Below are 115,343 nucleotides of genomic sequence, written 5' to 3'. Positions count from 1 at the left end.
ATTTAAGCAATCACTGTCTATTTCTTTGAATAGATATTCAATTTTATTATTAGGAGTATTTTCATTGTCAGCTTTTAACTTTTCTTCTTCAGAACTATTAAAGAAATATTTTAAAGGCGTATTTAAAGCTTTTGCAAAAACATATAACCTACTTATAGGTATATTACTTAAACCTTCTTCATATTTTTTAACTTGGAGAACACTAATATCGAAAAAACTTGCCCTAATTCTTTTTGGATAATACCTACAGCAAGATGTCGTTCTTTTAAACGTTCACTTGCGAGTTTGTCTGGATGTTTTATTGAATAATTCATTTTAACAATAAGCTTTAATTAAAAATTAATTATTAATGAAGACTATTCAATTTTAAATGCAGTATATATTACTTTATATTTAATCAAGCAACTTTATTAAAAATTTAATATAATAATGCTAAAACCCTTTGGTGATCAAGAATCAAGGCTAATAAATAATTAATTAAAAGTATAAAAACGATGAGTAATAAAATAGTAAAATTACCGAATTGCGAGAATATAGTGGGAGAGATTAGTTTTTTAGGAATTAAACCTTGAGTACCATTTATTTCATTTAGATTTAGTTTTTTTATTGTTCTGCCAAAAGGATCTACTATAGCTGAAATACCGTTATTCGCTACTCTAATCATAGGTAAACCGTTCTCTACAGCTCTACTTCTACTAATATGAAAATGCTGATATGGACCGCTGGATTTACCATACCATGCATCATTTGTAATATTAATTATTACATCGGCTATTTCATTATTCGTCCGTACAAAATCAGGAAAAATAGATTCATAACAAATTAAAGGTTTAATTTTAAGATTATATTTTTTAAGATAAACAAGCCCTCCGTTTCCTTCTTTATAATCAATTAAACCATGAGTTAATTTTTTAAACGGTAGTATCTTTTTAAAGGGCATATACTCACCGAAAGGTACTAAATGTGATTTATGGTATTCAAATAATTTATGATTATTTTTATCAAGAGCATACATAGCTGAGTAAAGTTCAAACTCATCACCTTGTTTTTTATTATCCGAAATTCCTCCTGTTATCAAAATAGCATTTGTAGAATTTAGCATTTTTAATAATTTTGATTTAACTTGCGGTATATCATCAGGTACTACTAATGCTGCCTCAGACCAAATAATTAAATCGGTAGGTTCCAAATTTTCCGATAAATTAATATGTAGCATTAAATTATGCCAAAATTCTTCTTCATTCCATTTTTCGGTTTGAGGTATTGAAGGTTGCACTAATCGTACTTTTATATCAGTGAAATTTGTATGGTTATTACTTAGCCTTACTGCTCCATAAATGACAATGATGGTTAATACTAGGACTGAACTAGCTAGTAATATTTTTAACTGAGTAAATTGCTTGCTAAATAAAGGATAAGCTGATGTAGAAATATATATAACTATAAAACTAAGCCCATATATCCCTATTATACTTAAAGGCTGTATTAAAATATCTGAAAACGAAAAAGCATAACCAATCAAATTCCAAGGAAGACCGGTAAAAATCCATGAACGTACCCACTCAAATAATACCCAACATAAACAGAATATAAATTGGTAATATTTATTATTTTTAGCAAAAAAACTAAGCGTGCAGCTTGCCGATATAAAGCAAGCTAAAACTATAGGTAGTCCAAATAATGCAAAAGGAATTGCCCACCAAAAATCTGCAATATAAATGCTAACACCGATACTTATCCAATATATTCCACTTAAAAAATGCCCAAAACCGAATAAATAACCAAATTTTGTGGCTTCTTGCCAATTTTCGGATTTTTGAACTATATAACATAAGTAAGATAACGTTAATAATGCCGGTATAAAGAAAGTCGGAGCAAAAACTAAACCGCTTAATATCCCTAGCAGTAAACATATGATTTTAGGTTTATACATTTTTATCGATTATTTGTTTACAAAATAATACATCATGCTATCATTTCAGCAAGTTTTAATATAATGAGTAAATAAATGACTACAGGATTACTACAAGAAAAAAAAGGCTTAATTACAGGTATTGCAAATAATATGTCAATATCGTGGGCGATTGCACAGCTTGCTAAAAAACACGGAGCAGAGCTATGGTTTACTTATCAATCGGGAGTACTAGAAAAACGAGTTAAACCACTCGCTGAGGAAATAGGTTGTAATTTTGTTAACGAACTTGATGTTACGAAGCCAAAATCAATTAGTAATTTATTTGATGATATAAAAGAGAAATGGGGTAGCTTCGATTTCTTACTTCACGGTATGGCTTTTGCCGATAAAAATGAATTAAAAGGACGTTATGTTGATACTAGCTTAGAAAATTTTCATAATTCTTTACATATATCATGTTACTCTCTTTTAGAACTCTCAAGGTCCGCAGAAGCCTTAATGCATAACGGCGGAAGCATTGTGACATTAACTTACTACGGCGCTGAAAAAGTTATACCTAATTATAACGTTATGGGAGTAGCCAAAGCTGCACTTGAGGCTAGTATAAAATATCTAGCAAACGATATGGGAGAAAATAATATTAGGGTAAATGCTATTTCGGCAGGACCTATCAAAACTTTAGCATCTAGTGCAATAGGTGATTTTAGTACTATGCTTAAATCTCACGCTGCAACCGCACCGTTAAAACGTAATACTACCCAAGAAGATGTAGGAGGAGCAGCAGTATATTTATTTAGTGAATTATCTCAAGGTGTTACCGGTGAAATCCATTATGTAGATTGCGGTTATAATATTATGGGAAGTAATAAATTATAAATTATTGTAGGGATTAATGTCATCCCCGCAAAAGACTTGCGTGTAGACCAATAAAATCCACTGTGTCACCCCGTGGCTTGACCACAGGGTCCATAAAAACAATAAAAATACTAATATTATTAGTATTTTAAGCTAGATCCCGTGAATAAATCACGGGATGACAACTGTATTTTTCAAGTCACACAACAACATCATCACAATCCATGATTTCTTTTTTTGAGGTGTTCAGGTTTTGGAGGAACCGGCGGTTTTTTAGATTTTGCCTGAACCTTTTTAGCCTCTAACGGCAATGCCAGATTATTGAATCTATTTAACTCTTGTTTTAACTGTTCTTGTACTTCTATCTTTAAAGGAATATGAGAATTTTTCATTTCCCTATTTATTATTGTACCTATTTTCTCAAGATTTTCTTTAGAAATAGAATATGATTTTATACCTATATAATTAACAATCTTTGACCACCAAGTTTGTCCTTTATCTAATCCTTGATATATTACATCTACTAAATCATTTTTTTTGAATGTTAATATATAATCAGAAGCTCCTTCTAAAGATTTAGATAAATGCCTTTTTATTTCTCCTTGTCTCTTATCTTCAATATTTACTTTTTTGTCTTTCTTGAGTTTTGTTATTGCTTTTTCAATTATTGAAGATATCTTAGTTTCTTTTCCTTCATGTGCTTTATTTTCTAAATTTTCTTTGGTATTAAAATTTATATTAGTGCCTATTTTAACATCTACTAATTGTTTAGCATACTTACCGTTAGGATCTTGTATTTCTCGCTCTATCTCAGCAGATTTTAAACCTAATTTTGTATATATATCTGATTCTCGGAAAAGTGGAGCATATAATATAAAATTAATACTTTGAGCTATTCTACTATCTATCAAATCTTTAGAATCTCTTTTGGAATAAAATTTTTCTTGTAAAATACGATAGTGATCTAATATTTCTTGTGTTATATCTTTTACATCAAGAGCTTGTAATTCTCCTTTATCATTAAATTTTGCTTTCATACCTGAGCGTTTGGCTTCCAATAATAATATTTCTTGAAAAACTTTATTATTAGGAGTACGACAAACGAAATTAGGATCGTTATCCGGCATTAATTCATTTGCATTTTCCATTATTGCTTGATTGAGTTTATGTAATTGCTCTTTATTAAGTTTTTTATCTAACAAACTTATAAAAGCTTCTCTTTGTTTTTGCTTACTTGCAATACTAAAAGCCTGCTGCATCTTTTGCAAAACAACAAAATCAAAATTTTTGTTACCTATTTCTTGGATAACTAAATTTGCTAAATTTTTTGTTTCAGTATTCACTGTTTCTTTTTTATTTTTTGTAGCCATATTGAGTATTAATCTCACTTATAATTATTTAAATATTAATGATAGATTAAACTAATTTCTAGATGTTTTTACTATATTTATAATCAAAACTTTAAAACAGTATCTAGCAAGTCATACTGGTTCTGAGCTATTACCCAAAATTTCTATTGATTCTATTGTTTCATTATGCGATTGACTATGCATTACTAAATCTAAAATATTTGAAGATGCTAAATTGCTAATATAAACACCTTGTATATCATTTAATACATAATCAACCACTAATAATTTAGAATCAGCAGAAGTTCCATATAATGACATTTTTGCCTCAAATAATTTTTTAAATGTATCTAATTCAAGTAATTCTTCACATACAGCATGTTCTTTAATATCTCTACTTACAAATAAACTCATTATGCTTCGTGCTAAACTATTTTTAATATACATGCCTTTTAAGCATTCAATAAAATTTTCAAAAAAATTTAGTTCTTCAAAAGGAATGTTGAAATCAGGTAATAATTCTTGATATAATTTTTTCTGCAATTCCTTTTTTTCAATTAGTTCTTCAAAAGGAATGTTGAAATCAGTGAACAATTCTTGATATAATTTTTTCTGCAATGCCTCCTCCTCAAATTTTTTCAAATAGAAATTATCAATTAATAGCTTGTAAAGCTCAAGTATCCCACTAGGAAAGTTAATTTTCAAAGTGCCTTTTTTATCAATTTCTACAGTAAACCTGTTTTCTTTTGCTTCTAAATATATTAGATCTCGAAATATACTATCCTCTTTTGTTCTACGAAGTAAAAAAGCTGCATCTTTAGAATCAACTAAATCTAAAGCATGTTTCATTATTGTTGCATTAAGCTCATGTAACATATTGTTAGATATCACCTCTGCTACATCTGCTAGAAAAGATTTTTTATCATCTATTTTTAATTTCCTTAAATTTTCTAGAACTTCTAAAGTTATTTCTCCTTGTTGCATTTTTTTAAGTAACTCATAATAGTTGCGAAATTTTACTTCTTGATTTTTGCATCCTAACCCGGCATAAGCATTGCATCCTAATTCTTGCTTTTGAGCGAATCCAGGATATTCTTTTTCAATTTCTCTAGGTTTACTAATATAAGAACTCATAATGTCTTTTAGCTTCATATAATTTATTCCTTACATTTAATAAGGATTATTATATTTAGTTAAGAAATATTAACAAGTACTTTATAGAAGATTAAGATAAATTAATTTTTATTGAGAGGATGATGCAACAATGCTTTTTTGAGATGATTAGTTTGAAGATGAGTATATATTTGGGTAGTAGATATATCAGCGTGACCAAGCAGCTCTTGAATGACTCTTAAGTCTGCTCCGCCCTCAAGCAAATGACTTGCAAAACTGTGACGTAATATATGCGGAGAAATATATTCAGGGTTAAGTCCTGCATAAAGGGCAGCAGATTTTAACAGAATAGCAAAATTTTGCCTAGTCATATAACCCGCTAAAGCTGATGAAGGAAATAAATAAATTAGATTTCTGGGTTTAGCTTTATTCACAAAAACACCTCTAATTGCAAGATATTTAGCAATACTGATAACTGCCTGTTCATTTATTACTATGACTCTTTCCTTATTACCTTTACCAAGTACCGAAAATATTTTTCTTACTTCTCCTTTAGACGTTTTATTAGTCAGAATATCAGCAAGCTTAAGACTAACAAGCTCCGAGACTCTAAGACCGCTAGCATAAAGCAAATGAATCATAGCATTAAGCCTGATACCTTCAGGAGAATTATCTTGAGAGCAACGTTCAAGTAACGATTTAATTTGAGCTATAGATAATATTTCGGGAAGTTTATTTTGATATTTGGGCAAATCTACGTTAAGAACCGGATTAAACGCGGTATGGTTTTCGCTAATTAAAAATTCATAATAACTTTTTATAGTTGAGATTTTTCTGTTGATTGAGCGTGCTTGCAAATCATTACTTGCTAGATACTCAATCCAGTCTCTAATATTCTCAGTAGTAATATTTAATTCGGATAATTTGTGTTTAGCAAGATAATTTTGAAAATCGAATAAGTCACGCTTATAGCTAAGTATAGAATTTTTTGACAATGCTCTCTCGGCTAAAAGCATTTCTAGGAATTGCGCAATAAACCCCATAAGATGTTTTAATTTCTATAATGGAGGCCAGGGTCGGAATCGAACCGACGAATAGAGGATTTGCAGTCCACGGCATTACCACTTTGCTACCCAGCCTAATCAGTGTCATACCACAATCCTATGTCATTCCTGCGAAAGCGGGAATCCATAAACGGATAATTGTATTTTTACTGGATTCCCGCTTTCGCGGGAATGACATAAATACTACCAACATCGATACAAAAAAGCAACTATTTTTATATTAAACTCCTAATCCTTGCAGGATATTTAAACGATTTATCCTTCATACACTTCAAGAACTGCTAACTGAATCTACTATATCGTCATTTTTAATATAGGAAACATTCAGTAATTCCTTTAAAATTATGCTTGATTGTTTAGGTATTAGAACACTAGCTGATTGAAATAAAGGAACTACCGAGGCGAATCTTGTAACTTTATCAAAGCTTGGCTTAATTCCTATCACTCTAATATTACCACCTAAAAATCCTATATCTTGAATCAATTGTTGACCACTTGCTTTATCTTCGATTAATATAAATTTTGGCTGATATTCTCTAGCTAATTTTTCCATCAAATTCTTAAGCTCAGGATAATTAATTTTTTTCCGTACTAATGATACTAGATAATATTTCTGAATCCCCCATATATTACAAACACTATAATCGGAATCTTCGGAACTCTTAATTGCCGTATCCCAGCTTTGCACAAAATAATCAAATCTTGAAGGTAGATTTTCATAAAATCTAATATCTGCCATATTCAGTAACGATGACCTTTGTGCTATCGGTTCTCTTGTAAATATTGAGCATTATCATTATAGCTACCTATTTCCTGCTCTAATTTCATTAAACAATCAAGAGGTTCTTTAATAGCTGTCTAATAACTTTACCACTAAGATATTGATATTCTTTATTCATTAATTTAAAGAAGTAATCTTGAATGCTAATCGCCGGAATTTTTAAATGATGCCATGAATTGCTATTATTAAGTAGATAACCGGATAAATCATCCGTATGCAGACACTGCATAACTAAAACTATCGCTCCCTTATTACGATTATTTAGTCTGCTAACAAAAGTTTGCTCAAACCAATCTATAAACTTTCTTACGTATTTTATAAGAATGAATTTGCGTGGGGCTATGAGGATCATCGATAATTAAGATATCACCGCCCTCACCTGTTGCCAATCCTCCAACCGATGTTGCAAATCTAAATCCATTAGCTGTCGTTAAAAACTTACTTTTTTGATTATGGGGTTTACTAAGGATAGTACTTGGGAAAAGTTTTTTATACCAATCAGAATTTAAAATGAACTGACAATCTAGTGAGTGTTGAATACTAAGTATTTGAGAATAGCTGGCAACCATAATCCTTTTGGTAGGATTAACCCCCAATAAATAAGCAGGCCAAGCAACACTAACACAAATAGATTGTAGTAAGCTCCTTGGCGGTAAATTATTAAACGATTAATATCACCGCTTTGCACGGCTAAATAATCGGTAATTATTCTCATATGCTTACTTGGATAATACTCCGCTCCAGGATTAATAGTATTAAATACCTTAATTATAAAACTATGAAAATCCTGTCGTAAAATAGAATTTAAGAGTTTTTTAGAGTGGAGCATATTGTACCTACATCGTCATTGCAAGGAAAAATTGTAAGTTTTGACTAAGCAATCTCAGGCAAGATTCCTGAGATTGCCACGCTCCTTGAAATCGCTTGCAATGACCTTAAAATCTTATCATAAATTATCATTGCCATTAATCCCCTATAGTATATAATTTTGAAAAATAATATATTTATCTATGAAATTACTAAAAATTATTTTTATCATTACTATATGCATTAATTTTCCCATATTCGCAGAAAATTTAGAGTCGGTTACTACAACCGAAGATATTGAAAATGACGTATTTATCCCTCTTGATGAAAATCATCCTATTTTAAATCCAAACGATAATATTAATGATAGTTCTGAGTTTAAAAATTATACAAATGGCAAAATTATTGCTCTAAATAACATTACTGCTACTTCTGAAGAGATAGATTTTAAAGTCGGGGAAGAAAAATATTTCGGTAATATAAAAATCAAATTGCACAAATGTATAAAAAACCTTGATCCATATAATGAAGATAATTATTTGTTGATGACCATAACGGAATATAAAATAGACGAAGATCCTAATTTACTCTTTCAAGGATGGATGATTTCTTCAAGCATTTCACTTTCAACGTTTGAACACCCAATCTACGAAATTTTTGCTAAAGATTGTTTTTAGATGCAATATTTAATTTCAAGTTTAATATTTTTAATTCCAAGCCTTGGGATGCTGGCGGGCTTATCCGCTGCAGCTACTGTTACAATGTTTTTGCTTATATCATTCCTGCGAGGTATTAATCGTCATTGCGAGCGACTGAAAGGAGTGTGGCAATCCAGTAACAATGTCATACCGTGGCTTGACCACGGTATCCAAAAAATAAAAAAAGACTGGATCCCACTACAAGCTCACGGGCTAACAATGTTATTCACCACTTGGTGCTTTATATCTTGTTTATTCGCAATGCATCTTATTAATAGCTTAGCTACTTTTACTCAAGTTTTTATACTCTTATTTCTTGGCTTTGCAGTTAGTAATTCTGCTCCTTTTCAAAATCGCTTACAACTTAAAAAAGCCTTAATATTCGGAATTCTCACAGCAATATTATTATTCTTCATCGAATATTCTTCTAATGGATTTTTAACAAGAATATTCAAAACTAGTTTTGGCTTATATATGCTAGATCGTGGTTGTGCTTTACTTTCAATTACCACTTGGGTAGCAATTATAATTTTACTTTCTAACGGTAAAAAACGACATACCTTAATGCTATATATATTAGTACTTTATTTACTAAGTATTTCCGATAGTTTAGCAAGTTTTTTAGGCTTTGGTATAGGAGGAGTAATATTTATTTTAACAAGATTTATGAAGCCGATATTTTTCAAATTAATCGCAATAAGTTTAATTACCGGCTCGTTACTATTTCCTGTGATAGCTAAACAAATAGAACCACAAGATTTATCTGAAAAATATTTAGCTACACAACCTTCCGCTGCTCATCGTTTATTTATTTGGCATTTCGTCGCAAACAAAATCATTGAAAAGCCGATTTTAGGCTATGGCTTAGCTTCTTCTAAATATATCAAAGCTGGTGATAGTGAAATGATCGATTACAACGGAGAAAAATGGCATCCTTTGCCGCTTCATCCTCATAACAATATATTACAAATTACTCTTGAACTCGGTATAATAGGCTTAATATTATTTTTACGCTTAGTTTATAAATATCTCAAACAAATTAGTAATCTCGAAAATAAAAATTTCAAGGCAATTTCCTATGCATGTTTTATAAATTACTATATTATCGGCATGATTTCATATAATATTTGGCAAATATGGTGGATATCAAGCGGTATTTGGGTACTAGTTTTAATGAAGCTACTAGTTAAACCTGATATTGTCATTGATAATTGATGCTATTTGAGGTAAATATAGAGTTAAGTGTCATTAAATCTACGTCATTGCAAGCAACCGTAGGCTGCGTGGCAATCTCATCAAATATCCTGAGATTGCTTCGTCGCATTACTGTGCAATTCTTCTCGCAATGACGGAACAATATAATAAAAAACATATGCTACAAAACTCAGAACTTTTACAAGAATATCTACCGATTGCTATATTTTTCGGTATTGCGGTATTGGTTTCCGGTTTAATAATGATTCTACCTAACCTATTATCGACAAAAAAATATAATAAAGATAAGCTAGAACCTTATGAGTGCGGTTTTGAGCCTTTTAGCGATGCAAGATCAAAATTTGACATATGTTTTTACTTAGTTGCTATTTTATTTATTATCTTTGATCTTGAAATTGCATTTCTAGTGCCTTGGGCTATTAGTCTTAATACGATAGGTAAAATAGGCTTTTTCTCAATGATGTTTTTCTTATTCGTACTTATTATCGGGTTCATATATGAATGGAAGAAAGGAGCTTTAGACTGGTAGTAATATGAAAAATAATTTTTATCAAGAAGACGAATTATTAAGTAATGAGCTTTCTAATAGAGGATTCTTACTCACTAAAGTTGATGACGTTATAGGCTGGGCGAGAGCTAATTCCTTATGGCCTATGACTTTTGGGCTTGCTTGTTGTGCTGTTGAGATGATGCAGGCAGCCGCAAGTAGATATGATATGGATCGCTTCGGTATGTTATTTAGACCAAGTCCAAGACAGTCCGACCTTATGATAGTTGCAGGAACGCTTACTAACAAAATGGCACCAGCTCTACGTAAAGTATATGATCAGATGGCTGAACCTAAATGGGTGCTTTCAATGGGTAGCTGTGCCAATGGCGGCGGCTATTACCACTTTTCCTATTCGGTAGTGCGTGGCTGTGATAGAATCGTACCGGTTGACGTATATGTCCCTGGCTGCCCTCCTACCGCCGAAGCATTAATTTACGGGCTGATGCAGTTACAGAAAAAAATTAAAAGCACTACAGGTTTTAAGTATGACGCTAGACAAACTCATTGAAAGACTTGCAGCTAAATCTAGCATTTTAATAACTCCGATCACGGTTAAAGATTACCTAGCTTATAAAATCGAGTCGAATTTTTTATTGCCGTTTTTAAAAGCTTTAAAAGAATCGGAAGAATTACGCTTCACTTTACTTACTGATTTATTTGGGGCTGATTTTCCTCAGAATAACGTAGTCAATTCAGTTGGGCTTGGCCACAAGGAGCAAGGCGCGAAGCCTATAACTAATAGGAGAACGACGAGCGACAATGTAGGCGAGTCCAAATCAATTGACTATAAAAGATTTGAAGTAGTATATAATTTATTAAGCTTAAAATTAAATAAGCGTCTTATAATAAAAGTATATATATCTGAAAAAGAAACTATACCTTCAGCAATGAATATATTTAGTGCCGCTTGTTGGTATGAGCGTGAAGTTTATGATATGTACGGGGTAAATTTCGAGGGTAATGACGATAAAAGACGCATACTAACCGATTACGAATTTGAGGGGCATCCATTACGTAAAGATTTCCCGTTAACAGGCTATACACAAGTTAAATATGATGAGAAGCTAAAGAAAGTAGCTTATGAACCGGTCGATTTAGACATAGAATATCGTGAGTTTGATTTTAGTTCGCATTGGCATAGCCCGAGTTATGTATTGCCAGGTGATGAGAAGGCAACCGATGTCATTCCTGCGAAAGCAGGAATCCAGAAATAAAATGAATGTCATCCTGTGACTTGATCGCGGGATCCAGAAAAAATACAAAAGACTGGACCCCGTGGTCAAGCGAACTAGGTGACAGTAGGAAAAGTACTATGACTAACAACAACAAAACTATAACTCTAAACCTTGGTCCACAGCATCCGGCAACTCACGGAGTTTTAAGGTTAATCCTTGAGATGGACGGGGAAGTAGTAAATAATGCCGACCCTCATATTGGGTTACTTCATCGTGGTACGGAAAAGCTTATTGAGCATAAAACATATTTGCAGGCTATACCATATTTTGATCGTCTTGATTATGTTTCACCGATGTGTCAGGAACATGCATTTGCTTTAGTTGTTGAGTCGTTATTAGAATGCGAAGTCCCACGAAGAGCTCAGTTTATCAGGGTACTATTCTCAGAGCTAACAAGAATTTTGAACCATACTTTGAATATTGGCAGCCAAGCTTTAGATATCGGTGCTACTACTCCTTTATTATGGCTCTTTGAAGAGCGAGAAAAGATCATGGAATTTTACGAGCATGTTTCCGGCTCTCGTATGCATTCAAACTACTTTAGACCGGGCGGGGTTGCAGCAGATTTACCCGAAGGTTTACTTGAGGATATAGATAAGTTTATAGAACAGTTTCCTCCTAAACTTCACGATATTGAAAGTCTACTAAATGAAAATAGATTATGGAAACAACGTTTAGTAGATATCGGCGTTGCGTCTCAAAAAGAGGCAATGGACTGGGGGTTTTCAGGACCAATGCTTAGAGGTTCGGGTATAGCTTGGGATTTACGCAAATCAAACCCTTATGACGTTTACGATGAAATGGACTTTAAAGTACCAATCGGCAAAAACGGTGATTGTTACGACAGATATTTCGTTCGTATGCTTGAAATGTACGAATCAATCAAGATAATTAAGCAATGTATAGAAAAAATGCCGAAAGGTGCAATTAAAACCGATGATCCTAAATTAACACCACCGACAAGAGCCAAAATGAAAGAATCTATGGAAGCAATGATTCATCATTTTAAACTCTATACGGAAGGATATGACGTCCCAGCCGGCGAGACCTATAAAGCCGTAGAAGCCCCTAAAGGCGAATTTGGTGTATATTTATACTCGCAAGGAGGTAATAGACCTTATAGATGTCGTATTAAAGCACCCGGCTTTGCTCATTTGCAAGGACTAGATTTTATGTCTAAAGGTCATTTAATGGCAGATGTTATTACTATTATTGCAACGCTTGATATAGTATTTGGTGAGATAGATAGGTAATATATTTGTCATGCCGCGGGCTTGTACTTGCGTTACTCTGTCATTCCTGCGAAAACAGGAATCCATAAAATAAAACAATACATTTAAAAAACAAAAAATGTATTGGGTATATATATTATGCTCTAATAAGCATGGTACTTTATATATTGGTATTACTAATAATATAATAAGTCGTGCTTATGAACATAAACAAAAAATAATAAAAGGTTTTACCTCAAAATATAATATTATAAAACTTGTTTATACAGAAGAATTTACTGATATTCAAAAAGCACTTACAAGAAAAAAACTTGAAAAAATGGCAACGTAGTTGGAAAATAGAACTGATAGAAAAAACTAATCCTAAATGGAAAGATTTAATTAAATAGTTCTACGGATTCCTGCTTGCGCAGAAATGACATAAAACTATACCATACTAAAAATATATGAATACAAAAATTACAAATTTTACATTTGATAAGAAAAATTTAAATCTAGCAGAAGAGATTATAAAAAAATATCCACCGCATGGAAAAAGAAGTGCAATACTTCCGCTGCTTGATCTAGCACAACGTCAAAACGGCGGCTGGCTACCTGTTCCTGCTATCGAATATGTTGCAAATATGTTAGCAATGCCTTATATACGGGCTTATGAGGTTGCAACATTTTATACTATGTTTAACTTAAAGCGAGTTGGTAAATATCATATCCAAGTATGTACTACTACTCCTTGCTGGCTGCGTGGTAGTGATGATATAATGAAAATTTGCGAAAAGAAATTAGGTGTACAACTCAAAGAAACTACTGAAGAGCAAAAATTTACTTTAAGCGAGATAGAATGTTTGGGAGCATGCGTTAACGCTCCGGTCGTACAGATTAATGACGATTATTATGAAGATCTAACTCAAGAAAAAATGGGGGAAATAATAGACAAGCTTCAAAATGACTAGAATCTTATTATTATTACTTGGATTTTATCAATATTTCATTTCTCCACTACTTGGCAATAATTGCCGGTTTCACCCCACTTGTTCTGAATATGCCAAAGAAGCTATATCAATGCACGGCAGCATAAAAGGCTTGTGGTTTACCTTTAAAAGAATCATCAAATGTCAACCGTTTTGCGACGGTGGATATGATACCGTTCCAATCTCTATAAAAAATTCTAAACCACTTAATAAAAAAATATAAATTATGTTTATTGTAAACCTTAAATATACCTTAGGCTTAGATCTTTCTTCTGTTGAAAAATTTATTACGAAACATAGAAAATATTTAGATACATGTTATGATAAAGGACATTTTATTAGGTCCTATACAACATCCAAGAATTGGCGGTATTATTTTAGCTAATATAGAAACACTAAGTCAACTTAAAGATATATTAAGATAAGATCCTTTTTATATAAATAATATAGCTGAATATGAAATTACTAACTTCACTCCTACAAAATGGAATAAGAATTTAAATATTTTTTTTTAACATGAATAAACTCATCCCTGTACCTCGTGAATTTTTTGCAAGAGATACTAATGTAGTAAGCACTGAGTTAATCGGTAAAGCTCTTTATTTCCAAGGTAAAACAGCTATCATTACTGAAACTGAAAGCTATATAGGGCAGAATGATCCTGCTTGCCATGCAGCAAGAGGGCGGACAAAAAGAACGGATATAATGTTTGGTCCTGCAGGCTTTAGCTACGTCTATTTAATTTACGGAATATATTATTGTTTAAATTTCGTAACCGAAGCTAAAGGCTTCCCTGCTGCAACCTTAATAAGAGGCGTACATGTTATTTCGCCTGACAATCTATACCTCAACGGTCCGGGTAAATTATGCAAATATTTAGGAATTAATATTTCTCATAATAAATGCGATCTTATAAATAACAACGAATTTTTTGTCGGCGATATCGGCTTAAAGCTACCCTACTCTACTACTGCTCGTATAGGTATTACTAAAGGCACGGATAAATTATGGCGTTATGTTGTTACAGATATCACTAATTTAATCTCTCAATATAATGTACAGCCTTAATAAGGTCATATTGATTTACGGCAAAAGGACCTCGAAAAGGTTTGTCTAATATAAATAATAACAAAAGCATTGATGATGCAGTGATACAAACTAAACCAACCGAAATCTTATGTAAATAAAGCTTGGTGTCAAACATATAGACAAAAATTAAATTAATAGCAGTCATTATACATATAACTATCCAATATTGAATATTTAAGGAAAAATAGGACATTGTAATCCTGTTATACCTTACTGTATAAAGCTCTTTTATCTTCTCAATGATTGCCTGCTTAGTCAATAGCTGCATTTGCTCGCTTGCTTTATAAGCTTGTAGTCTCTTATTAATATCTTGGAGGAAACTAAGAGCTTCATGACCGATTTGCTTGCCGTCTTTCATTAATTGCCGTTCACGCCGCATTACACCTTTGGTATAATTTTTAATATCTAGATAAATTGTAGGCCTCATTTCATGAGGAAGCCAACCTACACTATCTGCAAGCCTCATCAACACTATAGATTCTGCTGCCACCCCTTCTTGTGCTTTATTAAAATTACCGAGTAAATAAATTAATACCAAACCAGTTGATACCGCATACATACTACCGACTACACCCGACAAAAACCCGCCAAGACTTCCAAGCTCTTCTTTTTGAAAATTAGTAGGAATAATGTATTTTGTTAAATATAAACATCCCGCACAAAAACTCATCAAAACAATACTTATTATGATGAATAAAACAATATTAGGAGCGGTATAGATAAAGTCAATTATATGATTACATAGGTATTATTAACCATGTCCTGCTGAATATTTATGTAATCTACTAGAAATAAGAGCTTGATAAGGTAACCCCTCATAAGCAGCTTTTTGTTTTATTCTCACTAAATCACTACTAGAAATACGAATATTTATTCGAGTATCTTTTTTTAAATAATTAGCTGCTGCCACTTGTGATATATGTTTCTCTTGTTCAAAATTTTTAATTCTTTGCCATTCATCATTTTCCAAAAACTCCAGCAATGTGTTTTCTTCAGCATCTAGTTTCTTCAGCATCTAGTATTATATTTGATATATTCTCTTTATTTCTCATTACTTTTTCCTATTTTTAGATATTTCTGAATAGCTTTGTGACGTGGAATAATAGTATTTAAAAAAAACTGTTCCATCAACTTCACTAATAAAAGGCACTAAATAGGCGTATTCATTAAATTTCACTATATACATTTTTTGCTCTGAATATTTATTAGGATTTGGATGTTCTATTATATCCAATAAACAATTACTTTCTATAACTGATATTATTTCTTCAAAACTTACCTTGCGCTCACTTATTAACTTATAATTTTTTCAGCAGAAAAGCTATAATTACATTTCTTTGTCATCTTATGATATTAGTACAATGTATGCTTTATGTCCACACTACACTTCCATCTCTTCTAAGACCACTGTAGAATCAGCAAGTTTAGTAATTTTTTCAATTTTTAACCGAGCTTCTTTTAGTTTTTTCTCACAATGATTCTTAAGTAAAATACCTCTTTCAAAGCTATTAACTGCCGTTTCTAGACTCTCTTGTCCGTTATCTATTTTTTTAACAATTTCCTCAAGCTCTTTTAAAGCTTCTTCAAAGCTAATATTTGCTTCTAAAGTTTTAGTATTAGTCATTTATCTTTATTTTTTAATGGTTATCTGTAGTAATTGTGTCTTCAGTTGTTTGGGGTATAAGTAATTTTTTTAGCTCACTACTATCAAAAGTTTTCTTAGGAGCAAAAATACTCCCTTGCATTTTTATATTAAGATGTGCCAAGCTATCTTTATCAGACCTTGTATTTGAGGTATTTAACTTAACAAGCCTTGCCGGCACGTAAAATGATAAAATACTAGATGCATCCATATCAAAATTATATATATTAACTGCAAAAGAGGCCACACCGCTACTATATTGTGTTGCAAATTTTACTTTCTTTAAAAGGGCAATACCTTTTTGTAGTTCAATATCACCGCTTATACCTCTAATATTTTCTTGTCCTGTGGTTATAGCACTATTTATATCTTTATCTAAATTTTGTACCTTATAATCAGCTGTATCAATTTTTTCTATAAAAGCATCAATTGCAAAATTATTAACATCTATATTGTTTATAGCAAATTGTGATTTTGTAGTAAGGTTATATAGCTGGCTTTGAAGAGTGTTACCGTTAGTTCCTAAACTACCGCTTATACTTATTTTTCCGCCACTTGCAGTAAGTATTTTAGGCATAAGAGCTGAAACTTTGTTTAAATCTATTGTATTTAAAGCATATACGAAATTTATAGCATAAGGTTCTAATAAAATATTGCCGTTACCTTGAAACTTACCACCTAATAATTCTGCTTCAATATTATTAAATTGTAATAAATTATTATTATTTGCTACATAAAATTTAACATTTTTCAATATTAAATCATTTTGTAATAATGTCGACAATGTACCGGAAACTTGTAAGGTAGCTTTATCTAAACTATAATCATTTATTAATTTATTTCTTAAATTAAGCATTCCTGCCGGTGATAATAAATCAGTAGTAAGATTACCGTCCTTAATTTCTACGGTCAAAGACGGTAATACACTCGATGTATCTAAGTTCCAGCTAGTTGATAAATAGCTGTTAGCAGTTTTAAAATCTAAATTACTAATTTTTATATTAGCTGGTACGATTTTAGCAAGCAAATTCATTTTGTCAAATACATGATCGTTATACTTAACTCTATCTATCAGAATATCTAAATTAGCTAAATATCCTATTGTTCTAATAGGGATGAATTTACTTGGATAATCTAGAGCTTTCATATCTTTAGTTAAATTTTTTGTAAATTCGATAAGCGGCGAAATTATTGGATACGTTCTACTGCTTAAGTCAAGCGAAGATATATTAAGCGTAGCATCTAAACGAGGTGTTTGAGCAATAAATTTACTAGAAACATTTCCTGATAAATTTAAATTATCTGTTTTGAGTAATAAATTTTTAAAAAATAAATCTATTAAAGTGAGTTTTAAATCCGATGACAAGCTAAAAGGAATAGCTTCTTTAATAGTAACGTCGTTAAATCCTAAAATATTCAGTAACGAATTTATATCGTTGTGCTTTAAATATAGCTGTCCATCGAACATACTTCTAACGGCATTCTGTGTTACATTACCTGTAAGCTTAAATTCTCCACCTGATTTAATATTACCTGAAAATTCATTTATCTTTAAAGTACCCTTTAATAAGTTAGAAGAAAAGACTATTTTTTTTAGTTCTTCATTATTACTTAAAATTATTTCGTTAATTGCCACGTCTGCTTTAAGTAATTTATTGGCAAAAATAAATCTACTATTTGAAGAAGAAGTATTAAATGTTACCTCTACATTTGGAGAAATTAACGAACTTAAATCTATTTTAGGAAAATCTAGTTTTACATTAGTAGTAATATTATCATTTTTAGCAATGTTAACAAATCCATGACCAATAATAAAAGATGATGCTATTACTATGTCTTTTAGTTCTATTGCATCTTCATTATTTGAAATATTAAATTTAACGTTTACTGCCTCATGTTGATTAAATTTATTAAAAAGATGGTTTAAATCCGGTAATATATTATACATTACCGATGCTAAATTTTTAATCTGATATTCACCACTACCGCTAGTAAGCTTAGAATCTTTGTAAATTTGCGATAACTTAAAACCATAATCATTATTATCAATATTAAGACTAAAATCTACTATATCGTCACGTTTATTAATTGAACCTGAAATTTTACCTATATAGTTACTTGTAGTTTTAAATATGTAATTAGACGATAAAGCATTTTCTTTTTTTAATATACAATTATTAAAATTTAAAATAGAATAATCTTGTTTATTAATAATACTTAGATTAGTAACATTTAGATTTATATTTTGTAATTTATATTTAAAGAAATTCTTTATTAACTCTTCATGATCATAAATATTTAATACATTAGAATGTGAATAAAATTTAGCATCTAATATATCTATTTTATTAATTTTAGGATTAAATTTTATAAGCGACCATAACGAAAAATGAATTTTAATCTGCTCTAAATCTAACTTTCCTTCTTCTCTTATCGTCTCAATAACTAAATAGGACCAAGGAAATTTATTCATCTTTATTTTTCCGATATTTTCTTTCGCAATTCCTAAATGACTGGTAAAATTATTAGTAACCGAATTATAGTTAACAAACGATAATGCACCAAACATTATAAATAACAATAATGAAAAACAAATTATGACGCCGGCAGCTATTTTTTTTATCATGTCTGTAAAAAAGTTTTTAAATATATTATTATATATAACTATCAAAATTTAAAGACAAATTAATGAATTCTTTAGAACATTTAATTTTAGTCGGTGTAATAAAATCATGTCATGGAATTAAAGGTCATGTAATGTTAAAATCTTTTACCGACCCTGCTACAAAAATACTTGAAAGAAATTTAGTAAATGAGTCAGGAGCAAATATACATATTAAGCTAATTAGCCAAAATGCCAAAGGAGAATTAATTTGTACATTTAATGATATAGCTAATCGAAATGAAGCTGAAAATTTAAAAGGTTATAAAATATTTTGCTTAAGAGCAAGTTTACCGGAACTAGAAGAAGATGAATTTTATATAGCAGATTTAACTCATTTACCGGTATTAAACCAAGATCATAAAGAAATAGGCAAAATTAAAAATATTCTTAACTTTGGTGCCGGTGACATAATTGAAATAGAATTTTCAGATCAAACAACCGAATTATTACCTTTCAATAAAGAATTTTTTCCTATTATAACTAAAGATTATGTGATTTTAAATTATCAAAGAGAAGCTTGAATAATTTACCGTAGTTTTCAATTTCTTTATAGTACCCTACGATTCTTATTCACCTCTGTCTCATCCCGTGGCGTGACCACGGGATCCAGTTAAAAATACTAAATTTATTAGTATTTATTGTTTTTATGGCCCCCGTGGTCAAGCCACGGGGTGACACAGTGGGTTTTACCGGTCCACGCAACAATGTCTACTCGCAATGACGGCAAAACCGATCCACGCAACAACGCCTCGTGGGAATGACATGAATATAATTATTTTAATCCTTAATTGAGTAAATTATATAAAATTGACAATTAATCCTTAAATACTATAATTAATATTATGTATATAAATAGAAGGTTAAGCTCTATGCCTAAAACTTTAAAATACTCACTTATTATATCTATAAGTATAATATTATTATTAATTGTTATTCCTTTCTTTATTCCTTTAAATAATTATAAAGGAATAGTAATAGATAAAGTTAAAGAGGCTACAAATAGAGATTTAACTATTAACGGCGACATAAAATTATCTTTACTACCGCATCCCGCAATATCACTCTCAGAAATTAAATTATCATCAATAAACGGTACAAAAGAACCTCATCTAGTTTCCGTTGAAGGTGCTAAAGCGTCATTGCGACTTTTTCCTCTTTTTAGAGGAGCAATTGAAGTAGCTTCTATAAAACTGCAAAAACCGATTATAAATCTAGAAGTTTTAAGTAATGGACAAAAAAATTGGCAATTTTCTACACATACTAATGCATCCAAAACAAATGAACTTAGCTCTGTAGAATCTACCGATACTAAAACTGAATTAGCACTTCCTATTTTGATTAGTTATTTTAAAATTATAGACGGCAAAGTAATATATATAGAAAAAAACAGTGAGAAAATATTTAACGATATTAACTTAGAGACTAAAATTAAAAGCCTTAAAGGTCCTATAGATTTGACTTTAGCTTTAAAGGCTTTGGAGCAGCAAATTAATATAGACGGCAATATTGAAGAAATCGGTAAAATAATTCCGTTAAGTGCCAATATTAATCTTGCCGGTGAAAAAATTAAAATCGAAGGAAAATTTGATAGCGAAAATAATTCGTTCATAGGTAACGCAAATATTAAAGGTAATACTAAAACTTTAGGTATGCCTGCTGATTTACAAAATGACTACGAGCTAACTACGGCAATTACTGCCGATAGTAAAAATATAGCTATTAAAGATGCTAGACTTAATTATCCAAATATAGAATTACTAGCAAATGCAAATTATGATATAGAGCGTAATAACCTGAAATCAAATATTAGTATCAATCCCGGTAACATTATAACCGAGATTAGCTCTAATTTAGATAAGACAAATATTATGCTACAAGCTGATAGTTTAAAACCTATACTTGATGCTCTAAAACTAAAGACCGAGAAATTACCGCCTATTATTAACCAAAAACTTATACTTACTGCTAATGTAATTAGTAATTCTCAAGCAATAAAATTACAAAATATTAATTTATCGGCTGCAAATAGTAATCTAACGGGAGATATTGAGCTTAAAAATTTAGCACAAGATATAACTATTGCGCACAATCTAAAAATTAATAATTTTGAGTCGTTTATGTCTCTTATGGGAGTAAGTAATTTAAGTCAGATTGGAGTATTGCAGTTAAACGGAGGAGTGCAAAAAATTAAAGATACTTTCCATATTAATAATAAAATATCCGCTTTTAATACTAATATATCTATTAAAGGAGATATTAATTTAGAAACTCAAAAGCCCAATTTTAATCTTAACTTATATAGTCCGTTAGTTAATTTGGATAAAATTCTTACAAGTAATAGTCCTACTCCTGCTCCCAATAAAACTAATAGTCCTGCTACTCAAAACATACCTACAGCTAAAAATAATTCTCCTTGGTCAAATAATCCTATTAATTTAGGGTTTTTAAATGAAATTGAAGGGCAATTATCCACAAATATTGATAAATTAACTAACAACTCATTAATCATAAATAATTTAAAAGCAAAATTAAATATCACCGGCGGCACGCTGAATATTACTTCAGTTAATGCAAGCATTTACGGTGGCGAACTAAGTAGCACCGGTTATGTGAGTTCAGCCAAAGATCAAAATGCTGCAATTAAAATCGATTTAAAAAATGCCTATCTCAAAAGTTTCACTCCGCAATCGGATAAAATAAAAATAACTGATGGGCGACTAAGCTTTAAAGCCGATCTTACTTCTCACGGTAATAGCGTTTATACATATGTTAATAATCTAAATGGACAATTTAACGTAAATAGCGATAACGGGGAAATAAGCGGATTTGATTTAAACCGAATCACAGATGCGGTAAATCATGCTAAAAATACCGAAGGAGTATTGCGACTTATTAACAGCTCCTTTAGTGGCGGATCCACATCTTTCAAAAATTTAATTGCCAGAGGAAATATAACGCAAGGCAAGCTTAATTTAAATGAATGTAGTTTAGATGCTTCACCTGCCACAACAAATGCAAGCGGTCAAATTAACTTACCACAATATATGATGGATGTTAGTGCAAGCGTTACTATTGCGGATTTACCGCCTATAGCCGTTAAATTATACGGATTCATAAATAATCCGCAGCATAAATTAGACGTTCAAGCCTTTCAAACATATTTAGTTAAAAACGTATTTAATAGCGTTATTAAAGACTTAAAAAGCGGAGAGAAGAAACCTGAAAATATTATTAAAGATGCTTTGAGTCTCAGAAAGAAAAAGGATACAAATACAGAGGAACAAAACAGCCCTCCACAGGAAAACCAACAAGCAGATCCTGTGAATAAGCTTCTACAAAAAGGATTGAAAAAACTGTTTTAATGTGACCGTCATGAATGTTGTGTGACTTATTATTCCTCTCTATGTCATCATCCAGCAAAACATATAATATAGTGTAGTAACAATGTTGAAGTTATTTTTTCTAGACTTAGTTAGCAAGCAACTAGATGACAGTGCAAAACTCATAAATACCCACGTTTTGATACAGTTATTCCTGTACCAAACCTAATGAGATACAAATCCTTTGTTTCCTCAGTCTCTAATACCAAATTAGGTATGTTTTTAGGGAAATCTTGAATTACTTTAGTAATTTTTGCTGCTTCTTCATCATAATTTTCCTTTTTCAACAAAATAATAAGGTCTTCATATAATGATTTTTTATTTGGATTTAACCCTATAGCTCTTTTGATAGAAGCGAGTGCTTCCTCCGGATTTATTTTATGTAATTTATTAAAAAACTCTTCGTGAGAGTATGCTTTACTTGGATCTAGTAGTTCAATAGCTTGCTTTAATTATTTAATCTCATTATCTTGTTGTTTTTCCATTAAAATAGAACTTAAACTATGAAAAATTTCAGCTTCTCTATTGTTATATTTTTCAGTTTTATCATAAGTTTCAATAAAATTTGAAAGTTCTTCAGGATCAGTTTCAACGAATCTTCGTAGATTGTCTTTTTCTTCTTGATATTGGATATCTGTTATGAAGATCAAGATATTTTTTCACTACTTGCTTTAGCAATTTCAGAAGTTTTAAACTTCCAATAAGGCAAAATTTCATTTTTATATGGTTGACAAATGCATACTCCTTGCTCCCCTTTACCTACTCTATAGCTTTCCGGGCATTTACGATACTCAATATCATTTTTCCATTTATAACTTTTATTATCAAAATTTAGATAGCTTGGTTTTTCCATAACTTATGATATATTTGTAATTAATAATTTATAACCACAATTTCAATGTAAGTAAATAAATCTGAAGTTTGTAAAGCTAAGTAAGTAGTTTAAATAAACTTTAATTTAAAATCGTATGATTAAGAAAATAGTACAAAATACGAAAACTTTGCACGTACGTCCTAATGGAAGATCAGCTGATTACATAACGCCTAACTTCATGTATGGCTGTGCCGGAGGTTGTAGAAATAGTTATTGTTATGTTATGCATCATAACTATGAGACATTATATATCAATGAAAATATAGATCAAATACTTGACGTATTGGATAAACATATAGCAAATTTACCGACTAAAATTTCCAATCAAACAGATTCTAAATATTGGACATATGATATAGGTTGTTCTACCGATGTAAGTTTGCATTGGAAACACACTAATTGGTTAAAGATATTTAATTTCTTTAAAGAAGATCCACGTGCTAAAGCAACTGTTGCTACTAAATATGTCAATCCTAAGTTACTTAATTTTAATCCTGAAAACAAAATAAGGATTAGATTTAGTTTGATACCGACAAGAATGCGTGAGATATTAGAGCCAAAAACGAGTTCAATTATCGAGAGAATAAACGCGGTGAATATTTTTATTGAAGCAGGTTACGAAGTTCATATAAACTTTGCTCCTATTATTGCTTATGAAGGCTGGCTTACCGAATATGCAAAGTTATTTGAAGATTTAGCTCAATACATAAAAACAACCACTATAAACCGTTTATAAAAGCGGAATGCATATTTTTAACGCATAATGATAAGCAGCATGAAAGAAATATTGCCTCAAATAGATTAGAGAGTGAAGCTTTAATTTGGCAACCAAATTATACAGGAAAATAAAGTAAGCAAATATGGAGGCAAGGCGGTACGTTATAAAGCCGGTATTAAGAGTAGTTTTATCCAACGATGGAGTGTGTTGCATGACAGGTTGCGCCCATGGAATAAAATACGATATATATTCTAACTCTTCCTACTTATCAACATTACGAAACAAAAGCATAAAATTTAAAAATTACAGTTATAAATAAAAAATCACTTGCATGAAAATACACTTATGATATGTTTCTTCACGTTGGGTTTCAATTTTAGCTTCTATAAAAGTAACCCAACACTATTATCTCTCAGCTAATAGTGGATATAGTGTTAGTTGAGTACAAAAGTAAAAATATAAAAAACAAGTAAAATATCGAATAGGCAAAAAATCGTTTAGCTTGTTTGTTATCAGGGGTGTCATAGAATAAAGAACCGGCATAATATAGAAATACTACCCCAAGGATACCAGAAATTATTAAATATATAAAATTATTCATTCCAATAAAAAAAGGCATTAGCGAAACAATAAATAAAAGAATACTGTAAATTAGAATTTGTTTTTTAGTATATAAAGTCCCCTTTACTGCAGGCATCATCGGTACTTTACAGTTTTTATAGTCATCGTTACAGAATAAAGCAAGAGCCCATGAATGCGGCGGCGTCCAAATAAAAATAATCAAAAATAATATAATCGACTCTAGAGATATAGTATTGCTTACCGCTGCATAACCTATCACAGGAGGTAATGCTCCCGATACTCCGCCAATAACGATATTTTGTATAGAACGACGCTTTAACCAAATAGTATAAATACAGATATAATAAAAAATAGTGAATAGCAATAAAAAGGATGCAAGTAGATTAACACATAAAGCCATAAAAAATACTGCAAAAAATCCCGTTATCAAACCAAAAGATAAAGCTTCATCAGATTCTATAACTCCTCTTACTATCGGTCTTTTTTGGGTACGTTTCATTAAGCTATCGATGTCTCTATCGTACCACATATTAATTGCCCCCGCACTACCTGCCCCAAGCGCTATGCAAACAACTGCAATACCAGCAATAAACGGATGCACGGAATAAGGAGCAAGCCACATACCTACAAAACCCGTAAAAATCACAAGCGACATTACACGCGGCTTCATAAGTAAAATATAGTCTTTAACAGTACTTTGTGAATGATTGATTTTACCTAAATTGATTGGTCTTATTAAGGAACTCATATGAAATATTTTTTAATTAAATATAAAAAGTTTTAGGTTAAAAATCAATGATTGACTTTGATGCAAGAAATGTATATATTTTTTTGTAATTCAAATAATAAATAATAAGTTAAGGATATTATCAGTGACAAAAATTGTTCGTTCTAAATATAAAGCTAGTAGAAGACTTGGAGTAAGTCTATGGGGCGATAGCAAGGATGCTTTCAATACACGAAATTATCGTCCCGGGCAACATGGGCAGAATACCATGATTAAAACTTCAGATTATGGTTTACATTTAAAAGCTAAGCAAAGATTGAAATGCCACTACGGTCGTGTCACTGAAAAACAATTTAGAAATATTTTTGCACTTGCTCAAAAAATGAAAGGTAATACCGGTGAAAATTTCATTGGGTTACTTGAAAGTAGACTTGATACGGTAGTTTATAGAATGAATATAGCTCCAACTATTTTTGCTGCAAGACAGTTAGTTTCACACGGACATATTAAACTAAATGGTAAGAAAGCCGATATCGCAAGCATACGACTAAAGGCAGGCGATGTTATAGAAGTTAAAGAATCCGTAAAACAAATACCGCTTATCCAAGAATCCGTTTCAAAACAAGGTCAAACAACACCGGGATATTTATCATTTGATGTACCTTCATTAACCGGTAAATATTTAAGAGTTCCTGCTCTTTCTGATGTCCCATATCCTTTTGAAGCAGAAGTGCATTTAGTAATCGAGTTATATTCTCGTTAATAATTATAAAAAGGCAGGTTTTATTTAGCTGCCTTTTTACTTTCTTCCCTACACCTACATTTTTTCTTTATACTATAATACAACTTATCACCTAATTCGGCAGCTTTTATTAAAGATAGATTAGTTAAAAATTTAACGTCTGAGCTAAGAAAAAACTGTAATTTTTGACGAAGCAAGGAAGTATAAAAATGCTAATTTTTAGTATTTTTTTATTATTTTTATGAAGTGCCACGCTACTTTCAATCGCTCAAAAGGTAATTGCTGCGTGGATCAGTTTTTCAGTTGTTTTTGGATACCGTGGTTTGACCACGGTATAACACCGAGTGCCTTTTTCGATACACACAACAACGCCCACTCACAATAACGATATCTATTTTTAATAAAAATAATAGCTACTTCTACCTTTTCCAAAAAGTTAGCATATGGAACGCATTTAATAATTAGCGGTATAATTGGTTTTATTGTAAATGGGACAACAGGAAGCAGTCTTTTTGTTTCGGCAACTCTTGCTGATGAAATCTTAATAACCGAAGGGTATTTTCAGAAACATTATCTTACTTCTGCCACATTTAAAGGAAATTTAATCTACCCTATTACTACAAATCTCATCACAACTTTTCCTAATTATTCAGTACCAATTTATTTAACTTCTACAGATGCAATAGTAGGCTTAGCATATTATGGGACTGATTTCTTAAATTATCAGGAAAATTTAAAAGAAATTCAGATAAACTTAACTCCTAATATTAGGGTAATTTATCCTAATATACTTTCTAACAATTTTAAAAATGATTCAAAAAATGAAATTAAAGATGTAACCCAAGGGTTTTAGATTTAATTGAAGCATACATAAATAGTAGTTTTATTAACTATACCGGAAATGATGGCAATCATTAATTGCATTAACCTTACTCATACAGGACCCTAATGCTGATATAGGGCCTCTTGTTTCTCAAGGAGCAAAAATCAGTATTTTATGGTGTGGAAAAAATATAATAAGCACACTATTCCAATCATATAAAGTTTCTTTAACACAAAATACTCAAGATTTAATCGAACAAAAAACTTTAGAACTGTTACTAAACGAAGAATATACACGTAAAATCTTAGGATTAAAGGATATAGAAGCTATTACTAATAATTTATTTAATGATCTTAATAATACTTTCACTATTGGAATTTTACAATTAGGGAATTTAACCACTCAAAAAATTATACAGCTTATTGCATTGCAAGATATAATGAATTTAGTTCCAGGAGCCATTATATTTAATGCGTTTGAAAATATTAAGGAAAGATTTTTAAATATATTATATCAACTGAATATTTCTTACAGGCAAGAAGCCAGAGGAAATTAACGAAAATACAGCTTCTATAGTAAGAAATATATCCTCTAATACTTCAAATATCTTGTTAACTGATTCTGCTCAATTTGTACAAAATCAATATGCCAAGCAACTTAAAGCTAAAAAAGAAATATCAAAGAAAATGTTGTTTTTAGATAACACAAAAAATACTATAACTACTATACTAGATATCTCCGATAAATTCATAAAATCACTTTACTATATTTATAAAGTAAAAAATGGAGAGATTACGCCTGAGCAAGCTCTACTACTTAATCCTTGGCTTGAAACCTTAAAATCATTCTTAACAAGTTCCTCATTAAAAATAATCTTTAGTGGAGCAGTTAGATAACAAGTGAGAATTACAAAATTAATAGAGGCAATTTCTTCTGAGAATAAAAAAGGAATAACATGGTCTACTAATGATACAAACGATGAACTTGTAACTTCTGATTATAACCTCATTATAGAAGAAAGAACTATTTTGAGTTTTGAAAAATTAGTATTCAAACTAGGAGCACATGATCTTCTTTCAGCTTCCTCAGGAAAAGGCAACACTACTTTTTTAAAGAGTTTAGTCAATTGTATTGCTGATCCATGCCATAGCGTTGGTGCAATTTCCATACCTACCCATTATCAAAATCCAAAAGTAATATTCATTGATCATAATAGTTACATACCGGTTTAATCTACTTTATTTGAAATAATAACCTCCGACCTTGATCAATCAATCATTAAAAGTAATAAGCAATTATTAGAAGAAAAAATTAACACACTACTTATAAAATAAGATCTAGGTACATTAATTAAGCACTTAAGTGATAAAAATTATGATGTAATAAATGCACCAAGTGGCAGCAGTCAAAAGAAAAAATTGGAATCATTAAAGCTATAATTTCAAACCCTAAAATATTAATTTTAGACGAGGTATTTGCTAATCTTGATAAAATATCTATAGAAAATGCATAACAAGCTTTAAAAGAATTTTTACCGGAAACTTTAATGCTTGTAGTGCATCATGATGGTAAATCTCATGACTATAATAATTTTTATGATCAGTATAAATCTTGCAGATTTGTATGCTGAAATAAACTTATTAGGAGAATAGCTATTCTATTCAACCCTATATACTTGACTACTTTTCATTTATCATGAGTATATACTAAATCTAGATGTTCAATTATGGGAGTCTTTTAAGATTTCTTTATAGATTTCAAGGTTTTTTCTTAGCATCAGATCAAGAGAGAAATTATTAATTACCGTATGTCTTGCCGCTTCTTGGATTTTCTTAGCAAGATCAGTACCTAAAATCGAGAAACAATAATCGATTTTCTGTGCTAACGCTTCGGCATTATTTGGTTCTACGTGGAAACCGGTTATATTATTATTTATTGTCTCTACTGCCCCACCGATATTAGTTGCAATAACAAGCTTCTTCATCGCCTGCCCTTCTATAATAGTACGCCCGAAAGCTTCAGGCTCAATTGAGGCAGAAATGATAATATCGGAAATCCCATATAGGTTTATTATATCCGAATCATTACCAAAAATTTGAATTTTATTTTGAAGTTTTAAATTAGCTATAAGCTCTTTTACTCTATTAGTAAAATTGGGATGTCTAGATACATCACCGACCATTAAACAATAAAAGTCTCTATGTTTTAATGTACTTAATGCTTCTACTAGAACAAGATGTCCTTTCCAACTTGTCATTCTAGAAGGCATTAATATTATCGGCACGTTACTCGGTACATCATATTTATCACAACATTTTTCAAGTTTTTCCGGCGTTAAATTTGCGGGATCGAAATAATCACAATTCACTCCACGCTCAATTACTACTATTTTATCTTCATCAATTTTATAGTTTTCGAGCAAGTGTTGTTTTACAAAATTAGACACGGCAACAACTTTCTTGCCTTTTAGCATTATGCTATTATAATATTTTTTAAAACTATTCGGAATATTATAAACCCCATGAAAGGTAGTCAAAAATTTAGCATTTGTCCATTTTGTTGCTAGATATGAACTCCACGCCGGTGCTCTTGATCTTGTATGAACTATATCAACATTATATTTTTTGATTATTTCTGCTATCAATTTTGCATTATTCAGAATTACAAAAGGATTTTTACTGTTACTATTCATTTCAATATGCAATATATCTTCCTTATCTAACTCTTTAACTAGAGTACCGCCTGCTGACATTATGATAGGAGTATGACCGAGAATTTTAAGATATTTTGCAACTTCTATAGTACCTCTTTCAACCCCTCCCGAAACTAGAGCAGGTACTACTTGCAAAATAGTATATTTATTGTATCGTTTACTTGACTTTAATGAAGACATTAAATCTCAATCTATTAAAATAATTATTTAAAATGCACAAACTTTATAATAAAACACAAGACAAATTTATTGTCTATGATAATTATAGAATAATTAATACAAATATTCCATCTGTAATTTTTTTACACGGCTTGATGTCTAGTATGCAATCAACTAAGGCTATCTATTTAATAGATTATTGTAAAAAAAACAATTATAATTTTATTGTTTTTGATAATTTCGGCCATGGAAACGCATCAGGACAATTTAAGGATCAAACAATTAGTGATTGGTTAGAAGGAGTATCACTAATTTTAGATAAATTAATTAATACGGAGGCGATATTAGTAGGTTCGAGCATAGGAGGATGGCTAGCACTTCTTGCGGCTTTAAGATTTCCTGATAAAATAAAGGGACTTGTGTGTGTAGCCCCTGCTCCAGATTGTACTGAAAATATTTGGCAAAATATATCTCTAAATGATCAAAATAAGATGCAAAAAGAGGGAATACTAGAAGTAAGCGGTAAAAATTGTGAGCATAAATATCCTATAAGCTATAAACTGATAGAAGATGCAAAAAAACATTTATTATTGACACAGAAACAGATTGATATAAATATACCTGTACATCTCATTCATGGAATGTTAGATGAAGACGTGCCTTATAATGTTTCAGTAAAATTATTAGAAAAAATAACGAGCAAACAAATAGTAATGAAGCTAATTAAAGACGGTCACCATAATTTATCTAGAGAAGAAGATTTAAAGGTAATGACAAATTCCTTAGAAGAAGTAATTAGACTCTTAAGTAAGATTAAATAAACAATAACTATGTATAGCAACATAAATAAAGTTCATGATTTTAAAGAAGTTATAGAAGCGGTAAAACAAGCCGATAATACTAGCTTGGTGCTTTTTGATGTAGATGAAGTAATTGTAATGGATAGTGATGAATCTAGGTTAACACATGATTATAGAAAAGAATTAATGAAGAACATTGAAAAAAGACTTACTAGAAAAGAATGTGAATTGTTACTTAGTATTGTTCTTAAAGATAGGAAAGCTAGATTTGTTAACCCAGATATCTTAACGATATTTGCTCTACTTACAGAAAAAAATGTACCGGCAATGGGTCTTACTAAACTTCCTACCGGTAAATTCGGCGTAATTGAAGATATGATCGAATGGAGAATTCGTGAACTCACTGAATTAAAGGTAAATTTTCAAGAATTTTCACCTTTAGAAGATGAGATAATAATAGAAGATTTTAATGCCGGTTACGGTAAACCTACATTACAAGACGGAATAATTTACACTGCGGAATATGATAAAGGAAACATGCTTGAGTATGTATTACGAAAAACAAGTTATTATCCACAATCAATAATATTTATCGATGATATAGAAGAAAATTTATTATCATTACAAGAAATTTGTAAGAAACTAAAAATTAACTATCAAGGATTTGAGTTTACCGGTTCTGCTATCGTTCCTGAACCTGTTCTTGATGCACAATTAGAAAAAATTAGATTTGAAATTCTAGAAAAAGAATATAAATGGTTAACGGATGAGGAACTGAAAAAGCATACTTTGTCATCTAGTAGCTTGTCCACAGTATCCAGCTAAAAATGTCACAACAACATACACTTTAGTTGCTTTTCCTAGATGCCGTGGACAAACTACTAGATGACAAAGTATGCACCTTAGAGTATAATATATGATGTCTGCAAAACTTATTGTTCTTTTTACCTTACTTATCTCGTTTTCTACTATGGCAAGTAAAAAGGAAGAAGAAAAAATTACAGCAGTAAAAGCAACTAAAGTACAAATTGCTGAGCTTTACGACATATTTAATATTGTAGGGCAATGCCAGAATGATAATAGTCGTGATTATTATGCCAATGCCACCGGAGTAGTTGAACAAGTCTCAGCACATCAAGGAGAAATAGTAAAAAAAGGGGATATATTGCTAGTTATAGATAAAAACATAGCAGAAACCACTAAATCTAGAGCAGCAGCGTTATTAAATACAAAACAAGAAGATTATAATAGAAAAGAAACTTTATTCGCTAAAAAATTTGTAAGCAACGAGGAATATAACAGGTCAAAAAGCGAACTTGAAGATGCAAAATTTAATTATTCCAAAGCTCTAAAAACATATAATGATATGATAATTACTGCACCCTACTCTGGTAAAATAGGCGTAATTAAGTCTATGGTCGGCGATGAAGTAAAAATAGGTGACTATCTTTTTAGCATTACCGGAACAGAAAATTCACAAGGTATTTTTATTGAATTGCCGGAGTCTTTAAGCAGAAAAGTTGGCGTCGATACTGAAGTTTTAATTGCAGGAAAAATTAAAAGTACAATCGGGGCAGTATCGCATTACTTATCAGACAATGGTACTTTAACAGCTAAAATTATTTTACCTATGGGTACAAAAATCCTGCATAATAGCTTTGTAGATGTTATGCTTATAATTAACCCTCATAAAAACCTAACCGTTCCTGAAAGTTGTATTCAACGAAATAATCAAGGTACTTTTATTTATAAAATAGAAGGTTATACGATAAAACAATTATATGTAAAAATCGGTACACGTACAGAAGGTCTAATTGAAATTATCTCTGACGATATTAAAGCAGGTGACTTAGTCGTTACCGAAGGTATGACTAAAATTGGTGATGGCTCAAAAGTTAAGATACGTGAGGAATAGTTATTTATATATGCTTTTTAAGCCATCTCTGTATTCTAAAGATTGTTGCACGTATTCCTTCTTGCCTTATAGAAGTAATAGTTAATAAAATCAAAATTTTTGTCACAAAGCAATAGGTTCGTATTTTTTGAATTACATAATTATTTTTGAAAAAAGAAATATTACTTTTTTTATAGTCTTTATTTTTATTTTCTAGTAATCTTAATTGTGTAACAGCTGCTAATAACAAATTAATAGTAAACGGACTAAATTTACTTAAATAAGAATCATTAAGAACATAAGAAGTAATATTTATTAAACCTACTGAATATTTATTTGGGTCCATAAACGTATTAGTACCACCGCTAATTCGTACTTTAGACAATTCTTTGTCTATACCGCCTATTGAGTTTTTACTAGCAATAGATATCCATAAACAACAATCTTCACCGCTTCTTATATTTTCAGGAAATAAATTTTCTTGAAATAATGTCAAAGTTCCCATAACTGTCGGCATTGCTATTGGACAAGTTTGTATGACTTGAGGAAAAACATTGCCACTAAAAAGCCCGGAATGAACAGATTCGATATATTTTCCTTTTTCATTTATTTTTTGATATGAAGTATGAGAAAATATAAAATTATTTTCTTCCATAAACTTTAATTGGATTTCTATTTTATCCTTATAAAATAAATCGTCCGAATCAAGGAAAGCAATATATTTTCCTATAGCATTTTTAATACCTAAGTTACGTGCAGCAGCAGGTCCTTCATTTTTTTTATGAAAATATTTTATTCTTTTATCTTTTTTGCATATTGCAGTTAATTCTGATATATCATCAGTCGACCCATCATCTATTATAAGTATCTCAAAATTTTTGTGTGTTTGAATAAGTACACTTTCTATAGCTTCAATTGCCCAATTTATTCTATTATATACCGGTATAATAATACTAACTTTAGTATCATTTAGTACTTGTTTAGCCATAGTATTTGCTAAATCACAGGCTTTTTTATACGGAGTATTATTGGATAAAAAAGTAGCTGTACGAGTTAAAAATAAATAAGAAGAACCTTCCATTTTGATCATTTCTTCTTCTGTTAACTCGTGAAGAAACGATGACCATAATACATTACATTCTTCGTTATGATTTGATATTTTTTTACTACCTTGCTCTGAATGAAAACGAGATTTAATTAGGATAGATTCGTCAAAATGAATAGGGGCAACACGGAAAATTTTAAACCATAAATCATAATCTTGCGTTGTCGGTAAAGCCTCATTAAATATACCGACTTCATGAAAATATTTAGCAGGCATCAATAACGAACAACCATGTATTAATCCTCGTAATAAAGGTAATAAAGAAATATTAAGTTTATTTATAGGTAGCACACTATCCGGTTTAATATAACGTAGAGAGTTGCCTTTTTCATCGATTAATTCATAACCACCGTAAATGATAGTATCTTTATTATCTAATTTATTTAATATGTCAACTTGATGCTCGATTTTATTAGGATAATATATATCATCATGGCTAAGCCACGAAAAATATTCCCCTTGCATGTTTTTTATACCGTAATTTAAGGCCGAACCGCAACCTCCGTTTTCTTTATGAAAATAGCGTATTTTATCACCATATGATAATGCTACACGTTCTGTCTCTCCATTATCTTTTGAACCATCATTAACAACAATAATTTCAATATTTTTGTAAGTTTGTGCTAAAGCACTATTTATAGCTTCTTTCATATAATTAGCCCCATTATAGACAGGTATAATAATGGAAACTAAAGTATGATAAATATTTAGAGGTTTATCTTTTCTAGTTGTCATAACTTTTAAAAATAATTTATAAAATGCTAGTTTTATTGTTTAAATTTTCTATAGAGCTTTAGCAAAATAGATTTTTCTTCTTCACTAATAATTAGTTTATTTTTAAAGTTTTATTTCTTCTAAAGCATTATTTAGCTCTGTTACAGTATTATTTAATTTAGTGTTTCTCTTCGCTATGTTTAAAATGCATCTCTAGTTTGCAGCAATTGTTTTAATATATCTTGGGATTGCAAACCTAGCTTTTCTAAAAATTCCAGAGTCCAAGCTGAGATTGGATAGTGAAATAATTGTTTTATAGGCTTTAAATCTGAGTTACTATATATACAGATTATAGAATTAGGAGGATTTTTTCAGAATGCGTGTCGTTAGTTACACCATCTACTCCTTCATAGAAAAATTCTTTGTTCGGATATGATTCAAAGTCTTTTTCAGTAATTCAATTAACTAAATGATGTATATGCCCTTCCGGTTCATTAAAAGGTACATTTACTATTAATCGTTTTTTATATTTAAGATTAAGTGCTAGATTTAACCCATCTTCAATATGCTCAAGTGCATGTCGTGATACAATATAATCACATTCTTCTGCCTTTTTAATAAAACTAACTAAATCAGCTTTAATATATTGTATATTAGATGCTCCACAATTTTGTTCAGCATAAATTATAGATTCTTTACTGATATCTATTGCTGTAATTTCTACTCCTAATATATCGGCTAAGCATGAAAGTTCCGTGTCCCATTCCACAACCTATATCTAAAATTTTTATTTTTTGATTTAGCATTAATGGGCTATTAAGTATATCGGCTTCTATAATTTTTTTAAAAATCTTATAGCTACTTTTATTACGCATTACCTTTAAAACATCATAAGTTGCCCCAAGAATTAATCTTTCTCCATCATTATAAATTTCTTCTAACATAAATTATTTAAACTATTATAATTTTAATAAATATTCGGCGATAAATACAGCAGGGTTTTCTACAGGATCAAGCATCTTTTTAAATTGATTTCTGCCACTACTATTTTCATAATAAGGTAAATAATGATTTTGCTTAATAAATTCTATATAGTTAATAATATCTTGCGGCTCATAAGCAAAATACATATATTTTTTTAATTCTTTAGATAGAGCATTGCTATTAAATTCATTATTCCAACCATTACTTAAGTAAATTATAGGCTTATCGGCAACTACTACTTCAGCAAGAGATGAAGTACCGTCACTTATTACAATATCTGACATCATTATATCATCCAGTAACGACCTGAATGCATGTGGAGAAACAGTAACATTCTTTAAAGAGTTAAATCTACTTAATATATTATCCATATCACTTTGGCTTAAGTAATTTTTACCGACTGCATAGGTAAATAGTGTAACATGCGGTCTTATAATAAAATGAATATTAGGATGTTGTAATGCATAATTATAGAAAAAATAGTGATAATTTAAGAAAGTAGAACCTCCTTCATATAAATCTCTATTTTTAAATGATAATTCCCATCTAGGAAGCCATAAAATGGTTTCCGAGTTTGGTTTTGCTTTAATATTATAATTTCTTACTTCATAGTATGGTTGATAACCTGAAACAATAACTCTATCCTTAGGAAATTTATAATTACTAATAAAGATATCCTTTGTACTTTCTGAATCAACAAATACCGTCTCTATGCAACGTGATAACTTATCATCATCAATATTTTTTTGATGAAAGATATGCGGACCATAGACTATATACATAATTTTTGTTTTAGTTCCTCTAAAGCTCTTATACAAATTAGCAGCCGTAAAAGGTTCTGATATATAGCCTTGAAAATTTTCGTAAGGATTTTGCGTAAAGATAAAATCCGGCTGATAATTTTTTAGTTCAGAAATTTCACATTTTGTATTAACATTTGAATAAGAAGCATACTTACCACATGGATATATCACATCTTGTGCATCAAATTTACTAATAAACCCGGTATCTATTCCTCCTTGAATATTGGGATGAGGATGAGGTACTATTACAATTTTGACATCATGACCTATTTTTTTCATCTCATTATACATTGCGTATACGCTTTTGCCACCGAATGTCTCTGTACTAACAAGGAAAACTATTTTTTTATAAGAATTTTCTTTGGAATAGCAAAAAGAAGATATAAGAGTTATTAGTAAAAAAACACTTAAAAATAAAGTGTTAAGTTTTATTAATTTAAAAAATTTCATGTTTTTGATATGATAATAATGAATAGGATTACTTTTTAAACCATACTGTATGGTTAACATAATCCACATAACTTAAGACTATACGTAATATTTTCTTTGATACAAGTCCTGCTTCTGCATAATCCGGCACGATCTCTTGCAAGCGTTTATTATTCTCGTGTTCTTCCGTAATAGCTTTCACCGATTGTAGTACCCGTTCAGCCTTAAAACCCGACATAATAAGCGTTCCGGCATCCATACCTTCAGGACGTTCATGTGCTTCTCGAATATTTAAAGCAGGTAAATTAAGTATAGATGCCTCTTCAGTGATAGTACCGCTATCGGATAAAATACAAAATGCATTCATCTGAAGTTTGACGTAGTCCGTAAACCCGAAGGCTGGCAAAAATCTTATTTTATCGCCAAGTTCTTTAAACTCCTCTAAATCCTCAAGCCTTTTTTTAGTCCTTGGGTGTGTTGAGAAGATTACAGGAAAATTATACTCTTTAATAAGCGTTTGTAAACTACTTAATAATTCTTTCAGATTATTTTTGACATCAACATTTTCCTCACGATGTGAGCTAATTAAGAAATATTGCTTTGTGGTAAGTGACAATTTATCTAAAATATCAGACTTTAATATTTTAGACATAAAGCGATCAAGGACCTCAGGCATATGCGAACCTGATTTAAAAATAAGCTCAGACGGTAAACCTTCAAAAATTAAATAACGTCTTGCATGCTCGGTTAACGTAATGTTAACGTCACTAATATGATCAATGATTTTACGGTTTATTTCTTCAGGTACACGCTGATCAAAACAACGATTTCCCGCTTCCATATGAAAAATCGGAATTTTACGGCGTTTAGCAGCAATTGCCGATAAACATGAATTAGTATCACCGTAAAATAGAACGGCGTCAGGCTTTTCTTTCTCAAGTACTGCATCAACTTTTTCGATAATAAGCCCGATAGATTTTGCCGTATTATCTGCTGCTACTTCTAAGAAATAATCGGGTTTTCTAATTCCCATATCATCAAAAAAAACCTGATGTAATTCATATGCATAATTTTGACCGGTGTGAACTAGGATGTGATGAGTATATTTATCAAACTCAGCAATCACGCAGCATAGTTTAATAAGTTCAGGACGAGTACCAACAATCGTCATTACCTTAAGCATTTTTTAGCTCCTCTTGTACGTAATCAAGAGTCAGTAATAACTCTTTTACTTCTTCTAAATTTAAACGTTTTGTATTATGGGAAGTGTAATCCTCTAAAAGCGCTACTTTCTTTTCACCTTCAACAAAATATTTTGCATAATTAAGATCACGCCCGTCCATAGGAATACGGTAATAACCCCTTAAATCATCAGCTTTTGCCATTTCTTCTGATGATACTAATGATTCGTAATGTTTTTCGCCGTGACGTGTACCGATAAAACGTATTTCATTTTTACTATCGAATATATCTTGTAACGCTTTTGCGAGTACTTCAATTGTGCTTGCCGGAGATTTTTGTACGAAAATATCACCCTGATGACCATGCTCAAACGCATATAAAACTAAATCCACCGAATCTACAAGCGACATTAAAAAACGTGTCATTGACGGTTCTGTAATGGTTAGTTCCTTACCTTGTTTTATTTGATTGATAAAAAGAGGAATGACCGAACCTCTAGAAGCCATAACGTTACCGTATCTAGTAACGCACAGCACAGTCTCACCTGGAGAACGCATACGTGCTTTTGCTATTGCTAACTTTTCCATTAATGCTTTAGATAATCCCATTGCATTAATTGGATATACAGCCTTATCGGTACTCAGTACAATAACTTTTGTAACTTTGTTATTAATAGCAGCACTTAAAACATTTTCAGCACCTAAGACGTTAGTATTTATTGCTTCCATAGGATAAAATTCACAAGTCGGAACCTGCTTTAAAGCAGAGGCATGGAATACATAATCTACACCATGCATTGCCTCATCAATACTTTTATAATTGCGTACGTCCCCGATATAGAATTTAAGTTTCGGATTATTTAAGGCAATACGCATATCCTCTTGCTTTTTTTCATCTCTACTGAAAATACGAATTTCCTTAATATCGTTAATAATACCGGATTTAAGAAAACGAGAAAGCACTGCATTACCAAACGAACCGGTGCCTCCTGTAATCATTAAAGTTTTATCTACAAACATTATATATAAATACCTATTTTGTTATTATTCATTCTGTCATTGTGTCAATCGAGAAACACTCTAAGGTAGTCATCCTGTGGCTTGTCCACAGGGTCCAGTTATAAAAAATACAAACATAAAAAGCTCGATTTATCTCACTTTATACTGGATTCCGTGTACAAGCCTATATTCGCAATGACAATTTACTTAAACTCACACATACGCTTTACAAGCTCACGCCATTCAGGAGGCGTATATCCCGTCACCTCATTAAAACGAGTGCTATCTAGTGAGCGATCTACTACAAGCTCATCTGATGAAATAATATCGATGTCTTTATTATATATTTCTGCTACTAATTTTAACAATTCTAACTTATTAATCGGTTTTGAGGCAACATGATAAAGCCCGTGCAACTCTTTATTAGGTAACACAAAATCCCTTATTATTCTTGCAAGCTCTACTGTCGGGAATCCTGAATAAATAGCTTTCTCAAACCCTTTCACTGAACCTTCTGCACTTAAAAACCAATTGATTAAGCTTCTATTGCCTGCTAGTTCATGACCTATAATGGAAGTACGCAATGTGATAGCATGCGGATAATCTACCTCACCAAGAAATTTTGAACGACCGTAAAGGTCATAACAGTCAGAAAAATCGCTTTCCTTATAATTACCTTTTTTTCCTGAAAACACACAATCAGTACTAATATGGATTAACCTTGAATTAGCTAGTTTACATAAATTAGCTAGCCTATGAGGCAGCAAACTATTTATCGGTAATGCTTTTAACGGGTCATTAGCATCTGCCAATTGTTTTACAAGCCCTATACAATTTATTACTATATTGGGTTTTGTTTGATTAAATACCTCAACTAACGCATCATGGTTCTCAACATCTACATTTGTAATTAATTTATCGGATAACTCCTTAGAAAAGTAAGAACGAGCTGAATTATTTCGGGCTGTCGCAAAAATGTCAAATTTTTTATCACTACTTAAAAACCTGAATATGCTATTACCTAGCATACCGGTAACACCTAAAATTAATATTTTCATAGTATATTTTATTTATTTTTACCGAATCGGTTCTATCATAAATAATATATCTTTACAATAGTGTTTTGAGTGCATAACAATATTGAGTTATAAATAATTAACTTGCCATAGAAAAGGTTCTTATTCTATCTTCTGTAATGTTCCAACCATTTATCTTCTGCAAGCTCTAAATCATATTGGTCTTGCATATTCCCAACGAGGATTAATATTAAAATACTTACCCAAACGAAGGACTGTATCAGCGGCAATTAAACGATGATGCTTAATTCTATTATTGATCCTAGTAACGGGTACATCAATATCACGAGCACGTTTGCTTTGACTAATCCCCATAGGTTCCATAAATTCTACTAGTAAAATTTGTCCCAGTGAAATAGGAGGTAATTTATTCTTGGCTTTGTTGCATGGACCGTTTTATGTCATTCCCGCGTAGGCGGGCATCCAGTAAAACCTATAAAAACAAGTTTTTATAGGTTTATTTCGTCAAATATGCCACTTCTATATCAATATTGAAGTTATTTTGCTGAATCCCCGCTTTCGCGGGGATGACATTGAGTAGGTTTTTCGATTTATACAACAACTCCTCAATTCTTTCCTAATTAAATATTTTTTATAGAATCAAGCACGGTTTCAAGAATCATACTAGCAGCTACTGCATCATCGTTATTATTACGGTCTTTTCTTTTCACTCCAAACGATTTAAGCAAATTATTTGCAGCTTTGGTAGTTAATCTTTCATCTTGTAAATATATAGGCAAGTTTATAGATTGTGCTAGCTCTTCAGCAAATTTCATCACTATATTTGTTTGCTCCGTTACTGCTCCGCTCATATCAATCGGTAGACCTATTATAACACCGCAAACTTTATATTTCTCGATGATATTAAGCAAGGAAGTAATAACAATTTTTTTATTTATCTCGGTTATAGTATTTAAGGGCATAGCAATACTACGTTCTTGATTAGATAATGCGATTCCTAATTTTTTGCTTCCGTAATCAATAGCGATAAGCGGAGCATTTGGTATTAAAAGCCGATAAAATTCTTGAAGATTTTTTATGATCATGATAGTTATAAAAATTACTTTATTAATTATTATTTATACTAAAAACTATTCAGAAACATTTAGATACGAAATTAATTAAATTATCGGCGATTTTAGCCTTTATTTATTGTTTATTATTTAATACCGCAATATTGATTTATAAATTTGATTATTATAAAGCAACAATCTTTAGAGGGATATTAGAGTTATCAAAAGATTTTTGCTATATTTATATATTTTCTTTTATAGCATTTTTCGGTATTAGCGTACATAGATTAGTGTTAAAAATCGGCGTAGGGTTTTTATTTATAACATCCGCTATTGTTAGTTATTACATTTATTTCTTCAAAATCAATCCTACTAAACAAGTAATAGGTAGTTTTTTCTCAACGGATTTAAATGAAGTTTATGAATTAACCAGCATTAAGTTAATAATATGGATAATTTTTTGCCTTTTTACCTGTTTTTATACTCTCAAATCTTTTGCCGCCGAAAATTCTAACTCATTTGTAACAAAACTATTATCTACCGCTTACTTACTTATTTTTGTATATAACATGATTACGCCTTCATTTAAGATACTAAAAAATTATTTTCCCATTCAGTATTTACATAATAGCTACCTTAATTTGGCCGGAAATTTCGGTGAAAAAAATTATGCATGTATAGATATTAGCAAACAATATAACTTTATAGATAAGTCAGATAAAGATATTATCGGTGTTTTAGTTATAGGAGAATCAGCAAGCTTTGATCATTTTGGTATTAACGGTTATGAAAGAGATACGACTCCTTACTTAAAGACTATTCAAAACCTAATTTCTTGCAAAGCTAAATCTTCTTCTAACCTTACCTATCTTTCCGTACCGTCGTTACTTTCACGTTATCCTGCAAGTCAAATTGAAAATAGTAGACAAGAGAACAGCTTTTTATCAATTTTAACAAATCTTGGCTTTAATACTACCTGGATCGGTACTCAAACTTTAATGAGGAGTTTTGCAAATTTTGACCTCAGTAATATATATAATGACGTTAATTTTACTATAGTACCGGGCGGCTCTGCCCTATTTTCTTTAAATGATCATGATGAAAAAATATTGCCTTTTATAACAGAAATACTAATAAACTTAGAGAAACAATTTTTAGTAGTTCACACTTCCGGCAGCCATTGGCACTATAATGCGAGATATCCAAAAGAGTTTGAGTATTTTACCCCTACCTGTCCTATTAAGGTTAAGGGAGATGCAAGTGATTGCGATAAGCTTGCTTTAGTTAACAGTTATGATAACTCTATTTTATATACCGATTTTTTTTATATAATTTAATAGATTTGCTTAAAGATAAAAATGCATTTTTATTATATGTATCTGATCACGGCGAGTCCCTCGGAGAAAATGGTTATTACGGTCACGGCGGTCCAATACTTGCAGAACAAATAACCGTACCTCTTATAGTTTGGGTATCAGATGATTTTCAAGCCAAATATCCTAAATCAGTATCTTCAATTAAAAATTATGCTAATACCTAAATTAGCCATGATTATGTATTTCATTCAATCCTTAACTGTTTAAATATAGAGTCCGACATAATAGATAAAGACTTAAGTATATGTAAATCTAGTTAAAAATTATTGAATTATTAAAAAATTTATATATAAATTAAGAACTCAATAATTATATGATTTATTATTATGTCTGATATACCTAAACTAGACGACTATTATTATAGATTTTTACAAAGTATTTTACTTAAAACACTAGAACAAAATAAAGCTGCTGAAACGTATTTATTGCAGAAAGATTTTAATAGCGCTTTAAATGAGATACAAAATGTAAATGAACAACTTGAAGAATATTCAAGCATTCTTTCTTTACTCAAAGTAATTAAAACTCATTTTAATGATAAAAAAAATTAAGTACCGTTTAACTTAAATCCTTTTTTTATAATTAAAAATAATATAGAGTGGAAATAAAAAAAGGTATTGAATTATGGAATATGCATTATTAATTTTCAGTATTATAGCGATTTTAGTTATAATAAAAATGGTTGAAGTTGTACCGCAACAACAAGCATGGGTAGTAGAAAAACTTGGAAAATTCGATAAAGTACTGCAGCCTGGCTTAAATTTACTCATCCCTGTTATTCAGAGAGTAGCATACAAACATACTTTAAAAGAAGAAGCAATAGACGTTACCGCTCAAACAGCTATTTCAAACGATAACGTAACATTATCTATAGACGGTGTTTTATATGTTAAGATCATTGATCCAATGGCAGCATCTTATGGTGTTAATAATCCTTACTATGCCATAACACAGCTTGCTCAAACTACTATGCGTTCGGAAATCGGTAAACTCCCTTTAGATAGAACTTTTGAAGAGCGTGAAACTTTAAACGTAGCAATTGTAGCAGCTATTAATCAGGCTGCTATAAATTGGGGCATACAATGTATGCGTTATGAAATTAAAGATATTCAACCTCCGCAAACTATACTTAAAGCTATGGAATTGCAGGTAGCGGCAGAGCGTCAAAAAAGAGCTCAAATTCTAGAGTCGGAAGGTAATAGACAAGCAAAAATTAATCATGCAGAAGGTGAAAAAGCACAAATCGTCCTGAATTCAGAAGCTTCTTATACAGATCAAGTTAACAGGGCAAAAGGTGAAGCTGAAGCAATAGGCTTAGTCGCTACCGCTACGGCAAATAGTATTGAGATTGTTGCAACTGCCGTACAAAAAACGGGAGGAAGTGATGCAGTAGCTCTTAAAATAGCCGAGCAATATATTAGTGCGTTCGGTAATTTGGCTAAAGATACCAACACCGTAATTTTACCTGCAAATCTTTCAGAACCGAGTAGTTTTATAACCGAAGCATTAACTATATTTAACCAATTAAAAGCTTCTTCTTCGGGAACGAAAATAGATAAGTAGCAATTTATAACAATTTATTATTGTAATAATAATTAGTTTTATATATCATATCAGATTATTAATTAATAAAAGGTTATGAATATGTCAGTATTTGTCGGCAAAACTGCTCCCGATTTTACAGCTAAAGCTATTATGCCTAATAATAATATAGACGATAAGTTTAAACTTAGCAATTATGCTGCAGGGGATAATATAGTATTATTTTTTTATCCCCTAGATTTTACTTTTGTTTGTCCATCAGAAATTATAGCATTTCACAATAAGCTTGGTGAATTTACCGAAAGACGTACTAAAGTAGTAGCTGTTAGTGTTGATTCTCATTTTAGCCATTTAGCTTGGAAAAATACTCCGCATAATAAAGGCGGGCTTGGACAAGTACAATTCCCAATGGTTTCCGATATAAAAAAGGATATTTCGTCAAAATATAATGTACTTAATGAAGACGGTGTTGCTTTGCGTGGAACTTTTTTAATCGATAAGGATTTCATAGTACGTCACATGCTAGTTAACGACTTACCTATCGGTCGTGATATTAATTATACATTAAAAGTAATCGATGCTTTAACTCATCATCAAAAACACGGCGAAGTTTGTCCTGCCGGCTGGCATAAAGGTGAGGAAGCAATTACCCCATCACATGAAGGTATAGCACATTATTTAAGCTCACATGCAGAGAAGCTGTAATATATTACTACTGTGTTATTAAAGTGGAACACTGTCCTACCGTGGCTTGTCTAGTGTTATTGCATGGTTCGATGTCATATCCCGCGAAAACGGGAATCCAGCAAAAAATAACCTTAACATTGATAAACAATTACATATTTAACAAAATAAACATATAAAAACACAAATTTTTATATGCTTGACTGGATTCCCGCCTAGGCAGGAATGACATACAGCACTAACGCAATATCAAATAACCCTAAATAATGTTGAAAGAATTATTTTCTGCTCCTAAAATATCTTATAATATTGAAACAATTAATATTTTACGTCTTATTAGGAGTGAAATATCGGTCCTAAAATTTTCTTTAGTTTAATTAAATTATTTGGTGATGTAGCAACTGCCACAGATAACGTTCCGGATTTTTCATTGCAAGGCGGAAAGTCAAAACCAATTAAATTTTTCAGTAAAAGCGATGCTGAAAAAGAGTTAGAGCTTCTCGAAAAAGACAATGCTAAGATCATCACATATAAATCTCCGGAATATCAAAATTATTACTTGAAATTTATGATCCACTGCTAATATTAAGCTATAATAATATAGAGTTATTAAATCATACTATATAAATGTGTTACAATAGTAGGTACAAAAACGCTGCTGCAAACGGAAGAAGCTTTGCGCATAAAATTGCAAATGATTTAGTAAAAGAAGGTTATATAACCGTTTCAGGGTTAGCACGAGGAATAGATAGCAGCGTACATCAAGCTGCAATTTCTCAAACTATCGGAGTTATTGCAGGCGGTATTGATCATATATATCCACCGGAAAATAAAAAACTATTTGAAAATTTAGCAAAAAAAGGTTTAATATTATGAGTTACCTATCGGCTTTACCCCGCTTGGAAAACATTTTCCACAGCGTAACAGGATAATATCGGGACTAGCCTTGGGAGTAGTGGTAGTAGAAGCAAGCTTAAAATCCGGTTCATTAATAACTGCAAAATTTGTACTTGAACAAAATAGGGAAATATTTGCCGTTCCCGGCTTTCCTTTAGATCCAAAATGTCAAGGTACAAATAAATTGATTAGAGAGGAAGCATATTTAGTGGAATCAGTAGACGATATTGTAGCTAATTTACCGCAATATGAAGAATTTATGAAAAAAGATGATGGATTATTTAAGGATTTTGTTGAGCTAGGAACAGTAAATACGAGATATGTTAAAGAACCGTTACAAAAGGAGCGTACTGCTTGCTATATTGGCATTATTATCGGCAGTACCCATAATAGACTTGGAATATTTACAAAAAGAAATAGAATTACCGCTTCCTATCATATATACGGTAATATTAGAATTAGAATTCGCCGGGACAGTAATGCGTCACGCCGGTAATAAAATATCATTAGTTTATAATAAGTAGATGAAATTAGTAATAGTAGAATCGCCGGCAAAGGCAAAAACGATAAATAAATATTTAGGTGATGAGTTTAAGGTCATTGCATCATTCGGTCATATTAGAGATTTACCTTCTAAAAAAGGCTCGGTGTTACCTGATGAAAATTTTGCAATGAAATATGATATTTCCGATAAAGCCGGTAAATATGTAGATGCCATAGTTAAAGATGCTAAAAAAGCTGATGCAGTATATCTTGCAACCGATCCTGATCGTGAGGGTGAATCTATCTCATGGCATGTTGCAGAGATAATAAAAGAAAAGAATCAAGTTAAATCCGATGATTTTTTCAAAAGGATAGCCTTTAACGAAATCACTAAAAAAGCAATTATTCATGCCGTTGAAAACCCTAGGAAACTTGACACTAACTTAGTAAATGCCCAACAAGCAAGAAGAGCTTTAGACTATTTAGTCGGCTTTACCCTTTCACCTCTTTTATGGCGTAAGTTACCGGGATGTAAATCGGCAGGACGTGTGCAGTCCGTGGCTCTGCGATTAATATGTGAGCGAGAAGATGAAATAGAGCGTTTTAAGTCAGAAGAATATTGGGATATTAGCCTTAAAATGCAAAATAGTAATAACGAACTATTTACTGCTAAATTGACTCACGTAAACGATCAGAAGTTAGAAAAATTCTCAATTATTAACGAAAAAAACGCCAAAGATTTAACCAAAAAATTAAAATCTCAAAAATTTCATGTTGATAAGATAGAAAAAAAACAACAAAAACGTCAACCACAACCTCCTTTTATTACTTCATCACTACAACAAGAAGCAGCAAGAAAATTAGGTTTTAGTGCTAAAAAGACTATGCAAATAGCACAAAAACTTTATGAGGGTGTTGATATAGGTAAGGAAACTATAGGGCTTATTACTTATATGAGAACCGACGGCGTTACATTATCAAATGATTCAATAGCAGATATACGTAAGTTAATCGATAAAAGTTACGGCGATAAATATTTACCACCTAGCCCTAGAATTTATAAATCCAAAGTAAAAAATGCTCAAGAAGCTCATGAAGCAATAAGACCCACAAATATTACTTATACTCCTGATAGCTTAAAAGAAAAGCTAGACAAGGATTATTATAAGCTTTATGAGTTGATTTGGAAAAGAACTATAGCCTGCCAAATGGAAAATGTTATAATGGATTTGGTAGTTGCAAATTTAGCTTCGGAAAATAAAGAATATTTGGCAAAAGCAAACGGATCGACTATAGCCTTTGACGGATTTTATAAGGTTTATCGTGAAAGTATGGACGATGAAGCTGAAGAAGAAAATAAAATGCTGCCGCCTTTAAAAGAACAAGAGCCGCTGAAAACTAAAGAAGTTATTCCAAATCAACATTTTACCGAACCGCCTCCAAGATATTCAGAAGCAAGTTTAGTGAAAAAACTTGAAGAGCTTGGGATCGGTCGTCCTTCGACCTATGCTAGTATTTTATCGGTTTTACAAGACCGAAAATATGTTGCTCTTGAGAAAAAACGATTTATACCTGAAGAGCTTGGACGTTTGGTAACGGTATTTTTAGTCGGTTTCTTCAAAAAATACGTTGAATATGATTTTACTGCAGGACTTGAAAACGAATTAGACGCAATAGCAACCGGCAAACTTGAATGGAAAGCTGCTTTAAATAATTTTTGGAGCGGTTTTAACCATAATATTGAATCAGTAAACGAGCAGCAAATAACCGAGATTATTAGCTATGTACAAAAAGCCCTTGATTATCACCTGTTCGGTGAGAATAAAGAATCTAAAATTTGTCCTTCATGTAACACGGGCGAGCTTAGCTTAAAGCTTGGTAAGTTCGGAGCGTTTTTAGCATGTAGTAATTACCCTGAATGTACTTTTAGAAAATCTATTGTTAGCGGTAACGATAACAACGAGAATGAAGGCGAGCCTGCCGCTATGCCTAATGAGCATAAAGTTTTAGGTACGGATAAAGACGGAGTAGAAATATATCTGAAAAAAGGACCTTACGGACCTTATATTCAACTTGGCAAACAAGAAGGCAAAGTAAAGCCGAAACGTAGCCCCGTACCTGCTAGTTTGAACCAAAATGATATTACACTTGATATAGCATTAAAGCTTCTAAGCTTACCGCTAAAAATAGGTATTCATAAAGATAGCGATGAGGAAATTATGATAGGATACGGTAAATTCGGTCCTTACATAAAATATATGGATCAATTTATTTCGGTGCAAAAAAAATATGATTTTCTAAATTTAAGCTTAGATGATGCGATGAAGCTAATTGAAGAGAATAAAGCGAAATTAGAGAAGAAACAGGTGTAAATGGTTTAGTGTCATCCCGTGACTTGATCACGGGGTCTCAGGACACAGGCTGTGATACAAGATCCCGTGGTCAAGCCACGGGATGACACTAAATAAAATTACTTATTTATGACAAAAGTTATAACACGATTTGCTCCGTCACCGACCGGTATGTTACATGTCGGGAATATCAGGGCAGCATTGCTTAACTGGCTATATGCAAAGAAGCATAACGGACAGTTTATTTTAAGATTTGACGATACGGATTTAGAGCGTAGTAAACAGGAATATAAAGACGCTATCGAGGAAGATCTAAAATTTTTAAATATTAATTGGGATCAGACATTTAATCAATTAAGTCGTTTAAGTAGATATGATGCAATCAAAAATCTATTACTAGACAAAAAAAGATTATATGCCTGCTATGAGACTCCTGAAGAGCTAGAATTAAAGCGTAAATTTCAATTATCTAAAGGTTTACCACCGATTTATGATCGAGCTAGCTTACATCTCACTGAAGAGCAAGCAAAGAAATATATAGAACAAGGAAGAAAACCGCATTATAGATTTTTGGTAAATCATGAACCGATTAGCTGGCATGATATGATCAAAGGCGAAGTTAAATATGACGGCAAGGCTTTAAGCGACCCAATAGTGATAAGAGCAGACGGTAGTATGACCTATATGTTATGCTCAGTTATTGATGATATTGATTATGATATTACTCATATTATTAGGGGTGAAGATCACGTTAGCAATACCGCCATTCAAATGCAAATGTTTGAGGCTTTAAATACTACTCCTCCGACTTTTGGGCATTTAAGTTTAATAATCAATAAAGATGAGAAAATTTCTAAAAGAGTTGGAGGATTTGAGATCGCAACTCTTAGAAAAGAAATCGGAATCGAAGCTATGGCAATCGCTAGCTTTTTTAGTTTACTTGGTTCATCAACACAAATCTTGCCTTATAAATCAATGGAGAAGCTAGCAAATCAATTTGAGATAAGTAGTTTCTCTAAAAGTCCAACTATCTATCAGCCGGAAGATTTAGAAAGATTAAATCATAAATTACTTATAAGTTTAGATTTTGATACAGTAAAAGAACGCCTTAAAGAAATAGATGCCGAGTATATTGATGAAAATTTTTGGTTATCGGTAAGCCCTAACTTGCAAAAATTACGTGATGTAAAAGATTGGTGGGAAATTTGCCATCAAACTCCGAATGTAGAAAATCTAAATTTAGATAAGGAATATTTAAAGCAAGCAGCAGAATTATTACCGAAAGGTGAAATCACTAAAGATAGCTGGAGCATTTGGACTAAAGAAATAACAAATAGAACAGGCAGAAAAGGTAAGGAGTTATTTTTACCTCTTCGCCTTGCTTTAACCGCCAGAGAATCAGGACCGGAAATCGCAAGCGTTTTACCTTTGATTGATAGAGAAGAGATAATAAAGCGTTTAACTAGTGCGTAACTCTCTATGTCATTCCCGCGAAAGCGGGGATCCAATAAAAATAATCTTATTGGTACAAAAATTGAATATTTGGTAAAATAAACATATAAAAACAAGTTTTTATATGTTTTACTAGATTCCTGCTTTCGCGGGAATGACATAGAAACCATGCAACTCCGCGCAATGACAATTGAGTATGACAATATTTTAATTATAATACTCTATCATGTGAGTATTAATAGCACCAGCAAGCTTTGCGGTTCACGGTAAATATTATCGGCAATAAGAGAAACTATACCTGCTGTTCCTGCTACTAAACCTTCCCACAGTTTCATAAGCTACATATCCTGCAGTTAGTCCTGCTTTTACTGTATTTTTTAATCGGACGGCGAAATTAAAATTGCTCCTAATGTAAAAGCACCGATAAAAACCGGAGGATCGTAATAAGCAAAAGTTGCAAGGCTTTCTACAGTTGCTTGAGCAAATGTAGATACAACAGAATAATTAGAGTTGTTCACATCAGAAACACAACCCTGAACGGAACATACAGTTTTTGCACCGTTTTCTATCACATTAATAGCATGTTCCGTTGCTAAGGTAGCCACCACATACATTGTGAAATCTGTCGCAGCTTTGGTAGCATTTTGAAAATGAATTGTAGCACTGTCAAAGTAACTAGATGTTTTTTTTAAGTTTTTACAATCATTATTATTGTAATTGACGTTTCCGCTATTTATTTGTGGCCCCGTATAGTTTTTTGTCATGCTTTTTCCCCTTAAAATTAAATCGTGACGCAATTATAACTTAAATGTTGTTGTGTCAATGGATATTATTAATAACTACTTAAAAAATTAATAATACTTTAAGACAAAAAGAAGTTTTAGCTGTTAAAAAACTTTTTGATTTTTAGCTTATCTTCTTTAGACAAAGTAGGCTTGAACCCGTATATATCTTTTTTATTAGCACTTTCAGGTCTAAATTGAAACTCGCCTTTAATTGTGTTGCTTGTAACTTCTGATCAGGAGAGCCCCATTTAGGAAAATCATATTTTATAACTATGTCCCTGTTTCTAAGTCCAGATTTATAAGCGTTACTATTTTCGTCAATATCTTTTACAATATCTTTTATTGTATAATTATTTATTAAAGCATCTCTATCAAAACCACGATCATATGCCCACATTGTTATTTTCTCGATCGGCAGCACTTGAGCAACATTAGCTAAATCTATAGTTTTACCTTGTTCTATATATTCGTTTATCTCTTTATCTATACCCTTTGGAACATAATTTTTAACTATTGTTTTAAAATAATCGCTTGAAAATTCTTGTTCTTTTGAGGTTTTAAATAAATCAAGCATAACATTATCCAGCGATTTACTCTTATTATTCTCTTTAATGAAATTGTCCAAATAAAGTGCCAAAACAAATCCACGATAATATGGCAATCTTTGTACTGCATAATCTTGCCAATAATCTGTTTCGATTAAATTATTAGGTTCATTTATAACAGGTGATAAATAATAATTCTCAAAGAATTTATTAAATTCTTCTACAAATTCCTCAAGCGTTATAACACTAGAACGTAAGGCTAAAACCCCGCTATAATAATCGGTAAATCCCTCACTCCACCAATAATTTAATCGTTCTAAGTTATTACGTATTTTATTCCCTGTCCAATTATGTAGATGTTCATGAGCAAGTAACGTTATATAATCCTGTTCAAACCTTGAGGAATAAATGCAGTAAAACTATGAGTTAAGCCCGTTCTGCCTATATGTCTAGGTTGATTCCCCTCGATTAAGCTTAGTAGATAATAAGGAAAATCATTATCATGGAAAAATGTTCTTTGTCCCTTGATAATTTTATTTATATAAGCAGCTATTTCTTAATCTTTAAAATCAAATTGACCATGTAACGAAAGATATACAGGATTTTTTTGATCGACAATTTTGTAAACACGTAAATCACCCGCTGCATAAACTGCACTATATAATTCAATCGGCATAGCTTTCAATTTCACGCTTTTACCAAGACCATAATCTGATATTGTTGCCTAACTATCAGGAATATTATTCCATTCAATGTTAAACGCTACTATATCATTTCCATTTAGATCACCGGGAGTAGCAAAAAGCCCATAAACCCGGTGAATGAATTAAATTTTGTCTCATTATTGCTTTGTGGATATCACAAGGATTACCGGTTTTTTGATATATTGCGTAGCTTAAACGAATAATATTGATTTTTCGCGTATTTAAAATAGCTTTATTCGAGTCTTGATTTCTAAACTGTAATTTTCCAATAGGATATTCTAGCTTAACATTTTTGATTTGCTTGTAATATGTAGGCACTTGCCCATGCATAGGGTAAATCTAAAACAACCTCACCACTCATATTGCCAATTACCGTCTCAACTTTGATAGCTGAAACAGACGTATTAGACAAAGGTGTTATTTTGTAATGTATCTGCCTATAAGTATTTACGGATACTAGATTTGAAATTAGAATTCTGATTTACAGAATTTGTATTATTTTTTATGGATTGCCCCACACCGCCTATATGGCTGCTCGCAATGACGATATCTATGTATGCATGTATTCTATTTAATTATTACTTCCTGACCATTAGCCCACAAGCTTCTATGTCTTCAAGCCATTTAGCATTTTCTATTAAATATGATTCTTAAAATTCGGCAAGTGTAGGACCAGGTTTGCCTGTTAAATTTTTAAGCCCGTCAAATAAAATGTCTAAAAAACCTATTTTATTCTTTTTACAATAATCTCCTACATCTTCAATATGCTTCGCACGATCATCAACAAATACAATAACTAGCATTTAGCTCTTCAGAAAATTTTGATAAAGTACCACTTTTTGAGTGATTACCGGTTATAAATATACCTTTATAAAAAATAGCATCATCCTTTTGTCCTGAATTATAAATTGCTAATTTTTCATTATCTGAAAATTCGATACCCAGCTCTTTTAGTTCTTTATATCGCCAATCTTGCATAGAAGGAATATTGCCGAATGCTCCCGTATTCATTTGTGTAAGACCATAAACCAAAAACTTTTCCTTGAGCTTGTTTATAACTTTTACCCGCTCTTCATCAATTAATATTACTTTTCGCTGCAAACGTCAATTACTGATAATTTCCTCATAATTGTCATAACTACTTTTATTTTCCTTAATTCTATCAATTATTTGATTATAAGGCGGCTGCTTAAAAGTTTCTGATTTAGGAGTTATAAGCGTATCGTCAACATCAATGAATATAGATGCACGAGTAGGAGCATTTTTTATTATTAAATCATAAACTTTTTCGGCACTATCGGCAGTTTCAAAATCTTTCATATATACTCCGAAGTAAAATGAAGAGTAGTGATACGAAGTTTAACTTGGACAAGAGTAACCGGTCTGTCAGCCGAGGAGCGGAGCGTATATTAAACGTTCAGCATCCGCGGTCTTACAAAGACATTGTTGCTAATTTTTCAAGTGGGGCGAGTATCAAATTTAATATTAAGTTCTTCAGTTAAAATAGCCATTAATTTAAGCCCTGCTCTATTTGTCCATTCGCCTTGTTCATAAAAAAAATGATAAGGACCGCTAACCGGCGACGACAACCAAATTTCTTTGGCGGCACTTTGTTTATTTATTACATATACCCCTTTATCAGTATCAAGGTTTAATATATCGCCTTGTAAATCTACATCTATACTTGCTTCTTTATCCTGCTCTTCTATCTTTTCTGCTATATATGCAATTGTTGTCTCGGCTATTTTACTAAATTCACTATTATTCATGATAACATCCCTTAAGTAGATAAAAATATACGCAAATCAACTTCAAAAAGAGTAAGGAGTCTATAAAGCAAGGAGCGGAGCGTATACTTAATACATAAGCACCACAGCTCTTATAAGACGACGCAGCCAATTTTGAAGTTCATCGAGTAGATGGTTTTTCAGGATCAATTGCCGACTCAGGTACTTTAATCAAACTTTTTCGATAAGTTTCAACAAATCTATTATGATCATTAAGATTGTTAGAAAAATTATGCCCGCCTTTACCGTCAACTACAAAAAATAATGCATCCGTTTTAGCAGATTTTACCACTGCTTCTAAAGATTTTAACGACGGACAAGAAATCGGACCGGGTGGTAAACCTTTTATATAATAAGTATTATAGGGTAGTTCTTGCAATAAATCTTTTTTTGTTAAAGCTCTTGCTAATTTAAATTTTCCTTCAGTCAAAGCATATATAGTAGTCGAATCGGCTTGTAGCTTCATATTTTTCTTTAAACGATTAATGAATACTGCTGCTATAATAGGCTTTTCTGCATTTGAGCCGGCTTCTTTTTCAATTATCGAAGCTAGCGTTAATACCTCAAGTCTAGTTTTTAATGGAGAATCCGGTGCAAGATTTTGCATTACTTTATCTAAATTAGCAGACATTAAATTTCTCATGTGATCAATTATCTGCTCTTTTTGATCACCGTAAGAAAAAAAATACGTGGAAGGCATTAAAAAACCTTCAGGTATTATCCCTTTTATTTCTCCAAGTAATCGACTTTCTTCATTAATTTGCTTTATAACCTCACTAACTACCGTACCTTCCGGGACAATTATCTTGTGTATTATAGATTTACCGCTTGCTAATATTCTTAAAGTTTGCAGAGGCGATATATTACGAGTAAACACATATTCACCACTTTTAAGAGGTCTTTTTATAGAATAAATTTTAGCAATTACCTTAAAAATTCTTGGATATTTGATTACTTCATTAGAATAAAGTTTTGTAACTATTTGATTTACGGATAATTTAGGTTCAATAATTATCGTTTTATTTTGAGTAAGATCACCCGGCACAAAAATATAAAATATACTAAAATTTAGCAAAGTAATAAATATAGTTAGCGATACTATAACTAAAAAAAGTTTAGTTTTTAATAGGTTGTTTAACATAATAACTATTATTTTTATAAGGCTTAGAAATCAATAGTTTTAATATTTGGTAATTAAAATGAGATAACTAATGAGCAACACATTAATAACGCAAACCAATTTACTATAACAATAGTATACTCCTGTAAAATGCAAAGTTAGAATTTTTATTACAAACAAAAAATATACATCTTTATTCTTTATTCATAGTGCATATTACTATACCGGCGTTAATACTGATCTTATAATGGGCATTATATATTTATGATACAAGATCACAATACCGATCTAAAACACGAAGAACAGACTGAAAGGTTAAAAGCTTTACAAAATAAGTTAGGAAACTTATCCGGTTTCTTGACAACAATGCGTTCTGATAACAATGAGGAATACAAAAAAATTTCCAATGATTTAAAAATTTTAATGAAACAAATTAATACTATAAGCAAAAACATGGAAATATATTTTGTTATTATATTAATATTAATGTTTATTATAATTCAGAAAATGTTGTGGACCACCGGTTTCAAGTACTAATTTTTCTCTTTTAACAACTTTATTTTAGGTTCTAAGAACTCCTGTTTAATAATTGCTGCAGCTATATAAGAAGGTACAGCGTCATCTCGATCACTTGATACAAGCGAATTTTCCAAGCTAAGCCTGTGTTCACGTACTTTTGTACACCTAGCTAGCTTGCCTTTAAATTCATCGTGTCTAAAACTTTCTGAATTTAGCTGTAATCGGTTTGATTTAAATCCTAATTGCTGCAAAATTTTTTGGCTTTCTATTACCTGCTCATAAGCTTTCTTAGAATTAAATAATAACTCTTGAAGCTTATTACTAATAAGATTAGCTCGGCAATTAAATTGGATAAATTCCGGAATTATTTCTTTATCGGCTATAATATTTATCAACGTAACATATTTTATTTTTATCAATAGCCTGATAATAAAAAAGCTTATAAGATTAACTTTATAAGCCACAATCATAGGAGTACCGGAAGCTGCTATCTCTAAAGTATTAGTACCGGATTTTGCTAAAGCTACATCCGCAACAGCATAAGTTTTAAGTCTCTCACTTGAAAATAAATAATTAAACTTAACATCTTCTAGAAACGGTTTTATTATTGCCTCATGAGCAGGATTTACAAGAGTAAATATAACTTTAAGATTATTACAACTCTTGAATATTTCTTCAATAGAAGAAACAAAAACCGATAAATGCCTTAGAATCTCACCCTTCCTACTACCAAGAGTAACACACAAAACTCTCTCATTCTCATCTATTTTAAACTCTTCACGTAAAGCTATTTTATCACTATAAAACTCTTGCTCCATAATCGGATGACCTATATATCTACAATCAAGACCGACTTTAGTAAAATATGGAGGTTCAAACGGTAGTAAAGCAAATAAACAATCATAAATTTTAGCGTATTTTACTGCCCTACCCTCTTTATATGCCCAAACTGATGGTGCAACGATATGAATCATTTTCAGCTTTGGTAAAAGTTTCTTTACTCGCTTTGCCACACGATAAGTAAACCCTGGTGAATCTATGGTAATTAATAAATCAGCTTTACTATTTATTATATCCTCCACAGTTTTATCAATTAATTTTTTAAGCTTAAAAATATGAGGCAAAATTTCTACAAAACCCATTAAATTTATGGAAGTAATAGGAAATAAGCTTTTAAAGCTACCGGCTTCCTCCATATATTTGCCGCCAACACCAACAAACTGTACAGCGTCATTCACAAAACTTGATACAGGTGAATTGAGTTGTACTCCTGTATTGTTTTTTAAATGCTGCATTATACGACCACCTACAAAGTCTCCTGACAGCTCACCAGCTATAAAGTAAATTTTTGTCATTAAAGATAGTTATTTTTTAAGGTTCTCAATTTCTGTTTGTAATCACTCTATTTCTTTTATAGATACTTCAGTAATCTCATGTATTTTTTCTATCGAGTTTTTTTTCATTAACATCTTTGTTGCTATTTTTATACTTTTTGTAACTTCACCTTCTTGTTTACCTTTTTTCCTCCCCTTCTCTATTCCTTTTGCCATACCTTGTTCTCTACCTTTTTCTTCAGCAGAAACTATATAAGCACGCTCTTTATAGCTTTTATTCATATAGGCATGATAAATTATTTGCTCTTTAGGAGTTATCTTCAGTATATCAAGACATTTTGCTACTTTCTTCATATATGGTGATTTAAAATCTTTCTTAACTTCAGAATGTTTTACTACATATAGCCATTTATCCAATTCATCTCTTATAACATCATTAAATAATGGTACTGATATTACAACATATTCTGGCAATACATTATATAAATCAAATATTTTACCTCTCATATCTCCCAAAGAAAATTGCATAGGGTGTTTTTTATCAACTTCTCTAAAAATAGTCTTACCGTGATATAAAGGTGCTTTCATATTATCAAAAGGAAAATACAATAAATTGATATGAAATATTTTTTTATAGTAGAATAATCCTCGCTCTTAGAAATACTATCAACTATTAATCTACTAGAATTAAAACAAGCTTTATGCATAAAAAGATTTGTATAGGATTTATCTATTTCTACTATATATTTATGTCCTTCTTCATCTTCCACAATGACATCTGCTACGCTAGATTTTAAGCTATCATTTTCTTTATTACTGGCACTTTCTAGTAAGGGGCTTTTATTTTAACAGCACTATAACCAGCATCTTTAAGAATAGCCGAAATAAATCCCTCAACTATTTCATAATCCCCTTTATCTTTTAATAAATATTTTATAGCGTAATCAAAACTTATTATAGTACTCATATCTTTTATCCTTAAATCATCTTAAATATATTGCAAAAAATGAAGACAGTAATTATAGCCCTCATATCTCTTTTCTTGAATTAAACGTACTTTCTCTCAACTCTTGCAGCTATATATTCAGATTCTTCCTCAGAGTTATCTACACTCAAGTCATAATTATAAACATTAATACTAGATACTTCTATATGCAAATCAAATCTATCCATAATAGGTCCCGATACTTTCATTTGATAGTCGCTAGCACATTTTGGAGCTTTCATACATTCTTTATAAGAATCGCCTCAATAACCGCATTTACAAGGATTCATAGCTGCTATTAACTGGAAATTTGCCAGATATTTTATATGAGCATTTGATCGTGAAATTAGTATTTCACCGTTTTCAATAGGCTGTCTTCATGCATCAATAACCTGCTGTGGAAATTCAGGTAGTTCATCTCAAAATAATACTTCGTTATGAGCTAGCGTAATTTCCCCAGGCTTTACTTTTTTTCCGATACCGCCACCGACCATAGCGGCCAATGAGCATGAATAATGTGGAGTTCTACACGGCCTTGCTTTGGTAAGTTTACCATCTAAAAATTTTCCTGCAACACTTGTAATCGTACTACATTCTAAAATTTCTTTTGTAGACATTTTAGGTAGTATACTGGGAAGACAGGCAGCAAGTCTTGATTTACCGGTTCCGGGAGGACCAAACATTAAAAGGTTATGCCGCCTGATGCTGTAATTTCTAAAGCTTGTTTAGCAATTTTTTGACCTTTTATATCTTTAAAATCGGGATAATTTATCGGCTCATCTTGTAGCTTAGCTTCCGGAGGAGTTAAAACTTGTGAACCTTTAAAATGATTTACTAGTTCAATTAAATTACCTGCAACAAGTATATTATTACCCGACCAAGCAACTTCCGAGCTGTTTTTACTTGAACAAATAAGACCTTTACCTCTAACAGAAGCCCCAATCGCTGCAGGTAAAGCTCCACTTACCGGTAAGCTTGAATCGTCTAATGATAGCTCTCCTATTATCCAACATTCCGCAATTTCAAGTTCAGATAAAATATTCATTGCGGTAAGTATCGCACAAGCAATCGCAAGATTGAAGTTGCTTCCTTCTTTTACTAAATCTGCCAGAACTAAATTTATTAAAATCTTTTTAGTATGTAGTGCAAGCCCTATAGAAGATAACACTGCTTTAACACGTTAGACTTGCTATATGCCTTATCATGAAATTTTTCTTAAAATACTATTTTGCTAGGTTGTAGATGTTATTGCATGGATACTACTAAATCGTCATTGTGAGCCGACATAGGCTGCGTGGCAATCTCATGAAATAATAACAAACTCCTGAGATTGCTTCGTCAATTACTGACGTAATTGCCTCGTAATGATGAAAAATAACAATCTTACCTTAACCATTGATTGAAAAACGTACTATAGAACAAACTTAGCTAAGTCGAGATTAGTTATTATTTTTGATAATTGATTTTCTACGAATTTATCATCAATAGTTATTTTTTTGCCTTTCATTTCGCTAGCTTCAAAGCTTATATCCTCAAGCAAATTCTCAAGTATAGTATGCAGCCTTCTAGCCCCTATATCTTCGACTTCTAAATTAACGGTGATCGCATAATCCGCTATCTTTGCAATAGCAGAAGCAGCAAATTCAAGACGTACGTCTTCAGTACCTATTAACGCCGAATATTGTTTTATTAAACTAGTTTCAGGTTCAAGCAATATTTTAATCATATCATCTTTGGTAAGCGAATTTAATTCTACTCTAATCGGTAACCTTCCTTGTAACTCCGGTAATAAATCAGAAGGTTTAGCAATATGAAAAGCACCGGAAGCAATAAATAATATATGATCGGTTTTAACCGGTCCATATTTAGTATTAACCGTCGTGCCCTCTATCAAAGGTAGCAAATCTCTTTGCACTCCCTCTCTACTTATTTCGGCATTTTTTGCTCCGGAACTACCAGTTGAAGCTATTTTATCAATTTCGTCAATAAAAACTATACCGTCATTTTCAGCTAAATTTATAGCTTGCTGAATAATTTTTTCTTGGTCTATTAATTTTTCTGATTCTTCAGGTATAATAATAGCCATAGCATCTTTAACTAGCATTTTTTTTGTTTTAGTCTTACTACTGCCAAGGGCTCGTCCAATCATATCGCCAAGATTAAGAACGCCCATAGATGCTCCCGGCATACCCGGTATTTCAAAACTTCCACCGCCGACAGGTGTAGTATCAGCTACGCTAATTTCAATTTCCTTATCATCAAGTTCGCCGTTTAAAATTTTTTCTTTGAACTTTTCTCTAGTCTCACTACTAGAAGTTTTACCTACTAAACTATCTAATATTCTCTCGATCGCTTTTTCACGGGCATGAATATCTACTTTCGTTTTTGCTAAAGTTTTTTCAGTATTAACGGCTATTTCGACTAAATCACGAATTATTGATTCTACATCACGCCCTACATATCCGACTTCGGTAAATTTAGTTGCTTCAATTTTATAGAAAGGAGAATTAGTCAGCTTTGCAAGGCGTCTTGCTATTTCCGTTTTCCCGACACCGGTTGAACCAATCATTAAAATATTTTTCGGTACTATTTCATTACGTAAATTACCTTCTACTCTTTTACGACGACAACGATTTCTAAGTGCAATAGCAACAGCTTTTTTGGCCTTTTCTTGACCTACGATAAATCTATTAAGTTCATTCACTATTTGAGAAGGGGTAAGCCCCATAGGGTCTTTTTTATAAGTAGTTTTAGTAGCTTTCATACAACTTTTTCCATTATAATATTATGATTAGAAAATACACACAAATCTGCAGCTATATTCATAGATTTTAAAGCAATTTCTTCAGCAGTTAAATTATTCTCGTAAGACATTAGAGCGCGAGCGGCAGATAGCGCAAATAAACCGCCTGAACCTATTGCTGCAACATTATTTTCAGGCTCTACAACATCACCGTTACCGGTTAAAATTAATATATGACTACGATCAGCAACAATCATCATTGCTTCCAAACGTCTCAAATATTTATCGCTACGCCAATCTTTTGCAAGCTCAACTGCACTTCTAAGTAAATTATGCTTATGTTGCTCTATCTTTACTGCAAGCTTTTCAAATAACGCAAGACCGTCAGCCGTAGAACCCGCAAAACCGGCAATAATTTTATTATTTGCTATAGTCCGAAGTTTTCGTGCTGTAGATTTTAGTACGGTATTACCATGCGAGACTTGTCCATCTGCTGCTATAATTATTTCTTCGTTCTTTTTTAAACAAAGTATTGTTGTACCGTGTAAGGATAAATTATCTGACATAATATAAAATTTATTGATATTAAGTTGTTAATTAAGTACTATTAGAATTACTATTAAGTAGACGAATAGACGAAGTTTAATTTGGAAAAGAGCAAGGAGTCTGTAAGCCGAGGAGCGGAGCGTATATTAATACGTGAGCATTCGAGGACTTACCAAAACAACGTAGTCAATTTTCCAAATTAAACGAGTATACTTGACTAATCCAATTTAATTAATTATTGTCCCTTGAATTTTCAAGTTTTAAACTTAAATAATGAATATATACGCAATATACATTAACTCCACACAAAAAAATAATAATTTTATTGTTATTGCAGAAGGCTTTTCATGGATAGCAGCTCTTTTAAGTATATTTTGGGCATTATACCATAAAATGTGGTTAATTGTTGCTATTGCCGTAATAGCGAATATAATCGTTACGGCGCTTAATATTGAAGAGTTAAAGTTTATATTTAAGATAGTCTTAATATTAGGCTTCGGCTTTTTTGCTTCAGATATTAGAGAAACTTATTTAAAAAGAAATAATTACCGACTAGAAGATATAATAATTGCCAACTCTAGAATTGAAGCTGAATTAAAATTTCTAAAACGTAGTATGCTTGTTTAACAGCAACGTGGTTTCATAAATATTAAATCGTCATTGCGAGCAGTCGTAGACTGCACGGCAATCCAGGAAAAAATTAAAGAAATGCTAATTTTAGCATTTCTTACTGGATTGCTTCGTCAAAACTTACATTTTTTACTCGCAATGACGGAAAATTAAGCCATACAATAAAGCTTTTAACAGGAATAAAATGATGTATAACAAAGAAAATGTTTTTGCAAAAATCATAGGTAAAAATCTTCCGGCAGAAATAATTTATGAAGACGAACAAATTTTAGCATTCAAAGATATAGCACCCGTAGCACCTGTACATATTATCGTTATACCTAAAAACGAATATATAGATTATGCCGATTTTATCTCTAAAGCTTCTATAGACGAAATAAAACATTTTTTTGCTAAACTTTCTGATATAGCAAATGAAGCAGGTTTAGATAAAGACGGTTATCGTTTAATAACTAATAAAGGCGAGAAATCGGGACAAACTATTTTTCATTTCCATTTCCATATTATCGGAGGTAAAAAACTCATCGGATTAATAAATCATGACTAAAAAATACAATATTGCAGTAATCGGAGCTACAGGAAATGTAGGGCGTGAAACTCTCAATATTCTAGCTGAGCGTAATTTCCCCATTAATAAAGTTTATGCTATAGCTTCAGATAGCTCTCTAGGGCGGGAAGTAAGCTTTGGAGAAAAAATACTACAAATTAATAGTTTAAAAAGTTTACATTTTGACGATATCGATATTGCTTTTTTTTGTGCAGGTTCAGAAGTGTCAAAAGAATTTATACCAAAAGCTACTGCTAGTAATTGTGTAGTTATCGACAAATCCTCACTTTTTAGAGTTGATAATCAAGTGCCGTTAATTGTACCTGAGGTTAATTTATCAACACTTAAAGAGTTTAATACTAAAAATATCATAGCTAACCCTAACTGTATCGTCATTCCGCTTGCAGTAGCATTAAAACCGCTAGATAATGAAATAAAGATTAAAAGAGTAGTGATATCTACTTATCAATCAGTATCAGGAGCAGGTAAAGCAGGAATGGACGAACTCTACAACCAAACAAAATCTAAATATGTTTTTGGAGAGAATGATCCTAAGAAATTTCTAAAACAGATTGCATTTAATCTTTTTCCTCATATAGGTAATTTAAATAAAGATGGCTATACAAGTGAAGAAGCAAAAATTGCTTCTGAACTAAACAAACTTATAGGTAATCACTTTAAAGCTAGCGTTACTTCTGTTAGAGTACCAGTATTTATCGGTCATTCTATATCGGTTAACATAGAATTTAACGACAAAATTGATGCCAAAGAAGTCGAAGAAATATTACAAGATGCCGATGGAATTGTTACAATTTCTAATAATAATTACCTTGCGTATATCTCACCCGTTGAAGTGGTAGGCGAAGATGCCGTATATGTCTCCCGAATTAGAAATGACGTAAGTAGAGATAATACGATAAATCTATGGATCACATGTGATAACTTACGTAAAGGAGCAGCTTTAAACAGTGTTCAAATTGCTGAAGAATTAATTAATAATTATTTATAATATAAACTAATATGGATAATAAAAATAATAATCTAAATAAAAAAAACCCACTAGTAATAGCATTAGGCGAATGTAGAACAGCTTTTTGGATAGTCTTTTGGTTTGCTTTTGTAATCAACTTACTAATGTTAATTACTCCTCTTTACTCACTACAAGTTCTTGATAGAGTCCTTGGAAGCGGTAATCTACAAACATTATTATTTTTATCAATAATAATCGCATATATTTATTTTGTTTACGGATTATTACAAATTGCTCGTTCTTTTACACTTATAAAGGTAGGAGAATGGCTTGATAGAACAGTAGCTCCCGTAATTTTTGCTTCTTCAATTTCTGCAGCTGCAACACGAGCAAATATGGGTTCTAGCCAATTATTACGTGATTTTCAAACTGTCAAAACATTCCTAACAAGTACCGGAATTAATACTTTATTCGATGCCCCTTGGAGCCTTATCTATATTGCGGTTATTTTTTCAATTCATCCATATATCGGTCTTATTACCGTTTTTGGTGCAATTATAATAGTTTCAACCGCTTTCTTTAACGCTGCAGCTACTAATAAAACACTTGGTGAAGCTACCGAATTTTCAATAAAAGGTATGACACAAGCCGATATTGCAAACAGAAATGCAGAAGCAATTGAAGCAATGGGAATGATGAAGAATGTTACAAAAAATTGGCATACATTTAACATATTAGCACTTGATAAGCAATCGGTTGCTAGCTATCGTAACGGTGTTATTTCTAACTTTTCAAGGTTTATCCGTAATATAATGCAAATGGCTGTTACCGGAGTCGGTGCTTACATTGTTGTAAAATCTCACAGTGCAGATATGACTCCCGGTAATATGATTATGAGTTCTATCATAGTCGGTAGAGCTCTTGCTCCTTTCGATAATGCTATTGATTTATGGAAAAGTATGAGCAGTGCTATTAAATCATACAAAAACATTAATAATTTATTTAACACTTATTCTTCTAGAGACGAAACGATGCCAATTCCGAACGTTGATGGTCATCTTACTGTTGAAAATATTTATTATGCTCACCCTATACCGCAATATTTACCACAACCTCCCGTACCGAAATATATCTTAAAAGGCGTTAGTTTTGCAGTACAACCGGGCGAAGTTTTAGCAATTATCGGTCCTTCGGCTACAGGAAAATCAACTTTAGCTAAAATCATAGTCGGGGTATGGAAAGAATCATCAGGTTCCGTACGTTTAGATGGTGCTGAAATTTATCGTTGGAATAGAGAAGATTTCGGTAGACATGTCGGCTATCTTCCTCAAGGAATAGAACTTTTTAGCGGTAGTATTAAACAAAATATAGCTAGAATGGAAGAAGATGCCAATCCGCAAAAAGTTATTGCAGCAGCTAAAATAGCCGGAGCTCATGAAATGATATTAAGATTCCCTGACGGTTATGATTCTGATATCGGTCCTGCAGGCTCTAATCTATCAGGTGGTCAAAGACAGCGTATCGGGCTTGCTAGAGCTTTTTACGGTAATCCAAAACTCGTCATTTTAGATGAGCCTAATGCTAATTTAGATGAGGCAGGTGAAGTGGCCCTTGCAAGTGCCTTAAAACAAGCAAAACTTAAAGGAATAGCAGTTCTTGTAATTTCACATAGACCATCCGTATTATCCGTTGTTGATAAAATTCTAATATTACAGGATGGAGCCGTTGCAGTTTACGGAACGGCAGAAGAGATTCAAAAACACTTTAAAACTTCAAAAAACGGTACAATTCATATTAATAACTAAAGTGTCATATCGTGACTTGATTGGCATTGTTGCATGGCTTCCAAATCATCATTGTGAGGGCACTTTAGTGAGCGTGGCAATCTCATGACTTCTATCGAGATTGCTTCGTCAATTACTACATCATGTCCTCGCAATGACGCAAAATACAAACAATACTGACTAAATATAATAATGATTAAATATTATGCAGGACTTAAAACACAATAAACCTCAAATTACTCCGGAACAATTAAAACAATTATTGTCCTTAAGAGAAGATGCATTAAATCTTAAAGATCAACGTTCTAAACGTAAAGCTTTAATAAATACTACATTAAAGAAAACCTCTCATGCTATAGAATTCTTATTAGTAAAACTTGATAGGTTTGTTAATTTTATTACCAAGAAAACCGATAAAGATCGTAATAACGTAACCCAAGCTGCAAGATCACCTATACTTTTCGGTATTTATGTTATGATCTTTTTAGTATTAATAGGTGGATTATGGTCGGCTCTTGCTCCACTTGATAGTGGTGCTGTAGCTGTCGGTATCGTAATGCCAAGCACAAATAAAAAAACGATTCAACATCATGAAGGCGGAATAATCAATGCTATTTATGTGAAGCAAGGTGATAAAGTCAAAGAAGGCGATAAATTAATAGAGCTTGAAGAAACTAGAATAAAAAGCGAACATAAAAATATTCTTGGTCAGTACCGTAATTTTTTAGCAACTGAAAATCGTTTAATTGCCGAACGTGATAATTTAGAACAAATCGAATTCTCTGATTTTCTAATGCAGGATATCAATTTACCGGAAGTAGCTAAAATAATGCATACGCAGGAAAATTTATTTAGATCTAGAAAAGAAGTATATAACTCAGAGAAAGATGCATTACATCAAAATATTGCTCAACTTGAGAAAAAAATTGAAGGTTTAGAAGCAAAAAAAGTTGCCGCCTCCAAAACTGCTGAAGTTTATCAAGACCGTTTAAAAGCTTTAAGCAGGTTAAAAGAAAAAGGCTTTGTACAAAAAGCAGCCTTATTAGACCAAGAGGCAAAAGTTGCAGCTTCAAAAAGCGATGTTGCAACAATTGAAGCCGAAATAGCAGGAATACGCCATGCTATTACCGAAACTCAAATTAAAATTACAAATCAACAAAATAAATACACTGAACGGATTTTAACAGAGCTTCGTGAAGCTCAAGTACAAACCGCATCTCTTAAAGAAAAATATAATGCCCTAACGGATTCGCTTAATCGTATGATAATCAGATCACCTGTTGACGGTATAGTTAATAGTTTAAAATATCATACAATAGGCGGTGTTATAAGTCACGGACAACCTATTATGGAAATTTCGCCAACTAATGACCCATTAATAATAGAAGCAAAGGTATCTCAAAAAAATATTGACTCAGTACATGAAGGATTAGTTGCAAAAATACGTTTCAGTGCATTTAAATCAAGAACAACTCCAACATTTACCGGTAAAGTAGTAAGCATATCTCCCGATATCGTACAAGATGAAAGACAGTATCCAGGACAACAGCAAGATAATTATTATGTTGCAAGAGTTGAAATCGATATGAATGAATTTAACAAAGTTGCTAAAGTTAAAAATCTTGAATTACACCCCGGTATGCAAGCTGAGGTACAAATCGTAACAGGTACTAGAACACTATTTAGATATTTACTTGATCCCGTTACTGATAGTGCATTTAAAGCTTTCAGAGAAAAATAGATAATTTGAAAAGTTTAAGTTAGATAACTTTACGAAACCTAAATATTTGCAATATTTATTAAAAATTCGTAATCCTTTATTGACTTTGAATCAAAAGCAGTATAACTTATTTTGTAATCTAATTAATATACAAAGGTTATGTTAGGCTACGAAAAAGAACAAAGAAGTTTAAATACAGAACAAAAACAAGCAGTCGGATTACTTTCTATAGGTACATTTCTAGAGTATTTTGACCTTATGCTTTATGTGCATATGGCGATACTTTTAAATAATTTATTTTTTCCGGAATATGATCCTTTCACTTTTTCGTTGCTTACTGCCTTTTCTTTCTGTTCTACCTATTTGCTAAGACCTATAGGAGCATTAATATTTGGGTATATAGGCGATCATTTTGGACGTAAGATTGTAGTTGTTTTAACTACCCTATTAATGGCTATTACTTGTGTGATTATAGGCAGCATGCCAACATATGCACAGATAGGTATAACAGCCTCTTGGGTTCTTACTATATGTCGTATAATTCAAGGTATGTCAGCAACTGCAGAAGCACGCGGTGCAGAGCTGTACTTAACCGAAAATTCATCTCCTCCTATACAATATCCATTAGTAACAATTATAACCGTATTTTCTGCCGTAGGCACTACGGTAGCACTAGGTATTGCATCAATTTTTACTAATCAAAATATTTATCACCATGAGTCAAGTTGGCGTATAGCCTTTTTCGTTGGTGCAACTATCGCTTTTGTAGGTACTATTGCAAGGACTAGTTTAAAAGAAGCAGAGGCATTTTCAAATAAAAAAAACCAATTAAAACTAAGACTTCAAGAAAATAATATTATGCTTGAAGAAGTTGACAAAGATATTCTAGATCAAAAAGTTCCAAACACCACTTCTATTTGGTATTTCTTTATCCAGTGTGCTAGACCACCGTGTTTTTATTTCGTATATATATATTGCGGTGATATATTAAAAAGAGAATGTGGATTTACTCCAAATCAAATTATAAATCAAAATTTTTGGGTATCTATAATAGATTTACTCGGTATTATCGGTCTTGCATTTATTAGCTATAAAATCCATCCTTTAAAAATCCTAAAGGTAAAATTATATCTATTTTTTACCTCTCTCATTTTTTTTCCTATAATGTTAAATTATAACCCTACTCATTTATATATTTTTATTTTTCAATGTTTAGCTGCATTATTCGTATTTGATCACGTACCAGCAGCTCCTATATTTTATAAATATTTTCCGGTTTTTAAGAGATTTACATATACTAGTATGCTAAGTGCAATAGCAAAATTATTTACTTATATTATAACGTCATTTGGTTTAGTTTATATTACCAATTATCTAGGATATTGGGGATTATTTTTAATTTTCATTCCAATAGGTATAACTTTTTTTATGGGAGTAACTTATTTTGAGAAAATGGAAACGAATCGAAATTTATAATTTTATTAAAAGTAGAATTTATATTAAATTTTAAATTATTTTTATAACATTCAGCATATATAAGCTCTGAAACTGAAGGTATTTCAAGTATTTCACTTAACACTAAAAAGCTTTTTAATGTCTCTTTAATTATTTTATGAGCTTTTTCAGGCGATTTTGCTTCCAAAGTTTGTAAATTATGTATTCTATCAAAAAGTTTTATAAGAGCAGTATCGTATCTTTTTTGTTTAATTAATAAAATAAGACTTTTCTCGCTACTTATTTTGCCCCAAGGTTTAATTCTAGTTAGACCTACTACATGCCTTGCTACTTCTTCATCAAAAATATTGCTAATTATTGCTTCAGTAAGTTCAGTATCTTCAATAGTGTCATGAAGTAATGCAGCTTGTAGCATTCTAAAAGTAAAGAGTTTAGGCACTTCTTTTGCTACAAATTCCGCTACCATAATCGTTACTGCGATTGGATGAGAATAATAAGGGTCACCTGATTGACGCATTTGCTCACCATGATATTTACGAGCATAATAAATACCTTTTTGAACTTCTCTAATATTGATAGGTTGTTTGACTTGGGTATTTAAACATAAAAGCCTTTCGATTAATTGATCTGAATATTTACAGCTTTCAAAATTTTTTTCCCAATATTCTATATCTTTCATACAATCGTCCTATATATATATTATAATATATATATTATAATATATATATTATTTTATTGTTTTTTTTGATGATTATCTTTTATATTTTCTTTTTAAAATCCAATTATTATTTATTAAAAATCTCTATATTTAATAAATTTTCTATTTTTAATGCTAAAAAATAACTATATATTAAAAATAGTTTTTTACAAAGGTTTATATGTCATTCTTAACTCTATCACCTACGTTTTTCTCATTACAACAATATTTCTTTTTCGTCTGTATGGCTTAGGAAGTATTCTTTCGAGGGTTTTTTAAAAAGAACATTACAAAATCTTTTACCAGAACAGCAGATTTTAGCTGTTATTATAGCATCTTTAATATTTGGGATTACATATTTTCAAGGCAGAATATATAGCTTTAAGCACTATATGCGGTTTTTTCTATGGTTATACATATTATAAAACAGGCAAAATATTTATGCTCTGTGATAGTTCATTTCGGTCTAAATTTATGCCATGTATTATTATTTACTTATCCTGCTCTTAAAACTTTGTGCAATAAATGTAATTTTAATAGACAAAGTTATAGCGTTTTTTTATTTACAAATAGTGAACATAATAACTAAGTGTTATGAACAAAGACATCCCTACAGATTTATTACCTTCAGAATATGAGTTAGCAAGCTCTAGTAATGCTGCTTTGACCCTATTTTTAATGGAAGCAACCTTATTATTCTTGTTTGGTTATTGCTGCTACTGTTGTTTCAATAATGAGCCAAAAGATATGGGGCTTGAATTAATCAGTGATCACCACGAACATGATGAATAATATTTTTTAATTATTGCATGGTTCTTAATGTCATTCCTGCGAAAGGCTTGCCTACGTGGCTCGAAAATAGTCATTGCGAGGAAATTATGAAATAATTGATGAAGCAATCTCAGGAGTTTGTTATTATTTCATGAGATTGCCATGCAGTCTACGACTGCTCGTAATGACGGGGTGGTATCCACGCAGGCAATGCCCACAACCTACAATTTACTTGGATCAAAGCTAAAATTAATCTCTTTCCAATGGTTAAAGCGTGCAGAGTCAAGGTTTTCGATAGGGCTTGCTTGCCATACCGCTCTAATTGCATTATCTGCCAAAGCTTCACAAACACTAGCCGGAATATTAGGACAGATTTTTTTGTTAACCTTTGCCTGCTCAATATTACCTGCTTTATCTAGCGTAATACTAATAATGACTTTTACCTTATTATTACCTCTAACTCCTGCCGGTACATTACTCCAATGTCTTTCAATCTGTCTTTTTATCAAAGATGTTTCACTATCGGAAAGAGGCAGCCCATCCGTATAAACCCCTTTAGCTTCTTGTGCATTATCAGCTTTTTTTGACCTTTGATGCTTATTGGATTTGACATTATCCCCTTCTGAAGATTGCTCTAAATGCTTCAGCAAAGAATCAAGCTCATCGGTTTTAGGCTCTTTTTTCTTCACATCTTTAGGTTTCTCAGCCGGTTTCGTTTCCTCTTTCTTTTCTTCGAGCTTCTTCTTTTCTTCTGCTTGTTTTTTTTCTTCTTCTTTAGGTTTTTCTTCCTTTACTTCTTCTTTCTTCTCAGGTAACGCTTCTTTTGCTTCTTCAGACTTTGGTTCTTCTATAGGTTTTTTCTCTTCTATTTTAGGCTTTGCTTCCATTGTTTTAGCCTCAGGCTCTTTTGCTTTTTCTTCTTTAGACAAATCTTGCAGTTCTTCTTTTGGCTTACTCTGCTCAGATTTTTTAGCGTCTTCGTTTTCTATAGGGGCTTCTTTTTGCTTTGTCTGAGTGATAATATTTGATTTATCGATAACAGGTAACATTTCAAAAGTTATAGTTTGCTCTTCCGGTAATTTTTCAAAAAGTGACGGCATACCGAATAGAAAAAAATATAAAAGAAGTAAGTGCAGAACAATAGAGAAGCTAAGGAAAACCGTAAAATTATCCTTATTTTGATTACTTTTCATTATTTTTAATATTTGAAATAAGAGCTACACGAGAAAAGCCGGCAGCATGAATTTCGGCAACTATCTCTACTACCTGCCCATAAGAAACATTTCTATCGCCTCTTACAAAAATTCTAGCATCCTTTTTTTCTTTAGTGATATTTGCAAGCTTGTCGGTTAAATGCATTCTTTCTATTGGAATTTCAAGTAAGAAAATTTTGCCTTTATTATTGATTGTAATAACCAAAGGCTCATCCTGACCTGACATCGGGCTTGAATTTGTCTCAGGCAAATCCACGTTTACTCCTGACACAAGCATTGGAGAAGTAATCATAAAAATAATTAATAGCACAAGCATCACGTCAACAAGCGGCGTAACGTTAATTTCGCTAACTACCGCTCTTTTACTTTTTCTATTACTTCCGGCAAGCTTTATAGCCATTACATTTTCTCCTGATCAATTGCCTTAGAAAGTATAGAGTTTAACTCACTAATAAAATCTTCAATCTTATTATTGATAAGAGTAATACGGGAAATCAGATAATTATAAAAAATTACTGCCGGAATAGCTGCAAATAAGCCTATCGCAGTTGCAAGTAACGCCTCAGCAATTCCGGGAGCTACTACGGCAAGAGAAGTATTTTTTGAAGTAGCAATCGATTGGAAGCTATGCATAATCCCCCAAACGGTACCGAATAAACCTACGAAAGGAGCACTTGATCCAACAGTTGCCAAGAAGCTTAAATTTTTCTCGAGCTTTTCGACTTCCCTATTTTGAGCTAAGTACATTGCACCCGTTATACGCTCTTTATGGTTGTTTTTTAAGCCTTCAGAAAGCCCTTTAGTGCTTAAGCTTTTACACTCATCCATAGCTGAGACAAAAATTAAAGCTAACGGATTATTAACCGACCTCTTTATGCTTTCATATAATTGTTCTAATACTCCACCGGACCAAAACACATTTTCAAATGCCCGCATGCTTTTCTGCACTTGCACTAGCTTAAATATTTTATCCAAAATAATAGCCCATGACCAAATAGAGGCAATAAGCAACATCAGCATAACTGACTTACCGATAATGTCAGAGGAACTTATTAAAGAAAAAATCGATAAATGATCTTGCGTAATGACTTCTAAACCATCACTAATATTAGTATCTGCACTCATTGAATAGATATTATTTAAATTATTCTAAAATTAAATAATATATTCATATTTTATTTTTGTCATTAGGTTATGTGAAAAATTTTAGTCATCAATTTAGTATGGCTTTTGAAAAACACTTCAGTGTCATACCGTGGCTTGACCACAGTATCCAGCAAATAACTAAAAATACTAATAATATTAGTATTTTTAACTGGATTCTGTGAATAAATCACGAGGTGACACATATTTTTAAACCATTAATTTAATCTCTCTTGACTCTTGTCAATTTTTCGTATAAAATACCGCTCTTAAATTTAATCTAAAGTTGCACATAAATTAATTCAATATTTAAAAAACTTGAATCTATAGCTTTTGTTCCATAGCTTAATAAATACAAAATACAAACAATTATTTACCTCAGATGCATTAGAAACTGAGCTGTTTGATGATATAATCATTCAAACTCACGAAAATAAAAAACATTTTAATAAAGAGTTATTTATATGATCTAATAACGTTATTGAGAGAGCAAAGAGAAGAGATAAAGCAATCAAAAGTTGCTGTTATTTTTTCTTCGGACTATAGAGCAAATTTATATTCTATATTTACTTGGTTAACTAACTTTCAGTTAGAACAATATGCTAGATTTATATTAAATCCTCCAAAGAATTATAAGGACTATGAAGATTATTTTTTACAAGAAAAACAACAAGACAGATATTCAAAAATCAAAGCTTTTAATAATGTTCAAGATAAGAAATGCTTGGCAAGAAAATATTTCAATTTATCAAAGCACAAACAATCAAATAATTACCCATTGTTTCAAAAAAATACTTTAAAATTGCAAAAATATTTAGAATATCCTTATGAATATAATACTGCAATTGATAAATCTGAATTTCTAGGTTCTGTAGATAGCTATTATAATGTGATAATATATAAAAATTATATATTAATAAAACAATCATTTATTAATAAAATTAATATGCTGAAATCAGAAAATATACAAAAATCCGATAAAGCTCCTAAAGTTATAAGTAAAGACACTTTTTTTAGACCTTATGGCCTTCCATCTTATTCTATTTACTATATGGATGACGGCACAACTATATATCGTGAATCTGAATCACCTTATTATTATGATAAAGTTAAAATGATAGGTCATGATACCGGATATTTGCATAAATATTTTACTGGATTTGGGTTTGAATAGACATTCCTTAGAAAGAATTGCTTTGTGAGTTAATTGAGCCTCTCGATGTCATTCCTAGCTAGAAGCAGGAATCCAGTAATAAAAAGTTCATACACTGTAAGTTTTTAATAATAATTCTATGTAAAATTTTAAACCTTTCCTATCACATTGTAGCAGTTCTTAAGCCCAACTAATACTAAATTATATTCATGAACAATGCAGAACCTTCAATTACTTTTAAGCTTGATATTATCACGGTTTATAACACCCTCAATATATTATCAGAAAGTAACATAAGAAATTTTAGAAAAAACTTTTCCGATCTTGATGTAGTAGAAATGGATAAAAACTTTTCATCTATACCAACTGTTGGTGCCGCTATAGAAGTAATGCATTATATATTTGGACATTTAAATAGTGAAAAATCTACAGTAAGTAGCAAGAAAGTTACAGAAATTAAGCATTCACTAATACATAAATTAATGCCTAATTATCCATATGAAAGTTACACAAATCATGAATTGTTAAAAAATTATGAAATAATACCAGGCTTTTTTGAATATCAATTAGATGGTGAACTCATAAAATGGATGCCGGATAAAATCATTTCTATACCACCTGATACGCTAACCAAAATTCAAATAATGAGTCTTGCCTTTCAATGTAGTATATTAAATAGACACAATGAAGCTGCTAAAGAGATATTTAAATGTATAATTGCAGCAATAAATCTATATTTTAATTACTTTGCAAAAGAAGTTGAACAATATAGCAAATGTGCAGAATATCTACTCCCCGTACTAAAGCTTATTGAACCGGAATCTAAGCTTAAAATTACCCAAGCACTAGTACCGTATATAAAATCTAACTTAGATTTGTCAGGTCAATTCTCTGATTTATTAATGGAAAATAAAAATTTTGAAGGGGTCAAAGCTTTACTTGAAGAATCTATTTTTTCGTTAAATACTCACACTGAAAATCAGGTTTTAGCCCAGTGGTATTATAGAACAGGGCGTGTTTATGAAGAAACCGGGAACTATGATATGTCCACTAAATGTTATAAACATGCTTTTGTGCTTCTACCTACACATCCAACAACAGCCTATCATTTATGGTCTAATTATAGAATATAAGGCAAATGTGATAAAACTAATGACTTAATACAATATGTACCGGTAGAATATATACAATACATTCTAGAAATGTTAACTAATCCATATGAAATTTCTTATAAGACGTTAGATATAATAAAACAAATACCTTAGTTCCTTTCTATTCATCAATATATGATGGCTATGAATACATGGCTTTTTATAACAGCATTTCCAATAAAAAAATTAACAAAAACCAGCAATCAATATTAACCGCAAAACTAAAAGCAATTAGTGATACCCCAAACAACATACTTCTAGCATTTTCACTTGCCCTATGTAGTAAGCAATTTAAAACGGCTTCTGATCTTTTAAATAAGATACCTGAGCATCAAATAAATTTGTATAAAAAGGCTATTATAAAACTTCGGAGTTACGTGGACCCAAATTATACGTTACCTCAAAATAATACTCTAATATCCAATGAAAAAACAAAGGTTCTTAACACCGTTAATACCGGTTTAATAGCAGATAACGAGACTAAATTAACTTCTGAAAAATCTAAAAAGATTTTCCAAAATGTTGAAAATGCTCTGCAAAATGATTCTTGCAATGAAAACACTTTAGAAATTGGAGTAGTTACCGCCTTGTAGTTACCGCCTTATTAAATAATAACCTAAAAAAGTACAAGAATATGCAAGTAAATGAAGTCAAAAAAACAAGAAGGGATTATTGCAAGCTATTCCCCCGATAATAAGCCAATAGAAAACTTAGAACAATTAACCCTTCAATATTATACAAAAAAATCCATCAATATTATCAACTAAAAAAGAAACATGAATTTTATCTAGCCACTCACAAGATTACCAACTGCAATAATAATTCTTGGAATATTCCTAAAGAAGGTCAAATTAAAATTGATAATCAGGAAGTAACAAAAGGTACAGATAAATTTCTTGGCAAATATAGAGGATTTGATTGTTACGGTACAATGTCTAAAAAAATCTATAACACCTTTGATAAAAGTAAAGTTACCTCTTTTGTTTCTGCTTTAAAAAAAGGAATAATATATCACAAACACGGAGTAACCGGAGTTAAACTTATTAAAGAAAATGCTTTTAAAGCTAAGTGGGACTGTGATGACTGATTATTTACGAATATATTATATTTTAATGAACAAGGGTTATTATTAAATGTTGATGAGTATGGTAACCATGCTGAAATAAAAAAGTTTATTAGCGGTCATCATTTGGAGTTTTATAATGTGGAGTGATTAACTTTAAGATTCTGCTTTGTTGTATGACTCGATTTTTATTGTCATTGCGAGGAAATTGCATAGCAATTGACGAAACAATCTCAGGATATTTGACGAGATTGCTACGCAGCCTATGGCTGCTCGCAATGACGATATCTATATTTCATGAGCAATACCTAAAACTTAAGATAATTTTGTAGTAGCACTTAAATAATCGTTGCCGTATTTCTCAATATAATCATCATAAAGATTGTTGATTTTAATTTACCTTTAAAATCAACAATCTTTTTCCTATGGGAAAGAGCAATAATTCCGATCGTACGTTACTAATATTATACCGTACCATCAAAATCAATTAGCGATTTTTTAAGAGCTTCTCTTGACTCTATATCAAGATGGTGTGTCGGTTCATCGAGTAGTAAAATATCGGGATTATTAAATAGACTTTGTACGAGTAATACACGAAAGTTTATAACCTTCTGACAACGCAGAAAGCGGCTCATAATGGTATTTTTTGACTATTCCAAGACCTACAAGCAAGCTAGCTACAAAAATTTCAGCAGTATAACCGTCATTAAAGAAACTGATCTTGTTTTAAACAACCTATTTTGGAGTTTTTTGGTATGTTAATCTCACCGAAAACTGGCTCTTCTTCCTCCTTAGTTAAGACTTTGAAAAAAGTTGTTTGACCTGCTCCGTTGGCACTTACTACACCATATCATTTATTGTTTTTAATATGCAAATTTACATCGGTAAATAGTATTGTACCATAACTCATGGCTAAATCTTTTATAATAATCATATTTTTAGATGTCGTGGTTAAATGGTGTTATTGTATAGACACCTAATCGCCATTGTGAACAACTGCAGATCTTGTTGCATGGCTCGTTTTATATGTCATTCCAGCGAAGGCGTTGTTGCATAGATACCGCCCTGTCATTGCGAGCAGTCGTAGACTGCGTGACAGTCCAAAACAATAATAAAAAAATTCTGTAAATCAAAATTTTTACTGGATTGTTTCGTCAAAACTTACAGTTTTTCCTTGCAATGACGACCTTCAGTATCCACACAACAAGACCTATGCAGGTATAACATAAGAGCCATGCGGGCAATGCCGAGCTTGTGGCAAGAGTCATAAATGCTTATTACTTAAAGTTAGTTTTGATGGATACCATGGAAGGTTCACGGTATAACAATAAAAAATCTTATTTCTTCAATAGCTCAAGAGCTTTTGCAAAATCTACTATATATTCTTCTGCTTTTTTTAAGTCTTTAATTTTTAAGTTATTATTCGCCTGCTCTTCGTCACCTATAAAAATAATAAATTGAGCATTTTCATTAAAAATGCGTTGCATTCTTTTAGCTATTTTACCTAGAGATTCTATGATAATAGCAATATTTTCTGTTCGCAATTTATCTACAATTTCTAAAGCATAGCAAATATTATTTTTGCCTATAGGTAATACAAATACCGGCTTAACTTCAGATATATTATATTCCCGCATTAAAGCAATTCGCTCAATACCGGCAGCAAAACCGATAGCCAACACATCATCGTTATTACCCATGATTTTAGCAAGCCCGTCATAACGTCCACCAGCTAGAATAGTAGATTGGCTCCCTAACTTTTTTGTAGTGAATTCAAAAGCAGTATGGCAATAATAATCAAGCCCTCTAACCAAGCGTGGATTTATGCTATATTTCACACCTAAAATATCTAGATACTGTATTAACTCCTCAAAATATTCTTTGGATTCATCAGTGTAATATTCAGATAAAACCGGTGCATTTGCTATTATTTTCTGATCAGTCTCACTTTTAGAATCAAGTATCCGTATTGGATTTTTGGATAACCTTATTTTGCTTTCTTCTGATAATTGCTCTTTAAAATCATTTAGATATTCTACTAATTTTTGCTGATAAACGCTTCTTGATTCATTACATCCAAGAGAGTTAAGCTCTAAGGTAGTATCCTGCTCTATTTCGAGTGCTTTTAATATATCAACAGCTAACTTCAAAGTATCAGCATCAGTAATTGCTCCTTTAGCACCGATATACTCATAATTTAGTTGGTGAAATTGTCTTTGACGCCCTGCTTGCGGTCTATCATAACGAAAAACAGGACCGGTAGCGAAAAACTTTAATGGTAATTTATATTGTAATCTGTTTGAGATGAGGCTTCTTATAATACATGCTGTAAATTCAGGGCGTAATGCTACGAAATCATTGCTTTTATCTAAAAAACTATAGATTTCTTTGCTGATTACGTCAGAGCTTTCACCCATCGAACGGTTAAAGACTTTAGTATACTCCACAATAGGAGTACTCATTTGTTTATAGCCGTACAATACTCCAACATCTCTTGCTTTGTTAATTATATAGTCGTGCACTTTATAATCATCCGGCAAGAGATCTTTCATTCCTCGGAGTGGTTGCAGTTTTTCAGTCATTTGGTTAAGTTTGTTTTGTTGCGTGGATACTACTAACTCGTCATTGCGAAGAGAGGCAAAGCCTTGACTTGGCAATCTCAGGAATTTTGTACTACTTCATGAGATTGCCATGCTCTCTACGTTCGCTCGCAATGACGGATATCCCCCTCTTAATTCTGCTCTTTTTGCATAAAAAACGATCTTATAATATATAAAACAAATATTGTAATAAACCAATATATTAATACACGACCTGCGGTTAATAGATTAAATTCACCGTCATATATTTGAATAAATAGTAAATATGCACAAGCAATTAAAATAAACGGTACGATAATAAATACTAAAGGACATCTAAAAGGTCTTTGAGCATCAGGTAGCGTGACCCTAAATAATACCACTATTATTGTAACGGTTATATAATCAATAAGAGCTCCCATTGAAGTTAATTGCGTTAATAATTCCGTAGAACAAAATCCTCCAAGGATAGCGGCTAAAGAAGCAAATATTATAATCGTAATATACGGACTATCATATTTTGGGTGCAGCTTTGCAAAACTTTTCGGTAGTAAACCGTCACGTGCAATAGCATAAAAAATACGAGAAGTACCGTAAATATTCATCATCAACACCGTCATCATACCGCAAACTGCTCCGGTTGCAACAATAGCAGAGCCGATCTTGCTATTATTGATAGTTAAAGCATAAGCAAGTGGTTGATCGTTATTTAACTGATCAAAAGGTGCAATACCGGTAACAAGCCCTGCCATTGTTACATAAACTATAGTAGTTAGAACAAGTGAGCCAATAATACCGATCATTATATCGCGTTTTGGGTTTTTACACTCCTCAGCTGCGGTTGCAATCGTTCCAAAACCCGTAAAAGCTAAGAATAAAATAGACGCACCTACTAAAACATTACTAAAACCGAAAGGCATAAAATTACTCCAGTTAGTAGCATCAAAATGAGGGGCAGCAGCGAGTATAAATACAAATATTGCAGTCATTTTTATGAAAACTAAAATTGCATTTAGTCTCTTACTATCTTTAGTACCTAAATATAACATAAATCCAATAAATCCCGAGATTAAAAATGCCGGTAAATTTATTATACCGCCGTTTGTCGGTACAGTAGTTAATTCTTTCGGTAAATTGATTCCACCTGCTGCTAGTATTCCTTGTACGTAGCCCGACCAGCCTGCAGCTACTATTCCTGCAGCAACACCAAGTTCTAATATTATAACACTACTGATCATCCAAGCAAATACTTCGCCAAATGCTACATAGGAATAAGTGTAAATACTTCCTGATGTCGGAAGCATTGCAGCAAGTTCAGTATAAACAAGCGCTACAAAGATACAGGTAATACCTGCAATCGCATAAGATAACATTACCGCAGGTCCTGAATATTTAGCAGCAATTATACCGGTAACGACGAATACGCCTGTGCCAATCATCGCACCAAGACCCAGTAATATTAAATCGAATGCTCCAAGTGTCTTGCTAAGACCGCTTGAACTGCCTATCTCTTTTACTGATTCAAAACTTTTCTTCCTTAAAAAACTCATTAGTTTCTCCTGTTTTAGTGAGCTTATTTTTTTGTGAATTGTGTCTCATTACGAGCGACTAAAAGGAGCGTGGCAATCTCAGGAGGTCTAACTAGATTGCCACGTCGCTTCGCTCCTCGCAATGACACAATTACCTTATCTCTCTAGTAATCCATCCGCCGCCAAGTACTCTTTCACCGGCATAAATAACGCATGCTTGCCCAGGAGCAACGGCTTTTTCTTCGCATAAAAATTTTACTTTCATTTTATCATCACCGAGTTTACTTATTTCGGCTAGACGCGGCGGTCTTGTCGAGCGAATTTTAACTGCTACTTCTAACTTTTCGTTATCTTTAATCTCATCTGCAAGCCAATTCACATCTCTAATGATAAATTCCTGCACATTTAATGCGGACTCCGGTCCTACATATACTATATTGTCCTTAGGATCAATCTTTACTACATATAAAGGCTCATTATAAGCTATACCAAGACCACGACGTTGCCCTATGGTGTAGTTAATTATACCGCTATGCTCTCCTAGCTCAAACCCGTTTACATGAATAATTTTACCGCTTTCACTGCTATTTGGACGTATTTTATTTATTACGCTCTTATAATTTCCGTCAGGTATGAAACAAATATCTTGGCTGTCGGGCTTATCCGCTACCTCAAGCCCAAATTTACTAGCAAGCCTTCGTGTTTCATCCTTAGTAAGCCCTCCTAGAGGGAAACGTAAATATTCTAATTGCTCTTTAGTTGTCGTAAATAAAAAATAACTTTGATCTTTTGCTGGATCAAGCCCTGTATGTAATTCCGCTCCGTTATCACCGTTTATTTTGCGTACGTAATGACCGGTAGCAAGCTTATCTGCTCCAAGCTCTCTAGCCGTTTTAATTAGATCCCTGAACTTTACCGATTTATTACATTGCACACATGGAAGCGGTGTTTCACCTTGTAAATAGCTATCGACGAAATTATCTATTACCGACTCTTTAAATTTGCTCTCATAATCAAGTACGTAATGGGGAATACCTAGCTTATTTGCTACCATTTTAGCATCGTAAATATCCTGACCGGCACAACAGGCATTTTTCTTCCCTACTGCCATACCGTGATCATATAACTGCAAGGTAATACCTATAACATTATGTCCTTGTTCATGCAGCATTGCGGCAACCGCCGAACTATCAACCCCGCCTGACATTGCGACAACAACTATAGTAGACTGCTTATCCCCTAAATTAATCATACCAACCTTAAACAAACAGCAAATTATACTAAATTTATAATTAAATTACAACACTATCTTTTAATATATTAAAATGCTATAATTAGCGTTGTCTAATAATTATCGATTTCGTCATTGCAAGTAGCCCTAGGCTGCGTGGCAATCTCATGAAATAATAACAAACTCCTGAGATTGCTTCGTCAATTACTTACGTAATTTCCTCGCAATGACGACACCTCTCGTACTTTAAAAAAGCTATAAGATAACGTAAGTACTTTAATGTCTTGCATTTCAGGATCAAGCTCAAAATCCTTATCTATATAAAATGTAACCGGCATTAAGACTCTTTCGCCGGCTTTTAATAATTGTTCTTCAAAACAAAAACAATGAATTTTTACGAAATATTTTCCTGCTTTATTTGGAGTAACATTATATACGGAAGTACCTATTATATCGTTATCGCTTAGATTCTCCGTTTCATAGAATACTAGAGTATTCTGCCCCGGAACAATTTGCACTCTTTGCTGCCTTGGAATAAACCGCCAAGGTAAATCTTTATCAACATTAGCATCAAACTCGATAATTATAGGTTTAGTGCCTTTTACCTTAGAATATACACTCACCGTTTCTTTTGCAGTAGTGCCGCCATATCCTGTAACTTTACAAAATAAATTATAGATAGGTACGGAAGCAAAACTGAGTAACACCATACTAATTATTAATCCCAGCAAGGAAAAAGCTAAATTTTCATTGGATTTTTTAGACATTATTTGATTTTATTTAAAAATACTCTAGAAAAAGTTTATTTTAGATTATATATGTGTTAGTATAAAAAAAATAGTTTTTAAGGTTAGTATGACTAATAATATTAATGCATTAGCAATTTCTAGCGAATCAGGATTTTATAGCTACTTACAGAAAATCAATAAAATTCCTTCACTTACGCAAGAAGAAGAATTGTTATTAGCAAAATCCTATTTAGAAGGGAATGATTTACAAGCTGCACATAAATTAGTAACAAGCCATCTTAAACTTGTTGCAAAAATTGCAAGCGGCTATAGGACTTACGGTCTTCCTATGACCGAATTGGTTTCAGAAGGTAATATAGGTTTAATGCAGGCAGTAAAAAAATTCAATCCCGAACTTGGTTTTCGCCTATCAACATATGCGATGTGGTGGATTAAAGCAGCCATACAAGAATATATATTAAAATCTTGGTCATTAGTAAAGATGGGAACAACGGCCGCACAAAAAAAATTATTTTTTAGTCTTAATAAAGTTAAGCATAAAATTACTAATTTATACTCAAGGGCTATTACTACCGATGATTTTGTGCAAATAGCAGATGAGCTAGGCGTTTCGGTTAATGAAGTTTCTGAAATGAATACTAGAATTTCAGGACCTGATTTATCGTTAAATAACTCTATAAATAGTGACGATGCAGAATCCGGAGAATTAATAGAACTATTACCGGAAACACGCCCTACTCCTGAAACTATGGCTATTAATAAGCAAAATTCTACCAGTAAAAGACAGTTACTATCAAATGCTATGAAGATTTTAAACGACAGGGAACTGCGTATTTTAACAGAGCGTAAATTAACGGATACTCCTAAAACTCTAGATATTCTAAGCAATGAGTATAATATTTCTAAGGAACGTATTAGACAAATAGAAAATACGGCTTTTGAAAAAATAAAGAAGTTTATTTTAAACCATAGTAGAGAAGCAGCTTAAGCCTTATTGGACTGTCATCCCGTGGCTTGACCACAGGATCCAAAAACAACTAATAGTATTTTTACTGGATACCGCGATTAAGTCACGGTATGACAACGGAAAAACGATCCACCCAACAATGCTTTCGTAGAAATGACATTAGTTCAGTACACCTGACCATTCTGGATCAGAAGCATCTGCCGGTGTCATAATTTCTCTTTCATTATGACCTGTTAGATCAATTGCAAAAATTTTGTTTTTTCCCGGAGCTTTAGCGCTCGACGGCCAACCTTTAGCAAACATAATAACTCGTCCGTTAGGCGACCAACAAGGACTTTCAACTAAATATCCGCTTGTTATTATCCTTTCACTATTCTCATCATCTTGAGGACATGCTTTCATAATTCCGATATTAAAAGTTTTTCCTCCGTCTCCTTTAGTAATCTTAGTAAATGCTATATAGTCTCCTCTAGGCGACCAGCTAGGAGCTGCGTAAGAACCACTGCCAAAACTAATACGCTGAACTTCACTTCCGTCTGAATTCATGATATATAATTGAGGCACACCGTTTCTATCGGAATTATATACAATTTTTTTACCGTCCGGTGAATAGCTAGGAGAGGTATTAATACCGAATCCGTCAGTTAATTTATGAAGCCGTTTAGTAGCAAGGTCGATTTCATAAATATGCGTCGAGCCGTTTTTAGCTATCGACATTACAGCTTTTCTACCGTCTGGTGAGAATCTAGGAGCAAAAGATATACCGGGAAAATCACCTACTACACTTTCTTTGCCTGTTTTTAAATCTTTTTCATAAACAAGTACTCTTCTTTTAGTAGCATATGAAACATAAAAAATCTTATCCGCCGAACGAGCAAATCTTGGGGTTAAGACTAGTGACTTTCCATTGGTAAGGTATTTATTATTAGCCCCGTCATAATCCATCAAAGCAATTCTTTTTATTTTCGGTAAAGAGCTGCTTTCTGATACATACACTATTTTAGTGTCAAAATAACCGGCATCACCGGTAATTTTTTCATAAATTTTATCGGCAATTTTATGTGCTGCTCTTCTCCATAGATTTTTCGGTACTTCAAGCATTGCACCGGCGAGCTGTTTTTCAAGCAACGTATCCCATAATATAAAGCTAACTTTAAATTTACCGCTTTCTAGTTTTTTAACTTCACCGTTTACTAAAAGACTAGCATTAATTTGACGCCATGCAGCAAAAAGCGGTTTATATTCTATTCCTGTCTTCTCTTCTATAAAAGATGCAGCAGAAATAGGACGGAATAACCCCGAAAGCTTTAAATCATTAGAGATAACTTTAACCATATCGTGACCTAATACATCAGCAGCAGCATTATCGGCATCAAATTTATTGACCGCTATAGGTGTTGGGTCAGCTCGCCCATGCTCAATGTTTATTATTTCAAGTGCATAGCTGGTAACGCTAAATAATAGTGATACTATAAAATATATAATATTTCTCACTTAAAATACTCCTTTTTATCAAATTCCGTTATGGTTGTTGTGTGTCATTCCTGCGAAAGCAGGAATGACACATATTACCCAAAAATCTTCATCAGTTCTTCCCATTCTCTCTTAGTCATATCACTAGTTTCATGGGTAACTTTTTCACCGTTTATCATTCTTTTAATTACATCCAAACCTTTACGTGAAATGTTTGCTCCCTGCAAACGATATTCTTCAAACGCTTCGTAAACAAAAGGAACCCAAGCTTTGACTATCTCAAGCATCTTTTCAGCATAAACTCTAATTTCATATTGAGCGTGAGAGTCGGCTCGCAATCTTAAAAAATGAAGTAAATTATGTAAATTAATCTTCCAATACCATTCCGTATAATAATTTAAAGTTAAATTCATACGAGCAAGCTCGCGTGCTATCCCTGTGGCATTCTCATCTATAATATTACCCTCTTCATCGGCATTCATCAGTTCCTTATAATGCCCGTAGCACTGTCTAGCATCTTCCTCTAAAATTGCAAGGACCTTTTCAGCCACTTCTTGCGGTAAGCTATTCCCTTCCCTACATTGTTTATTTACAGCAGATTGGGAAGCAATATTCGCCGGTTCAGGTAGATAAAATTCATTACCTAAAATAGAATACCTTGCCGAATATTCGTTAACGCTAGCTGTTCTATGCCTAATCCATTGCCTTGCAATAAATATCGGTAGTTTAATATGAAACTTGATATCACACATCTCAAAAGGAGTGGTATGATAATGACGAAGCAAGTAGTTTATCAGCCCTTTATCTTGGTTTAATTGCTTCGTACCCTTACCGTAAGAAACACGAGCTGCTTGTACTATAGCACTATCATCCCCCATATAGTCGATCACTCTAATAAAGCCGTAATCTAACACTTTTATAGGCTCATATAAGATTTCTTCAAGTGCCGGGACTGTTACTCTTTTTGTGGTGTTATGCATTCTATTTATCCTTTATGTTTTTCTTTAAATTAACCTTTCCGATGTCATTACTGCGTTGTTGCATGGCTCGTTTTATGTCATTCCCACGAAAGCGGGAATGACATAAAGTTATAGAAAATAACTATATAAATTCTTACCGTTTCTTTTTAGCCATAATTTTGCCGGTTGGTATTCGGGATATATATCCTCAACTAGCTCCCAAAAATTTTTACTATGGTTCATTTCTTTTAAATGTGCCATTTCATGAGCTACTAAATATTTCAGTACTTCAAAGGGGGCAAAAACTACCCGCCAATTAAAAACAAGATTCCCTTTGCTACAACAACTCCCCCAACGGCTAACATTTTCCATTATTCTAATATTGGAATAAGTCAAATTATGTTTTTTAGATATATTCTCTACTATTATTTTTATTTCTGCTAATAATTTCTTTTTAAGGAATACTTCTATACTAAGTTTTTTTAGTACCTGACTACAACAATACACTTCTAACGTAGAATCATTTAATTTTATCTGATTTTTAGACGAATCAATATGTATTATTTCATAAGATTTACCCAAAATAGAAATCTTATCTTCATCTTTTGGTATCGCAGTTACATTACGACGTAATTTTTGCCTAACCCAATATTCTTGACTTAACAAAAAATTATGACCTTTTTCGGCTTTTACCTTAAGAGGTAATACAAGCTCTGCACCTTTAGACGTAATGCGGATGGCTATATTTTTAGCTTTGCTACTCCTTATTACTATAACATTTTGAGGTTCACCATATTTGGTAAGAGTAATAACATCTTCCATTTAAAATTCTATATACTTATTAGGATCAACTGCTATTTTATTTTTACGCATAGCAAAATATAATTTATGTTCTACATGTCCGATAACACTATTTCTAGCAATGTTATCACCTTTTTTCAGTAATAAATCATCTAAACTCGCATATGCTACTTCTAGATCGTCTTTATCTAATTTAACTATTACTAAATTACCGAAGTGCTTATTATAACCTGAATATATTACCGTTCCTGCAGCTATCGATTTAACTTCACTATATTCTTTAGCTACAATATCTATCCCTTTACTTTTACCGGCTTTAAACTCGGTAATAATTACCCCATTTAACGGTCTTACAAAGTTTAATTGTTCTATCGATTCTTCATCTTCGTCTTCATTCCGAGACATAGGAATCTCAATATCATCATTATCATTATCATTATCATCTTCTATAATTTTTGCCTTTGGCTCTTCGAGTCTACCGCTAACTTTTTCTGACATGGGATTGTCTTCCATAGTTCTTTGAACTATTATACCCTCATCGTAATCTAGTGCGGTAGAATTATTATTTGCAGTAACATCTCCTACTTTATACTCAATTGGAGCCGGTGGCTGATCAACACAAGCAACTAAACAAAAACATATAACGATACTAAGTACAACAGGATATTTCATATATTTAACAAAACTATTATTTACATTAGAAAACAAATCTTACATAGTATATAATTTTTATCATTATTTTCCATCAAAAAATTAACTATGAAAACTTATAATATTGTCATAGCTAGTGATCATTCAGGTTATGAGCTTAAGTCTGAAATTATCAATTATTTAGAGCAGAAATCTCTAAAGATTTATGACTGCGGAACAAATAATACACAAACCGTTGATTATCCTGATTATGCTAAGAAAGTAGTAGATATTATTATTGAAAAATCAGCACCTATCGGTATTTTAATTAGTGATACGGGGATTGGTATGTCTATAGCTGCGAATCGTAGCTCGGAAATAAGAGCCGCTTTGTGCAACAATATATTAACTGCCGAAAATGCTAAAGCTCATAATGACGCTAATATCTTGATACTCGGAGCAAAAACCATAGACCAAAAAATAGTATGTGATATTATAGATAAGTTTTTAACTACCCAATTTGAAGGCGGCAGACATAGCACCCGCCTATCAAAGATAAAATAGTTGTATAAACTGTTAAACATTGTTATTATCCGTCATTGCGAGGAGAGGCAAAGCCTCGACGTGGCAATCTCAGGCATATTTTGCACTATTTCATAAGATTACTACGCTCCTTGCAGTCGCTCGCAATGACGATTCGGTATCCATGCAATAAAGCCAAACTATAATATAAATTATGAATCTTCAAGAGTTGAAACAAAAATATAATTACGATGTTGCAACGAAAATGATGCAGCAATATCTAGACATTAAATTTGCTCATTTAGATTGTTTACTACTATTTAGAATGGGTGATTTTTATGAAATGTTCTATGAAGATGCAATTCTAGCAAGCAATGTACTTGGCATTGCTTTAACAAAGCGGGGCAAAAACGGCGAAGAAGAAATTGCGATGTGCGGGGTACCTTATCATGCCCTTGAGAATTATTTAACTAAATTAATTGAAGCAAATTATAAGGTTGCTATTTGTGATCAACTAGAAACACCTGAAGAAGCAAAGAATAGAGGCGGTTATAAAGCGGTCGTTACTAGGGATGTTACACGTATTATAACTCCGGGAACTATAATTGAAGAAAATTTAATTGCTTCAGCCGAACCTAATTATTTAGCAAGTCTCGTAATACCGAAAAATAAAGAAACAGCTAGCCTTTGTTATGTTGATCTTTCTACTTCCGAAATTGTTGTAGTTAATGTACCGGAAACGGAAATTCTTAATGAACTGGCTCGTTTAAAACCTCGTGAAATTCTGCTTAGCGAAAATCTGAGATCTTCTAATCTTGTGGATAGTATTTTCAAACAATTAAATTTTCGTATTACCTATCAAGTTGATAGTTTTTTTGCGATTAATAAATGCGAAAAAATCATTTTAGATTTTTATAAAATGAAAGATATTAAAGGCATCGGCGAGATATCTAGTAGTCAAATTTGTGCCATAGGTAGCGTTTTAGAATATTTATCGTTAACGCAAAAACAAAATATTCCTCATTTGCCAATCCCTAGAATTATCAAATTTCATAGCTATATGACTATTGATTTCTCTACTAGACGCAACCTTGAAATTGTCACAAACTCACAAGGCGGCTCGCAAGGGAGTTTATTAAGCACCCTTAATCATACGGTTACTAAACAAGGTGGACGTTTACTATATAATTTTCTTTCAAGTCCTTTAACCAACATTGCTAAAATAAATCATCGTTTAAATATTACCGAGTTCTTTTATTCCAACTTAGAAATAGTAAAAAAAATTAGAGAACTTCTAAAAAAAACTAGTGATATAGAACGCTGCTTAACACGTATTACGATGAACAGAAGTTCAGGTCGTGATTTACTTAGCATTAAATATACTTTAGAAACGGCAACGATTATTAAAGGAGTATTCTTTGACGCTTACGGTTTTAATTTACCTGATTTTATCAAAAAAATTATTAAACCTCTATCAGGTGATGCAGAATTATATAATTTAATAGACGAAACAATACGAGAAGATGCACCGAATAATTTAAATGACGGAGGTATAATAAAACATGAATATCATCCGCAAGTAGCCCAATTACATGATTTAATTAATAACGGAAAATTATATATTGAAAAGCTAAAAGATCAATATCGCAAAGAAACGGGAATAGACAGTTTAAAAATATCTCATAATAATGTTATAGGGCTTTTTATCGATATCACCGCTAAAAATGTTAATAAAATCCTTGATCCCAAATTTATTCATCGTCAAACAACGGTTAATCATGTTCGTTACACTACTGCTGAACTACAAAAGCTTGAAAGTGAGTTAGTCAATGCTAAAACCTTAGTAATAAGCTTAGAAAAAGAATTATATGCGGATATTTGTAGCCAAGTAATCGAAAAAGCTTCCTATTTACGAATACTTGCAAGCTCCTTAAGCGGGCTTGACGTATTTTGTAATTTTGCTTACATCGCTGATGAATATGATTATGTTAAGCCTGAGTTTACCGATGATTTAAGCTTTGATATCGTTAAAGGACGGCATCCTGTAGTAGAGAAAGCACTACAGCGAGAAAGCAAAAGCTTTGTATATAATGATTGTCATTTATCAGAGCTTGAGCGTATTTGGTTAATTACCGGTCCTAATATGGCAGGTAAAAGTACTTTTTTACGTCAAAACGCCATTATTGCAATCATTGCTCAAATAGGTTCGTTTGTGCCGGCAAAAAGTGCTAAAATAGGGGTAGTCGACAAAATATTTAGCCGAATAGGTGCTGCCGATGACTTAATTAAGGGACAATCGACCTTTATGGCAGAGATGCTTGAAACCTCGGCAATTCTTGCTCAATCTACAAAAAACTCACTAATCATACTTGATGAGGTAGGTAGAGGCACATCCACTTATGACGGGGTATCTATAGCATGGTCGGTGCTTGAATATATTCATGATAAGCTGAAATGTCGCTGTTTATTTGCAACGCACTATCATGAGCTAACCGTTATGAGTAATTTCCTGCCGGCTTTGCAAAATTATACTATTGCTATTGAGGAGTCAGGTAAAGATATTCTATTTTTACATAATATTATATCAGGTGCTGCCGATAGGTCCTACGGTCTTCATGTTGCGGCTCTTGCCGGTCTTCCTGCGAGTGTTATAAACAGAGCTGAGCAGATTCTGCTTAAATTTGAAAAAACTTCTACAGGTAAAGGAAAAAATATTTTATCAACGGAATCAAAGAATTTGAGTTTGTTTTATCTTGAACCTAATAAAACTACTATAAGCAGCAAATTAGATAAAAAATTCAGCACTATCGATCCTGATAAACTATCCCCTAAAGAAGCACTTGAGTTAATTTATGAGTTAAAGAAGTTGGTTTGATGCGAGTTTGGCAGTGCCTGCGTGGATCAGTTTTTTCATCATTGCGAGGAAAAACTGCAAGTTTTGACAAAGCAATCTTAGGAGTTTGTTATTATTTCATGAGATTGCCACGCAACCTACTGCTGCTTGCAATGACGATCTAGTATCTATGCAACCTTGCCTCCCTTTCCAACCAATATTTACTACAGGCGAAAAAATTAGGATTAGCAAAACTTTCTTTACCGTAAGTAATTTCTTGTCCATGCGTATCTAAAATATTACCACCGCCGGCTTTAATTAAAGCATGACCTGCCGCTATGTCCCATTCCATAGTTTGACCGAATTTTGGATATATATCAGCTGCTCCTTCAGCAATTAAGCATAGTTTCATTGAACTGCCTATTGCATTTATTTGACCGAATGAATACTTACTTAAAAATTCTTTAGTAGCTTTATTTAAATTATAAAAACCTATTACCGCATTAAGCTCTTCATGTTTCGGTTCATGATTAACAAATATTTCTTTAGAATTCTGTTCGATTTTTAACCGACCGTTTACATCAGTATAATATAGCTTTGCTGTTTCAGGGTGATATATCAAGCCGATGGTTGGAAAACCGTTTTCAATAAGCCCTATATTGACCGTATATGTACTTTTACCGTTTATATAGCTCCATGTCCCATCAATAGGATCGATTAACCAAAAAGTATCACTGCTGAATATAGGTAGCGGCTGCTCTTCACATACTATAGCTATTTGAGAGGTTAAGGTTTGTAGAGTTTGATAAATTATTTTACTAATTTCTTTATCGGCATTAGTGACTACTGACCCATCTGATTTAATATCAGTCAACATTCCTGCCTTTTTTATATCTAGTGCAATCTTGCCGGTATTAATAATTAAATCTTTTAAAGCATTAATTAAATTGTCATTCATAATTATTTATTTAACATCTTTGCAGCTGTATCATCTTCTAACCACTGACCGGTATTTAAAAACGTAGATTGCTGCAACTCAGCGATTTGATGATCAGGTGACCCCGGTAACATTTGCCACCCCAAATATTCAATTCCATAATATCCTATATCAACCGTACTTAAATAAGAGTCCATATTTTCTAAATCTTTTTTATTATTTGCAAAAATTACTATTTTTTTAGGTTGTTTCTGTATAATTTTTAAGAACTCTATAAGAGCTTTTACTCTATTTATATTACCGGTAAATATTATACCTAAATAAAAAATAGGGGCTTCAGCATCGCTTGGATTAAATCTAAATACATCTTTATCATTAACTTTATTAGTAAAATTAATATTGAGTCCGTAAAGTAAGGTATATAACCATCCTTCATAATTTTCAATTAAATTACATGGGGCCGTTATTTCCTGAAGACCTAAAACCGTTGCACCTTGCTGTTTCATCTTATTAATTAAATCTACCCATTTCGATTCAACAAGCATCATCTGACGCTGCACTATCAATTTTGCAATAGTTTTATTAACTGATGCGTTATCCGCTGCAAGACTATATAAATATTTAGTAAAATTTATATAAGAATTATCCTGATATCGAAATAATTTGGATTTCGGTGTTATGATAGTATTATCTATATTTATAAGTACCAGCGTATCTGCATCTATCTTCGGTAATAAGTTTTTCATTGTTACTGAATCTACGGAGTAAGTAGGAATAATTTGACCGTAGCCCGCATACGAAATAACTAAGCAAAGTAAACTCAATAAAACTTTATTTATTCGTGTCATAAGGATTTTTACCTTTTGCATTATTATTCTTTAAAGGTGGATTATTTCTTTTTAGCTTATTTATTTGAGATATTAAATCATTAATCAGTTTAGTATAATATGCAACATCTTTATTTTTCGGAGTATTTTTATTATTATAATGATAACCAATAAATAATATATTAGAACTATAACTATTAAGTTGCAATTCCATTGAGCTTAGCAATTCTATGCTACTACTAATCATTATAAAGCATTTCGGTATAAAATTCATTTGAATAAGGAAATTGAGCATCATTTCCGCTTCCGATATATTATTACTCGTCAATATACCCTTATAAAATACCGGATAAGTATTAGCAAAACTGTTTAAATTATTAAAAATAATATAATTATTGTTTGGAAAACTATTTGAAAAATCAATATCGAAATTTTTCTTTAAATAATCGGCAAACCATATCTCAAATTTAGGAATATTATTAAAATTACCGGTAAACCCATCATTTACTGCTATTATGGGGATTTTACTATTACTCATTTCATTTACAAAATTTGGAAAATCAGATTCTTGTAATTCTTTCTTATAACTATCATTAGTTAAAATCAATTGCTTTATATAAATAGTTTTTGAATTTTTATTAATATTACGTAAAAGAGGAGCTAGTGTAGTAAGATAAATGTCTTTATCAAGCTGTGCAACGATAGGCACTAAAGACTTAAACAAAAATTCATCTAGAACCGTTACTACTAATAAATCCTGAGGTACATAATTTTTATTATAATTTTCTTTAAAATCTTGTTTTATTTTATTTAAACTATCCACTTCTATAATTTCTGCACGAGCTATAGAAGCAATAAATAATATTAGAATACATATATATTTTTTAAACATTTATGATTTCCATTTTTTTAAAGGCAACATATCACCCTGTGATTTTATATGTCATTCCTACGAAAGCGGGAATCCAGAAAAAATAACCTTAATAATTGGTACATGTTTGACAAAATAAACATATAAAAGCTTGTTTTTTTATATGTTTTCCCAGATGCCCGCTTTCGCAGGAATGACATATATTAGTGTTATCACATCATACTGCTAATATCAATCCATATTAAATTATAATATGGTAAATATGTTTGGAAGTTTTTTTAGTTCGCTTGGCTGTACTGTTGGAAATGCATTTGGCGGCAGCATATTTTCAAGCGTGGGAAGATTTGTCGGCAAAATGCTTGGTGAGTATTTAGATTAACTAAATCACGAACCAATAGAATATGACAATATTAAAAATTTCAAAGAAAGTTTTAAATATGTAACAGCTAATTACGGCGAACCTATACCGCTAATTTTCGGTACTGCAAGAATTAACGGACAAATAATTTCAAATCAAAATAAGCAACTAAATTGTTATATTCTATAACCAGTTCCGTAACAAGAGCCGGTAGTAAGTAAATCTCTTAAGAGTACGAGTCTAGAGCTGATAAAATATAACTATTACCGAATAATAATTTGCTTGCAATTAGCTCACTAACAAAATCCGCTCCGGCTTTTTTGGGATTCGGTTTTTTTAGTAAATAATGCACCGGATAGTCTAAATATTACTGCTCCGGTTTTACTTTTAAGCACTTTCCACGGAACATGTCCCGCCGATTGTGCAATTAAATTAATACATCTATATACTATAACATTTTCTCGATAAGCTTCTATGTCGACTCTGATTAAATTACCATATGCAATGTCGTTTAGTTTAATAAAATTTTGTGATTTGGTAGTACTATTCTTCCAAAACTTTGTCCGATAATTTTTTATCATATATCCTAATATATTTATTGTTTTCAGGATTATATAATGATTTAGGAGGTAGACTAAGAGAGCTTAATAAGATGTTAATGTGCGTTAATGTAATTAACATTATTTCTTTACAACTAGAAAGATATACTATTTAAAACATATTACCATGAAATATAGCAACTTGATAGGATATAAAACATTTCTTTACCATCTGAATATTATTCACAATGACCCACAACAGCTTTGAATAAGCTAATAAAAAATTTTATAAAAACTAAAAAATATGACGAAAGAAAATCAATTTTAGTATCTAAGAACAGCTATAATTTGTTAGGGTTACATCATGCCATTACGTCATTTGATCTAGAAGCATATACACTTATTATTTCTTATGCTAACCCTAGCCACTTTACTTCTGCTGAATACGATAGATATATACATAACATCGATGATACATCTATGCTTGATGTAGCATCATTTATAAATTTTGATACTATACAATATAGAGATACAAAAAGCAGCATGTTGCAAGAGTTGATTAAGTTTAAGAAGAGAACGATTGAGGAGCACAATAACAATGCAATTAGTGAATTTAAAATAGAAGGATTTGAATTAAAAAATTAGCTAGTTATTTAAGTTTTCAAGAGTTTAAAAGCTTTATTGAAAATAATAAAATTGAGATAAATATTGAAGAACTTAATATTGCAAAATTTAAAATAGAAAAATTATCACCGATTGCATATAGCGAAAACTCTGATATTACTATTTTAATGACAAGGACTTACAATGTAAGCGATTTAAATGACAATATAATTTCTTCATAACTATATAAAGCTTTTGCAATAGGGGCCTACAAATAAGTTATTAGCCTATATAGCAGCGGTTAATATTAAAGTGCAAGATAGCCTCAAAATAATATTTGATAATAAATCATTTTCTCATTACGATTGAGACAATAACCTAATATGTATAGGCGCAGAAAAATTAAATTTAGAATCAATAATAGCACATGAATTTGGACATTATGCAATAGAGAACATTTTATACAATGCAAGTATCCCACTAAATAATAGTTTTCAAATTTTGAAAACAGATTTCGTAAAAAATGTACCATATCAAAATGATGATAAAATATTTTTGCCTAAAAATTTTGAAAGCTTAAAGCGCTTAATTAATAGTTCATATAAATATAGTAGAGCGGCAAAACCAATACTTGATTTAACGGCAAATTTAATATTAACACCAGAGGAAAAAAATGAAATTAGTAGTAACTATAACGAGAGTAAAGAATTGATTAAATATTTAAAAAACGAGACTATATTACCTATATTTTACTTTAATCATTATAGACCGGAACAGATACACGAGAATTAGAGGAAGTTATAAAAACTAATTCTCATGCCCATATTATGTGACCAATTTAATTATTAATTTACTAAAATTACCTTGTGTAAACGAACAGGATTATTATGAATTATTTGCAACTGATCAAAAAGTTCAATTGCAATGTATATTAACTAAGATTCTACCGCAAATAATAAAAGATAAAGATCTTACTAGCGAGCAAGTTTACTACTTAGAAAGGATTGGAAATCTTATACACAGAGAATCAGATGATAGCGCTGCAGAGTTCATAGTTAGGTATCTAGAAATTAATATAGATAATTTATTGCATCCCATCGAAGATTCACTTATTATTAATGCAATGCAACCGCTGGCAGATTTTTGGGAGGAACACATAGTTCCTAAAATGGAATCTACTATTATAGGATGTACAAAGGAATATAATTGTGACACATTTGATGGAGCGTAATTAATTTAACTATTGTTGTGTGGCGCTTTTTATGTCATACCTACGCAAGCAGGAATCCAGTACTTTAAAGCTCTTTGCAATCAAGATTTTTTTAGCCTGTATCTCTGCTTTCGCAGGTATGACATCACTGGCTTTTCGAAAACTATCCGGCACTATAACAAAAAAACCCTAATCACTAAAATTATACCTAATACTTTTTCTAGCAGAACTTATATCTTTTAAACGTTCACAAACCTTTTCAAAGACTTGTTTAGGCAAGATATTTGAAGCATTAATTTGTAAAAATTTATCGTCTTTCAATTTAATCGAAAAAGAAGGCTCTTGAAATTCTGGCCCATCAATTTCTCTAGCAATGTTTATATAATAACCGATTATATGACTGTTATAATAATCACTTTTACTAATCATTTTCTTAGCTATTTTATTAATCTGCATGTCAGTTTTAGCAGTATAAGTAACCGTAAGGGCAATACCTAGCATAAGACGCTGTCTATGACTAAAAGGAATGTCTGAAGATAATATAAATTCCGAAACAAAATTTGCTCTAAGCGTTTTATCAATATTTTTATTATATTGTGCTAGCATTATAGCGAGTTCAATAACAATAAGAGTCGTGGCATCAGCATTAATTAAAAGATATTGTACTGCTTCAATATATTTTTCAATTTTACATATAGTTCTATCAAATTTTACTAATCTCTTCACCCTCTCATAAATAATATCTTTTTCTGTTTCATGAGACGACAACGAGTCAAATCTTACTCCTTCTTTTAAACCGTAATTTGAGATAATAATTTTTTCCGGTGAAAATACCTTAATCATTGCTTTTATTACTAAAACTGCATTATAATTTATGACTTTCTGCTCATAATAACTCAGCTTTAATTTATCGATTTGCGATAATTTCTCTAAATATAACTCAAACTCTACACGATTTATTTCAAAATTATGTAAATTTTTAAGGGGATAATTTATAGACTCCATGTATATACGGCTCATTAGACGTAATGCACCGCCAATTAAATATAAATTAGGATAATGTGCAGCTCCAAATTCTTCCTCTAGCATTTTAGTAATCAGCCTGACATCACCAAAATTGCTACTAACAATAATTTTTGTACCAAGCGGCAATGATTTTAATTTACCGACTTTTTTATTTCCAATCTGTGCAAGCTCAAGACTTCCACCTCCAAGATCAGCTACAATACCGCAAGCATCACTAATACCGGAAATTAATCCGGCAGCAGTTAAATAAGCTTCACGTTCACCTGAGATAATTTCAATATCAATATTGAATCTCTTTTTAATTATAGCTTTGAATTCATCTGCTTTAGGATGCCCCCTAAGTATAGCTGTTGCCACACATCTAATATTAGTAACAGACAGTTTGGTAAAAATATGAATAAGATATTGTAGAGATAAATATGTTTGATGTTTTACGTCTAAATTATCTAAATTAAGTAAATTTGTAAGATAATTTCTAAATTTATAATTAAAAATTTCCGGCGCTCCAAGCTCATCACTTTCATAAACTACAGCTCTTAAAGCATTTGAACCGATATCAATAATAGCTGAACGCATTTTACTCATTATTTTCCGGAACAGTTATTGTTTCGGTCTCTTCCGAAGCCCCATTATTATTTGCCCTAGGGTCAAAAGGTACTTGAGTAGGTACAAAAGTCGGCGGTAATAATCTACTAGTAAAAAACTTATCTTCATAATACTTAATTTTACGCGATTTTATAGGCGGAAAGGATTCTATTAAAACAATTTGCTCATCTCTCGGTAACTGTATTACTTCTTGAGGTAAAAGTAAAGCTCTTTGAACCTGAGAAACGTTTTGGGTTCTAGTAGCAATATTAAGATCAAAAAATAAAGGTTTACTAAATGATCTTTGTTCTACCGTCTTATTACCGACAAGCTGCGATATTAAATTTGCCGTTTCATAGTTATTAGCGGCAAAAGTAATACGATATGTTGCATTAGATAAGAAAGAATTCATCCCTGCATCTTCATATGTTCCTTTTAACTGCTGTGTATCTTGGATAATTAAAAATAAACGAACTCTATAACCTCTAAAATAAGCTATACCGGCTTTAAAAGTATCCATCTTCCCGAGCGTCGGGAACTCGTCAAGTAAGAACATTACTCCATACGGCTCTTCCTTTAAATCCGGCATTTTGCGGCTTAAAAATTCTGTCGCCTGCTGATAAAACACCTGCATTAATTTTTGTAAACGCTGTATATTATCGGGTGTTAACCCTACATATACGGTTGTTTTGACTTTTTTAAATTCTTGTATATTGAAATCAGAAGATGCTGTAGCTGAATCAATAAGTGGATTTGCCCATAATTCAAGCGATGAGTTCATTGTAGATATTACGCCGGAACGCTCTTTATCGGCTTTTTGCAAAAATGCAGCAATATTCATATATGCAACAGGATGTATTACACCACCAAGCGTATCGAGTACGACCGCTAGATTATAAACTACGTCGTCACTCCTCATAGTACGGACTACTTCACCGAAAGATTTAGTTTTAGTAGGATCGGCTATTAAATATAGAGTTACACCTAAAAATAAGCTTCGTGCCTCATTATTCCAAAAATCCTTTTCTGGCATTATAAGATTTGAAATTTTTTGAACGTCATCAACCATTTGCCCAGGCTTAGTACTAACCCAATCAATCGGATTATAACAATGAGTAACACCATCAGGATTAGAAGGCTCCCATACAAAAACTTTCTGCCCTTGCTTCTCACGCCAACCACTTGTCAACCCGTGATTTTCAAGCTTTATGTCATGCACTACTACCGAATCACTCCAAAATAACAAATTAGGTATCACAAACCCTACACCTTTACCTGAACCGGTAGGAGCAAATAATAAAGCATGCTGGAACCCGTCTGCAACAAAATATCCACCGGCATCAACACCGATCAGCATACCTTTCTTAGATCTAAGACCTGCAGCCTCTATATCTGACGGATTAGCCCAGCTTGCATTTCCATATACTTTTTCATCTTGTTTGAAAAATTGTAATGATTTTATTCTTTCAAAATTTTTAATGTAACATATTATAACAATAATAGCCGGACTGAGAAGAGAGGCAAGTAGCTTCAATTTTAAATAATTATAGTCGGTAATTTTTAACTGCCCCCAAACGTTAATAAGCCAATAAGCCCACTTATAAGCAATATTTATAGCATTTATATTTACACCTAAAGCTCCAACCTCATTAGTAAAAATTGCAACAAATGCACCGCTTATCCAAATGGTACAAAAAATAACAACCAGATGAATTATAGCATGACCGAATATATTTCTAGTAACTTTAAGTATCTTATGCCATTCCATGAATTGATATTCCTAGTTTATGCTTATATATTAGTTTTTGCGTGGAGTAATTTTTACGTCATTGCGCGCAACTAAAAAGAGCGTGGCAATCTCAGGATTGTGGCCTGAGATTGTGCTTAGTCAATTACTTCGTAATTTCCTCACAATGACGTTTTTAAAACATCCCCTCAGCGTTCTTGTGCTTCTTATAATATACTTCTGAAACATATCTTTTCCCGCCGCTACCGCGTTTTAACTGCACAATGATATCTACAACGGTTAAAATATACTTCTTTACTTCTTCAGGCGGCATACCAAGATCTGCTTGCATAACCATAAGCTTTAACTGCTCAATAGCCATAGCGGGACTATCAGCATGCAGTGTTGATATTGAACCGGGATGACCTGTATTAATAGCACGCAAAAAACTAAAAGCTTCCTTACCTCGAAGCTCACCTACTATAATCCTATCTGGTCTTAAACGCAAACAGGCCTCTATTAAATCTTGAGTAGTAACATTTGCACGCCCCTGTCCTCCTTTGGAAGCCAGTAAATGCACTCTGTTAGGATGACGTGATAGCACAACCTCACGAGCATCTTCTACAGTAATTAATCTTTCTATTGCAGGTATTTCAGTGAGTGCTGCATTAGTAAAAGTAGTTTTACCGGTTGAAGTACCGCCGCTAATTATGATATTTTTCTTTGAAACAACTGCATGTCTAATAAATTCTTTAATCTTTTTTTCAGCTAAGAAATTAGCTAAAATTACTGCATCTTCATCTACTAAACTCTCTGTTGCAGTATCATCAAATGCCCCCATTTTAGCATATTCATCTAAAGTTAGATTCATACCGCTAGGCTTTCTTATAGCATAAATGATTTGTCCTATCTCACAAGCAGGAGGAAATACTATTTGAATACGGTAGCCATTCGGCAAAGTTGCCGAAAGAAGCGGTTTTTCTTCTGAAATCATCTGTTCGGTAGATTGAGCGACTAAACTCCCTAATGCAAGTAGATGTTCGCTATCCAGTTCCGGTATTTGCTTAGAATATATATCGCCTTTTTTTTCAACCCATACTTCTCCGGGCTTATTAACCATAATTTCGTTAATACTGTCTTCAGCAAATAAATTTTTAAAAGGAAGTAAAAACGTCTCTAAGGCTGCAAATTCTTCACTCATTTCATTACCTTCGATTTTAATAAAACGGCTTTTGGGAATTTATAATCCTTATTAACGTATATTCTAACCGGCGTACCTTGATTAACCGTTGTCGTCGGCTTAAACTGCTGCTGAGTTATCATATTTTTTACAACATTCGTTACATCCGTAAAAGCTTGAGTAGAAGCTTGTTGTGCTTGAGTCGGAGTTGATGCTATAGAGGTAGTAGTAAGCAAACTTGAAGCTGCCGTATTAACTGCCTGTACTAAGGTTTGAAGTCTCTGCTCAGCAGTATTCGCTGAAGAAGCAGTTTGTGCGGTTGTACATGCTTGAGTCATAGTAGTATAAGCAGTCGAAGTTTTATCGGTAATAGCAGCAAGTATATTAGTACAAATTGTAACTATCCTAGTATTTGCATCCATAGCGGTATTAGACGCAATAGTTTGAGCAGTATTTAACAATTGTTTTGCCGTAGCACTATTGGTAGCCGCTGCCTGAGAAGCTATAGGAGGCGGCACTAACTTATCAAGAACTGTAGCAAGCCCTATATTAAAGCCGGATTGTAATACGGCATTTGCAAATTGTTCTTTATATTTATTATCAACTCTTCCTTGTAATCCCGGTCTACCTAAATTATCAACTGCAGGTGAGTCGAATTCTATAGTATAACCGCTCGTTAAATCGATTCTATCCCATATTATAGAAACTCTACCATAACTATCGGACGAAGTTGAGGTTGCATATTTACCGAATATTTTTGACCCTTTCGGTATCAATATCACTTTATCTTTCTCAGAAAATACGTCTCTACTAATAATGGCTCTTATTTCACCGCCGAGATCACTATTTATTGCCGTCTCAAGGACTGCATCAATTAATTTACCGCGTCCGAGCACCAAAGACATATCACCGCGATCTTTAAAGGTCGTTTCTGCCGTAATCTGTTCCGGTGTTTTTTTAGGCTCTACACCACCAATTAACACTATAGCTGATTTTCTTTTTGCTTCACGACGTTGCTTCTCTGCATCGCTCTCAACTAACGTTCCTGAAGTCGAAGGCAATGAAACCGGCGGCAATGGAAGCGTTTTGTCTTTATTCTCTTCTACAGGAGTAGTAGGAGGCAAGACCGGTGGAACTTTTACTACCGGAGGGGGAGGCGGTGGAGGAGCAGTGGGCGTCTCAAGCTTAGGCGGATCAGGTAACTTTGGAATCTCCGGAATATTATCATCAACCTCCGTAACAGGTTTTACAATATTACTCGGTATCTGAGTCTCCGGTATTTTGTCTTTTGCAGTACCGAAAAAAAGAGTATAAAAAATATATATAAAAATACCACAAATTACGACTACTATCGCAATACTCTTATTAAAGCTAACCGAAACTTTTGATAATTCTCTTTGTACTTCAGGAGAATCTGCTCCTGATAAAGAACCGGTATTATGATTGTTATTTTGCTCTTCAGCCATATCTAAATTATATCAGTTAAAGTGTTTTTATTGTCATTGTTACGTAGATCGATTTTTCCGTCATTGCGAGGAAACCTCAGAACAATTGTACGTCCGCAATCTCAGGAGTTTGTATTATTTCATAAGATTGCCACGCAGCCTACGGCTGCTCGCAATGACATATCTACACAGAAATGACATCGATTAAAATCTTGCCATGTAATTACTATTTTTCTTAGGGTAGTAAAATTTAATTACATATACTAAATCCCTTTCGTTACCCATCATAAGTTCCGTAGAAGCGATATCAAATTCATATATTCTTTTATTAGTTATAATAGTCATATTTGTACGAATATCTTTTTCAAGAGGCTTAATAAATAATCTATTTGCCAAAGGAGTTATTTTCCAAGCATAAGCATCCCCAAGAATTACATTTTGGACTTCTTCGTTTTTAGCAAATTCTATATGCGATTGAAAGCCAAAATGCAAAACTAATAAATAAACTTCATTTGGATTATATATATAAGTTTTTATCCTATTATCTTTAGTTATAGATAAATCATCTACATAATTATTACTACTATTACATGGATCATCTACAAGTGGACATTCTCGTTGTACTGTAAAACCGCTTAATAATATAAAAACTAAAAAATAAAATCTAACTATTGTCATCGTCTACCCTATATCCGTTCACTTGAAACCCTACCGGATTTATATCAAGTTCTGAATCTGTTAATTGCATAGGCACATAAGCATAACTTACTACCGCTATTTTATTATAAACTAATTGGTTTCCTGATGTTTCATTTACGGAAAATCTAACTATATATTTATCTGCTGCGATTTTTGACCATGATTTTATTACTAAAAATGTAGTATTCTCTTCTTTATATTTTAAAGTAGGATCAAAATCTTTATTTCTTATATAGCCAAGATAATTGTAATAAACACTGCTTGTTGAAAATAATCTTATTGTCGTACGAGCTATCGTCGCAAAATCAACCGGATTATATGTTTCCCGTGCCGTTATGTATTTCTTTATAAAATACCTTGTAAGAGACTCATCCGCAGTTAACACTGGTGATGAAATAGGTTCTACCACTGAGGCACGTCCGGTATTACTATTAAGCTGAATAACAAAAGGCTCAAACTGTTTAGATTTCACTACAAAGGCTATTACTAAAGTTGCTATAACCATAAAAATGGTTAGTATTATTATTAATATGATAAGTAAGTTACGTTGAACAAGTAACTTATCAGATCGCTCTTCATACCAATTCTGAGTAATTTTTAAAGGATTAGCCGATTTAATACTTTCTTGCGTTTGTGTATCTCCTGCACCGCTTTGCGAGTTATTACTTGATTTAAAGAAACCAAATATATTATTCATATCAAAGGTATTTTTATTATTACATTGTTATTGTGTAAAACTATTACTTTTATACTATATTTACTGAATTAACAGGTCTTCTTATACAAGGATTTATGCTTACACTCGAACCATCATCTATATCAGCAGAAACGCACGGGCTTTTAATTTCATAAGGAGCTGAAGGGGTACATGACAACAATTGAGCAAGCATAATTAATACTAATAAAAGCTTTAATGATTTTAACATTCTAATTATACATTATTAAATTATCTTGTTACTATTTTAAAATTACCTTACTATACAATAGTTCACAAGCATTTTTTAAAAAAATCTATTTATAACTATAAAAAAATATTAAAAAGATTGTAAACTATTATACTCTGAAGTAAATAAAGAGTAGTTATACGAAGTTCAGTTTAGGAGAAGAGCGTATACTTCATACGTGGCTACCTGTGGACTTATAAAGACATTGTCGCCAATTTTTCAAGTGGGATGAGTATAACATAATAACTACCATCAATAATTGTTATTGTATAATTTTAATTTATAATTAATTTATTTTAATTTTAAAGTTAAACAATATTTGGTATTGTAGCAACAATATAAACTTATTTTATAGCTTAAAATAACATTACATTAAATCATAATCATATTATAATAATTATGATAGAGTGTTAAAACAGAATAAAATTAGATATTAATCTAGTAATTATGGACCCATTAACCAATGCAATACAAGAATATATAAAATCCGGCGAATATTTTATTGATGCAAGAAAATGGTATAATTTTAAGTATATCTTACCGTTAAGTCATAGAAGTCTTCTGCTTTTAATGTGCACGATTTTTACCTTATTATTAACCTTAATTTGTATAAGTATCAACATATTGCTACCTATAAACAAAAAAGTAAATTATTTAATAAAAGATGATGCCGAAAAACAAGCTGCCGTTACTAATACTAAACATTCAACATTAGTAAAGCCTTATATCTCTATTGCAAATATTATGCTTCAGAATTATGTAAACCAACGAGAAGAATACAATTACGATATATTAAAAGAACAATTTACCTTTATCAAAAATGCTTCTACGAGTATTGTTTATATGCAATTTGCTAATTTTATGAATATTGATAACCCATTATCACCGGTCATAAGATATCAAAAACTATATAGACGCTCAATTAATATATTATCAATTAACAATATAAACGATAACGAGGCAGTTGTTACTTTTGAATCATTGGCAAAAAATAGTACGGATGCAATTTTAGAAAATATGGTATGGGAAGCAAGAATCGGATTTATAATGGATTCTATCAGTACAAATACATCACCTAATATGCCATTCAATTTTACCGTTACTAGTTACAAGCTCAAGTTATTAAGGAATAAAAATCAGAAATAATATGAAGCAACTAATAATATTTTGTACTTTTATAATACTTACATTAGATGTATTTGCTCTTACTATATCACGACCTCTAGGTCGAGACCCACGTCTAAGAGTTATGACTTATAACCCTGACGATGTTTTCAAATTCACAGGATATTACGGCTATCAAGCAAGTATAGAACTAGCAAGAGACGAGGAAATAGTAAGTATTTCTATGGGAGATACTACTTCATGGCAAATAGTACCTGCCGGTCATAGGATTTTTATTAAACCGATGGAACCGGATGCTACTACTAATATGACTTTAATTACTAATAAACGGACGTACTTCTTTGAACTATATGCCGCCGAAACTCTTGATATGCGTGATCCTGAAATGGTCTTTAACGTAAAGTTTCTTTATCCGGATGACGAAAATGACAATATGAGCGGTCATATGCAAACTTTTTCTGCTGCCCTAGCAAGTCCCGACCTGACTCATCCTGAAAAATATAACTTTAATTACTATATTAGCGGCAGCGAAGAAATAGCTCCTATTAAAATTTTTGATGACGGCGAGTTTACTTATCTGCAATTTAGAGATAAAAACGCTGAAATTTCCGGTATTTTTGCTGTAGATGATTCACTTCGAGAATCTTTAGTAAATTATCGCCTTGCTCAAGATAATCCTAATATGGTGATCCTTGAACAGGTTTTTCCTAAGCTCGCTATACGTAAGGGCAAAAAAGTCACATGCGTATTTAATCAGTCTTTCAAAGCGTATTAATGTCTACCAACGTCATGGCGGCAATGACGACGAAACTGATTCGCGTCATAATACTTTTCTTACAATAACAATATAATTATGCATAATTTAATATATTTCTTTGCCTTGATCTTACTAACTAGCGGCTTATTTATAATGCTTACAAGTCGTAATTATATTCATAAAATTATCGGGCTTGGAATCTTTCAAAGTTCGGTGTTAGTATTTTATTTAAGTATCGGAAAAATTAAAACAGGCGGTGTACCTATTTTCCAAGAGGGCATCACTACTTACACTAGCCCTTTGCCTCATGTATTAATGCTAACTGCTATAGTAGTTGGGTTTGCTACTCTTAGCGTAGCTTTAAGTTTAATATATCAAATTTATAAACATTTTGGTACAATATCAGAAAATGAAATTAATTTTGATAAATGATTCTAGCTAACCATGTCCCTATCATACAAATATTATTCCCTTTATTTGGGGCTTTACTCTCAATAATATCTTTTCGCTTTATTACCTTTGCACGAATAATTACTACGATTTGTATTTTATCTAGCCTTTTGGTCAGTGTTTATGGATATAGCATTATACAAAATACGGAGCTATCTTACACCATGGGAGGATGGACTTCAAAAATAGGAATAGAATATCGGCTAAATGCACTAAACCAAGCTATTATTATTTATCTTAACTTGGTTTTATTATTCTTTTTAGTTTTTTGTCATAAGATTACTAATCAAACTATCTTAAAATATATAAACAATAATAGAAAATCTTTATTTTACGGTATATTATTATTCGCTCATACGGGCTATTTAGGGATGATGGCTACTCACGATTTTTTTAATCTATATATATTTATAGAGATTTCGGCACTTAGTAGCTATGTCCTGATAGCCTCAGGTAATAATCCAAAATCTTTAATCGGAGCTTTTGATTATTTGATAATAGGTAGTATCGGTGCAACTCTTATTCTTATATCTATAGGATTGCTGCTAAGCATTACGGGTAGTTTGAATATGGCAGAAATTGCAGCGTATTTACAAGAACATACTAATTCCCGTATAATCACTATAGCTATCGGTTTTTTCTTAATAGGTGCTATTTTAAAAACAGCTTTTTTCCCTATGCATTTTTGGATGATGAGAGCTTATAATAACACGGCTTCAGTTATTTTAGTATATTTAGCAGGGATTTCTACTATAATAGGAATATATATAATATATAAATTTACTTATATTATTATAGGCTATGAGGCAATTAAAACGGCTATTACAAATTTTATAAAACCTATCGCTTTAGCTACTCTTATTATAGCCCCATATTTTGCTTACCAAACAAAAGATTTCAAGAATATTATAATTTATTCATGTTGTACTCAAATAGGTTACGTATTTTTATTATACGTAACCGAAAACGGTATAATAGTTTTACCAAGTTTATTACTTGCGGATAGTATAAATAAAATAGCTCTTTTCTTGATAGATGCTTATAATGGCAGCTATAAAAGAGAGCCTAACAAAGTTTTAATAATAATTGCTATTATGTGCAGCTGTGGCTTACCTATCAGTCCATTATTTTTTATCAAAGTAAATATTCTTGAATTATTATTAACACACAATCTACTATTAGATTTTATTATAATTTTACTTAGCTCCGTAGGATCGTTATTTTACCATTATAAAATGGTACTATTGTCATTCCCGCGAAAGCAGGAATCCAGTAATTAAAAAATATAAACACAGTAAGTTTTTAAAACTAAAAGCACGATTTATCTCACTTTTTCTGGATTCCCCCACTTTTAGCTAGGCATGACATAGAAAGCCATATAGGTAATGCTTTAACCATACTATCAAAAAAAGTATAACAGCTTATCATGATTACACAATTTACTACTCCGAATCTTTTGATTCTATCAACTTTGCTAGTTGGTGCATTAAACTTAACTAGCCCGTATGCCACTCAAAAAGATAGCTTTATACGTAATTTTTTACTTATTACTATTGCTATTTTTTTCTTCGGTAATATTTTAATTATAGACTGGTTGTTTTTAAAAGGTATTAGAGCAGGATTTGAATTTAATATATTCGGTAATTACTCTATAGGATTCCATCTTGAACCTTTAGGGCTTATTTTCTTAAGTTTAATAGGCTTTTTATGGATTTTTGCTTTACTTTACACTCCTAAATATCTTGCTATTAATAATATAGACTATTCTTCTAGATTCTTATTTTTCTTTAACTTCACTATTCTAATCGGTGTTTTAATTGCTTTATCTAGCAACTTATTCACGATGTTTATTTGCTATGAGCTTTTAACTATTTCTACAGCTTTTTTAATAGGACATACCAAAAATAATATAGTACTTAGCGGGTTATATAAATATCTAAAAATTCTGATGATTTCTGCCACAATATTATTTTTACCGGCAGTGATAATTATTTATACTAAAACCGGTAACGGAGATTTTGCAAGTGGACGTTTAGTAGAAAATTATTTTTCCAAAAACCAGTCAATTATTTTATTGTTAATGTTTATTTGCGGTATTGCTAAAACTGCCATTTTTCCGGTGCATTCATGGCTTCCTGCTGCAATGGTTGCACATTATCCCATTAGTAGTTTGCTGCATGCCGTAATAGTGGTTAAAACCGGATTATTTTGTATTTACAAAATCCTATTATATATATTCGGTTTATCGTATTTACAAATGATATTTGCCGAGTTTAACTGGTTAATTTTTATACCGATAGTAAGCATATTTTATAGCTCAATTAAAGCCCTAGACACGGATAATATCAAAAAAATACTCGCCTACTCCACTATGAACCAATTAAGCCTTGCATTGCTTAGTGCTTTCATGTTAACACCTAAGGCACTTGGAGCCGCAATACTCCATTTAGTTTCACATTCTTTTACAAAAATCTGCTTATTTTATAGTATGGGAAGTATTTACAGTTTAAAGAAAACCAATCAAGTACAGAATTTACATGGTACATACAAAGAATTTCCTTTAATTTCTTTTATTATATCTATCTCTTCATTATCATTAATCGGTATACCTATCTTTAGCGGATTTATTAGCAAATTCTCAATATTACTTGCCGCAAGCGAACAGAATCAAATCATTGTTATGATTGTCGTAATAGCCAGTAGTATATTCTCAAGCCTTTACCTGCTCAAAATATTAAGCTCTATTTATAAACCTTCTTTAGTAGAATCTAGCGTAACAAAACCACTCCCCTACTCTATGCAAATTAGTATAATAATGTGCTGCTGTGCCGTAACTCTTTTCTATTTTATTCAAATCTTAATCAGAGAATTTTTAGCTTATATTACATAAACATATTTACATAATCTACACATAATCATATAATATGTATACCGTAGAGACTTCAAAAGTTGGAAGTCAAATAAGCAGTGCACCTACACAGCGTACAATAGTGAGCACAGGCGAATCCCGAAATTTGACGTACCAAATCTTGAAGTCTCTACGGTATACATATGGTAATTATTTTTGAGGCGAAATATGGCACAAATTATTAGAGCAACAGAATTTGTACGATCTTTTTCAGATATTATGAATAGAGTTTACTATAAAGGTGAAAGCTTTAACGTTCAAAAAGGTAATCATATCGTAGCAAGGATTACGCCTGCAGAAATCAAACCTTCTGTAGCAGTAAGAGACTTAGAGGAAGCTTTTAAAAATGGTCCACATCTTGATCCTGAAGATGCTGATCAATTCATGAAAAATCGCGAAGAAATACGACACAATACTAAACAAGATATTAAAAAATTGGTTGAAAGATGGGATTAATTATTGATACTGCTATAATCATAGCTTTAGAAAGAGCAAAGGTCAGTACTAAGCAATGGTCACATTACGGTCAAACTTATATTAGCCCTATTGTGTTAACTGAACTATTAATAGGAGTAGATAGAGTCAAGAATGAGAATAAACGTATAAAATGTTTAGCTTTTATAGAATACGTAAAAAGTCTGTTTACTATATTACCTTTCGATATTGAAGAAGTATATACATATGCACGTATTACTCATGATTTATACACACAACGTATAACTATAGGAACTCATGATATGCTTATTGCAGCAACGGCTATTACAAAAGGTTTTCTGATATTAACTCCAAATGTAAAAGACTTTAAAAGAATCCAGGGACTAGAGGTTTTAACAGTTTCTTCTAAGGATTAAAATGTTTATTCAAAATACCAAGTGTACATTTCCGCTTACTAATTTTGAGCTTATGTTTGATTTTCACCCACAAAATCAGCTAATAGCTCTAGCATTTCTAATTGTTACTACTATCTTAAATCTTTATACAATTTCCCAAAATAGAAAATTAGAATGCTTAATCGGTAGTTTATACTGTTTATCCTCTGTTATATGCGTATTTGCAGCTGATTTTATTTCCATGATAATCTCGCTTGAATTCATGACGATTTTTGCCTGCATAATTATTTTTTGTGACCAATTAAAGATAAAACCGGCACGTCAATATTTCCTCACTCATTTATTCAGCAGCGGGCTAATCTTAATCGGTATGACTCTTCTAATCCAAACAACAAGTAATACGACTTTTACTTCTTTAACAGAATCAGTAAATAATTTTGAGTTACCAGCAATATTCATACTTGCAGGTTGTTTAATTAATGCTGCGGCTATTTTTGTAAACGGCTGGGTGGTTCATTGCTATCCTATAGCTTCAAGTAGCGGTATTGTATATTTAATTAGTTTTACTACTAAAGTTATTTTAATTATCATTTTAAAATTATTTAGCGGTCTTGAGATATTAAAGTTTTTTGGGATATCAATGATCATTTACGGATTAGTATTGTCTCTAATTGAAAAAAAACTTAAACGATTAATATGTTATCTTACCGTATCACAGCTTGGTTTTATATTAACGGCTATTAGCATAAACTCTCCAAATATAGCTTATCTTATTACAAGCTTTATATTCATACATATATTATATAACGGATTATTTGCTTTATATTTCACTTATATAGAAGATGAGTATGATATTAAAAATTACCAAGATCTTCAGAATACTCAAATTAATTTTATTTTATTAAGCGGATTTGTTATTAGTATATTGATCTATACATCTATACTGCCTATTCATTCTTCTTATATTAAAGATGAAATAGCTAATATTTTAAACGAGAATAGTGTAATGCTATTTTCCAAGATAGCGACTTGTACCGTATTATTTGGGTTGTTGATGGAGAGTTCTACGTCATTCCTGCGAAAGCAGGAATCCAGTAAAAACCTTAAAAATAAAAGCTTTATAATATTTCTGGATTCCCGCTTTCGCAGGAATGACATAAGAACTATAACCTACCTCTCTTTCTGCATCATAACTTTATGCATATGTTTATTCTACCCTATTCAAATATCCTATACTGCTAACTTTAAGCTAGTGATCCTTGCAATCTCACTGTTATTGGCTTTAATATTTAGAAAAATACCACGCATTTCGACAGAACACATAAACCTTGACCTATACCAATATATTGAAAAATTTATATATTTCAGTATCGATAAATATAAAGAAACGGCAGACAATAACGAAGATGCGGCAGAATATCTTAATTTTAAGGTTATTTGGGATAATATTTTAAGTAAAATATCTGCTTGGCATAATCAGCAAACTGCTATATTGATTGTAGTATTCCTATTAATTAGTTTGATTTTAACACTACAATAATTCGATGTTGTATAGATACCAAAATTGTCATTGCGAGAAGAAACTGTAAGTCTCAACGAAGCAATCTAGTAAACAATTCTGATTACAAAATTTTTTTATTATTTTACTAAATTGCCGCGTCGCCTTACGGCTCCTCGCAATGACGACTTTAGGCATAACAACACAAAAAAATAAAAAACATGAAACCACCAATAACAGACAAACAAAATTACAGCTTTGAAGTTCACGAAGCAACAATAAACGATGATTATCACTGGCTGCGTGATCCTAAGTGGCCAAATGTAGAAAACTCTAAAATTTTAGATTATTTAAAAGCTGAGAATCAATATACCGAAAATTTCTTTGCCGATCTACAAAATGATAAGGAAAAGATTTGTAAAGAATTAAAAGGACGGGTTAAATTAGACGATGAATCGGTTTATGTTAAGAACAAAGATTATTACTATTACCATAGAGTAGAGGAGAATAAAAATTATCCGATATATTGCAGAAAGCATAATAATATGGAATCAGCAGAAGAAGTAATATTAGATGTCAACCTTCTTGCTCCAAATAGCAGTTTTATTGATGTTGCTACAGTTGCAATGTCACCTGATCACAATTTAATGGCTTATAGTGTTAATTTTACAGGTAATGAACAATACAATATCAAACTATACAACCTTAAAGAACAAAAATACTTACCTGATGAATTAGGCAATGTACAGCTAAATCTCGATCGCTTCAGACAAGATGAATTTCAGGACAAGCCTGCGGAACGTACAAATGTACGTGAGCATAGGCGAATGCCGCAAAATTCGCTTGTATCAAGCGATCGAGATTTAGCTGTAGCTCCTACTATAATTTGGCATGAACACTTAAACGGCTTTTTCTATATTACTATTAATGAGAATCAACGCTGGGATAAGGTAATGTTTCACCGTCTAGGTGAAGAGGTCACTCAGGATAAATTAATATTCGAGGTAAAAAACCCTCTTCATTTTATCAGCTGCAAGAAATCAGCAAGTCATGAATATATTTTTATAAATTCAGGCGATCATAATGAAAATGAAATTTACGTAATTTCTATGCAGGATGATAGTTTTACGCCTAAATTAGTACGAGCTGCAGAAAACAAAATATTCTATGAAATAGAATATAATGGCGATTATTTTTATATTAAAACTAATTATAAAGCTAAAAATTTCCATGTTATAAAACTGCCGGTAAATAATTTTGAAAATACTAGTTGGGATGATATTTATATTAAGGAAGAACAAGACAAATATTTAAAAAGCTTTAATGTTACAAATAATTATTTAATCTTAAACTATCGTGACCAAGGTTTACCGCTAATTAAAATAAAGCGATTTAAAGATTTACAAGAAAATACAATTTATTTTCCCGACGAAAGTTTCCAAGCAAGTAGTTTTTCTACAAACTTTGAGGAAGACGATATCAGAATAGATTACTCTTCTCTAGCAAGACCCAATACCACTTATAGTTACGATTTTAATAGCGATAAATTAACGATATTAAAGAGCCACGAAATACCTTCAGGCTTTAACCCGGAGGAGTATAAAGTAGAGAGAATATTTGCAGATAATGAAGATGTAAAAGTACCTATAACCTTGTTTTATAAAAAATCTTTATTTAAAAAAGACAGTTCAAATCCTTTATATCTAATGGGTTACGGTGCTTATGGCATCGCTATGCCCGTCAATTTTAGAAATACAGCAGTGACACTTGCCGATCGCGGTTTTATTTACGCAGTTGCTCATATTAGAGGTGGCGATGATCTAGGTCATGATTGGTATGAAGCTGCTAAGTTTTTAACCAAAAAAAGAACATTTGAAGACTTCATAGCCTGTAGTAGAGCTTTAATTAACGAGCAATATACAAATAACAACAATATAGTAATAATGGGCGGTAGTGCCGGCGGTATGTTAATCGGTTACATACTCAACGAAAAGCCGGAAATCTATAGAGCAGCAATCGCGCATGTACCGTTTGTTGATGTTTTGAGTACCATGCTTGACGAAAGCTTACCGTTAACTCTCTTGGAATATAATGAGTGGGGTAATCCAAAAGAGAAAGAATATTTTGAATATATTAAATCATATTCCCCTTATGATAACGTAAAAGCACAAAACTACCCTGCTCTATTCGTTACTTGCGGTATATCCGACCCACGTGTAGGTTACTGGGAACCTGCTAAATGGGTAGCAAAATTACGAGCACTAAAAATGGACAATAATCCCTTATTATTAAAAACAAATATGGATACGGGACATAAAGGTTCTGCCGGTCGTTTTGATTATCTGAAAGAGATAGCTGACGAATTAGTATTTATTTTTAAGGTGTTTGATGTTGAGGTTTAGTTAGCAGATTTGTGGCTGGAATCCTGTTATGTCATTCTTGCGCAAGCAGGAAGCCAGGAACAAGCGCAATAAATTGAGCTTTTAAAAAGCTTTAAAGTACTGGCTTCCTGCTTGCGCAAGAATGACATACAACACCTCTACTGAATACAAAAACAATGCATAAAAATTATCTAGAACAACTACAAAAATTACCGATTACTTTAATTTTACTAATTAGCTTAATTTGCTGTATTGGTTTCATTGTGCTTTATTCTGCAGCAAATAGTAATTTGCAGCCCTGGGCTTATAAACAAATTATAAATTTTTGTATATTCTTGCCTTTAGCTATTATTATTGCATTAATTGATTTACGCATAATATTTAGGTTATCGTATATCTTTTATTTGTGCGTACTCGCTTTACTAGTAGCCGTGGAGCTTTTCGGCTCAACTGCCATGGGCGGTAAAAGATGGATTGATATCGGTATAGTTAAGCTTCAACCTTCCGAACCGATAAAAATCGCCGTTGTACTAATGCTTGCTAGATATTTCCATTCACTAACAATTGATGATCTTACAAAATTTCATAAAGTTATTATACCGATTATAGGAGTTTTAATACCGGCTTTTCTAATAATTAGAGAACCAGATTTAGGTACGGGAATGATTGTTTTAATTGTTTCGGCAATTATATTTTTTGCGGCAGGTCTTAGAATAAAATATTTTATAATACTAGGTCTTGCTGCTTTTATTAGCCTACCTATTGCTTGGAATATGATGTATGATTATCAAAAAAAACGGGTAATGGTTTTTTTAGATCCCGAACATGATCCGCTCGGTGCTAGTTATAATATTATCCAGTCTAAAATCGCTATAGGTTCAGGTAGCCTATTTGGACGCGGTTTAAATCAAGGTAGCCAAAGCCATTTGGATTTTCTTCCTGAACATCAAACTGACTTTATCTTTGCTACCTTCGCTGAAGAGTTCGGCTTTATAGGAGGAATGTTTTTACTAATATTATATTTTGCACTTATAACTATTTCTTTATTAATTGCCGCAAATTGCCGAGAGATTTTTAGTAAATTAATGGTAATAGGTATTACTTCAATCTTATTTATTCACGTATTTATTAATATAGCTATGGTTATGGGCTTGCTTCCCGTAGTAGGCGTACCGCTACCATTTATTTCTTACGGCGGAACAATGATCGCATCCATGTTAATCGGCTTTGGGCTTGTGATGAATGCTCAGGTACACAAACATACTGCTTTAAACTAGTGCAATTATATTGACAAAATGGATAACATAACTTAATAATAAGTTGCACTTCACTTGCTGATTTTCGTATAAAGCGAAATTTCCTATTGACTTTTATATAAAACAGTATAGATTTCTTTACAATTTAATTTTTTATAAAGAATTTATGCTCGGCTATGAGAAAGCACAAACAAGTTTAAATAGAGAACCAAAACAAGCATGAGGTATTTTGTCTATTGGCACTTTGCTTTTATATGTACATATGGCAGCAGTGCTTCTCAACGAGCTTTTCCTCAAGCTGATTTTCAAACTGCTCTAATCTATGAAGCAGCTGCATTATGTTCAACATATATATTTAGACCGATAGGAGCATTAATCTTTGGTTGGCTTGGTGATAATATAGGAAGAAAATCAACTATAATAATAACTACTTTGCTTATGACTATAGCTTGTTTTATTATGGCAAATCTTCAGCTTATGATGAAATAGGAATTGTAGCTACATGGGTTATGATAGCATGCCATATGGCACAAGGCATATCCTCAATGGGGCAAGTAATAGGAGCAGATGTATATTTAACTGAATTTATTAAACCACCTGTACAATATCCAACTGTAGCAACTTTAGATAGTTTTTGTATATTAGGTGGTTTTGGAGCATTATGCTTAGCTTCTTTAGTTACTTCATTTGGTTTTAGTTGGCGTATAGCTTTTTTAATCGGTGCTGGAATCACTATAGTAGGAGTCATCGGGAGAACTTCGCTTAGAGAGACACCGGAGTTTGTGGATGCTAAACGATATTTAAGAAAAACTTTAGAACAAGCTAATATTGATCCTAAGAAGATAAAAGTAATATTAAAACTATTATAGCGTTTTTTTTATTAGATTGTACAGGTCCTGTAGCATTTTATGTATCATATATTTATTGTGCTAATATATTAAAAATACTGTGAATTATAGTCCTGCAGAAATTATTCATCAAAATTTATTTGTAGCACAGTTTAATTAATTGTTGTTTTATTTCATGTGCCTCTATATACACAACAATTTTTACAACACTAATTAAACTTTCCTCATTTTTTCAGGTGATTTAGCACCTAAAGTTTGTAAATTATACATTCTGTCAAAGAACTTTATTAATACTGTATCATATCTTTTTTGTCTAACTAGCAAATTCAGACCTTTCTCACTACTTATTTTTCCGTAAGGTTTTATTCTAGTTAAACCCTCTACGTGCTTTGCTACTTCCGGTCCAATAGTTATTACTTCTTCAGTCAGCGCTATATCTTCAATAGTATCATGCAGTAAAACAGCTTGCAGCATAATAGCATTATACAGCTTAGGAGCTTCTTCGGCTACAAACTCTGCGAGCATAATCGCTACTTCAATCGGGTGAGAATAATAAGGATCGCCTAATTGACGTATTTGTAAGTCGTGATACTTGCGAGCTTAGTAGAGACCTTTTTTAACTTCTTCTATATCAACAGGATTTTTTACTTTAGCATTTAAATATTCGATGTTGTCTAATAGTTTTTGAGCGTAAACGCAAGTTTCAAACTTTTCTTTCCAAGAGCTTAAATCTTCCATAAAAGTCATTTCTTATTTTTATTAATAATAGTTGATTACAATTAAAACAAAAATTAAAAATTGTAATAATGAATGGCTTTTTAATCCTAAAGAAGCATAGTAACTTTAACCTTTTGGTATTTAAGCAACTTCATTATGTTTTATTAGTGCTGTTATTACTTATCCCGTATAAAGCTTATCTGCCAAAAACTTTCTTCTTTATATTATCTTCTTCTAAAAAATATATCACTTTTTTCATTTAATATATCATCACGGTTTGTATATAAAGATTCAATAAATAAAAT

The 115,343-nt window shown here is 31.9% G+C and carries 114 protein-coding genes, 1 tRNA gene and 12 pseudogenes; 63 read left to right on the top strand and 64 right to left on the bottom strand.

Annotation, left to right across the window (positions count from 1 at the left end; genetic code table 11):
* Positions 1-418: 418 nt before the first annotated feature.
* A complete protein-coding gene (lnt, locus tag ABVF33_RS03120; RefSeq protein ID WP_499706234.1) occupies positions 419-1,933 on the bottom strand; it encodes an apolipoprotein N-acyltransferase in 1,515 nt (504 codons plus the stop codon).
* 75 nt (positions 1,934-2,008) lie between these two features.
* Between lnt and fabI the strand changes: the two genes are divergently transcribed.
* On the top strand, positions 2,009-2,791 hold the full coding sequence (fabI, locus tag ABVF33_RS03115; RefSeq protein ID WP_499706233.1) for an enoyl-ACP reductase FabI: 783 nt from the start codon (positions 2,009-2,011) through the stop codon (positions 2,789-2,791).
* A gap of 194 nt (positions 2,792-2,985) precedes the next feature.
* Here fabI and ABVF33_RS03110 read toward each other — a convergent pair whose 3' ends face one another.
* The 7 genes from ABVF33_RS03110 to ABVF33_RS03080 all read right to left on the bottom strand — a co-directional run bounded on the left by ABVF33_RS03110 (position 2,986) and on the right by ABVF33_RS03080 (position 7,646).
* Positions 2,986-4,140, bottom strand: a complete 1,155-nt coding sequence (locus ABVF33_RS03110; RefSeq protein ID WP_499706232.1) for a DUF5410 family protein — start codon at positions 4,138-4,140, stop codon at positions 2,986-2,988.
* A gap of 111 nt (positions 4,141-4,251) precedes the next feature.
* Complete coding sequence (locus ABVF33_RS03105; RefSeq protein WP_499706231.1) at positions 4,252-5,271, bottom strand: DUF5410 family protein; 1,020 nt, start codon at positions 5,269-5,271, stop codon at positions 4,252-4,254.
* Between the two features lie 83 nt (positions 5,272-5,354).
* Positions 5,355-6,275, bottom strand: a complete 921-nt coding sequence (locus ABVF33_RS03100; RefSeq protein WP_499706230.1) for a site-specific tyrosine recombinase XerD — start codon at positions 6,273-6,275, stop codon at positions 5,355-5,357.
* A gap of 21 nt (positions 6,276-6,296) precedes the next feature.
* A tRNA-Cys gene (locus ABVF33_RS03095) sits at positions 6,297-6,371 on the bottom strand.
* 196 nt (positions 6,372-6,567) lie between these two features.
* The gene (gene terL, locus ABVF33_RS03090; RefSeq protein ID WP_499706229.1) at positions 6,568-7,035 is read right to left on the bottom strand and encodes a phage terminase large subunit; all 468 of its coding nucleotides are present in this window, start codon (positions 7,033-7,035) and stop codon (positions 6,568-6,570) included.
* 88 nt (positions 7,036-7,123) lie between these two features.
* The gene (locus ABVF33_RS03085; RefSeq protein WP_499706228.1) at positions 7,124-7,306 is read right to left on the bottom strand and encodes a hypothetical protein; all 183 of its coding nucleotides are present in this window, start codon (positions 7,304-7,306) and stop codon (positions 7,124-7,126) included.
* 55 nt (positions 7,307-7,361) lie between these two features.
* Complete coding sequence (locus tag ABVF33_RS03080) at positions 7,362-7,646, bottom strand: hypothetical protein (protein WP_499706227.1); 285 nt, start codon at positions 7,644-7,646, stop codon at positions 7,362-7,364.
* A gap of 441 nt (positions 7,647-8,087) precedes the next feature.
* On the opposite strand from ABVF33_RS03080, the gene ABVF33_RS03075 reads away from it, so the two are divergent.
* The 10 genes and pseudogenes from ABVF33_RS03075 to ABVF33_RS03030 all read left to right on the top strand — a co-directional run bounded on the left by ABVF33_RS03075 (position 8,088) and on the right by ABVF33_RS03030 (position 14,850).
* Positions 8,088-8,561 (top strand): DUF2155 domain-containing protein, encoded by a 474-nt coding sequence (locus ABVF33_RS03075; RefSeq protein ID WP_004995979.1) that lies wholly within the window; start codon positions 8,088-8,090, stop codon positions 8,559-8,561.
* The gene (locus tag ABVF33_RS03070) at positions 8,562-9,797 is read left to right on the top strand and encodes an O-antigen ligase family protein (protein ID WP_499706226.1); all 1,236 of its coding nucleotides are present in this window, start codon (positions 8,562-8,564) and stop codon (positions 9,795-9,797) included.
* A 157-nt stretch (positions 9,798-9,954) separates the two neighbouring features.
* Positions 9,955-10,326 (top strand): NADH-quinone oxidoreductase subunit A, encoded by a 372-nt coding sequence (locus ABVF33_RS03065; protein WP_012737002.1) that lies wholly within the window; start codon positions 9,955-9,957, stop codon positions 10,324-10,326.
* 4 nt (positions 10,327-10,330) lie between these two features.
* Positions 10,331-10,855 carry a NuoB/complex I 20 kDa subunit family protein gene (locus tag ABVF33_RS03060; protein ID WP_499706225.1) on the top strand — a complete coding sequence of 175 codons (525 nt, stop codon included), beginning with the start codon at positions 10,331-10,333 and terminating at the stop codon, positions 10,853-10,855.
* On the top strand, positions 10,833-11,561 hold the full coding sequence (locus tag ABVF33_RS03055; protein ID WP_499706224.1) for an NADH-quinone oxidoreductase subunit C: 729 nt from the start codon (positions 10,833-10,835) through the stop codon (positions 11,559-11,561). The genes ABVF33_RS03060 and ABVF33_RS03055 overlap by 23 nt, the downstream gene beginning before the upstream one ends.
* Positions 11,562-11,659: 98 nt before the next feature.
* Positions 11,660-12,835 (top strand): NADH dehydrogenase (quinone) subunit D, encoded by a 1,176-nt coding sequence (nuoD, locus tag ABVF33_RS03050; protein WP_499706223.1) that lies wholly within the window; start codon positions 11,660-11,662, stop codon positions 12,833-12,835.
* A 97-nt stretch (positions 12,836-12,932) separates the two neighbouring features.
* Positions 12,933-13,203: pseudogene (locus ABVF33_RS03045) on the top strand (GIY-YIG nuclease family protein).
* A 57-nt stretch (positions 13,204-13,260) separates the two neighbouring features.
* Positions 13,261-13,764 carry an NADH-quinone oxidoreductase subunit NuoE gene (gene nuoE, locus ABVF33_RS03040; RefSeq protein ID WP_499706222.1) on the top strand — a complete coding sequence of 168 codons (504 nt, stop codon included), beginning with the start codon at positions 13,261-13,263 and terminating at the stop codon, positions 13,762-13,764.
* Entirely contained in the window at positions 13,757-14,005 is a 249-nt protein-coding gene (gene yidD / locus ABVF33_RS03035) for a membrane protein insertion efficiency factor YidD (protein ID WP_014410595.1), read from the top strand. Before nuoE ends, yidD begins: the two co-directional genes overlap by 8 nt.
* A 293-nt stretch (positions 14,006-14,298) precedes the next feature.
* The gene (locus tag ABVF33_RS03030; RefSeq protein WP_499706221.1) at positions 14,299-14,850 is read left to right on the top strand and encodes a DNA-3-methyladenine glycosylase; all 552 of its coding nucleotides are present in this window, start codon (positions 14,299-14,301) and stop codon (positions 14,848-14,850) included.
* On the opposite strand, the gene ABVF33_RS03025 is transcribed toward ABVF33_RS03030, so the two are convergent.
* The 4 genes from ABVF33_RS03025 to ABVF33_RS03010 all read right to left on the bottom strand — a co-directional run bounded on the left by ABVF33_RS03025 (position 14,816) and on the right by ABVF33_RS03010 (position 19,139).
* Positions 14,816-15,541 (bottom strand): bestrophin-like domain, encoded by a 726-nt coding sequence (locus tag ABVF33_RS03025; RefSeq protein WP_499706220.1) that lies wholly within the window; start codon positions 15,539-15,541, stop codon positions 14,816-14,818. The two genes, ABVF33_RS03030 and ABVF33_RS03025, sit on opposite strands and share 35 nt — an antisense overlap.
* An 81-nt stretch (positions 15,542-15,622) precedes the next feature.
* Positions 15,623-15,886, bottom strand: coding sequence for a hypothetical protein (locus ABVF33_RS03020; protein ID WP_499706219.1), 264 nt, complete (start codon positions 15,884-15,886; stop codon positions 15,623-15,625).
* Positions 15,887-16,252: 366 nt separating this feature from the next.
* Positions 16,253-16,495 carry an exodeoxyribonuclease VII small subunit gene (locus ABVF33_RS03015; protein WP_004996011.1) on the bottom strand — a complete coding sequence of 81 codons (243 nt, stop codon included), beginning with the start codon at positions 16,493-16,495 and terminating at the stop codon, positions 16,253-16,255.
* A gap of 13 nt (positions 16,496-16,508) precedes the next feature.
* Positions 16,509-19,139, bottom strand: coding sequence for an exodeoxyribonuclease 7 small subunit (locus ABVF33_RS03010; RefSeq protein ID WP_499706218.1), 2,631 nt, complete (start codon positions 19,137-19,139; stop codon positions 16,509-16,511).
* A gap of 62 nt (positions 19,140-19,201) precedes the next feature.
* Here ABVF33_RS03010 and rimM point away from each other — a divergent pair, with 62 nt between their 5' ends.
* Positions 19,202-19,699: a ribosome maturation factor RimM gene (gene rimM, locus ABVF33_RS03005; protein ID WP_499706217.1), complete on the top strand. Its 498-nt coding sequence runs from the start codon at positions 19,202-19,204 to the stop codon at positions 19,697-19,699.
* A 348-nt stretch (positions 19,700-20,047) separates the two neighbouring features.
* Complete coding sequence (locus ABVF33_RS03000) at positions 20,048-22,540, top strand: AsmA family protein (RefSeq protein ID WP_499706216.1); 2,493 nt, start codon at positions 20,048-20,050, stop codon at positions 22,538-22,540.
* Between the two features lie 470 nt (positions 22,541-23,010).
* On the opposite strand, the gene ABVF33_RS02995 is transcribed toward ABVF33_RS03000, so the two are convergent.
* Both ABVF33_RS02995 and ABVF33_RS02990 read right to left on the bottom strand, forming a co-directional pair.
* Positions 23,011-23,208, bottom strand: a complete 198-nt coding sequence (locus tag ABVF33_RS02995) for a hypothetical protein (protein WP_499706215.1) — start codon at positions 23,206-23,208, stop codon at positions 23,011-23,013.
* On the bottom strand, positions 23,205-23,411 hold the full coding sequence (locus ABVF33_RS02990; RefSeq protein WP_499706214.1) for a DUF4385 family protein: 207 nt from the start codon (positions 23,409-23,411) through the stop codon (positions 23,205-23,207). The genes ABVF33_RS02995 and ABVF33_RS02990 overlap by 4 nt, the downstream gene beginning before the upstream one ends.
* 115 nt (positions 23,412-23,526) lie before the next feature.
* Between ABVF33_RS02990 and ABVF33_RS02985 the strand changes: the two genes are divergently transcribed.
* Positions 23,527-24,168 carry a spore photoproduct lyase family protein gene (locus tag ABVF33_RS02985; protein WP_499706213.1) on the top strand — a complete coding sequence of 214 codons (642 nt, stop codon included), beginning with the start codon at positions 23,527-23,529 and terminating at the stop codon, positions 24,166-24,168.
* Between the two features lie 394 nt (positions 24,169-24,562).
* Here ABVF33_RS02985 and cyoE read toward each other — a convergent pair whose 3' ends face one another.
* Positions 24,563-25,480, bottom strand: a complete 918-nt coding sequence (gene cyoE, locus ABVF33_RS02980) for a heme o synthase (protein ID WP_499706212.1) — start codon at positions 25,478-25,480, stop codon at positions 24,563-24,565.
* A 124-nt stretch (positions 25,481-25,604) separates the two neighbouring features.
* Here cyoE and rpsD point away from each other — a divergent pair, with 124 nt between their 5' ends.
* The 3 genes from rpsD (at position 25,605) to ABVF33_RS02965 (ending at position 28,256) form a co-directional block, all read left to right on the top strand.
* Positions 25,605-26,222 (top strand): 30S ribosomal protein S4, encoded by a 618-nt coding sequence (rpsD, locus tag ABVF33_RS02975; RefSeq protein ID WP_010977111.1) that lies wholly within the window; start codon positions 25,605-25,607, stop codon positions 26,220-26,222.
* Between the two features lie 1,410 nt (positions 26,223-27,632).
* Complete coding sequence (locus ABVF33_RS02970; protein WP_499706211.1) at positions 27,633-27,920, top strand: ABC transporter ATP-binding protein; 288 nt, start codon at positions 27,633-27,635, stop codon at positions 27,918-27,920.
* A gap of 3 nt (positions 27,921-27,923) precedes the next feature.
* Positions 27,924-28,256 carry a hypothetical protein gene (locus tag ABVF33_RS02965; RefSeq protein WP_499706210.1) on the top strand — a complete coding sequence of 111 codons (333 nt, stop codon included), beginning with the start codon at positions 27,924-27,926 and terminating at the stop codon, positions 28,254-28,256.
* Positions 28,257-28,744: 488 nt separating this feature from the next.
* Here ABVF33_RS02965 and ABVF33_RS02960 read toward each other — a convergent pair whose 3' ends face one another.
* Entirely contained in the window at positions 28,745-29,917 is a 1,173-nt protein-coding gene (locus ABVF33_RS02960) for a glycosyltransferase family 4 protein (protein WP_499706209.1), read from the bottom strand.
* A 32-nt stretch (positions 29,918-29,949) separates the two neighbouring features.
* Here ABVF33_RS02960 and ABVF33_RS02955 point away from each other — a divergent pair, with 32 nt between their 5' ends.
* The 3 genes from ABVF33_RS02955 to ABVF33_RS02945 all read left to right on the top strand — a co-directional run bounded on the left by ABVF33_RS02955 (position 29,950) and on the right by ABVF33_RS02945 (position 32,611).
* Entirely contained in the window at positions 29,950-30,717 is a 768-nt protein-coding gene (locus ABVF33_RS02955; protein ID WP_499706208.1) for an alpha/beta hydrolase, read from the top strand.
* A gap of 9 nt (positions 30,718-30,726) precedes the next feature.
* A complete protein-coding gene (locus tag ABVF33_RS02950; protein ID WP_499706207.1) occupies positions 30,727-31,521 on the top strand; it encodes a DUF2608 domain-containing protein in 795 nt (264 codons plus the stop codon).
* Positions 31,522-31,612: 91 nt separating this feature from the next.
* The gene (locus ABVF33_RS02945; RefSeq protein ID WP_499706206.1) at positions 31,613-32,611 is read left to right on the top strand and encodes an efflux RND transporter periplasmic adaptor subunit; all 999 of its coding nucleotides are present in this window, start codon (positions 31,613-31,615) and stop codon (positions 32,609-32,611) included.
* Between the two features lie 4 nt (positions 32,612-32,615).
* Here ABVF33_RS02945 and ABVF33_RS02940 read toward each other — a convergent pair whose 3' ends face one another.
* From ABVF33_RS02940 to ruvX, 8 genes and pseudogenes are all read right to left on the bottom strand, one after another.
* Entirely contained in the window at positions 32,616-34,430 is a 1,815-nt protein-coding gene (locus ABVF33_RS02940) for a glycosyltransferase family 2 protein (protein WP_499706205.1), read from the bottom strand.
* A gap of 436 nt (positions 34,431-34,866) precedes the next feature.
* Positions 34,867-35,353: pseudogene (locus tag ABVF33_RS02935) on the bottom strand (class I SAM-dependent methyltransferase).
* Between the two features lie 15 nt (positions 35,354-35,368).
* Positions 35,369-36,715, bottom strand: coding sequence for a hypothetical protein (locus ABVF33_RS02930; RefSeq protein ID WP_499706204.1), 1,347 nt, complete (start codon positions 36,713-36,715; stop codon positions 35,369-35,371).
* Positions 36,675-37,808 carry a non-hydrolyzing UDP-N-acetylglucosamine 2-epimerase gene (wecB, locus tag ABVF33_RS02925; RefSeq protein WP_499706203.1) on the bottom strand — a complete coding sequence of 378 codons (1,134 nt, stop codon included), beginning with the start codon at positions 37,806-37,808 and terminating at the stop codon, positions 36,675-36,677. Before wecB ends, ABVF33_RS02930 begins: the two co-directional genes overlap by 41 nt.
* On the bottom strand, positions 37,801-38,826 hold the full coding sequence (capD, locus tag ABVF33_RS02920) for a UDP-glucose 4-epimerase (protein ID WP_499706202.1): 1,026 nt from the start codon (positions 38,824-38,826) through the stop codon (positions 37,801-37,803). Before capD ends, wecB begins: the two co-directional genes overlap by 8 nt.
* Before the next feature lie 182 nt (positions 38,827-39,008).
* Positions 39,009-39,863, bottom strand: a complete 855-nt coding sequence (locus ABVF33_RS02915) for a dTDP-4-dehydrorhamnose reductase family protein (protein WP_499706201.1) — start codon at positions 39,861-39,863, stop codon at positions 39,009-39,011.
* Positions 39,864-40,034: 171 nt separating this feature from the next.
* Positions 40,035-40,196: a helix-turn-helix transcriptional regulator gene (locus ABVF33_RS02910; protein ID WP_499706200.1), complete on the bottom strand. Its 162-nt coding sequence runs from the start codon at positions 40,194-40,196 to the stop codon at positions 40,035-40,037.
* Positions 40,197-40,462: 266 nt separating this feature from the next.
* Complete coding sequence (gene ruvX, locus ABVF33_RS02905) at positions 40,463-40,927, bottom strand: Holliday junction resolvase RuvX (RefSeq protein WP_499706199.1); 465 nt, start codon at positions 40,925-40,927, stop codon at positions 40,463-40,465.
* A 35-nt stretch (positions 40,928-40,962) separates the two neighbouring features.
* Here ruvX and ABVF33_RS02900 point away from each other — a divergent pair.
* The 10 genes and pseudogenes from ABVF33_RS02900 (at position 40,963) to gltX (ending at position 49,700) form a co-directional block, all read left to right on the top strand.
* Positions 40,963-42,530, top strand: a pseudogene (locus ABVF33_RS02900) (phosphoethanolamine transferase).
* Between the two features lie 66 nt (positions 42,531-42,596).
* Complete coding sequence (locus ABVF33_RS02895; protein ID WP_499706198.1) at positions 42,597-42,821, top strand: hypothetical protein; 225 nt, start codon at positions 42,597-42,599, stop codon at positions 42,819-42,821.
* A 73-nt stretch (positions 42,822-42,894) separates the two neighbouring features.
* On the top strand, positions 42,895-43,833 hold the full coding sequence (locus tag ABVF33_RS02890; RefSeq protein ID WP_499706197.1) for an SPFH domain-containing protein: 939 nt from the start codon (positions 42,895-42,897) through the stop codon (positions 43,831-43,833).
* An 81-nt stretch (positions 43,834-43,914) separates the two neighbouring features.
* Positions 43,915-44,517: a peroxiredoxin gene (locus ABVF33_RS02885; RefSeq protein WP_012150652.1), complete on the top strand. Its 603-nt coding sequence runs from the start codon at positions 43,915-43,917 to the stop codon at positions 44,515-44,517.
* Between the two features lie 328 nt (positions 44,518-44,845).
* Complete coding sequence (locus tag ABVF33_RS02880; protein ID WP_499706434.1) at positions 44,846-45,079, top strand: DNA processing protein DprA; 234 nt, start codon at positions 44,846-44,848, stop codon at positions 45,077-45,079.
* Positions 45,080-45,123: 44 nt separating this feature from the next.
* A complete protein-coding gene (locus tag ABVF33_RS02875; RefSeq protein WP_499706196.1) occupies positions 45,124-45,372 on the top strand; it encodes a DNA-processing protein DprA in 249 nt (82 codons plus the stop codon).
* A gap of 7 nt (positions 45,373-45,379) precedes the next feature.
* Positions 45,380-45,574: pseudogene (locus ABVF33_RS02870) on the top strand (DNA-processing protein DprA); the annotation flags it as partial.
* Between the two features lie 139 nt (positions 45,575-45,713).
* Positions 45,714-45,917 (top strand): DprA-like winged helix domain-containing protein, encoded by a 204-nt coding sequence (locus ABVF33_RS02865; RefSeq protein WP_499706195.1) that lies wholly within the window; start codon positions 45,714-45,716, stop codon positions 45,915-45,917.
* Complete coding sequence (gene topA, locus ABVF33_RS02860; RefSeq protein WP_499706194.1) at positions 45,918-48,248, top strand: type I DNA topoisomerase; 2,331 nt, start codon at positions 45,918-45,920, stop codon at positions 48,246-48,248.
* 108 nt (positions 48,249-48,356) lie between these two features.
* On the top strand, positions 48,357-49,700 hold the full coding sequence (gene gltX / locus ABVF33_RS02855; protein WP_499706193.1) for a glutamate--tRNA ligase: 1,344 nt from the start codon (positions 48,357-48,359) through the stop codon (positions 49,698-49,700).
* Positions 49,701-50,056: 356 nt separating this feature from the next.
* Here gltX and ABVF33_RS02850 read toward each other — a convergent pair whose 3' ends face one another.
* The 7 genes and pseudogenes from ABVF33_RS02850 to mltG all read right to left on the bottom strand — a co-directional run bounded on the left by ABVF33_RS02850 (position 50,057) and on the right by mltG (position 54,641).
* A complete protein-coding gene (locus ABVF33_RS02850) occupies positions 50,057-50,251 on the bottom strand; it encodes a hypothetical protein (protein WP_499706433.1) in 195 nt (64 codons plus the stop codon).
* A gap of 334 nt (positions 50,252-50,585) precedes the next feature.
* Complete coding sequence (locus ABVF33_RS02845) at positions 50,586-51,089, bottom strand: PDZ domain-containing protein (RefSeq protein ID WP_499706192.1); 504 nt, start codon at positions 51,087-51,089, stop codon at positions 50,586-50,588.
* Between the two features lie 168 nt (positions 51,090-51,257).
* Positions 51,258-51,341 (bottom strand): annotated as a pseudogene (locus ABVF33_RS02840) (M61 family metallopeptidase); the annotation flags it as partial.
* Positions 51,342-52,363: 1,022 nt separating this feature from the next.
* Positions 52,364-52,814 (bottom strand): annotated as a pseudogene (locus ABVF33_RS02835) (DUF2608 domain-containing protein).
* Positions 52,815-52,817: 3 nt separating this feature from the next.
* Positions 52,818-53,033, bottom strand: a complete 216-nt coding sequence (locus ABVF33_RS02830; RefSeq protein WP_499706191.1) for a hypothetical protein — start codon at positions 53,031-53,033, stop codon at positions 52,818-52,820.
* A 137-nt stretch (positions 53,034-53,170) separates the two neighbouring features.
* Complete coding sequence (gene cyaY, locus ABVF33_RS02825) at positions 53,171-53,482, bottom strand: iron donor protein CyaY (protein WP_499706190.1); 312 nt, start codon at positions 53,480-53,482, stop codon at positions 53,171-53,173.
* A 139-nt stretch (positions 53,483-53,621) separates the two neighbouring features.
* Positions 53,622-54,641, bottom strand: a complete 1,020-nt coding sequence (gene mltG, locus ABVF33_RS02820) for an endolytic transglycosylase MltG (RefSeq protein ID WP_499706189.1) — start codon at positions 54,639-54,641, stop codon at positions 53,622-53,624.
* A gap of 243 nt (positions 54,642-54,884) precedes the next feature.
* Here mltG and ABVF33_RS02815 point away from each other — a divergent pair, with 243 nt between their 5' ends.
* On the top strand, positions 54,885-55,157 hold the full coding sequence (locus tag ABVF33_RS02815) for a hypothetical protein (protein ID WP_499706188.1): 273 nt from the start codon (positions 54,885-54,887) through the stop codon (positions 55,155-55,157).
* On the opposite strand, the gene lpxB is transcribed toward ABVF33_RS02815, so the two are convergent.
* From lpxB to hslV, 8 genes and pseudogenes are all read right to left on the bottom strand, one after another.
* The gene (lpxB, locus tag ABVF33_RS02810) at positions 55,154-56,494 is read right to left on the bottom strand and encodes a lipid-A-disaccharide synthase (RefSeq protein WP_499706187.1); all 1,341 of its coding nucleotides are present in this window, start codon (positions 56,492-56,494) and stop codon (positions 55,154-55,156) included. The genes ABVF33_RS02815 and lpxB overlap by 4 nt on opposite strands.
* 42 nt (positions 56,495-56,536) lie before the next feature.
* Entirely contained in the window at positions 56,537-57,082 is a 546-nt protein-coding gene (locus ABVF33_RS02805) for an RpnC/YadD family protein (protein ID WP_499706186.1), read from the bottom strand.
* Positions 57,058-57,243, bottom strand: a complete 186-nt coding sequence (locus ABVF33_RS02800) for a hypothetical protein (RefSeq protein ID WP_041471833.1) — start codon at positions 57,241-57,243, stop codon at positions 57,058-57,060. The genes ABVF33_RS02805 and ABVF33_RS02800 overlap by 25 nt, the downstream gene beginning before the upstream one ends.
* A 56-nt stretch (positions 57,244-57,299) precedes the next feature.
* The gene (locus ABVF33_RS02795) at positions 57,300-57,440 is read right to left on the bottom strand and encodes a hypothetical protein (protein ID WP_014273363.1); all 141 of its coding nucleotides are present in this window, start codon (positions 57,438-57,440) and stop codon (positions 57,300-57,302) included.
* 80 nt (positions 57,441-57,520) lie between these two features.
* Positions 57,521-58,141 (bottom strand): annotated as a pseudogene (locus ABVF33_RS02790) (ATP-binding protein).
* Complete coding sequence (locus ABVF33_RS02785) at positions 58,141-58,626, bottom strand: magnesium chelatase domain-containing protein (RefSeq protein WP_499706185.1); 486 nt, start codon at positions 58,624-58,626, stop codon at positions 58,141-58,143. The pseudogene ABVF33_RS02790 and the gene ABVF33_RS02785 overlap by 1 nt, the downstream one beginning before the upstream one ends.
* A gap of 243 nt (positions 58,627-58,869) precedes the next feature.
* Positions 58,870-60,222: an ATP-dependent protease ATPase subunit HslU gene (gene hslU / locus ABVF33_RS02780; protein ID WP_499706184.1), complete on the bottom strand. Its 1,353-nt coding sequence runs from the start codon at positions 60,220-60,222 to the stop codon at positions 58,870-58,872.
* Positions 60,219-60,767, bottom strand: coding sequence for an ATP-dependent protease subunit HslV (hslV, locus tag ABVF33_RS02775; protein WP_004996101.1), 549 nt, complete (start codon positions 60,765-60,767; stop codon positions 60,219-60,221). Before hslV ends, hslU begins: the two co-directional genes overlap by 4 nt.
* An 81-nt stretch (positions 60,768-60,848) precedes the next feature.
* On the opposite strand from hslV, the gene ABVF33_RS02770 reads away from it, so the two are divergent.
* From ABVF33_RS02770 to ABVF33_RS02740, 7 genes are all read left to right on the top strand, one after another.
* Positions 60,849-60,950, top strand: a complete 102-nt coding sequence (locus ABVF33_RS02770; protein ID WP_499706183.1) for a palindromic element RPE5 domain-containing protein — start codon at positions 60,849-60,851, stop codon at positions 60,948-60,950.
* Positions 60,951-61,020: 70 nt separating this feature from the next.
* Entirely contained in the window at positions 61,021-61,374 is a 354-nt protein-coding gene (locus ABVF33_RS02765; RefSeq protein ID WP_499706182.1) for a DUF2628 domain-containing protein, read from the top strand.
* 190 nt (positions 61,375-61,564) lie between these two features.
* Positions 61,565-61,924: an HIT domain-containing protein gene (locus ABVF33_RS02760; protein WP_499706432.1), complete on the top strand. Its 360-nt coding sequence runs from the start codon at positions 61,565-61,567 to the stop codon at positions 61,922-61,924.
* Positions 61,917-62,933 carry an aspartate-semialdehyde dehydrogenase gene (gene asd / locus ABVF33_RS02755; protein WP_499706181.1) on the top strand — a complete coding sequence of 339 codons (1,017 nt, stop codon included), beginning with the start codon at positions 61,917-61,919 and terminating at the stop codon, positions 62,931-62,933. The genes ABVF33_RS02760 and asd overlap by 8 nt, the downstream gene beginning before the upstream one ends.
* A gap of 11 nt (positions 62,934-62,944) precedes the next feature.
* The gene (locus ABVF33_RS02750; protein WP_499706180.1) at positions 62,945-64,699 is read left to right on the top strand and encodes a type I secretion system permease/ATPase; all 1,755 of its coding nucleotides are present in this window, start codon (positions 62,945-62,947) and stop codon (positions 64,697-64,699) included.
* A gap of 184 nt (positions 64,700-64,883) precedes the next feature.
* A complete protein-coding gene (locus ABVF33_RS02745; RefSeq protein ID WP_499706179.1) occupies positions 64,884-66,419 on the top strand; it encodes an HlyD family type I secretion periplasmic adaptor subunit in 1,536 nt (511 codons plus the stop codon).
* A 138-nt stretch (positions 66,420-66,557) separates the two neighbouring features.
* A complete protein-coding gene (locus ABVF33_RS02740) occupies positions 66,558-67,874 on the top strand; it encodes an MFS transporter (protein ID WP_499706178.1) in 1,317 nt (438 codons plus the stop codon).
* Here ABVF33_RS02740 and ABVF33_RS02735 read toward each other — a convergent pair.
* Positions 67,825-68,532, bottom strand: a complete 708-nt coding sequence (locus ABVF33_RS02735) for an HD domain-containing protein (RefSeq protein ID WP_499706177.1) — start codon at positions 68,530-68,532, stop codon at positions 67,825-67,827. The genes ABVF33_RS02740 and ABVF33_RS02735 overlap by 50 nt on opposite strands.
* Before the next feature lie 612 nt (positions 68,533-69,144).
* Here ABVF33_RS02735 and ABVF33_RS02730 point away from each other — a divergent pair.
* Complete coding sequence (locus ABVF33_RS02730) at positions 69,145-69,342, top strand: hypothetical protein (RefSeq protein ID WP_499706176.1); 198 nt, start codon at positions 69,145-69,147, stop codon at positions 69,340-69,342.
* 200 nt (positions 69,343-69,542) lie between these two features.
* Here ABVF33_RS02730 and tolA read toward each other — a convergent pair whose 3' ends face one another.
* Genes tolA through tolQ form a run of 3 tightly spaced genes read right to left on the bottom strand, consistent with a single transcriptional unit; the run spans position 69,543 to position 71,660 of the window.
* A complete protein-coding gene (gene tolA / locus ABVF33_RS02725; protein WP_499706175.1) occupies positions 69,543-70,514 on the bottom strand; it encodes a cell envelope integrity protein TolA in 972 nt (323 codons plus the stop codon).
* The gene (gene tolR, locus ABVF33_RS02720; protein ID WP_499706174.1) at positions 70,504-70,935 is read right to left on the bottom strand and encodes a protein TolR; all 432 of its coding nucleotides are present in this window, start codon (positions 70,933-70,935) and stop codon (positions 70,504-70,506) included. The genes tolA and tolR overlap by 11 nt, the downstream gene beginning before the upstream one ends.
* Positions 70,935-71,660: a protein TolQ gene (gene tolQ, locus ABVF33_RS02715; RefSeq protein WP_004996137.1), complete on the bottom strand. Its 726-nt coding sequence runs from the start codon at positions 71,658-71,660 to the stop codon at positions 70,935-70,937. Before tolQ ends, tolR begins: the two co-directional genes overlap by 1 nt.
* 499 nt (positions 71,661-72,159) lie before the next feature.
* Between tolQ and ABVF33_RS02710 the strand changes: the two genes are divergently transcribed.
* From ABVF33_RS02710 to ABVF33_RS02695, 4 genes and pseudogenes are all read left to right on the top strand, one after another.
* Positions 72,160-72,852 (top strand): hypothetical protein, encoded by a 693-nt coding sequence (locus ABVF33_RS02710; RefSeq protein ID WP_499706173.1) that lies wholly within the window; start codon positions 72,160-72,162, stop codon positions 72,850-72,852.
* A 188-nt stretch (positions 72,853-73,040) separates the two neighbouring features.
* A complete protein-coding gene (locus ABVF33_RS02705; RefSeq protein WP_499706172.1) occupies positions 73,041-73,964 on the top strand; it encodes a tetratricopeptide repeat protein in 924 nt (307 codons plus the stop codon).
* Between the two features lie 170 nt (positions 73,965-74,134).
* A pseudogene (locus ABVF33_RS02700) lies at positions 74,135-74,676 on the top strand (hypothetical protein).
* Positions 74,627-75,069 (top strand): annotated as a pseudogene (locus tag ABVF33_RS02695) (hypothetical protein). The pseudogenes ABVF33_RS02700 and ABVF33_RS02695 overlap by 50 nt, the downstream one beginning before the upstream one ends.
* 682 nt (positions 75,070-75,751) lie before the next feature.
* On the opposite strand, the pseudogene ABVF33_RS02690 reads toward ABVF33_RS02695, so the two are convergent.
* From ABVF33_RS02690 to ABVF33_RS02670, 5 genes and pseudogenes are all read right to left on the bottom strand, one after another.
* Positions 75,752-75,979 (bottom strand): annotated as a pseudogene (locus tag ABVF33_RS02690) (ATP-binding cassette domain-containing protein).
* A 403-nt stretch (positions 75,980-76,382) separates the two neighbouring features.
* Entirely contained in the window at positions 76,383-77,627 is a 1,245-nt protein-coding gene (hisS, locus tag ABVF33_RS02685; RefSeq protein WP_499706431.1) for a histidine--tRNA ligase, read from the bottom strand.
* Positions 77,628-77,776: 149 nt separating this feature from the next.
* The gene (locus ABVF33_RS02680) at positions 77,777-79,174 is read right to left on the bottom strand and encodes an amino acid permease (RefSeq protein ID WP_499706171.1); all 1,398 of its coding nucleotides are present in this window, start codon (positions 79,172-79,174) and stop codon (positions 77,777-77,779) included.
* A 130-nt stretch (positions 79,175-79,304) separates the two neighbouring features.
* The gene (gene mnmA / locus ABVF33_RS02675; RefSeq protein ID WP_499706170.1) at positions 79,305-80,405 is read right to left on the bottom strand and encodes a tRNA 2-thiouridine(34) synthase MnmA; all 1,101 of its coding nucleotides are present in this window, start codon (positions 80,403-80,405) and stop codon (positions 79,305-79,307) included.
* Between the two features lie 179 nt (positions 80,406-80,584).
* Entirely contained in the window at positions 80,585-81,151 is a 567-nt protein-coding gene (locus tag ABVF33_RS02670) for a cytochrome c oxidase assembly protein (RefSeq protein ID WP_499706169.1), read from the bottom strand.
* Positions 81,152-81,239: 88 nt separating this feature from the next.
* Here ABVF33_RS02670 and rpoH point away from each other — a divergent pair, with 88 nt between their 5' ends.
* Positions 81,240-82,121 (top strand): RNA polymerase sigma factor RpoH, encoded by an 882-nt coding sequence (gene rpoH, locus ABVF33_RS02665; RefSeq protein WP_014410541.1) that lies wholly within the window; start codon positions 81,240-81,242, stop codon positions 82,119-82,121.
* 138 nt (positions 82,122-82,259) lie between these two features.
* On the opposite strand, the gene tolB is transcribed toward rpoH, so the two are convergent.
* The 4 genes from tolB to ABVF33_RS02645 form a co-directional block, all read right to left on the bottom strand.
* Positions 82,260-83,594, bottom strand: a complete 1,335-nt coding sequence (gene tolB, locus ABVF33_RS02660) for a Tol-Pal system beta propeller repeat protein TolB (protein WP_499706168.1) — start codon at positions 83,592-83,594, stop codon at positions 82,260-82,262.
* Between the two features lie 74 nt (positions 83,595-83,668).
* The gene (gene thyX / locus ABVF33_RS02655) at positions 83,669-84,553 is read right to left on the bottom strand and encodes an FAD-dependent thymidylate synthase (protein ID WP_499706167.1); all 885 of its coding nucleotides are present in this window, start codon (positions 84,551-84,553) and stop codon (positions 83,669-83,671) included.
* A gap of 108 nt (positions 84,554-84,661) precedes the next feature.
* Positions 84,662-85,354: a M48 family metallopeptidase gene (locus ABVF33_RS02650; RefSeq protein WP_499706166.1), complete on the bottom strand. Its 693-nt coding sequence runs from the start codon at positions 85,352-85,354 to the stop codon at positions 84,662-84,664.
* Positions 85,355-86,041: a murein hydrolase activator EnvC family protein gene (locus ABVF33_RS02645; RefSeq protein ID WP_499706165.1), complete on the bottom strand. Its 687-nt coding sequence runs from the start codon at positions 86,039-86,041 to the stop codon at positions 85,355-85,357.
* A 51-nt stretch (positions 86,042-86,092) separates the two neighbouring features.
* Between ABVF33_RS02645 and rpiB the strand changes: the two genes are divergently transcribed.
* Together rpiB and mutS are read left to right on the top strand one after the other, a co-directional pair.
* On the top strand, positions 86,093-86,527 hold the full coding sequence (gene rpiB, locus ABVF33_RS02640) for a ribose 5-phosphate isomerase B (RefSeq protein ID WP_012719558.1): 435 nt from the start codon (positions 86,093-86,095) through the stop codon (positions 86,525-86,527).
* Positions 86,528-86,699: 172 nt separating this feature from the next.
* On the top strand, positions 86,700-89,360 hold the full coding sequence (mutS, locus tag ABVF33_RS02635; protein WP_499706164.1) for a DNA mismatch repair protein MutS: 2,661 nt from the start codon (positions 86,700-86,702) through the stop codon (positions 89,358-89,360).
* A gap of 139 nt (positions 89,361-89,499) precedes the next feature.
* Here the strand turns inward: mutS and ABVF33_RS02630 are convergent, their stop codons facing one another.
* From ABVF33_RS02630 to ABVF33_RS02620, 3 genes are read right to left on the bottom strand one after another with little or no spacing between them, the layout of a single operon-like run.
* Complete coding sequence (locus tag ABVF33_RS02630) at positions 89,500-90,276, bottom strand: 3'(2'),5'-bisphosphate nucleotidase CysQ family protein (protein ID WP_499706163.1); 777 nt, start codon at positions 90,274-90,276, stop codon at positions 89,500-89,502.
* 2 nt (positions 90,277-90,278) lie between these two features.
* On the bottom strand, positions 90,279-91,124 hold the full coding sequence (locus ABVF33_RS02625) for a DUF2608 domain-containing protein (protein ID WP_499706162.1): 846 nt from the start codon (positions 91,122-91,124) through the stop codon (positions 90,279-90,281).
* Positions 91,087-91,974: a DUF2608 domain-containing protein gene (locus tag ABVF33_RS02620; protein WP_499706161.1), complete on the bottom strand. Its 888-nt coding sequence runs from the start codon at positions 91,972-91,974 to the stop codon at positions 91,087-91,089. Before ABVF33_RS02620 ends, ABVF33_RS02625 begins: the two co-directional genes overlap by 38 nt.
* A 232-nt stretch (positions 91,975-92,206) precedes the next feature.
* Here ABVF33_RS02620 and ABVF33_RS02615 point away from each other — a divergent pair, with 232 nt between their 5' ends.
* Complete coding sequence (locus ABVF33_RS02615; protein WP_499706160.1) at positions 92,207-92,332, top strand: host specificity protein; 126 nt, start codon at positions 92,207-92,209, stop codon at positions 92,330-92,332.
* A gap of 275 nt (positions 92,333-92,607) precedes the next feature.
* On the opposite strand, the gene ABVF33_RS02610 is transcribed toward ABVF33_RS02615, so the two are convergent.
* A complete protein-coding gene (locus ABVF33_RS02610; RefSeq protein WP_499706159.1) occupies positions 92,608-92,892 on the bottom strand; it encodes a hypothetical protein in 285 nt (94 codons plus the stop codon).
* Between the two features lie 222 nt (positions 92,893-93,114).
* Between ABVF33_RS02610 and ABVF33_RS02605 the strand changes: the two genes are divergently transcribed.
* The 3 genes from ABVF33_RS02605 (at position 93,115) to ABVF33_RS02595 (ending at position 94,684) form a co-directional block, all read left to right on the top strand.
* Positions 93,115-93,495 (top strand): hypothetical protein, encoded by a 381-nt coding sequence (locus ABVF33_RS02605; protein ID WP_499706158.1) that lies wholly within the window; start codon positions 93,115-93,117, stop codon positions 93,493-93,495.
* A 459-nt stretch (positions 93,496-93,954) separates the two neighbouring features.
* The gene (locus tag ABVF33_RS02600; protein WP_499706157.1) at positions 93,955-94,245 is read left to right on the top strand and encodes a hypothetical protein; all 291 of its coding nucleotides are present in this window, start codon (positions 93,955-93,957) and stop codon (positions 94,243-94,245) included.
* Between the two features lie 37 nt (positions 94,246-94,282).
* The gene (locus ABVF33_RS02595; RefSeq protein ID WP_499706156.1) at positions 94,283-94,684 is read left to right on the top strand and encodes a hypothetical protein; all 402 of its coding nucleotides are present in this window, start codon (positions 94,283-94,285) and stop codon (positions 94,682-94,684) included.
* A gap of 168 nt (positions 94,685-94,852) precedes the next feature.
* Here ABVF33_RS02595 and ABVF33_RS02590 read toward each other — a convergent pair whose 3' ends face one another.
* The 7 genes from ABVF33_RS02590 to ABVF33_RS02560 form a co-directional block, all read right to left on the bottom strand.
* The gene (locus ABVF33_RS02590; protein ID WP_499706155.1) at positions 94,853-96,265 is read right to left on the bottom strand and encodes a Ppx/GppA phosphatase family protein; all 1,413 of its coding nucleotides are present in this window, start codon (positions 96,263-96,265) and stop codon (positions 94,853-94,855) included.
* 1 nt (position 96,266) lies between these two features.
* Entirely contained in the window at positions 96,267-98,042 is a 1,776-nt protein-coding gene (locus ABVF33_RS02585) for a type IV secretory system conjugative DNA transfer family protein (RefSeq protein ID WP_499706154.1), read from the bottom strand.
* A 154-nt stretch (positions 98,043-98,196) separates the two neighbouring features.
* On the bottom strand, positions 98,197-99,201 hold the full coding sequence (gene virB11 / locus ABVF33_RS02580) for a P-type DNA transfer ATPase VirB11 (protein ID WP_499706153.1): 1,005 nt from the start codon (positions 99,199-99,201) through the stop codon (positions 98,197-98,199).
* Positions 99,198-100,646, bottom strand: coding sequence for a TraB/TrbI/VirB10 family type IV secretion system protein (locus tag ABVF33_RS02575; RefSeq protein WP_499706152.1), 1,449 nt, complete (start codon positions 100,644-100,646; stop codon positions 99,198-99,200). Before ABVF33_RS02575 ends, virB11 begins: the two co-directional genes overlap by 4 nt.
* Positions 100,647-100,829: 183 nt before the next feature.
* A complete protein-coding gene (locus ABVF33_RS02570; RefSeq protein ID WP_499706151.1) occupies positions 100,830-101,303 on the bottom strand; it encodes a TrbG/VirB9 family P-type conjugative transfer protein in 474 nt (157 codons plus the stop codon).
* The gene (locus ABVF33_RS02565; RefSeq protein ID WP_499706150.1) at positions 101,290-102,021 is read right to left on the bottom strand and encodes a VirB8 family type IV secretion system protein; all 732 of its coding nucleotides are present in this window, start codon (positions 102,019-102,021) and stop codon (positions 101,290-101,292) included. The genes ABVF33_RS02570 and ABVF33_RS02565 overlap by 14 nt, the downstream gene beginning before the upstream one ends.
* A gap of 49 nt (positions 102,022-102,070) precedes the next feature.
* Positions 102,071-102,250 (bottom strand): DUF2706 domain-containing protein, encoded by a 180-nt coding sequence (locus ABVF33_RS02560; protein WP_017443175.1) that lies wholly within the window; start codon positions 102,248-102,250, stop codon positions 102,071-102,073.
* Between the two features lie 465 nt (positions 102,251-102,715).
* Here ABVF33_RS02560 and ABVF33_RS02555 point away from each other — a divergent pair, with 465 nt between their 5' ends.
* From ABVF33_RS02555 to ABVF33_RS02495, 13 genes and pseudogenes are all read left to right on the top strand, one after another.
* Positions 102,716-103,414 carry a VirB8 family type IV secretion system protein gene (locus ABVF33_RS02555; RefSeq protein WP_499706149.1) on the top strand — a complete coding sequence of 233 codons (699 nt, stop codon included), beginning with the start codon at positions 102,716-102,718 and terminating at the stop codon, positions 103,412-103,414.
* A gap of 1 nt (position 103,415) precedes the next feature.
* The gene (gene virB9, locus ABVF33_RS02550) at positions 103,416-104,168 is read left to right on the top strand and encodes a P-type conjugative transfer protein VirB9 (RefSeq protein ID WP_010977039.1); all 753 of its coding nucleotides are present in this window, start codon (positions 103,416-103,418) and stop codon (positions 104,166-104,168) included.
* A gap of 78 nt (positions 104,169-104,246) precedes the next feature.
* A complete protein-coding gene (locus tag ABVF33_RS02545; protein WP_010977038.1) occupies positions 104,247-104,582 on the top strand; it encodes a Na+/H+ antiporter subunit C in 336 nt (111 codons plus the stop codon).
* Positions 104,579-105,880 (top strand): proton-conducting transporter transmembrane domain-containing protein, encoded by a 1,302-nt coding sequence (locus tag ABVF33_RS02540; RefSeq protein WP_499706148.1) that lies wholly within the window; start codon positions 104,579-104,581, stop codon positions 105,878-105,880. The genes ABVF33_RS02545 and ABVF33_RS02540 overlap by 4 nt, the downstream gene beginning before the upstream one ends.
* A 146-nt stretch (positions 105,881-106,026) precedes the next feature.
* Entirely contained in the window at positions 106,027-107,490 is a 1,464-nt protein-coding gene (locus ABVF33_RS02535; RefSeq protein ID WP_499706147.1) for a proton-conducting transporter transmembrane domain-containing protein, read from the top strand.
* Between the two features lie 37 nt (positions 107,491-107,527).
* Positions 107,528-107,649, top strand: a pseudogene (locus ABVF33_RS02530) (palindromic element RPE5 domain-containing protein); the annotation flags it as partial.
* Positions 107,650-107,676: 27 nt separating this feature from the next.
* Positions 107,677-107,964, top strand: coding sequence for a type II toxin-antitoxin system antitoxin VapB (gene vapB, locus ABVF33_RS02525; RefSeq protein ID WP_499706146.1), 288 nt, complete (start codon positions 107,677-107,679; stop codon positions 107,962-107,964).
* Complete coding sequence (gene vapC / locus ABVF33_RS02520) at positions 107,955-108,359, top strand: ribonuclease VapC (protein ID WP_499706145.1); 405 nt, start codon at positions 107,955-107,957, stop codon at positions 108,357-108,359. The genes vapB and vapC overlap by 10 nt, the downstream gene beginning before the upstream one ends.
* 1 nt (position 108,360) lies before the next feature.
* The gene (locus ABVF33_RS02515) at positions 108,361-109,878 is read left to right on the top strand and encodes a proton-conducting transporter transmembrane domain-containing protein (protein WP_499706144.1); all 1,518 of its coding nucleotides are present in this window, start codon (positions 108,361-108,363) and stop codon (positions 109,876-109,878) included.
* A 179-nt stretch (positions 109,879-110,057) separates the two neighbouring features.
* Positions 110,058-112,238: a prolyl oligopeptidase family serine peptidase gene (locus tag ABVF33_RS02510; protein WP_499706143.1), complete on the top strand. Its 2,181-nt coding sequence runs from the start codon at positions 110,058-110,060 to the stop codon at positions 112,236-112,238.
* Positions 112,239-112,393: 155 nt separating this feature from the next.
* Positions 112,394-113,494, top strand: coding sequence for a rod shape-determining protein RodA (gene rodA, locus ABVF33_RS02505; protein WP_499706142.1), 1,101 nt, complete (start codon positions 112,394-112,396; stop codon positions 113,492-113,494).
* Positions 113,495-113,692: 198 nt separating this feature from the next.
* On the top strand, positions 113,693-113,962 hold the full coding sequence (locus ABVF33_RS02500) for an MFS transporter (protein ID WP_499706141.1): 270 nt from the start codon (positions 113,693-113,695) through the stop codon (positions 113,960-113,962).
* A 56-nt stretch (positions 113,963-114,018) separates the two neighbouring features.
* A complete protein-coding gene (locus tag ABVF33_RS02495) occupies positions 114,019-114,342 on the top strand; it encodes an MFS transporter (RefSeq protein WP_499706140.1) in 324 nt (107 codons plus the stop codon).
* 192 nt (positions 114,343-114,534) lie between these two features.
* On the opposite strand, the pseudogene ABVF33_RS02490 reads toward ABVF33_RS02495, so the two are convergent.
* Positions 114,535-115,059: pseudogene (locus ABVF33_RS02490) on the bottom strand (HD domain-containing protein).
* Positions 115,060-115,343 lie beyond the last annotated feature (284 nt).

This window comes from Candidatus Rickettsia barbarica, from assembly GCF_041477405.1.
GTDB lineage: Bacteria > Pseudomonadota > Alphaproteobacteria > Rickettsiales > Rickettsiaceae > Rickettsia > Rickettsia rickettsii.
Note: the sequence above shows the minus strand (reverse complement) of the source record. Positions and strands in the feature narration are given on the sequence as shown.

Bases quoted from the DNA above. Each gene is read 5' to 3' on its own strand.
- lnt (WP_499706234.1), bottom strand. From the start codon at position 1,933: ATGTATAAACCTAAAATCATATGTTTACTGCTAGGGATATTAAGCGGT.
- fabI (WP_499706233.1), top strand. From the start codon at position 2,009: ATGACTACAGGATTACTACAAGAAAAAAAAGGCTTAATTACAGGTATT.
- ABVF33_RS03110 (WP_499706232.1), bottom strand. From the start codon at position 4,140: ATGGCTACAAAAAATAAAAAAGAAACAGTGAATACTGAAACAAAAAAT.
- ABVF33_RS03105 (WP_499706231.1), bottom strand. From the start codon at position 5,271: ATGAAGCTAAAAGACATTATGAGTTCTTATATTAGTAAACCTAGAGAA.
- ABVF33_RS03100 (WP_499706230.1), bottom strand. From the start codon at position 6,275: ATGGGGTTTATTGCGCAATTCCTAGAAATGCTTTTAGCCGAGAGAGCA.
- terL (WP_499706229.1), bottom strand. From the start codon at position 7,035: ATGGCAGATATTAGATTTTATGAAAATCTACCTTCAAGATTTGATTAT.
- ABVF33_RS03085 (WP_499706228.1), bottom strand. From the start codon at position 7,306: ATGCAGTGTCTGCATACGGATGATTTATCCGGTTATCTACTTAATAAT.
- ABVF33_RS03080 (WP_499706227.1), bottom strand. From the start codon at position 7,646: ATGGTTGCCAGCTATTCTCAAATACTTAGTATTCAACACTCACTAGAT.
- ABVF33_RS03075 (WP_004995979.1), top strand. From the start codon at position 8,088: ATGAAATTACTAAAAATTATTTTTATCATTACTATATGCATTAATTTT.
- ABVF33_RS03070 (WP_499706226.1), top strand. From the start codon at position 8,562: ATGCAATATTTAATTTCAAGTTTAATATTTTTAATTCCAAGCCTTGGG.
- ABVF33_RS03065 (WP_012737002.1), top strand. From the start codon at position 9,955: ATGCTACAAAACTCAGAACTTTTACAAGAATATCTACCGATTGCTATA.
- ABVF33_RS03060 (WP_499706225.1), top strand. From the start codon at position 10,331: ATGAAAAATAATTTTTATCAAGAAGACGAATTATTAAGTAATGAGCTT.
- ABVF33_RS03055 (WP_499706224.1), top strand. From the start codon at position 10,833: ATGACGCTAGACAAACTCATTGAAAGACTTGCAGCTAAATCTAGCATT.
- nuoD (WP_499706223.1), top strand. From the start codon at position 11,660: ATGACTAACAACAACAAAACTATAACTCTAAACCTTGGTCCACAGCAT.
- nuoE (WP_499706222.1), top strand. From the start codon at position 13,261: ATGAATACAAAAATTACAAATTTTACATTTGATAAGAAAAATTTAAAT.
- yidD (WP_014410595.1), top strand. From the start codon at position 13,757: ATGACTAGAATCTTATTATTATTACTTGGATTTTATCAATATTTCATT.
- ABVF33_RS03030 (WP_499706221.1), top strand. From the start codon at position 14,299: ATGAATAAACTCATCCCTGTACCTCGTGAATTTTTTGCAAGAGATACT.
- ABVF33_RS03025 (WP_499706220.1), bottom strand. From the start codon at position 15,541: ATGAGTTTTTGTGCGGGATGTTTATATTTAACAAAATACATTATTCCT.
- ABVF33_RS03020 (WP_499706219.1), bottom strand. From the start codon at position 15,886: ATGCTGAAGAAACTAGATGCTGAAGAAAACACATTGCTGGAGTTTTTG.
- ABVF33_RS03015 (WP_004996011.1), bottom strand. From the start codon at position 16,495: ATGACTAATACTAAAACTTTAGAAGCAAATATTAGCTTTGAAGAAGCT.
- ABVF33_RS03010 (WP_499706218.1), bottom strand. From the start codon at position 19,139: ATGATAAAAAAAATAGCTGCCGGCGTCATAATTTGTTTTTCATTATTG.
- rimM (WP_499706217.1), top strand. From the start codon at position 19,202: ATGAATTCTTTAGAACATTTAATTTTAGTCGGTGTAATAAAATCATGT.
- ABVF33_RS03000 (WP_499706216.1), top strand. From the start codon at position 20,048: ATGCCTAAAACTTTAAAATACTCACTTATTATATCTATAAGTATAATA.
- ABVF33_RS02990 (WP_499706214.1), bottom strand. From the start codon at position 23,411: ATGGAAAAACCAAGCTATCTAAATTTTGATAATAAAAGTTATAAATGG.
- ABVF33_RS02985 (WP_499706213.1), top strand. From the start codon at position 23,527: ATGATTAAGAAAATAGTACAAAATACGAAAACTTTGCACGTACGTCCT.
- cyoE (WP_499706212.1), bottom strand. From the start codon at position 25,480: ATGAGTTCCTTAATAAGACCAATCAATTTAGGTAAAATCAATCATTCA.
- ABVF33_RS02960 (WP_499706209.1), bottom strand. From the start codon at position 29,917: ATGTCTTCATTAAAGTCAAGTAAACGATACAATAAATATACTATTTTG.
- ABVF33_RS02955 (WP_499706208.1), top strand. From the start codon at position 29,950: ATGCACAAACTTTATAATAAAACACAAGACAAATTTATTGTCTATGAT.
- ABVF33_RS02950 (WP_499706207.1), top strand. From the start codon at position 30,727: ATGTATAGCAACATAAATAAAGTTCATGATTTTAAAGAAGTTATAGAA.
- ABVF33_RS02945 (WP_499706206.1), top strand. From the start codon at position 31,613: ATGATGTCTGCAAAACTTATTGTTCTTTTTACCTTACTTATCTCGTTT.
- ABVF33_RS02940 (WP_499706205.1), bottom strand. From the start codon at position 34,430: ATGACAACTAGAAAAGATAAACCTCTAAATATTTATCATACTTTAGTT.
- ABVF33_RS02930 (WP_499706204.1), bottom strand. From the start codon at position 36,715: ATGTGGATTATGTTAACCATACAGTATGGTTTAAAAAGTAATCCTATT.
- wecB (WP_499706203.1), bottom strand. From the start codon at position 37,808: ATGCTTAAGGTAATGACGATTGTTGGTACTCGTCCTGAACTTATTAAA.
- capD (WP_499706202.1), bottom strand. From the start codon at position 38,826: ATGTTTGTAGATAAAACTTTAATGATTACAGGAGGCACCGGTTCGTTT.
- ABVF33_RS02915 (WP_499706201.1), bottom strand. From the start codon at position 39,863: ATGAAAATATTAATTTTAGGTGTTACCGGTATGCTAGGTAATAGCATA.
- ABVF33_RS02910 (WP_499706200.1), bottom strand. From the start codon at position 40,196: ATGGGGATTAGTCAAAGCAAACGTGCTCGTGATATTGATGTACCCGTT.
- ruvX (WP_499706199.1), bottom strand. From the start codon at position 40,927: ATGATCATAAAAAATCTTCAAGAATTTTATCGGCTTTTAATACCAAAT.
- ABVF33_RS02895 (WP_499706198.1), top strand. From the start codon at position 42,597: ATGTCTGATATACCTAAACTAGACGACTATTATTATAGATTTTTACAA.
- ABVF33_RS02890 (WP_499706197.1), top strand. From the start codon at position 42,895: ATGGAATATGCATTATTAATTTTCAGTATTATAGCGATTTTAGTTATA.
- ABVF33_RS02885 (WP_012150652.1), top strand. From the start codon at position 43,915: ATGTCAGTATTTGTCGGCAAAACTGCTCCCGATTTTACAGCTAAAGCT.
- ABVF33_RS02875 (WP_499706196.1), top strand. From the start codon at position 45,124: ATGTGTTACAATAGTAGGTACAAAAACGCTGCTGCAAACGGAAGAAGC.
- ABVF33_RS02865 (WP_499706195.1), top strand. From the start codon at position 45,714: ATGTTAAAGAACCGTTACAAAAGGAGCGTACTGCTTGCTATATTGGCA.
- topA (WP_499706194.1), top strand. From the start codon at position 45,918: ATGAAATTAGTAATAGTAGAATCGCCGGCAAAGGCAAAAACGATAAAT.
- gltX (WP_499706193.1), top strand. From the start codon at position 48,357: ATGACAAAAGTTATAACACGATTTGCTCCGTCACCGACCGGTATGTTA.
- ABVF33_RS02830 (WP_499706191.1), bottom strand. From the start codon at position 53,033: ATGAAAGATTTTGAAACTGCCGATAGTGCCGAAAAAGTTTATGATTTA.
- cyaY (WP_499706190.1), bottom strand. From the start codon at position 53,482: ATGAATAATAGTGAATTTAGTAAAATAGCCGAGACAACAATTGCATAT.
- mltG (WP_499706189.1), bottom strand. From the start codon at position 54,641: ATGTTAAACAACCTATTAAAAACTAAACTTTTTTTAGTTATAGTATCG.
- ABVF33_RS02815 (WP_499706188.1), top strand. From the start codon at position 54,885: ATGATACAAGATCACAATACCGATCTAAAACACGAAGAACAGACTGAA.
- lpxB (WP_499706187.1), bottom strand. From the start codon at position 56,494: ATGACAAAAATTTACTTTATAGCTGGTGAGCTGTCAGGAGACTTTGTA.
- ABVF33_RS02795 (WP_014273363.1), bottom strand. From the start codon at position 57,440: ATGAGTACTATAATAAGTTTTGATTACGCTATAAAATATTTATTAAAA.
- hslU (WP_499706184.1), bottom strand. From the start codon at position 60,222: ATGAAAGCTACTAAAACTACTTATAAAAAAGACCCTATGGGGCTTACC.
- hslV (WP_004996101.1), bottom strand. From the start codon at position 60,767: ATGTCAGATAATTTATCCTTACACGGTACAACAATACTTTGTTTAAAA.
- ABVF33_RS02765 (WP_499706182.1), top strand. From the start codon at position 61,021: ATGAATATATACGCAATATACATTAACTCCACACAAAAAAATAATAAT.
- ABVF33_RS02760 (WP_499706432.1), top strand. From the start codon at position 61,565: ATGTATAACAAAGAAAATGTTTTTGCAAAAATCATAGGTAAAAATCTT.
- asd (WP_499706181.1), top strand. From the start codon at position 61,917: ATGACTAAAAAATACAATATTGCAGTAATCGGAGCTACAGGAAATGTA.
- ABVF33_RS02750 (WP_499706180.1), top strand. From the start codon at position 62,945: ATGGATAATAAAAATAATAATCTAAATAAAAAAAACCCACTAGTAATA.
- ABVF33_RS02745 (WP_499706179.1), top strand. From the start codon at position 64,884: ATGCAGGACTTAAAACACAATAAACCTCAAATTACTCCGGAACAATTA.
- ABVF33_RS02740 (WP_499706178.1), top strand. From the start codon at position 66,558: ATGTTAGGCTACGAAAAAGAACAAAGAAGTTTAAATACAGAACAAAAA.
- ABVF33_RS02735 (WP_499706177.1), bottom strand. From the start codon at position 68,532: ATGAAAGATATAGAATATTGGGAAAAAAATTTTGAAAGCTGTAAATAT.
- ABVF33_RS02730 (WP_499706176.1), top strand. From the start codon at position 69,145: ATGAACAAAGACATCCCTACAGATTTATTACCTTCAGAATATGAGTTA.
- tolA (WP_499706175.1), bottom strand. From the start codon at position 70,514: ATGAAAAGTAATCAAAATAAGGATAATTTTACGGTTTTCCTTAGCTTC.
- tolR (WP_499706174.1), bottom strand. From the start codon at position 70,935: ATGGCTATAAAGCTTGCCGGAAGTAATAGAAAAAGTAAAAGAGCGGTA.
- tolQ (WP_004996137.1), bottom strand. From the start codon at position 71,660: ATGAGTGCAGATACTAATATTAGTGATGGTTTAGAAGTCATTACGCAA.
- ABVF33_RS02705 (WP_499706172.1), top strand. From the start codon at position 73,041: ATGAACAATGCAGAACCTTCAATTACTTTTAAGCTTGATATTATCACG.
- hisS (WP_499706431.1), bottom strand. From the start codon at position 77,627: ATGACTGAAAAACTGCAACCACTCCGAGGAATGAAAGATCTCTTGCCG.
- ABVF33_RS02680 (WP_499706171.1), bottom strand. From the start codon at position 79,174: ATGAGTTTTTTAAGGAAGAAAAGTTTTGAATCAGTAAAAGAGATAGGC.
- mnmA (WP_499706170.1), bottom strand. From the start codon at position 80,405: ATGATTAATTTAGGGGATAAGCAGTCTACTATAGTTGTTGTCGCAATG.
- ABVF33_RS02670 (WP_499706169.1), bottom strand. From the start codon at position 81,151: ATGTCTAAAAAATCCAATGAAAATTTAGCTTTTTCCTTGCTGGGATTA.
- rpoH (WP_014410541.1), top strand. From the start codon at position 81,240: ATGACTAATAATATTAATGCATTAGCAATTTCTAGCGAATCAGGATTT.
- thyX (WP_499706167.1), bottom strand. From the start codon at position 84,553: ATGCATAACACCACAAAAAGAGTAACAGTCCCGGCACTTGAAGAAATC.
- ABVF33_RS02650 (WP_499706166.1), bottom strand. From the start codon at position 85,354: ATGGAAGATGTTATTACTCTTACCAAATATGGTGAACCTCAAAATGTT.
- rpiB (WP_012719558.1), top strand. From the start codon at position 86,093: ATGAAAACTTATAATATTGTCATAGCTAGTGATCATTCAGGTTATGAG.
- mutS (WP_499706164.1), top strand. From the start codon at position 86,700: ATGAATCTTCAAGAGTTGAAACAAAAATATAATTACGATGTTGCAACG.
- ABVF33_RS02630 (WP_499706163.1), bottom strand. From the start codon at position 90,276: ATGAATGACAATTTAATTAATGCTTTAAAAGATTTAATTATTAATACC.
- ABVF33_RS02625 (WP_499706162.1), bottom strand. From the start codon at position 91,124: ATGCAAAAGGTAAAAATCCTTATGACACGAATAAATAAAGTTTTATTG.
- ABVF33_RS02620 (WP_499706161.1), bottom strand. From the start codon at position 91,974: ATGTTTAAAAAATATATATGTATTCTAATATTATTTATTGCTTCTATA.
- ABVF33_RS02615 (WP_499706160.1), top strand. From the start codon at position 92,207: ATGGTAAATATGTTTGGAAGTTTTTTTAGTTCGCTTGGCTGTACTGTT.
- ABVF33_RS02610 (WP_499706159.1), bottom strand. From the start codon at position 92,892: ATGATAAAAAATTATCGGACAAAGTTTTGGAAGAATAGTACTACCAAA.
- ABVF33_RS02590 (WP_499706155.1), bottom strand. From the start codon at position 96,265: ATGCGTTCAGCTATTATTGATATCGGTTCAAATGCTTTAAGAGCTGTA.
- ABVF33_RS02585 (WP_499706154.1), bottom strand. From the start codon at position 98,042: ATGGAATGGCATAAGATACTTAAAGTTACTAGAAATATATTCGGTCAT.
- virB11 (WP_499706153.1), bottom strand. From the start codon at position 99,201: ATGAGTGAAGAATTTGCAGCCTTAGAGACGTTTTTACTTCCTTTTAAA.
- ABVF33_RS02575 (WP_499706152.1), bottom strand. From the start codon at position 100,646: ATGGCTGAAGAGCAAAATAACAATCATAATACCGGTTCTTTATCAGGA.
- ABVF33_RS02570 (WP_499706151.1), bottom strand. From the start codon at position 101,303: ATGACAATAGTTAGATTTTATTTTTTAGTTTTTATATTATTAAGCGGT.
- ABVF33_RS02565 (WP_499706150.1), bottom strand. From the start codon at position 102,021: ATGAATAATATATTTGGTTTCTTTAAATCAAGTAATAACTCGCAAAGC.
- ABVF33_RS02560 (WP_017443175.1), bottom strand. From the start codon at position 102,250: ATGTTAAAATCATTAAAGCTTTTATTAGTATTAATTATGCTTGCTCAA.
- ABVF33_RS02555 (WP_499706149.1), top strand. From the start codon at position 102,716: ATGGACCCATTAACCAATGCAATACAAGAATATATAAAATCCGGCGAA.
- virB9 (WP_010977039.1), top strand. From the start codon at position 103,416: ATGAAGCAACTAATAATATTTTGTACTTTTATAATACTTACATTAGAT.
- ABVF33_RS02545 (WP_010977038.1), top strand. From the start codon at position 104,247: ATGCATAATTTAATATATTTCTTTGCCTTGATCTTACTAACTAGCGGC.
- ABVF33_RS02540 (WP_499706148.1), top strand. From the start codon at position 104,579: ATGATTCTAGCTAACCATGTCCCTATCATACAAATATTATTCCCTTTA.
- ABVF33_RS02535 (WP_499706147.1), top strand. From the start codon at position 106,027: ATGATTACACAATTTACTACTCCGAATCTTTTGATTCTATCAACTTTG.
- vapB (WP_499706146.1), top strand. From the start codon at position 107,677: ATGGCACAAATTATTAGAGCAACAGAATTTGTACGATCTTTTTCAGAT.
- vapC (WP_499706145.1), top strand. From the start codon at position 107,955: ATGGGATTAATTATTGATACTGCTATAATCATAGCTTTAGAAAGAGCA.
- ABVF33_RS02515 (WP_499706144.1), top strand. From the start codon at position 108,361: ATGTTTATTCAAAATACCAAGTGTACATTTCCGCTTACTAATTTTGAG.
- ABVF33_RS02510 (WP_499706143.1), top strand. From the start codon at position 110,058: ATGAAACCACCAATAACAGACAAACAAAATTACAGCTTTGAAGTTCAC.
- rodA (WP_499706142.1), top strand. From the start codon at position 112,394: ATGCATAAAAATTATCTAGAACAACTACAAAAATTACCGATTACTTTA.
- ABVF33_RS02500 (WP_499706141.1), top strand. From the start codon at position 113,693: ATGAGGTATTTTGTCTATTGGCACTTTGCTTTTATATGTACATATGGC.
- ABVF33_RS02495 (WP_499706140.1), top strand. From the start codon at position 114,019: ATGGGGCAAGTAATAGGAGCAGATGTATATTTAACTGAATTTATTAAA.